This is a genomic window from Actinomycetospora sp. ABD4_176 (assembly GCF_056311855.1).
Genome location: NZ_CM149974.1, coordinates 3,050,979 through 3,164,516, shown reverse-complemented (window position 1 = coordinate 3,164,516; position 113,538 = coordinate 3,050,979). Strand labels below are relative to the sequence as shown.

The 113,538-nt window shown below is 74.0% G+C and carries 109 protein-coding genes, 1 tRNA gene, 2 pseudogenes and 1 riboswitch (2 of these 113 running past the window's edge); of the genes and pseudogenes, 67 read left to right on the top strand and 45 right to left on the bottom strand.

Features of this window, described 5'->3' with window-relative positions:
• A protein-coding gene (locus ACYX4T_RS15280) for an acetyl-CoA C-acetyltransferase (protein ID WP_476010147.1) crosses the window boundary here: on the top strand, nt 1-479 show its end. Its footprint begins 733 nt before the window's first position; only the last 479 of its 1,212 coding nucleotides appear in the window; the start codon falls outside the window, past its left edge; the stop codon is at nt 477-479.
• A gap of 133 nt (nt 480-612) precedes the next feature.
• Here ACYX4T_RS15280 and ACYX4T_RS15275 read toward each other — a convergent pair whose 3' ends face one another.
• Complete coding sequence (locus ACYX4T_RS15275; protein WP_476010146.1) at nt 613-1,392, bottom strand: enoyl-CoA hydratase/isomerase family protein; 780 nt, start codon at nt 1,390-1,392, stop codon at nt 613-615.
• Between the two features lie 181 nt (nt 1,393-1,573).
• On the opposite strand from ACYX4T_RS15275, the gene ACYX4T_RS15270 reads away from it, so the two are divergent.
• Nucleotides 1,574-2,080 carry a MarR family winged helix-turn-helix transcriptional regulator gene (locus ACYX4T_RS15270; RefSeq protein WP_476010145.1) on the top strand — a complete coding sequence of 169 codons (507 nt, stop codon included), beginning with the start codon at nt 1,574-1,576 and terminating at the stop codon, nt 2,078-2,080.
• Nucleotides 2,077-4,830, top strand: a complete 2,754-nt coding sequence (locus ACYX4T_RS15265; protein WP_476010144.1) for a DHA2 family efflux MFS transporter permease subunit — start codon at nt 2,077-2,079, stop codon at nt 4,828-4,830. The genes ACYX4T_RS15270 and ACYX4T_RS15265 overlap by 4 nt, the downstream gene beginning before the upstream one ends.
• A 24-nt stretch (nt 4,831-4,854) precedes the next feature.
• On the opposite strand, the gene ACYX4T_RS15260 is transcribed toward ACYX4T_RS15265, so the two are convergent.
• Entirely contained in the window at nt 4,855-5,355 is a 501-nt protein-coding gene (locus ACYX4T_RS15260) for an inorganic diphosphatase (RefSeq protein ID WP_476010143.1), read from the bottom strand.
• A 187-nt stretch (nt 5,356-5,542) separates the two neighbouring features.
• Here ACYX4T_RS15260 and dacB point away from each other — a divergent pair, with 187 nt between their 5' ends.
• From dacB to ACYX4T_RS15155, 21 genes and pseudogenes are all read left to right on the top strand, one after another.
• On the top strand, nt 5,543-7,009 hold the full coding sequence (dacB, locus tag ACYX4T_RS15255) for a D-alanyl-D-alanine carboxypeptidase/D-alanyl-D-alanine endopeptidase (protein WP_476010142.1): 1,467 nt from the start codon (nt 5,543-5,545) through the stop codon (nt 7,007-7,009).
• A gap of 38 nt (nt 7,010-7,047) precedes the next feature.
• The gene (locus ACYX4T_RS15250; RefSeq protein ID WP_476010141.1) at nt 7,048-8,127 is read left to right on the top strand and encodes a zinc-dependent metalloprotease; all 1,080 of its coding nucleotides are present in this window, start codon (nt 7,048-7,050) and stop codon (nt 8,125-8,127) included.
• A gap of 22 nt (nt 8,128-8,149) precedes the next feature.
• Nucleotides 8,150-9,199 (top strand): tRNA lysidine(34) synthetase TilS, encoded by a 1,050-nt coding sequence (tilS, locus tag ACYX4T_RS15245; protein WP_476010140.1) that lies wholly within the window; start codon nt 8,150-8,152, stop codon nt 9,197-9,199.
• Nucleotides 9,200-9,213: 14 nt separating this feature from the next.
• Nucleotides 9,214-9,759: a hypoxanthine phosphoribosyltransferase gene (hpt, locus tag ACYX4T_RS15240; protein ID WP_476010139.1), complete on the top strand. Its 546-nt coding sequence runs from the start codon at nt 9,214-9,216 to the stop codon at nt 9,757-9,759.
• A gap of 73 nt (nt 9,760-9,832) precedes the next feature.
• A complete protein-coding gene (locus tag ACYX4T_RS15235) occupies nt 9,833-11,527 on the top strand; it encodes an efflux RND transporter periplasmic adaptor subunit (RefSeq protein WP_476010138.1) in 1,695 nt (564 codons plus the stop codon).
• A complete protein-coding gene (locus tag ACYX4T_RS15230) occupies nt 11,524-12,246 on the top strand; it encodes an ABC transporter ATP-binding protein (protein WP_476010137.1) in 723 nt (240 codons plus the stop codon). The genes ACYX4T_RS15235 and ACYX4T_RS15230 overlap by 4 nt, the downstream gene beginning before the upstream one ends.
• 7 nt (nt 12,247-12,253) lie before the next feature.
• Nucleotides 12,254-13,465 (top strand): ABC transporter permease, encoded by a 1,212-nt coding sequence (locus tag ACYX4T_RS15225; protein WP_476010136.1) that lies wholly within the window; start codon nt 12,254-12,256, stop codon nt 13,463-13,465.
• Nucleotides 13,466-13,484: 19 nt separating this feature from the next.
• Nucleotides 13,485-14,180 (top strand): hypothetical protein, encoded by a 696-nt coding sequence (locus ACYX4T_RS15220; RefSeq protein ID WP_476010135.1) that lies wholly within the window; start codon nt 13,485-13,487, stop codon nt 14,178-14,180.
• Between the two features lie 20 nt (nt 14,181-14,200).
• A complete protein-coding gene (locus ACYX4T_RS15215; RefSeq protein WP_476010134.1) occupies nt 14,201-15,766 on the top strand; it encodes a helicase HerA-like domain-containing protein in 1,566 nt (521 codons plus the stop codon).
• A 171-nt stretch (nt 15,767-15,937) separates the two neighbouring features.
• A complete protein-coding gene (gene ftsH, locus ACYX4T_RS15210) occupies nt 15,938-18,565 on the top strand; it encodes an ATP-dependent zinc metalloprotease FtsH (protein ID WP_476010133.1) in 2,628 nt (875 codons plus the stop codon).
• A gap of 147 nt (nt 18,566-18,712) precedes the next feature.
• Nucleotides 18,713-19,297: a GTP cyclohydrolase I FolE gene (gene folE, locus ACYX4T_RS15205; RefSeq protein WP_476015286.1), complete on the top strand. Its 585-nt coding sequence runs from the start codon at nt 18,713-18,715 to the stop codon at nt 19,295-19,297.
• 60 nt (nt 19,298-19,357) lie between these two features.
• A complete protein-coding gene (folP, locus tag ACYX4T_RS15200) occupies nt 19,358-20,176 on the top strand; it encodes a dihydropteroate synthase (protein ID WP_476015285.1) in 819 nt (272 codons plus the stop codon).
• Nucleotides 20,173-20,541: a dihydroneopterin aldolase gene (gene folB / locus ACYX4T_RS15195; RefSeq protein ID WP_476010132.1), complete on the top strand. Its 369-nt coding sequence runs from the start codon at nt 20,173-20,175 to the stop codon at nt 20,539-20,541. Before folP ends, folB begins: the two co-directional genes overlap by 4 nt.
• Nucleotides 20,538-21,035: a 2-amino-4-hydroxy-6-hydroxymethyldihydropteridine diphosphokinase gene (gene folK, locus ACYX4T_RS15190; RefSeq protein ID WP_476010131.1), complete on the top strand. Its 498-nt coding sequence runs from the start codon at nt 20,538-20,540 to the stop codon at nt 21,033-21,035. Before folB ends, folK begins: the two co-directional genes overlap by 4 nt.
• Nucleotides 21,032-21,514, top strand: coding sequence for a DUF3180 domain-containing protein (locus ACYX4T_RS15185; RefSeq protein WP_476010130.1), 483 nt, complete (start codon nt 21,032-21,034; stop codon nt 21,512-21,514). Before folK ends, ACYX4T_RS15185 begins: the two co-directional genes overlap by 4 nt.
• A gap of 71 nt (nt 21,515-21,585) precedes the next feature.
• The gene (locus tag ACYX4T_RS15180; protein ID WP_476010129.1) at nt 21,586-22,524 is read left to right on the top strand and encodes a hypothetical protein; all 939 of its coding nucleotides are present in this window, start codon (nt 21,586-21,588) and stop codon (nt 22,522-22,524) included.
• A gap of 127 nt (nt 22,525-22,651) precedes the next feature.
• Entirely contained in the window at nt 22,652-23,899 is a 1,248-nt protein-coding gene (locus ACYX4T_RS15175; RefSeq protein ID WP_476010128.1) for a PrsW family intramembrane metalloprotease, read from the top strand.
• 128 nt (nt 23,900-24,027) lie between these two features.
• A complete protein-coding gene (locus ACYX4T_RS15170; protein WP_476010127.1) occupies nt 24,028-25,002 on the top strand; it encodes a Rossmann-like and DUF2520 domain-containing protein in 975 nt (324 codons plus the stop codon).
• Between the two features lie 14 nt (nt 25,003-25,016).
• Nucleotides 25,017-25,916: a pantoate--beta-alanine ligase gene (gene panC / locus ACYX4T_RS15165; RefSeq protein ID WP_476015284.1), complete on the top strand. Its 900-nt coding sequence runs from the start codon at nt 25,017-25,019 to the stop codon at nt 25,914-25,916.
• A gap of 1 nt (nt 25,917) precedes the next feature.
• Nucleotides 25,918-26,373: pseudogene (gene panD, locus ACYX4T_RS15160) on the top strand (aspartate 1-decarboxylase); the annotation flags it as partial.
• A gap of 151 nt (nt 26,374-26,524) precedes the next feature.
• Nucleotides 26,525-27,349: a type III pantothenate kinase gene (locus ACYX4T_RS15155; protein WP_476010126.1), complete on the top strand. Its 825-nt coding sequence runs from the start codon at nt 26,525-26,527 to the stop codon at nt 27,347-27,349.
• Nucleotides 27,350-27,365: 16 nt separating this feature from the next.
• On the opposite strand, the gene ACYX4T_RS15150 is transcribed toward ACYX4T_RS15155, so the two are convergent.
• Nucleotides 27,366-28,877 carry a GAF domain-containing protein gene (locus ACYX4T_RS15150; RefSeq protein ID WP_476010125.1) on the bottom strand — a complete coding sequence of 504 codons (1,512 nt, stop codon included), beginning with the start codon at nt 28,875-28,877 and terminating at the stop codon, nt 27,366-27,368.
• A gap of 281 nt (nt 28,878-29,158) precedes the next feature.
• Between ACYX4T_RS15150 and exaC the strand changes: the two genes are divergently transcribed.
• From exaC to ACYX4T_RS15130, 4 genes are all read left to right on the top strand, one after another.
• Nucleotides 29,159-30,682: an acetaldehyde dehydrogenase ExaC gene (gene exaC / locus ACYX4T_RS15145; protein WP_476010124.1), complete on the top strand. Its 1,524-nt coding sequence runs from the start codon at nt 29,159-29,161 to the stop codon at nt 30,680-30,682.
• Entirely contained in the window at nt 30,682-31,119 is a 438-nt protein-coding gene (locus tag ACYX4T_RS15140; RefSeq protein ID WP_476010123.1) for a DUF779 domain-containing protein, read from the top strand. The genes exaC and ACYX4T_RS15140 overlap by 1 nt, the downstream gene beginning before the upstream one ends.
• 123 nt (nt 31,120-31,242) lie before the next feature.
• Entirely contained in the window at nt 31,243-31,845 is a 603-nt protein-coding gene (locus ACYX4T_RS15135) for a cysteine hydrolase family protein (RefSeq protein WP_476010122.1), read from the top strand.
• A gap of 122 nt (nt 31,846-31,967) precedes the next feature.
• The gene (locus ACYX4T_RS15130; RefSeq protein WP_476010121.1) at nt 31,968-32,345 is read left to right on the top strand and encodes a histone-like nucleoid-structuring protein Lsr2; all 378 of its coding nucleotides are present in this window, start codon (nt 31,968-31,970) and stop codon (nt 32,343-32,345) included.
• A gap of 5 nt (nt 32,346-32,350) precedes the next feature.
• Here the strand turns inward: ACYX4T_RS15130 and ACYX4T_RS15125 are convergent, their stop codons facing one another.
• Nucleotides 32,351-33,040 (bottom strand): Crp/Fnr family transcriptional regulator, encoded by a 690-nt coding sequence (locus ACYX4T_RS15125; RefSeq protein WP_476010120.1) that lies wholly within the window; start codon nt 33,038-33,040, stop codon nt 32,351-32,353.
• 170 nt (nt 33,041-33,210) lie between these two features.
• Here ACYX4T_RS15125 and ACYX4T_RS15120 point away from each other — a divergent pair, with 170 nt between their 5' ends.
• Nucleotides 33,211-34,515, top strand: coding sequence for a M23 family metallopeptidase (locus ACYX4T_RS15120; RefSeq protein ID WP_476010119.1), 1,305 nt, complete (start codon nt 33,211-33,213; stop codon nt 34,513-34,515).
• 334 nt (nt 34,516-34,849) lie between these two features.
• Entirely contained in the window at nt 34,850-37,387 is a 2,538-nt protein-coding gene (locus ACYX4T_RS15115) for an ATP-dependent Clp protease ATP-binding subunit (protein WP_476010118.1), read from the top strand.
• 125 nt (nt 37,388-37,512) lie between these two features.
• On the opposite strand, the gene ACYX4T_RS15110 is transcribed toward ACYX4T_RS15115, so the two are convergent.
• From ACYX4T_RS15110 to ACYX4T_RS15100, 3 genes are all read right to left on the bottom strand, one after another.
• Nucleotides 37,513-38,493 (bottom strand): hypothetical protein, encoded by a 981-nt coding sequence (locus ACYX4T_RS15110; RefSeq protein ID WP_476010117.1) that lies wholly within the window; start codon nt 38,491-38,493, stop codon nt 37,513-37,515.
• Between the two features lie 190 nt (nt 38,494-38,683).
• Complete coding sequence (locus ACYX4T_RS15105) at nt 38,684-39,673, bottom strand: helix-turn-helix transcriptional regulator (protein ID WP_476010116.1); 990 nt, start codon at nt 39,671-39,673, stop codon at nt 38,684-38,686.
• Nucleotides 39,674-39,706: 33 nt separating this feature from the next.
• Nucleotides 39,707-40,777 carry a YihY/virulence factor BrkB family protein gene (locus ACYX4T_RS15100; protein ID WP_476010115.1) on the bottom strand — a complete coding sequence of 357 codons (1,071 nt, stop codon included), beginning with the start codon at nt 40,775-40,777 and terminating at the stop codon, nt 39,707-39,709.
• Between the two features lie 60 nt (nt 40,778-40,837).
• Here ACYX4T_RS15100 and ACYX4T_RS15095 point away from each other — a divergent pair, with 60 nt between their 5' ends.
• Nucleotides 40,838-41,944, top strand: a complete 1,107-nt coding sequence (locus tag ACYX4T_RS15095) for a DNA glycosylase AlkZ-like family protein (RefSeq protein WP_476010114.1) — start codon at nt 40,838-40,840, stop codon at nt 41,942-41,944.
• Between the two features lie 52 nt (nt 41,945-41,996).
• Here ACYX4T_RS15095 and ACYX4T_RS15090 read toward each other — a convergent pair whose 3' ends face one another.
• The 3 genes from ACYX4T_RS15090 to ACYX4T_RS15080 all read right to left on the bottom strand — a co-directional run bounded on the left by ACYX4T_RS15090 (nt 41,997) and on the right by ACYX4T_RS15080 (nt 44,175).
• Nucleotides 41,997-42,746, bottom strand: a complete 750-nt coding sequence (locus tag ACYX4T_RS15090) for an SIR2 family NAD-dependent protein deacylase (RefSeq protein WP_476015283.1) — start codon at nt 42,744-42,746, stop codon at nt 41,997-41,999.
• 95 nt (nt 42,747-42,841) lie between these two features.
• Entirely contained in the window at nt 42,842-43,162 is a 321-nt protein-coding gene (locus tag ACYX4T_RS15085) for an antibiotic biosynthesis monooxygenase family protein (protein WP_274201910.1), read from the bottom strand.
• Nucleotides 43,163-43,167: 5 nt separating this feature from the next.
• The gene (locus ACYX4T_RS15080; RefSeq protein ID WP_476010113.1) at nt 43,168-44,175 is read right to left on the bottom strand and encodes an HhH-GPD family protein; all 1,008 of its coding nucleotides are present in this window, start codon (nt 44,173-44,175) and stop codon (nt 43,168-43,170) included.
• Nucleotides 44,176-44,286: 111 nt separating this feature from the next.
• Here ACYX4T_RS15080 and ACYX4T_RS15075 point away from each other — a divergent pair, with 111 nt between their 5' ends.
• A complete protein-coding gene (locus ACYX4T_RS15075; RefSeq protein WP_476010112.1) occupies nt 44,287-45,297 on the top strand; it encodes a DUF4232 domain-containing protein in 1,011 nt (336 codons plus the stop codon).
• Here the strand turns inward: ACYX4T_RS15075 and radA are convergent.
• Together radA and ACYX4T_RS15065 are read right to left on the bottom strand one after the other, a co-directional pair.
• Nucleotides 45,281-46,696, bottom strand: a complete 1,416-nt coding sequence (gene radA, locus ACYX4T_RS15070; protein WP_476010111.1) for a DNA repair protein RadA — start codon at nt 46,694-46,696, stop codon at nt 45,281-45,283. The two genes, ACYX4T_RS15075 and radA, sit on opposite strands and share 17 nt — an antisense overlap.
• Nucleotides 46,697-46,757: 61 nt before the next feature.
• Nucleotides 46,758-47,300, bottom strand: coding sequence for a copper chaperone PCu(A)C (locus tag ACYX4T_RS15065; protein WP_476010110.1), 543 nt, complete (start codon nt 47,298-47,300; stop codon nt 46,758-46,760).
• A gap of 218 nt (nt 47,301-47,518) precedes the next feature.
• Here ACYX4T_RS15065 and ACYX4T_RS15060 point away from each other — a divergent pair, with 218 nt between their 5' ends.
• From ACYX4T_RS15060 to ACYX4T_RS15040, 5 genes are all read left to right on the top strand, one after another.
• Entirely contained in the window at nt 47,519-48,001 is a 483-nt protein-coding gene (locus ACYX4T_RS15060; protein WP_116707106.1) for a CarD family transcriptional regulator, read from the top strand.
• A gap of 28 nt (nt 48,002-48,029) precedes the next feature.
• Nucleotides 48,030-48,734, top strand: coding sequence for a 2-C-methyl-D-erythritol 4-phosphate cytidylyltransferase (gene ispD, locus ACYX4T_RS15055; protein ID WP_476010109.1), 705 nt, complete (start codon nt 48,030-48,032; stop codon nt 48,732-48,734).
• On the top strand, nt 48,731-49,195 hold the full coding sequence (gene ispF / locus ACYX4T_RS15050) for a 2-C-methyl-D-erythritol 2,4-cyclodiphosphate synthase (protein ID WP_476010108.1): 465 nt from the start codon (nt 48,731-48,733) through the stop codon (nt 49,193-49,195). Before ispD ends, ispF begins: the two co-directional genes overlap by 4 nt.
• Before the next feature lie 79 nt (nt 49,196-49,274).
• Complete coding sequence (locus ACYX4T_RS15045; RefSeq protein ID WP_476010107.1) at nt 49,275-51,002, top strand: PPE domain-containing protein; 1,728 nt, start codon at nt 49,275-49,277, stop codon at nt 51,000-51,002.
• Nucleotides 50,999-51,820, top strand: a complete 822-nt coding sequence (locus tag ACYX4T_RS15040; RefSeq protein WP_476010106.1) for an ESX secretion-associated protein EspG — start codon at nt 50,999-51,001, stop codon at nt 51,818-51,820. The genes ACYX4T_RS15045 and ACYX4T_RS15040 overlap by 4 nt, the downstream gene beginning before the upstream one ends.
• A 190-nt stretch (nt 51,821-52,010) precedes the next feature.
• Here ACYX4T_RS15040 and ACYX4T_RS15035 read toward each other — a convergent pair whose 3' ends face one another.
• From ACYX4T_RS15035 to ACYX4T_RS15025, 3 genes are read right to left on the bottom strand one after another with little or no spacing between them, the layout of a single operon-like run.
• Nucleotides 52,011-52,940 carry a VWA domain-containing protein gene (locus tag ACYX4T_RS15035; RefSeq protein ID WP_476010105.1) on the bottom strand — a complete coding sequence of 310 codons (930 nt, stop codon included), beginning with the start codon at nt 52,938-52,940 and terminating at the stop codon, nt 52,011-52,013.
• Nucleotides 52,941-52,996: 56 nt separating this feature from the next.
• Nucleotides 52,997-53,986: an AAA family ATPase gene (locus ACYX4T_RS15030; RefSeq protein WP_476010104.1), complete on the bottom strand. Its 990-nt coding sequence runs from the start codon at nt 53,984-53,986 to the stop codon at nt 52,997-52,999.
• Between the two features lie 26 nt (nt 53,987-54,012).
• Complete coding sequence (locus ACYX4T_RS15025) at nt 54,013-55,137, bottom strand: NDMA-dependent alcohol dehydrogenase (RefSeq protein WP_476010103.1); 1,125 nt, start codon at nt 55,135-55,137, stop codon at nt 54,013-54,015.
• A 163-nt stretch (nt 55,138-55,300) separates the two neighbouring features.
• Here ACYX4T_RS15025 and cysS point away from each other — a divergent pair, with 163 nt between their 5' ends.
• The 3 genes from cysS to ACYX4T_RS15010 all read left to right on the top strand — a co-directional run bounded on the left by cysS (nt 55,301) and on the right by ACYX4T_RS15010 (nt 59,174).
• Entirely contained in the window at nt 55,301-56,695 is a 1,395-nt protein-coding gene (gene cysS, locus ACYX4T_RS15020; protein ID WP_476010102.1) for a cysteine--tRNA ligase, read from the top strand.
• 4 nt (nt 56,696-56,699) lie between these two features.
• Nucleotides 56,700-57,734: a 23S rRNA (guanosine(2251)-2'-O)-methyltransferase RlmB gene (rlmB, locus tag ACYX4T_RS15015; RefSeq protein WP_476010101.1), complete on the top strand. Its 1,035-nt coding sequence runs from the start codon at nt 56,700-56,702 to the stop codon at nt 57,732-57,734.
• Nucleotides 57,735-57,830: 96 nt separating this feature from the next.
• Nucleotides 57,831-59,174 (top strand): short-chain fatty acid transporter, encoded by a 1,344-nt coding sequence (locus ACYX4T_RS15010; protein WP_476010100.1) that lies wholly within the window; start codon nt 57,831-57,833, stop codon nt 59,172-59,174.
• Between the two features lie 3 nt (nt 59,175-59,177).
• Here the strand turns inward: ACYX4T_RS15010 and ACYX4T_RS15005 are convergent, their stop codons facing one another.
• Nucleotides 59,178-60,806, bottom strand: coding sequence for an adenylate/guanylate cyclase domain-containing protein (locus tag ACYX4T_RS15005; protein WP_476010099.1), 1,629 nt, complete (start codon nt 60,804-60,806; stop codon nt 59,178-59,180).
• Between the two features lie 158 nt (nt 60,807-60,964).
• Between ACYX4T_RS15005 and ACYX4T_RS15000 the strand changes: the two genes are divergently transcribed.
• Nucleotides 60,965-62,059, top strand: coding sequence for a LacI family DNA-binding transcriptional regulator (locus tag ACYX4T_RS15000; RefSeq protein WP_476010098.1), 1,095 nt, complete (start codon nt 60,965-60,967; stop codon nt 62,057-62,059).
• A gap of 3 nt (nt 62,060-62,062) precedes the next feature.
• Here the strand turns inward: ACYX4T_RS15000 and ACYX4T_RS14995 are convergent, their stop codons facing one another.
• Both ACYX4T_RS14995 and ACYX4T_RS14990 read right to left on the bottom strand, forming a co-directional pair.
• Nucleotides 62,063-63,493, bottom strand: a complete 1,431-nt coding sequence (locus ACYX4T_RS14995) for an alpha,alpha-trehalose-phosphate synthase (UDP-forming) (protein WP_476010097.1) — start codon at nt 63,491-63,493, stop codon at nt 62,063-62,065.
• Nucleotides 63,459-64,847: a threonine/serine exporter family protein gene (locus tag ACYX4T_RS14990; protein ID WP_476010096.1), complete on the bottom strand. Its 1,389-nt coding sequence runs from the start codon at nt 64,845-64,847 to the stop codon at nt 63,459-63,461. The genes ACYX4T_RS14995 and ACYX4T_RS14990 overlap by 35 nt, the downstream gene beginning before the upstream one ends.
• Before the next feature lie 324 nt (nt 64,848-65,171).
• On the opposite strand from ACYX4T_RS14990, the gene ACYX4T_RS14985 reads away from it, so the two are divergent.
• Nucleotides 65,172-65,247: transfer RNA gene (locus tag ACYX4T_RS14985), tRNA-Thr, on the top strand.
• A gap of 63 nt (nt 65,248-65,310) precedes the next feature.
• Here the strand turns inward: ACYX4T_RS14985 and ACYX4T_RS14980 are convergent.
• The 8 genes from ACYX4T_RS14980 to ACYX4T_RS14945 form a co-directional block, all read right to left on the bottom strand.
• Nucleotides 65,311-66,534, bottom strand: coding sequence for a tyrosine-type recombinase/integrase (locus tag ACYX4T_RS14980; RefSeq protein ID WP_476010095.1), 1,224 nt, complete (start codon nt 66,532-66,534; stop codon nt 65,311-65,313).
• Nucleotides 66,534-66,716 carry a helix-turn-helix domain-containing protein gene (locus tag ACYX4T_RS14975; protein ID WP_476010094.1) on the bottom strand — a complete coding sequence of 61 codons (183 nt, stop codon included), beginning with the start codon at nt 66,714-66,716 and terminating at the stop codon, nt 66,534-66,536. Before ACYX4T_RS14975 ends, ACYX4T_RS14980 begins: the two co-directional genes overlap by 1 nt.
• Before the next feature lies 1 nt (nt 66,717).
• Nucleotides 66,718-67,068, bottom strand: coding sequence for a hypothetical protein (locus ACYX4T_RS14970; RefSeq protein ID WP_476010093.1), 351 nt, complete (start codon nt 67,066-67,068; stop codon nt 66,718-66,720).
• Nucleotides 67,065-67,295 (bottom strand): hypothetical protein, encoded by a 231-nt coding sequence (locus tag ACYX4T_RS14965; protein WP_476010092.1) that lies wholly within the window; start codon nt 67,293-67,295, stop codon nt 67,065-67,067. Before ACYX4T_RS14965 ends, ACYX4T_RS14970 begins: the two co-directional genes overlap by 4 nt.
• On the bottom strand, nt 67,292-68,557 hold the full coding sequence (locus tag ACYX4T_RS14960; RefSeq protein ID WP_476010091.1) for an FtsK/SpoIIIE domain-containing protein: 1,266 nt from the start codon (nt 68,555-68,557) through the stop codon (nt 67,292-67,294). Before ACYX4T_RS14960 ends, ACYX4T_RS14965 begins: the two co-directional genes overlap by 4 nt.
• Nucleotides 68,554-68,913, bottom strand: coding sequence for a WhiB family transcriptional regulator (locus tag ACYX4T_RS14955; protein ID WP_476010090.1), 360 nt, complete (start codon nt 68,911-68,913; stop codon nt 68,554-68,556). Before ACYX4T_RS14955 ends, ACYX4T_RS14960 begins: the two co-directional genes overlap by 4 nt.
• On the bottom strand, nt 68,910-69,323 hold the full coding sequence (locus tag ACYX4T_RS14950; RefSeq protein ID WP_476010089.1) for a hypothetical protein: 414 nt from the start codon (nt 69,321-69,323) through the stop codon (nt 68,910-68,912). Before ACYX4T_RS14950 ends, ACYX4T_RS14955 begins: the two co-directional genes overlap by 4 nt.
• A 105-nt stretch (nt 69,324-69,428) precedes the next feature.
• The gene (locus ACYX4T_RS14945) at nt 69,429-70,205 is read right to left on the bottom strand and encodes a GntR family transcriptional regulator (RefSeq protein ID WP_476010088.1); all 777 of its coding nucleotides are present in this window, start codon (nt 70,203-70,205) and stop codon (nt 69,429-69,431) included.
• A gap of 75 nt (nt 70,206-70,280) precedes the next feature.
• On the opposite strand from ACYX4T_RS14945, the gene ACYX4T_RS14940 reads away from it, so the two are divergent.
• Nucleotides 70,281-70,721 carry an NUDIX hydrolase gene (locus ACYX4T_RS14940; protein WP_476010087.1) on the top strand — a complete coding sequence of 147 codons (441 nt, stop codon included), beginning with the start codon at nt 70,281-70,283 and terminating at the stop codon, nt 70,719-70,721.
• A 1,259-nt stretch (nt 70,722-71,980) separates the two neighbouring features.
• On the opposite strand, the gene ACYX4T_RS14935 is transcribed toward ACYX4T_RS14940, so the two are convergent.
• The 6 genes and pseudogenes from ACYX4T_RS14935 to ACYX4T_RS14910 form a co-directional block, all read right to left on the bottom strand.
• Nucleotides 71,981-72,913, bottom strand: coding sequence for an NAD-dependent epimerase/dehydratase family protein (locus ACYX4T_RS14935; RefSeq protein ID WP_476010086.1), 933 nt, complete (start codon nt 72,911-72,913; stop codon nt 71,981-71,983).
• Complete coding sequence (locus ACYX4T_RS14930; protein ID WP_476015391.1) at nt 72,910-73,758, bottom strand: hypothetical protein; 849 nt, start codon at nt 73,756-73,758, stop codon at nt 72,910-72,912. Before ACYX4T_RS14930 ends, ACYX4T_RS14935 begins: the two co-directional genes overlap by 4 nt.
• A gap of 390 nt (nt 73,759-74,148) precedes the next feature.
• A pseudogene (locus ACYX4T_RS14925) lies at nt 74,149-74,295 on the bottom strand (helix-turn-helix domain-containing protein); the annotation flags it as partial.
• Nucleotides 74,296-74,644: 349 nt separating this feature from the next.
• A complete protein-coding gene (locus ACYX4T_RS14920) occupies nt 74,645-76,636 on the bottom strand; it encodes an AAA family ATPase (RefSeq protein WP_476010085.1) in 1,992 nt (663 codons plus the stop codon).
• 501 nt (nt 76,637-77,137) lie between these two features.
• On the bottom strand, nt 77,138-78,082 hold the full coding sequence (locus tag ACYX4T_RS14915) for a hypothetical protein (RefSeq protein WP_476010084.1): 945 nt from the start codon (nt 78,080-78,082) through the stop codon (nt 77,138-77,140).
• Between the two features lie 56 nt (nt 78,083-78,138).
• Nucleotides 78,139-79,341 carry a rolling circle replication-associated protein gene (locus ACYX4T_RS14910; protein WP_476010083.1) on the bottom strand — a complete coding sequence of 401 codons (1,203 nt, stop codon included), beginning with the start codon at nt 79,339-79,341 and terminating at the stop codon, nt 78,139-78,141.
• 184 nt (nt 79,342-79,525) lie between these two features.
• Between ACYX4T_RS14910 and ACYX4T_RS14905 the strand changes: the two genes are divergently transcribed.
• Nucleotides 79,526-79,735, top strand: coding sequence for a hypothetical protein (locus tag ACYX4T_RS14905; protein WP_476010082.1), 210 nt, complete (start codon nt 79,526-79,528; stop codon nt 79,733-79,735).
• A gap of 924 nt (nt 79,736-80,659) precedes the next feature.
• Here the strand turns inward: ACYX4T_RS14905 and ACYX4T_RS14900 are convergent.
• From ACYX4T_RS14900 to ACYX4T_RS14890, 3 genes are read right to left on the bottom strand one after another with little or no spacing between them, the layout of a single operon-like run.
• Nucleotides 80,660-81,175, bottom strand: a complete 516-nt coding sequence (locus ACYX4T_RS14900; protein WP_476010081.1) for a hypothetical protein — start codon at nt 81,173-81,175, stop codon at nt 80,660-80,662.
• Nucleotides 81,176-81,212: 37 nt separating this feature from the next.
• On the bottom strand, nt 81,213-81,608 hold the full coding sequence (locus ACYX4T_RS14895; protein WP_476010080.1) for a DUF6114 domain-containing protein: 396 nt from the start codon (nt 81,606-81,608) through the stop codon (nt 81,213-81,215).
• Nucleotides 81,608-82,252, bottom strand: coding sequence for a DUF6230 family protein (locus tag ACYX4T_RS14890; RefSeq protein ID WP_476010079.1), 645 nt, complete (start codon nt 82,250-82,252; stop codon nt 81,608-81,610). Before ACYX4T_RS14890 ends, ACYX4T_RS14895 begins: the two co-directional genes overlap by 1 nt.
• A gap of 57 nt (nt 82,253-82,309) precedes the next feature.
• Here ACYX4T_RS14890 and ACYX4T_RS14885 point away from each other — a divergent pair, with 57 nt between their 5' ends.
• The 5 genes from ACYX4T_RS14885 to ACYX4T_RS14865 all read left to right on the top strand — a co-directional run bounded on the left by ACYX4T_RS14885 (nt 82,310) and on the right by ACYX4T_RS14865 (nt 86,905).
• A complete protein-coding gene (locus ACYX4T_RS14885) occupies nt 82,310-82,852 on the top strand; it encodes a winged helix-turn-helix transcriptional regulator (RefSeq protein ID WP_476010078.1) in 543 nt (180 codons plus the stop codon).
• Between the two features lie 386 nt (nt 82,853-83,238).
• Nucleotides 83,239-83,439, top strand: coding sequence for a hypothetical protein (locus ACYX4T_RS14880; RefSeq protein WP_476010077.1), 201 nt, complete (start codon nt 83,239-83,241; stop codon nt 83,437-83,439).
• Nucleotides 83,440-83,661: 222 nt separating this feature from the next.
• A complete protein-coding gene (locus ACYX4T_RS14875) occupies nt 83,662-85,557 on the top strand; it encodes an alkyl/aryl-sulfatase (protein ID WP_476010076.1) in 1,896 nt (631 codons plus the stop codon).
• A complete protein-coding gene (locus ACYX4T_RS14870; RefSeq protein WP_476010075.1) occupies nt 85,557-86,240 on the top strand; it encodes a GAP family protein in 684 nt (227 codons plus the stop codon). Before ACYX4T_RS14875 ends, ACYX4T_RS14870 begins: the two co-directional genes overlap by 1 nt.
• Nucleotides 86,241-86,380: 140 nt before the next feature.
• A complete protein-coding gene (locus ACYX4T_RS14865) occupies nt 86,381-86,905 on the top strand; it encodes an ester cyclase (protein ID WP_476010074.1) in 525 nt (174 codons plus the stop codon).
• Between the two features lie 33 nt (nt 86,906-86,938).
• On the opposite strand, the gene ACYX4T_RS14860 is transcribed toward ACYX4T_RS14865, so the two are convergent.
• Nucleotides 86,939-87,652 carry a FadR/GntR family transcriptional regulator gene (locus ACYX4T_RS14860; RefSeq protein ID WP_476010073.1) on the bottom strand — a complete coding sequence of 238 codons (714 nt, stop codon included), beginning with the start codon at nt 87,650-87,652 and terminating at the stop codon, nt 86,939-86,941.
• 174 nt (nt 87,653-87,826) lie between these two features.
• On the opposite strand from ACYX4T_RS14860, the gene ACYX4T_RS14855 reads away from it, so the two are divergent.
• The 4 genes from ACYX4T_RS14855 (at nt 87,827) to ACYX4T_RS14840 (ending at nt 91,279) form a co-directional block, all read left to right on the top strand.
• Nucleotides 87,827-88,699 (top strand): fumarylacetoacetate hydrolase family protein, encoded by an 873-nt coding sequence (locus ACYX4T_RS14855; RefSeq protein WP_476010072.1) that lies wholly within the window; start codon nt 87,827-87,829, stop codon nt 88,697-88,699.
• Nucleotides 88,696-89,475: an alpha/beta fold hydrolase gene (locus tag ACYX4T_RS14850; protein WP_476010071.1), complete on the top strand. Its 780-nt coding sequence runs from the start codon at nt 88,696-88,698 to the stop codon at nt 89,473-89,475. Before ACYX4T_RS14855 ends, ACYX4T_RS14850 begins: the two co-directional genes overlap by 4 nt.
• A gap of 32 nt (nt 89,476-89,507) precedes the next feature.
• Complete coding sequence (locus ACYX4T_RS14845) at nt 89,508-90,806, top strand: metal-dependent hydrolase family protein (protein ID WP_476010070.1); 1,299 nt, start codon at nt 89,508-89,510, stop codon at nt 90,804-90,806.
• 104 nt (nt 90,807-90,910) lie between these two features.
• Nucleotides 90,911-91,279, top strand: a complete 369-nt coding sequence (locus tag ACYX4T_RS14840) for a DUF1636 family protein (protein WP_476010069.1) — start codon at nt 90,911-90,913, stop codon at nt 91,277-91,279.
• A gap of 51 nt (nt 91,280-91,330) precedes the next feature.
• Here ACYX4T_RS14840 and ACYX4T_RS14835 read toward each other — a convergent pair whose 3' ends face one another.
• Nucleotides 91,331-92,743 carry a serine/threonine-protein kinase gene (locus ACYX4T_RS14835; protein ID WP_476010068.1) on the bottom strand — a complete coding sequence of 471 codons (1,413 nt, stop codon included), beginning with the start codon at nt 92,741-92,743 and terminating at the stop codon, nt 91,331-91,333.
• Nucleotides 92,744-93,032: 289 nt separating this feature from the next.
• On the opposite strand from ACYX4T_RS14835, the gene ACYX4T_RS14830 reads away from it, so the two are divergent.
• Nucleotides 93,033-93,221 (top strand): hypothetical protein, encoded by a 189-nt coding sequence (locus ACYX4T_RS14830; protein WP_476010067.1) that lies wholly within the window; start codon nt 93,033-93,035, stop codon nt 93,219-93,221.
• A gap of 131 nt (nt 93,222-93,352) precedes the next feature.
• The gene (locus ACYX4T_RS14825; protein WP_476010066.1) at nt 93,353-93,598 is read left to right on the top strand and encodes a hypothetical protein; all 246 of its coding nucleotides are present in this window, start codon (nt 93,353-93,355) and stop codon (nt 93,596-93,598) included.
• A 129-nt stretch (nt 93,599-93,727) separates the two neighbouring features.
• Here ACYX4T_RS14825 and ACYX4T_RS14820 read toward each other — a convergent pair whose 3' ends face one another.
• The 5 genes from ACYX4T_RS14820 to ACYX4T_RS14800 all read right to left on the bottom strand — a co-directional run bounded on the left by ACYX4T_RS14820 (nt 93,728) and on the right by ACYX4T_RS14800 (nt 101,124).
• Complete coding sequence (locus ACYX4T_RS14820) at nt 93,728-94,771, bottom strand: alcohol dehydrogenase catalytic domain-containing protein (protein WP_476010065.1); 1,044 nt, start codon at nt 94,769-94,771, stop codon at nt 93,728-93,730.
• A gap of 176 nt (nt 94,772-94,947) precedes the next feature.
• Nucleotides 94,948-96,795, bottom strand: coding sequence for a helix-turn-helix domain-containing protein (locus ACYX4T_RS14815; RefSeq protein WP_476010064.1), 1,848 nt, complete (start codon nt 96,793-96,795; stop codon nt 94,948-94,950).
• A gap of 41 nt (nt 96,796-96,836) precedes the next feature.
• Nucleotides 96,837-98,102 (bottom strand): helix-turn-helix transcriptional regulator, encoded by a 1,266-nt coding sequence (locus ACYX4T_RS14810; protein ID WP_476010063.1) that lies wholly within the window; start codon nt 98,100-98,102, stop codon nt 96,837-96,839.
• Complete coding sequence (locus ACYX4T_RS14805) at nt 98,099-100,123, bottom strand: CheR family methyltransferase (RefSeq protein ID WP_476010062.1); 2,025 nt, start codon at nt 100,121-100,123, stop codon at nt 98,099-98,101. Before ACYX4T_RS14805 ends, ACYX4T_RS14810 begins: the two co-directional genes overlap by 4 nt.
• Nucleotides 100,120-101,124 carry a chemotaxis protein CheB gene (locus ACYX4T_RS14800; RefSeq protein WP_476010061.1) on the bottom strand — a complete coding sequence of 335 codons (1,005 nt, stop codon included), beginning with the start codon at nt 101,122-101,124 and terminating at the stop codon, nt 100,120-100,122. Before ACYX4T_RS14800 ends, ACYX4T_RS14805 begins: the two co-directional genes overlap by 4 nt.
• 159 nt (nt 101,125-101,283) lie before the next feature.
• On the opposite strand from ACYX4T_RS14800, the gene ACYX4T_RS14795 reads away from it, so the two are divergent.
• The 7 genes from ACYX4T_RS14795 (at nt 101,284) to ACYX4T_RS14765 (ending at nt 106,630) form a co-directional block, all read left to right on the top strand.
• Nucleotides 101,284-101,586, top strand: coding sequence for a hypothetical protein (locus ACYX4T_RS14795; protein ID WP_476010060.1), 303 nt, complete (start codon nt 101,284-101,286; stop codon nt 101,584-101,586).
• An 81-nt stretch (nt 101,587-101,667) separates the two neighbouring features.
• Nucleotides 101,668-102,072 (top strand): hypothetical protein, encoded by a 405-nt coding sequence (locus ACYX4T_RS14790; protein ID WP_476010059.1) that lies wholly within the window; start codon nt 101,668-101,670, stop codon nt 102,070-102,072.
• Nucleotides 102,073-102,200: 128 nt separating this feature from the next.
• Nucleotides 102,201-102,860, top strand: coding sequence for a TetR/AcrR family transcriptional regulator (locus ACYX4T_RS14785; protein WP_476010058.1), 660 nt, complete (start codon nt 102,201-102,203; stop codon nt 102,858-102,860).
• Between the two features lie 80 nt (nt 102,861-102,940).
• Entirely contained in the window at nt 102,941-103,402 is a 462-nt protein-coding gene (locus tag ACYX4T_RS14780; protein ID WP_476010057.1) for a VOC family protein, read from the top strand.
• Nucleotides 103,403-103,404: 2 nt separating this feature from the next.
• On the top strand, nt 103,405-104,115 hold the full coding sequence (locus ACYX4T_RS14775) for a DUF3159 domain-containing protein (RefSeq protein ID WP_476015282.1): 711 nt from the start codon (nt 103,405-103,407) through the stop codon (nt 104,113-104,115).
• A gap of 205 nt (nt 104,116-104,320) precedes the next feature.
• Nucleotides 104,321-105,592, top strand: a complete 1,272-nt coding sequence (locus ACYX4T_RS14770) for a hypothetical protein (RefSeq protein WP_476010056.1) — start codon at nt 104,321-104,323, stop codon at nt 105,590-105,592.
• A 114-nt stretch (nt 105,593-105,706) separates the two neighbouring features.
• On the top strand, nt 105,707-106,630 hold the full coding sequence (locus ACYX4T_RS14765) for a S1 family peptidase (protein ID WP_476010055.1): 924 nt from the start codon (nt 105,707-105,709) through the stop codon (nt 106,628-106,630).
• Here the strand turns inward: ACYX4T_RS14765 and thiE are convergent.
• Entirely contained in the window at nt 106,608-107,291 is a 684-nt protein-coding gene (thiE, locus tag ACYX4T_RS14760; protein WP_476010054.1) for a thiamine phosphate synthase, read from the bottom strand. The genes ACYX4T_RS14765 and thiE overlap by 23 nt on opposite strands.
• Before the next feature lie 32 nt (nt 107,292-107,323).
• Here thiE and thiO point away from each other — a divergent pair, with 32 nt between their 5' ends.
• The 3 genes from thiO to thiG all read left to right on the top strand — a co-directional run bounded on the left by thiO (nt 107,324) and on the right by thiG (nt 109,563).
• Nucleotides 107,324-108,487 carry a glycine oxidase ThiO gene (gene thiO / locus ACYX4T_RS14755; protein WP_476010053.1) on the top strand — a complete coding sequence of 388 codons (1,164 nt, stop codon included), beginning with the start codon at nt 107,324-107,326 and terminating at the stop codon, nt 108,485-108,487.
• A gap of 18 nt (nt 108,488-108,505) precedes the next feature.
• Nucleotides 108,506-108,610: riboswitch (TPP riboswitch) on the top strand.
• Nucleotides 108,603-108,806, top strand: a complete 204-nt coding sequence (gene thiS / locus ACYX4T_RS14750; protein WP_476010052.1) for a sulfur carrier protein ThiS — start codon at nt 108,603-108,605, stop codon at nt 108,804-108,806. It overlaps the preceding riboswitch by 8 nt.
• Nucleotide 108,807: 1 nt before the next feature.
• The gene (thiG, locus tag ACYX4T_RS14745; RefSeq protein ID WP_476010051.1) at nt 108,808-109,563 is read left to right on the top strand and encodes a thiazole synthase; all 756 of its coding nucleotides are present in this window, start codon (nt 108,808-108,810) and stop codon (nt 109,561-109,563) included.
• 494 nt (nt 109,564-110,057) lie between these two features.
• On the opposite strand, the gene ACYX4T_RS14740 is transcribed toward thiG, so the two are convergent.
• Both ACYX4T_RS14740 and ACYX4T_RS14735 read right to left on the bottom strand, forming a co-directional pair.
• The gene (locus ACYX4T_RS14740) at nt 110,058-111,344 is read right to left on the bottom strand and encodes a cytochrome P450 (RefSeq protein ID WP_476015281.1); all 1,287 of its coding nucleotides are present in this window, start codon (nt 111,342-111,344) and stop codon (nt 110,058-110,060) included.
• A 69-nt stretch (nt 111,345-111,413) separates the two neighbouring features.
• A complete protein-coding gene (locus tag ACYX4T_RS14735; protein WP_476010050.1) occupies nt 111,414-112,238 on the bottom strand; it encodes a hypothetical protein in 825 nt (274 codons plus the stop codon).
• A gap of 42 nt (nt 112,239-112,280) precedes the next feature.
• On the opposite strand from ACYX4T_RS14735, the gene ACYX4T_RS14730 reads away from it, so the two are divergent.
• Nucleotides 112,281-113,255: a D-2-hydroxyacid dehydrogenase family protein gene (locus ACYX4T_RS14730; RefSeq protein ID WP_476010049.1), complete on the top strand. Its 975-nt coding sequence runs from the start codon at nt 112,281-112,283 to the stop codon at nt 113,253-113,255.
• Between the two features lie 78 nt (nt 113,256-113,333).
• Nucleotides 113,334-113,538, top strand: the beginning of a protein-coding gene (locus ACYX4T_RS14725; RefSeq protein ID WP_476010048.1) for a hypothetical protein. Its footprint extends 299 nt past the window's final position; only the first 205 of its 504 coding nucleotides appear in the window; the start codon lies at nt 113,334-113,336; its stop codon lies beyond the right edge, outside the window.

Below are 113,538 nucleotides of genomic sequence, written 5' to 3'. Positions count from 1 at the left end.
CGGCGACGGTGACCGCGGGCAACGCCTCGGGCCAGAACGACGGCGCCGCGGTGTGCCTGGTGACGACGCCGGAGAAGGCCGCCGAGCTGGGGCTGCGGCCGCTGGCGCGGCTGGTGTCGTGGGGGCTCGCGGGCGTGGGCCCGGAGGTCATGGGCATCGGGCCGGTGCCGGCGACGGAGCAGGCGCTCTCCCGCGCGGGGCTGTCGCTGGCCGACCTCGACGTCATCGAGCTCAACGAGGCCTTCGCCGCCCAGGCCCTGGGCGTCGGGCGGGAGTGGGGCATCGACCTCGTCACCGACGAGCGGGTCAACCCCAACGGCTCGGGCATCTCGCTGGGGCACCCCGTCGGCGCCACCGGCGTGCGCATCCTCGCGACGATGCTGCGCGAGATGGAGCGCCGCGAGGCCCGCTACGGCCTCGAGACGATGTGCATCGGCGGCGGCCAGGGCCTCGCGGCGGTGTTCGAGCGGGTCGCCTGACGCACGGGGTGTGTCAGCGGAGTGGCTCCGCAGACACTCAACGTCCGTATCTCCACTCCGATCATGAGTTCATGATCGGAGTGGAGATGCGGACACTCATCGTCCGCGGAGCCACTCCGCTGACACCGCTCGCCTACTTGCCCTGCCAGCGAGGCTTCCGCTTCTCCCGCGCGGCCGCCGCGCCCTCCGCCGCGTCCTCGGTGGCCCCGGCGACCCGGCGCATCGTCTCGCCGAACCGGATCGCCTCTGTCTGCGGCAGGTCCGGCGCCCGGCGCGCCATCTCCTTGATGGCGCGCTGGGCCAGCGGCGCACCGGCCAGCAGACGGTCGGCGAGCGCGCGGGCCTCGGCCATCAGGTCGTCGTGTGGCACGACCCGCGAGACCAGCCCCATCTCGCGCGCCCGATCGGCGCCCACCCGCTCACCGGTGAGCAGGAGCTCCATCGCCGGCTGCCACCCGATGCGTTGGGGCAGCCTCAGCGCGCCGACGATCGTCGGGATGCCCAGGCGCACCTCGGGGAAGCCGAAGGTTGCGCGCTCGCTCGCGATGACGAGGTCGCACCAGGTCACCAGCGTCAGCCCGTAGCCCAGGCAGTGGCCGTTGACCGCCGCGATCACCGGCTTGAAGATCTCCCAGCCGCTCTCGAGCGAGTTGACGGTCGGGCGCTCCCAGAACGAGCCGGGGAAGTCGCCGGCCGGGTTCCCCTCGGACTGCGGGTCGGCGCCGACGCAGAAGGCCCGCCCGGCGCCGGTGACGATGCCGACCCACGCCTCGTCGTCGGCGCGGAAGCGGTCGAACGCCTCGTTGAGCCCGGCGCGCATCGCCCCGTCGATCGCGTTGAGCTTCTCGGGCCGGTCGTACGTGATCGTCGCGACGTGGCCGTCGCGCTCGTAGGTGACGCGCTCGCTCTCCACGGTCCGACACCGTAGGACGGCCGGCGTTCCGGCGAAGGGCGCCCGTCGCCCGTCTATCCGACCGAAGGTGCCCTTCGCTCAGCACCCCCGGCCTGTGACGCGCCCGATCGGGGCCCCGGTGGCGGGCACACCCGCGGCAGGAGCATGCTTGTACGCAGCAACCGATTGTACGGAGCATGCAATGGAATCCTCGCGGCTCCCGGTCCCGCCGGGGGTGGACGACCGCTGGCGGGTCTCGGATCGTCTCGGCCACCAGCTCATCCGCGTCATGCGCGCGGTCGAGCGGGCGAAGGCCGGGTCGGTCGGCCCCGACGGCGTCGAGCGTGCCGCCTACGTGCTGCTCGCCCGGCTCGTGCTGGAGGGCCCGCGCCGGTCCAACGCCCTGGCCGAATCCGTGCACTCGGACCCGTCGACGGTCAGCCGGCAGGTCGCCGGGCTGGTCCGCGCCGGGCTCGTCGAACGCCGCCCCGACCCCGAGGACGGCCGCGCCACGCTGCTCGCGGCCACCGACGAGGGCCTGCGCGTCTTCGAGGCCAACCGCGACCGCCGCAACCGCGAGATCGGCGCCATGACCGCCCACTGGGACGAGCCCGACCGCGTGCGCCTCGCCGAGCTGCTCGAGCAGCTGGCCGCCGACCTCGAGCACCACCACCACCCCGCCACGCTGGCTCCCCCGGAGGCCTCATGAGCACGCCCGCTGCCGCACCCGCGGCGGCCGCCACCACCCGGGGCGAGACACCCGACAGCACCGGCTTCACGCACCGCCAGATCCTCGTGATCCTCTCGGGCCTGATGCTGGGCATGTTCCTGGCCGCGCTCGACCAGAACATCGTCTCGACGTCGATCCGCACCATCGCCGACGACCTGCAGGGGCTCAACCTCCAGGCCTGGGCGACGACCGCGTACCTGATCACGGCGACGATCACGACCCCGCTCTACGGCAAGCTCTCCGACCTCTACGGGCGCCGGCCGTTCTTCCTGCTCGCGATCGGGCTGTTCGTCGTCGGCTCGGTGCTGTGCACGATCTCGACGTCGATGTACGAGCTGGCGGCCTTCCGCGCCGTCCAGGGCCTCGGCGCCGGCGGCCTCATGTCGCTGGCCCTGACGATCATCGGCGACATCGTCCCGCCGCGGGAGCGCGCCCGCTACCAGGGCTTCTTCCTCGCGGTGTTCGGGACGTCGAGCGTCATCGGCCCGGTCGTGGGCGGCTTCCTCGCCGGCCAGGACACGATCCTCGGCATCACCGGCTGGCGCTGGGTCTTCCTCGTCAACGTCCCGATCGGCGCGATCGCGTTCCTCGTCGTCTGGAATGTCCTGCGGCTGCCCCACACCCGCCGCGAGCACCGCCTCGACTTCCCCGGCGCGGCCGCGCTGGCCGTCGGCCTCGTGCCGCTGCTGATCATCGCCGAGCAGGGCCGCGAGTGGGGCTGGGCCTCGACCTCGGCGATCGTCTGCTACGCCGTCGGGGCGGTCGGCCTCGTCGCCTTCTGCCTCGCCGAGCGGGCCTACGGCGACGACGCGCTGCTGCCGCTGCGCCTGTTCCGCAACGGCGTGTTCAGCCTGACCTCGGTCATCGCGATCATCACCGGCGTCGGCATGTTCGGGGGCATCGCGATCGTCCCGCAGTACCTGCAGATCGTCACCGGCTCCAGCCCGACGCAGGCCGGCCTCCAGATGATCCCGCTGGTCGGGGGCATCATGGTCGCCTCGATCGTCTCCGGGCAGCTGACCAGCCGCACCGGGCGCTACAAGGTCTTCCCGGTGATCGGCCTCGGGCTGATGACCACCGGCATGTTGCTGTTCCACTTCCTGCTGCACGCCGACACCCCGTACTGGCAGGTCGCGCTGCTCATGGTCGTGTTCGGCCTCGGGCTCGGGAACTGCATGCAGACGCTCGTGCTCGCCGTGCAGAACGCCGTGCCGGCCCGGGACATGGGCGTGGCCACCGCCTCGGCGACCTTCTTCCGGCAGATGGGCGGCACGCTCGGCGTCGCGGTCTTCCTCTCGGTGCTCTTCTCGACGGTCGGCGACTACATCCGCGAGGCCTTCGCCGCGATCGCGCCGACGCCGGGCTTCCGTGCCGCGCTCGCCGACCCGGCCGCGCTCGCGAACCCGGCCAACCAGGTCGCGGTCGACCCCGTCGCCGGCGCGGCGCAGGTCGCGCAGGACTCGTCGGTGCTGCAGCGGATGGACCCGCGGCTCGCCGAGCCGTTCCTCGTCGGCTTCTCCGACGCGATGGACCTGGTCTTCCTCATCGCCGGGTGCGTGATCGCCGTCGGCTTCGTGCTCATCTGGTTCCTGCGCGAGGTCCCGCTGCGCACGCAGTCGGGCATCCAGGCCCGCAGCGCCGAGGGCACGGACGGTGCCGACGGCGCGTCGGGCGCCGGGACCACCCCGGCCACCGAGACCGCCGGCGGCGCCGCGGCCATCGGCACCGCGTCGAACCCGCCGGTGCCCGCCACGGCACACGCGACCTCGTCGGCGCCCGCGACCGACGGCTGGGGCCCACCCGCCACCGCCACCGCCACCGCCGCCGACGGCCGGACCAGCCCCGCCCGCGGGTCCGGGCCCACCGTGCACGGCCGCGTCACGGGGTCGGGCGGCAGCCCGGTCGGCGCGCGGGACGAGGTCTCGGTCTCGCTGCACGGCCTCGACGGCGCCCCGGTGGAGCGGGCGGGCGTCGACGAGCGGGGCGGCTACACGCTGGTCGCGCCGGCGGCCGGCACCTACGTGCTCATCGCCAGCTCGCCGCGGCGCCGCCCGTTCGCCGAGCTCGTCACGGTCGACGGGGTGCCCGTGCGCCGCGACGTCGCACTGTCCCGCGTGGTGACCCTCGGCGGGCGGGTGGCCGACCCCGACGGGACCGCGGTCGCCGGCGCCACGGTGACCGTCACCGACGCCGACGGCGGGGTCGTGGGCGTGCGGCGCAGCGACGCCGAGGGCGGCTGGGAGACCGGCGAGGTCGAGCCCGGCGGCTACACCGTCACCGTGCTCGCCCCCGGGCGCGCGCCGCAGGCGGTCCGCGTCGCCGTCGGCGAGGACGGGGCGCGCGCCGACGTCACGGTCCCGCCGGCGCGGTACACGCTGGCCGGGGCGGTGCGCGCCGCGGGCGGGGCACCGGTGCCGGAGTCGCTGGTGGTGCTCGTCGGCCGCGACGGCGGCGTCGTCGCCTCGGCGGTCACGGGCGCCGACGGCCGGTTCCGCTTCGACGACCTCGCGCCCGGACGGCACATGCTCACCGCGAGCGGGTTCGCGCCGGTCAGCGAGCAGGTGGTGGTCGAGGGGGCGGCCGGCTCCACCGACGTCACCCTGACCGTGACCCCGCCGCGCCCGGCCGGGGCAGCAGCGCAGGCCGTAGCCCGCCCCTCGCCGGAGGCCGACCGGGCCGGGCGCCACGAGGCGGCCACGCCGGTCGACCTCACGGGCACCACCCGCTGAGGTGGACGGCCGCGGCGGGGCGACTCAGTGCCCCCCGCCGTGGCCCCCCTCCTCGGCGCGCTGGCGTGACGCCTTGATCTCCAGCTCGGCGTCCGAGCGCCCGACCCACTGCGCGCCCTCGACGCTCTTGCCGGGCTCGAGGTCCTTGTAGACCTCGAAGAAGTGCTGGATCTCGAGGCGGTCGTACTCGGAGAGGTGGTGGATGTCGCGCAGGTGCTCCTGGCGCGGGTCGCCCGCGGGCACGCAGAGCACCTTGTCGTCGCCGCCGGCCTCGTCGGTCATGCGGAACATGCCGATGGCGCGCGCGGCCACCACGCAGCCGGGGAACGTCGGCTCCTGGATGAGGACGAGCGCGTCGAGCGGGTCGCCGTCCTGGCCGAGGGTGTCCTCGACGTAGCCGTAGTCGGCCGGGTACTGCGTGGCCGTGAAGAGGGTCCGGTCCAGGCGCAGCCGGCCGGACGTGTGGTCCATCTCGTACTTGTTGCGGTTCCCCTTCGGGATCTCGATCAGTACGTCGAACTCCACGGCGACACCGCTCCCTCGTCCTCGCTCGTCCGTCCGGTCCAGCCGTCCCGACCCCGCCCCGTGGGTCGCGACGGGGTCCCCTCGCGCCTCTAGTGTGGGGCAACGGCCCGGGTGACCCGGCACACCGTGACGTGACCCGGGCCTCGTCCCGGTGAGGTGAACAGCAGGTGAGGAGGGGTGCGGGGTCGTGAGCGGCGAGGGTCACCGCGCGGTCCCCGCGCCGTCACCGGGTGTTCGCCGGTGGGGCCTGCGGGCGCTGACGGTCGCGGTCGTCGTGGCGCTGCTCGCCGGCCTCGGCGTCGGCGTCACCCTCTCGGCGCCCTCCTTCGCCCGCGCGGTCGGCCTGCCCGTGGGCCTGCTCGGCGGGGCGACCGCCGACCCGCCGGACCCCGCGACCCCGCAGCTGCGCCTGGCCGCCGTCGGTGCCGACGCCCCGGCCCCGACCGAGGCCGGCCTCGCGACCGCGCTCGACGCCCGCGTCGCGGCCCTCGGCGACGTCACCGGGGCCGTCGTCGACCCCGCCACCGGCGCGACCCTGTGGAGCCGGCGGCCGTCCGAGCCCCAGGTGCCGGCGTCCGTGACGAAGCTCCTCACCGGCGCCGCGGCCCTGCTGCGCCTCGACCCGACGATGCGCTGGACGACGACCGTCGTCGCCGGCCCCACGCCCGACTCGATCGTGCTGGTCGGCGGGGGCGACCCGACGCTGTCCTCACTGCCCGCCGGCCGCCGGACCGTCTACCCCGACGCCGCCCGCCTCGACGACCTCGTCGCCGCCGTGGACGCCGCCCGCGCCGGGCAACCGGCGGTGAAGCAGGTCCTCGTCGACGTCTCGCGCTACGAGAACGGGGGCGGCAACGGTGTCGCGCCCGGCTGGGACCCCACCGACGTCGCGAACGGGTTCGTCGCGCCGATCGTCCCGGTGATGCTCGACGGCGGGCGCAGCGACCCGACGGTGCTCGACGTCCCGCGCACCGCCACCCCCGCCTCGGACGCCGCCCGCGAGCTCGGTGCCCGCCTCGCCGGCGACGGCGCCGCCCCGACCGTGGCCGTGGGCACGGCACCACCGGGCGCCGCGGTGCTCGGGCAGGTCGAGTCACCACCGACCACCGAGCTGGTGCGCACGGCCCTGCAGAACTCCGACAACGTGCTGGCCGAGGCGCTCGGGCGCGAGGTGGCACGGGCGGTCGGCGAGCCGACGACGTTCGACGGGGCCGCGCGGGCGGTGACGCGGGTGCTCGACGAGGCGGGCATCGACACCGGCGGCGTCACGCTCGCCGACACCAGCGGCCTGTCGGTCGACGACCGCGTGCCCGCCACCGCGCTGTCCGGCGTGCTCGCGCCCGCCGCCGCGCCCGCCGGTTCCGACCCGCGCACCGCGGCCCTGCGCCCCCTGCTCGACGGCCTGCCGGTCGCGGGCGGGGGCGGCACGCTCGCCGACCGGTACGCGCCGGGCACCCCGAGCGCCGACGGCCGCGGCTGGGTGCGAGCGAAGACCGGCACGCTGACCGCCGCGAACGCCCTGGCCGGCGTCGTCGGCACCGCCGACGGGCGGGTGCTCGTCTTCTCGTTCATGAGCAACGGCGTCGACCCGGGCACCGCACGCCCCCGCCTCGACGCCCTCGCCGCGGCCCTGCACGACTGCGGGTGCCGCTGAGCGCCGGTGCCCCGAGGTCCGCGACGTACGGTGGAGCCGTGTCCGTCGAGCTGACCTCCGCGCCCCGTGACGGCACGGGCCTGCCCGTCGACTGGGGCCTCGCGGCCGCCACCGGCGCGCGCCTGGTGCCCGCGGGTCCCGCCGTCTCGCCCGCCGAGGCCGCCGCCGAGGTGAGCCGCCTGCGCGAGGGCGCCCGCATCGGCGAGGGCCACGTCCGCGAGCTGACCGGGCTCGGCGCGGGCCTGGCGGTGCCCGAGGCCGACGTCGTCGACCGGCCGGGCTGGATCCGCTCCGCGGTCGACGGGATCGCCGCGCTCGTCGAGGACGCCCCGTTGGCCGGCCCGCCCGCCGGGATCGTCGGCGGCGCGTTCGGCCGCGTGACCCGCACGGCCGCCGGCGTGCAGATGGGCACGCTGCTGGCGTTCCTGGGCAGCCGGGTGCTGGGGCAGTACGACCCGTTCGGCGGCCCGGAACGGGCCGGGCGCCTGCTGCTCGTCGCGCCGAACGTCGTCGCCGCCCGGCAGGCGCTCGACGTCGACGCCGACGACTTCGCGCTGTGGGTGTGCCTGCACGAGGCGACCCACCGGCTGCAGTTCACCGCCGTCGACTGGTTGCGCGACCACTTCCAGGGCGAGGTCGCGGCGTTCGCCGGCGGCTTCGACCGCACGGCCTCGGGCACGGTCGACCGGCTCCCCGACATCGTCCGGGCTTTCCGGAACGACCCGCCGCGCGACGGGCTCGCGCTGGTCGAGATGTTCCAGGGGCCCGAGCAGCGCGCGGTCCTCGACCGCCTGCTCGCCCTGACCACCCTGCTCGAGGGGCACGCCGAGCACGTCATGGACGCCGTCGGCCCCGCCGTCGTGCCGTCCGTGGCGTCGATCCGGGCGCGGTTCACCACGCGCCGCCGCGGCGGCAGCCTCGTCGACCGGCTCCTGCGCACGCTGCTCGGCGTGGACGCCAAGATCCGGCAGTACGAGCAGGGCCGCGTGTTCGTCGACCACGTCGTCGACCGCGTGGGGCTCGACGGCCTCAACGCCGTCTGGACCGCGCCGGACACCCTGCCCCGCCGCGCCGAGATCACCGACCCGGACGCCTGGGTCGCCCGCGTCCACGGCTGACACGACCGGAGAGGTCACCGCCGTGCGCGTGCCCGACCCCGTCGCCGAGGTCCGCCGGGCGGTGCGCGAGGCCCTGGGCGCCGTGCCGGACGCAGCGAACGGGCGGCTCGCTGCCTCTACGCGCGCGAACGCCGCGTTCGCTCCCGTGGTCGTCGCGTGCTCGGGCGGCGCGGACTCGCTCGCGCTCGCCGCGGCCGCGGTGCACCTGGTACCCGCGGTGCACGGCGTCGTCGTCGACCACGGCCTGCAGGAGGGCTCGGCCGAGCGGGCCGCGGCGACGGCCGGGCTGCTGCGGGAGCTGGGCGCGGCGGCCGAGGTCGTCGCCGTCGAGGTGGGCACCGCGGGCGGTCCGGAGGCCGCGGCCCGCGACGCCCGGTACGCGGCGCTGCGGGCGGCGTCGCGGGCGGGCGGGGACGCGCCGGTGCTGCTCGGGCACACGCTCGACGACCAGGCCGAGAGCGTGCTGCTCGGGCTGGGCCGCGGGTCCGGCGCGCGCTCGCTCGCGGGGATGGCGGCGTGGGACCCGCCGTGGTGCCGCCCGCTGCTCGGCGTCCGGCGGGCCACGACGCGCGCGGCCTGCCACGCCGCCGGGCTCCCCGTGTGGGACGACCCCCACAACGCCGACCCGCGCTACACCCGCGCCCGCCTGCGCCACGAGGTCCTGCCGCTGCTCGAGGACGTCCTCGCCGGCGGGGTGGCGCCGGCACTGGCCCGGACGGCCGCGCAGCTCGCCGACGACGACGCCGCGCTCACCGCGCTGGCGCACGAGCGCCTGGCCCTGCTCGTCGACCCCGACGGATCCCTCGACGCGGTCGGTCTCGCGGCCGAGGCACCCGCCGTGCGACGCCGGGTGCTGCGGTCGTGGCTGGTCGCGGCGGGGGCGCGGGAGCTCACCGACGCGCACGTCCGGGCCGTCGACGCCGTCGTCGCCCGCTGGCGCGGTCAGGGTGTGCCGCCGCTCGCGGGCGGGTTGGAGGTGGTGCGGGCGCATGGCAGGCTGCGGGTGCTCGACGCGCCCCACCGTGGCTCGCGAGCTCCGGCCCGCCCCGACGGGCCGCCCCCGATCCGGTGAGGAGCCCGACAACGGTGTACGACGGCGACATCGCGTCCGTACTGATCACCGAGGAGCAGATCCAGGACAAGATCGGCGAGCTGGCCGCGCAGATCGGCGCCGACTACGGCGAGCACGACCAGGACCTCGTGCTCGTCACCGTCCTCAAGGGCGCGGTGATGTTCATGACGGACCTCGCCCGCCGCCTGCCGATGCCGACCCAGCTCGAGTTCATGGCCGTCAGCTCCTACGGCTCGTCGACCTCGTCGTCGGGCGTGGTCCGCATCCTCAAGGACCTCGACCGCGACATCTCCGGCCGCCGGGTCCTCATCGTCGAGGACATCATCGACTCCGGACTGACGCTGTCCTGGCTGCGCAAGAACCTCGAGTCCCGCGGGCCGTCCTCGCTGGAGGTCGTGACGCTGCTGCGCAAGCCCGAGGCGGCGAAGCTCGACGTGGACGTCGCGTACGTCGGGTTCGACATCCCCAACGAGTTCGTCGTCGGCTTCGGGCTCGACTACGCGGAGCGCTACCGCGATCTGCCCTACATCGGCACGCTCGACCCGCACGTCTACGCCTGACTCGCTGAACGGTCACTCACCCGGCACGACCCCGCGTGCCGACGGCCGCTGACCGACCGCTACCGTCCGCCACATGGCGGGTGCGCGTCGCTCTCTGTGGCTCGTCAACGGGCTGATCGTGCTGGTGGTGCTGCTCGCTGTCGGCGGCACGGTCATCGGCCTGACGGCCACCGGCGGCTCCGACGACACCGGCCTGCGCACCACCCCGGTGGGCCGCGGCACCGTCGCCGAGACGGTCACCGCGTCCGGCGCGGTCACCAGCGCCCGGAGCTCCACCCTGAACTTCGCCGTCGGCGGACGCGTCGAGGACGTCTCCGTGGCGGTCGGCGACCGCGTCGAGGCCGGCGACGTCGTCGCCACCCTCGACCCCGAGTACGCCGAGGCCAACCTCGAGGCCGCCCGGGCCCAGCGCGACGCCGCCCGCCAGTCGCTCCGCGACGCCCGCGAGGCGCGCGACAACCCGCAGACGACCGCCGCCGCGCCGGCGCAGCAGCCGGCTCCGGCCCAGCAGCCGGCCCCGGGCGCCGCGGGAGCGGGCGCGGCGGGCCAGCAGCCGCCCGTCCAACAGGCTCCCGTCCAGCAGGCTCCCGTCCAGCCGCAGGCGCCGGTGCAGCCGGCACCCGGGCACCAGCCGCCGCCCGCCGGCCAGCAGCCTCCGGCCGGCCAGCAGCCCCCGGCCGGCCAGCACCCCTCGACCGACCAGCAGCAGCCCCAGGGCCGGCCGCTCGTCTCGGTCAACGGGCTGCGCAGCATGCCCGCCGCCGACCCGAAGGCCGCGCCGGGACCGACGCCGTCGCCGACCCCCGGAGCCGGCGCCGGCGGGGCCGGCACGACCGGTGGTCAGGCGGGTGCCGGCGCCGCCGGCGGCGGCGCCGCGGCGACCACGCCCGAGGGCCAGGTGGCCTCGGCCGAGGCGTCCCTGGCCCAGGCCGAGGCGTCGGTGATCCAGGCCGAGAACGCCACCGAGGACCTCGAGCTCTCCTCGCCGCAGGACGGCACGGTCGTGAGCCTCGACATCGGCCCGGGCCAGCTGGTCCCGGCGGGCGGCACGACGACGAGCTCGACCGGCTCGGGCAACCCGACCGGCGGCACGCTGCCCGACGGCACGGCCGGCGGCACCGGCGGGGCGGCCGCGGCGGCCGGCGCGGGTGCCGGAGCCGGGGCCGCGAGCGGTTCCACCGGCGGCTCCCAGGTCACCGGCTCGCCGACGACCCCGGCGGCGCTGACCGTCCTCGACCTCACCACGCTGCAGATCCGCGCCGACGTCCCCGAACTGGACGTGGGCCGGCTCGCGGTCGGTCAGCCGGTCGAGGTGTCGGTCAACGCGCTGCCCGGGCAGGCGCTGCCCGGGATCGTCAGCGGCGTCGACCTGCTGCCCGGCTCCGGCTCGTCGGTGCAGTACGGCACCAACGTCACCCTCACCGGCCCGCCGCCGAACCTGCGGCCCGGGATGTCGGCGAGCGTCGCGGTGACCGTGGCGCAGACGCCGAACGTCTCGTTCCTGCCGTCGGTGGCGGTCACCCCGATCGGCGGCGAGGGTGCGACGGACGGGACCGTGCAGGTCCTCGGCCCCGACGGCGTCCCGCAATCCCGCACCGTCGGGCTGGGGCTGAGCTCCGACACGGTCACCGAGATCCGCTCCGGCCTCGCGCCCGGCGAGCTCGTCGTCCTGCCCGACCCGAACACCGCGAACCCGTTCGGCCCCGGCCAGGGCCCGCCGCCGAGCACGGACGGCGGCGGCAACCGTGGAGGCGGCGGCGGCGGATGACCGCCGGCACCGGCACCGCGCCCCTCGAGCAGGTCCCGCACGTCCTCGACGTGCGGAAGCTCTCCAAGGTCTACGGGGCGGGCGAGACGGCCGTGCACGCGCTGCGCGACGTCGACCTGACGGTGCGCCGCGGCGAGTACGTCGCGGTCATCGGCCAGTCCGGGTCGGGCAAGTCGACGCTGCTCAACATGCTCGGGTGCCTGGACGCCCCGACCTCGGGGCGCTACCTGCTCGAGGGCCTGGACGTCGCGGACCTGGACGAGCGCCAGCAGGCCGTGCTGCGCAACCGGCAGATCGGCTTCATCTTCCAGGCGTTCAACCTCATCCCGCGCACGTCGGCGCTCGCGAACGTCGAGCTCCCGCTGGTCTACGCGGGGGTGGGTCGGCGGGTGCGTCGCGAGCGGGCGCTGGCGGCGCTCTCCCTCGTCGGCCTCCGGGGCCGCGAGGACCACCGCCCCAACCAGCTCTCCGGCGGCCAGCAGCAGCGCGTGGCGGTGGCGCGCGCGCTCGTCACGACCCCGGCCCTCCTGCTCGCCGACGAGCCGACCGGCAACCTCGACTCCACGAGCACCGCCGACGTGCTCGGCCTGTTCGACCGCCTGCACGCGGCGGGCCGCACGATCGTGCTCATCACCCACGACGACGAGGTCGCCGAGCGGGCGGAGCGGGTCGTGGTGGTCAGCGACGGCCGCCTGACCGAGGCGGGGGCGCGGCGGTGAACGAGCGGTGAGTGTCGTCGAGATCATCCGGTTCGCGGTCCGCGGCCTCATCGCGAACCGGCTGCGCTCGTTGCTGACGATGCTCGGGATCATCATCGGCATCGCCGCGGTCATCCTGCTCACGGCGCTGGGCAACGGGGCGTCGCAGTACATCCAGGGCCAGATCGCGGGCCTGGGCGCCAACAGCATCACCGTCCTGCCGCGCCAGCCGCCCGACACCGCCGGCACCGACGGCCGCCCGCTGACCCAGGGCGACGTGCGCGCGCTCGCCGACCCCCAGGGCGCCCCGGACGTCGCGTCGGTGTCGCCGGTGGTCTCGCTGCAGGGCACGACGGTCGAGGCGGGGCGGGCGCGGACCGACGCCACGATCATCGGCAGCACGCCGTCGTACTTCCCGGGCGCGAACGTGCAGCTCGGGACGGGCCGCGTCTACACCGAGGCCGACGTGACGGCGGGGCGCAAGGTCGTCCTGCTCGGTCGCACGGTCGCCGACGACCTCTTCGGCGTCGGCTCCGACCCCGTGGGCCGGACGGTGCTGGTGCGCGGGGTGCCCTTCGACGTGATCGGGACGCTCGCGCCCGCCGGGCAGGGGCAGGGCCTGTCCAACCCCGACGAGAACGTGCTCGCGCCGCTGACGGCGGTCCAGGGCTCGCTGACCGGGTTCGGCGACCTCACCCAGATCGTCGTCCAGGCGCGGTCGACCGAGGCGCAGGCCGCGGCCGAGAGCGAGATCAACTCGATCCTCGACCGCCGGCACGGCATCGACGACCCCGACGAACGGGACTACCAGGTGCTCTCGGCGCGCCAGCTCGCCGACGTCCTCGACGACACCCTCGGCGCGTTCACGCTGCTCCTCGCGGCGATCGCGGCGATCTCCCTGGTGGTCGGCGGGATCGGGATCACCAACATCATGCTCGTGTCGGTCACCGAGCGGACCCGCGAGATCGGCATCCGCAAGGCCCTCGGCGCCCCGCCGTCGGCCATCCTCGGCCAGTTCCTCGTCGAGTCGATCATCCTGAGCGTGGTCGGCGGCGTGCTCGGCGTGGCGGTGGGCTACGCCGGCACGCTCGTGCCGCTCGGCGACTTCCGTCCGGTGGTGCTGCCCTCGGCCGTCGTCGCGGCGGTCGCGGTCTCGGCGGCCATCGGCATCTTCTTCGGCGCCTACCCCGCCCGGCGCGCCGCCCGCCTGCGACCCATCGAGGCCCTGCGCCGCGAATGAGGACCCCCGGGAGGACCTCGTGACCCAGCCATCCGACCCGTCCGGACCGTCCGACGGACCGTCGACCGACGACCCGTCGGACACCGACACCCGCGCGGTGGGGACGTCCCCGGGCCGCGGCGACGCCGCCGAGACCGAGCAGTTCCCCGTGCCCCCGCCGCCGGCCCGCCGCTCCGACCCGCCGCCGCGCGGCCAGGGCGGCCAGGCCGGTCAGGCCGGTCAGGCCGGTCAGGGGGGTCCCGACCAGCGCCCCGACCCGGAGCGCGCGGACGAGGACCGCACGCAGCAGGAACACGCCGCGACCGTGCTCGACCGCCCCGTCGACGACATCGACCTCGCGACGCGGCTGCGCCGGCCCGGCCTGGCGCGCTCGACGCGGATCCTGCTGCTCGTGCTCGGCGCCGTGGTGTGCGTGGCGCTCGGCGCCCTCGTCGGCCGGGTGACCGCGCCGGACACCGGTCCGGGCTCGGTGCCCGACCTGCTCGGCGTCGTCGAGTCCGTGCAGCCCACCGGCGGCGGGTTCCCGATCGTCACCGTCCGGGCCGGCGACGGCACGCTCACCCCGCTGCGCACGACGGCCGGGACGAGCGTCGCGGTGCCCCGCCCCGACGGGCCCGCCGGGCTGCGGGTGGGCCAGCAGGTCACGGTGCACGCGGAGCGCGGCGCCGACGGCGCGATCACCGCGGTCCGCGTCGACGTGCCCGCCGGTTCCTGACCCCCGCTAGCCTGCCCGGTGTGGCCGACCAGGGTGCTGCTGCAGAGATCGCCGCCGGGTACGCGACCGAGGGTGCGGCCCTCGAGATCGGGACCGTCGTCGTCGACGGGACCGTCGACCCCGCGGCCCGGGTCCGGATCCCGTTCGCGACGCTGAACCGGCACGGCCTGGTCGCCGGGGCGACCGGCACGGGCAAGACGAAGACCCTGCAGAACCTCGCCGAGCAGTGCTCCGCCCACGGGGTGCCGGTGCTGCTCGCGGACATCAAGGGCGACCTGTCGGGCCTCGCGCGCCCGGGGGAACCGAACGACCGCGTCACCCGCCGCGCCGCCGACACCGGCGACGACTGGGCGCCCACCGCCTTCCCCGTGCAGTTCCTCTCGCTCGGGCAGGGCATCGGGGTGCCGGTGCGCGCGACCATGACGGGCTTCGGGCCGATCCTGCTGGCCAAGGTGCTGGGCCTCAACGAGACCCAGGAGTCCACGCTCGGTCTGATCTTCCACTGGGCCGACCAGCAGAGCCTCGCCCTGCTGGACACCAAGGACCTGCGCTCGGTGATCGCGCACCTGATCTCCGACGAGGGCAAGGCCGAGCTCAAAGGCATCGGCGGGGTGTCGTCGTCGACGGCCGGGGTCATCCTGCGCGCGCTGGTCAACCTCGAGGCCCGCGGCGGCGACGAGTTCTTCGGCGAGCCCGAGTTCGAGCCGGCCGACCTGCTCGTCGTCGAGCCCGACGGGAAGGGCCGGGTGACGCTGCTCGAGCTCGCCGACCAGCAGGCCGACCCGACGCTGTACTCGACGTTCCTCATGTGGCTGCTCGCGGAGCTCTTCGAGGACCTGCCCGAGGCCGGCGACGTCGAGAAGCCGAAGCTCGTCTTCTTCTTCGACGAGGCCCACCTGCTGTTCAGCGACGCGTCGAAGGCCTTCCTCGACCGGATCGAGCAGACGGTCAAGCTCATCCGCTCCAAGGGTGTCGGCGTCTTCTTCTGCACCCAGCAGCCCACCGACGTGCCCAACGACGTGCTCAGCCAGCTCGGCGCGCGGGTGCAGCACGCGCTGCGGGCGTTCACCCCGGACGACCAGAAGGCGCTGTCGCGCACGGCGCGCACCTACCCGAGGAGCGAGGTCTACGACATCGAGTCGTCGCTGACCTCGCTCGGCACCGGTGAGGCGATCGTCACCGTGCTGTCCGAGCGCGGGGCGCCGACGCCGGTGGCGTGGACGCGGGTGCGGGCGCCGCGCTCGCTGATGGCGGCGATCGGGGAGCCCGCGGTCACGGAGGCGGCGACGGCGTCGCCGCTGTGGCCGAAGTACGGGCAGGCGGTGGACCGGGAGTCGGCGTACGAGAAGCTCGCGGCCGCCACCGGGGCGACGACCGCGCCGACCCCCGCCGAGCCCGTGCCCGCCGGGGAGCCCCCGCAGGAGGCGCCGCCGCAGGCCCCGGCGCCGGCGGGCGACGACGGTCCGGGCTTCTTCGAGAAGGTCGCGTCGAGCTCCGTCTTCCGGTCGATCGTGCGCACGGTCGCCCGGGAGGCGGGCAAGGAGATCAGCCGGGGTGTGTTCGGGACGGCGCGCCGCCGGCGCTGACGCCGGTACCGGTTGCGCGTGCCCGGTCCCGCGTCGTGACCGGGGGGTACGCTTGAGCAGATCAGGGCCCCACGGACGTCCGTGCGTGCGCGGACCCCGAGCCGAGACGACAGACACCGACCGCAGGGTCCACCCGGGGAGGGTCGAGGGCCGCCTGGAGGCCGCAACCGCATGGACCGCAAGCGCCTTCTCCGCAATCCACTCATCTGGATCGTGGTGTTCTTCCTGGTCTACCTGGGGGTCTCGTCGCTGCTCAGCGACACCCGCGGGTACACCGAGGCCCCGACGTCGCTCGCCCTGGCGCAGGTCGAGGCGCGCAACACGTCCGAGATCACGATCGAGGACAAGGAGCAGCGCCTCCGGCTCACGCTGAACAACCCGGTGCAGGTGCCCGGGGTCGACGGCGCCGAGCCGACGACGACCAACCAGATCTACGCGCAGTACCCCGCGGCCGCGACCGACCAGGTGTTCGCCCTGGTCCGCGAGAACCCGGCGCCCTCGGGCTTCGACACGCGGGTCACCCAGGACTCGTTCCTGACCCAGATGCTGATCTACCTGATCCCGCTGGGCCTGGTCCTGCTGCTGCTGTTCTGGATGATGAACTCGCAGGGCGGGGGCAACCGCGTCCTGTCCTTCGGCAAGTCCAAGGCCAAGCAGCTCAACAAGGACATGCCGAAGACCACCTTCGCCGACGTCGCGGGCGCGAACGAGGCGGTGGAGGAGCTCTACGAGATCAAGGACTTCCTCCAGAACCCGTCGCGCTACCAGCAGCTCGGCGCGAAGATCCCCAAGGGCGTCCTGCTCTACGGCCCGCCCGGCACGGGCAAGACGCTGCTCGCGCGCGCCGTCGCCGGCGAGGCGGGCGTGCCCTTCTACACGATCTCGGGCTCGGACTTCGTCGAGATGTTCGTCGGCGTCGGTGCCTCCCGCGTGCGCGACCTGTTCGAGCAGGCCAAGCAGAACTCGCCGTGCATCGTGTTCGTCGACGAGATCGACGCCGTCGGCCGCCACCGCGGCGCCGGCATGGGCGGCGGCCACGACGAGCGCGAGCAGACGCTCAACCAGCTGCTGGTCGAGATGGACGGGTTCGACTCCCGCGGCGGCATCATCCTCATCGCCGCCACCAACCGGCCCGACATCCTCGATCCGGCGCTGCTGCGCCCCGGCCGGTTCGACCGCCAGATCCCGGTGGCCGCGCCGGACCTCGCCGGGCGCAAGCAGATCCTGCAGGTCCACTCCGCGGGCAAGCCGCTGGCGCCCGACGCCGACCTCGACGGGCTGGCCAAGCGCACCGTCGGGTTCTCCGGCGCCGACCTGGCCAACGTCATCAACGAGGCCGCGCTGCTCACCGCCCGGCTCGGGCAGGAGCAGATCACCGGCACCGCGCTCGAGGAATCGGTCGACCGCGTGATCGGCGGCCCGGCGCGCAAGAGCCGCATCATCTCCGAGCAGGAGAAGAAGGTCGCGGCCTACCACGAGGCGGGCCACGCGCTGGCCGCGTGGGCGATGCCGGACATCGAGCCCGTCTACAAGGTCACGATCCTGCCGCGCGGGCGCACCGGCGGGCACGCCCTCGTCGTCCCCGAGGACGACAAGGAGCTCATGACCCGCTCGGAGATGATCGCGCGCCTGGTGTTCGCGATGGGCGGGCGCTCGGCCGAGGAGCTCGTGTTCCACGAGCCGACCACCGGCGCGTCGTCGGACATCGAGCAGGCCACGAAGATCGCCCGCGCGATGGTCACCGAGTACGGCATGAGCGCCAAGCTCGGGGCGGTGAAGTACGGCCAGGAGCAGGGCGAGCCCTTCCTCGGCCGCACCGCGGGGCGCCAGGCGGACTACTCGCTCGAGGTGGCCCACGAGATCGACGAGGAGGTGCGCAAGCTCATCGAGGCGGCGCACACCGAGGCGTGGGACATCCTCAACACCCACCGCGACGCCCTCGACGCGCTGACCGGCGAGCTCATCGAGCACGAGACGCTGCAGCGCCGCGACCTCGAGCGCGTCTTCGCGTCGGTCACCAAGCGGCCGCGGATCACGGCGTTCAACGACTTCGGCGAGCGCGTCCCGTCGGACCGACCGCCGATCAAGACGCGGCGCGAGCTCGCCACCGAGCGCGGCGAGCCGTGGCCCCCGCCCGGCGAGGAGGCGGCCACCGAGCGCACGGCGGTCGGGGCCGGGGCGTCCAACGGTCACGTCGTGCACAGCAACGGGGCCTACGGGTCCGGCCACGCGGGCGGGTCCCACGCGGCCGGCAACGGTCACGACACCGGCTACGGCGACCCGGGCCACGGCGGGACGGGTCACGGCGGGACGGGTCACGGCGGGACGGGCCACGGCGAGACCGGCTACCGCGATCCGCGGGGGACCGACGGCGGCTCCACGCCGACGCCGCCGGCCGGCCTGCCGGCCACCGGCATCCCGGACGTCTACCGCACCGGTGCCAACGGGCGTCGCGGCGCGGACGCCGGCGACAAGCCCTCGTCCGTGGCGCCGAACTACGGCGCCCCGCCCGGGTGGACCCCGGCGACCGTCCCGCACGGCACCACGTGGAATCCGGGTGGCGCCGGCCGGTCCGGGAGCACGAGCCCCTACGGCGGTGCGCCGTCCGGTTCGTCACGCTCGGCCGGCGAGACGAGCGCGAACCCGTACGGTGACCCGGATGGTCGTACGCGTGACGGTTGGTCGGAGGGTCGGCACACCGGTTCGCCGAGCTGGGGCCACGACGGCACCACCGGCACGGACGGCGGCACCGGGAGCACCGGCCCGGAGGGTCGCGACACCTCTCGCGGCCAGGGCTGAGGAGGCCGGCGCACCCCGCGCGACGGGGGCCGGCCGGTCGAGGAAGACCGCGAGGGAGACGTGACGGCTCAGGAACTGGACGGCGATCTCGACAACGCCCGGGTCCGTCCCACCGACGACGGCTTCGGCGGCCCGGTCGGCACGGCGGTGGCCCCGGAGTGGCCGGGCTTCGACGCCCCGCGCGCCGAGGCCGCCGTGCGCGAGCTGCTGCTGGCCATCGGCGAGGACCCCGACCGCGAGGGTCTGCGTGAGACGCCGGCGCGCGTCGCGCGGGCCTACCAGGAGCTGTTCGCGGGCCTGCGCGCCGACCCGGCCGAGGTGCTCGAGCGCACGTTCGACGAGGGCCACGAGGAGCTCGTGCTGGTGCGGGACATCCCGCTGTTCTCGATGTGCGAGCACCACCTGCTGCCCTTCCACGGGGTCGCGCACGTCGCCTACATCCCGGGGTCGAAGGGCCTGGTCACGGGCCTGAGCAAGCTCGCGCGGCTCGTCGACCTCTACGCGCGTCGCCCGCAGGTGCAGGAACGTCTGACCAGCCAGGTCGCGGACGCCCTCGAGTCGCGCCTCGACACCCGCGGCGCGCTGGTGGTGATCGACGCCGAGCACCAGTGCATGTCGGCCCGCGGGGTCCGCAAGCCCGGTGCGCGCACGACGACCTCGGCGGTGCGCGGCATCCTCAAGTCGTCGGCGAGCTCGCGGGCGGAGGCCCTCGGCCTCATCCGGAGCGGCTGAGGAGTGGGTGCGCCTCCCGGGCCGTCCCACGCCCTGCCCGACCCCGGCCGCTGTGTCGTCATGGGCGTCCTCAACGTCACGCCCGACTCGTTCTCCGACGGCGGGCGCTGGCTCGACCGCGACCACGCGGTGGCCCACGGTGTCGTCCTGCACGGGCGCGGCGCCGACCTCGTCGACGTGGGCGGCGAGTCCACCCGCCCCGGGGCGGAGCGCATCGACGCGGAGACCGAGACCCGGCGCGTCGTGCCCGTGGTCCGCGACCTCGTGGCCGCCGGGGTGCGGGTCAGCGTCGACACCACCCGCGCCGCCGTCGCCGCCGCGGCCGTCGAAGCGGGCGCGACGATGATCAACGACGTGTCCGGGGGCCTCGCCGACCCGCACATGGCGCGCACGGTCGCCGAGGCCGGCGTGCCGTGGGTGATCATGCACTGGCGCGGGCCGAGCAACCGGATGACCGCGCTCGCCTCCTACGAGGACGTGGTGGGCGAGGTGCGCGCCGAGATGGTCGAGCAGGTCGACCGGGCGGTGCTGGCCGGCGTCGACCCGTCGCTGCTGGTCCTCGACCCGGGGCTCGGGTTCGCGAAGACCGCGGCGCACAACTGGACGCTGCTGCGCAAGCTGCCGGTGTTCACCGGTCTCGGCTTCCCCGTGCTGATCGGGGCGTCGCGCAAGCGGTTCCTCGGCGCGCTGCTCGCCGACGACGAGGGCGCCCCCCGCCCGCCCGACGGCCGCGAGGTCGCGACCGCGGCGGTGTCGGCGCTCGCGGCGGCCAACGGCGCGTGGGGCGTGCGGGTGCACGAGGTGGGGCCGTCGCTCGACGCGGTCGCGGTGGCCGCGGCGTGGAGCTGGGGCACCTCGCCGGCGGAGATCGAGCCGTGAGAGACCGCATCGCCCTGCGCGGGCTGCGGGTCCGGGGCCACCACGGCGTGTTCGACCACGAGCGCCGCGACGGCCAGGACTTCGTCCTCGACCTGGTCCTCGAGGTCGACCTCGCCCCCGCGGCGGCGTCCGACGACCTCGCCGACACCGTCGACTACGGCACGCTGGCGAAGCGCGCGGCCGCCGTCGTCGCCGGGCCGCCCCGGCAGCTCATCGAGGCGGTGGCCGGCGAGGTGGCCGACGGGGTGCTGGCCGACGGGCGCGTCGCGGCCGTCGAGGTCACGCTGCACAAGCCCGGGGCTCCGATCACGGTGCCGTTCGACGACGTCGCGGTGACGGTGCGGCGGGAGCGGAGCCGGGCGTGAGCCGCGCGGTGCTCTCGCTGGGCTCGAACATCGGCGACCGCGCGGCCAACCTCCGCGGGGCCGTGGCGACGCTGCGCGCGGCCGGCGCGCGGATCGTCGCGGTCTCGCCGGTCTACGCGACGGCGCCGTGGGGCGGGGTCGAGCAGGACGACTTCCTCAACGCGGTCGTGCTCGCCGAGGACCCGGACGCGAAGCCCTGGTCCTGGCTCGCCCGCGCGCGCGCCGCGGAGAGCCGCGCCGGCCGGACCCGCGACGTCCGCTGGGGCCCGCGGACGCTGGACGTCGACGTCCTCGACGTGGACGGGACGACGAGCGCCGACCCCGCGCTCACCCTCCCGCACCCGCGCGCCCACGAGCGCGCCTTCGTGCTCGTGCCCTGGCTCGACGTCGACCCGGACGCCGAGGTCGCCGGGCGGGGGCGGGTCGCGGACCTCCTCGCCGCGCTGCCGGCGGAGGAGCGCGCGGGTGTGCGGCGGGAGGAGGCGGTCCTGTGAGGACGAGCACCAGTCCCTCGCTCCTGCTCGTGGCCGCCGTGGCCGCGGGCCTCGCCGCGAACGTGCTCGTCCAGGCGGCGTACGGGGAGCTGCCGCCGCTGCCGCTGCTCGCCGGGCTGACCCCGCTCGTGCTCGGGATCGCCGAGCTCGTGCTGGCGTTCGTGCTGCGCGCCCGCATCAAGCGCCGGCCCGGGGCGCGACCGGTCGACGCGCTGGCCGCCGCGCGGGCGGTCGCGCTGGCGAAGGCGTCCTCGCTGGCCGGGGCGCTGGTCGGCGGCGCGTGGCTCGGGCTGCTCGCCTACGTGCTGCCACTGAGCGGGCGCGTCGACGCCGCGGGCGCGGACACCGCGAGCGCGGTCGTCGGCACGGTCGGGTCGGCGGTCCTCGTCGGTGCCGGCCTGTGGCTCGAGCACAGCCTGCGTACCCCGGACGACCCCGGCGACGACCTCGGCCGGGACGCGCGCGACCGGCGGTCGTGACGGACCTCGCGGCGCCGTCCCGCTGACGCGGGGGGCGGTGGGCGGCACCGGCGGCTCGCTATCCTGCAACGATGAGCACCCCGGACGGGGTCGGACGCGCCGGCCCCGACGGCCTACGCGCCGCGCTGGGCAGCGCCGCGGGCGTGCTCGCCGTGGCCGCCGGCGCGGCGGTGGTGCTCGCCGACGACGCCCGCTGGCTGCGGCTGGCCGTGGTGGCGGCGCTCTGGGCCGTGGCGCTGCTCGTGCTGGTGCTCGCGCGCCGGGGGCGCAGCGACGCGGAGATGGCCGAGATCGCCGAGGAGGCCCGCGAGGCCGAGGAGGGGCGTGCCGCGGCCGAGGAGGAGGCCGACGAGCGGGTCGCCGCCCTGCACCGGGACCTCGACCGCCGGGTGGCGCGCGAGGCCGCCGCCCGCGAGGAGGCCGAGCAGACCGCCGACAGGGCCCGCGAGGAGGTCGCGTCCCTGCGCGACGAGCTCGACCGGGCGCGCCGCCAGGCCGACGCCGTGACCCTGCAGTCGGCCGGCCTCCCCGCCGCGCCCGCCGCCCCACCGCGCCCCCGGGGTCCGCGCCTGCGGGTCGTCGGCGACTCGGGCCCGCAGCCGCGCGTGCCGTCCGGGCCGCCGGTCCCGCCGCCCGGTCCGGCGCGCCCGTCCCCGCCCTCGGCGCCCGCGCCGCGCACGGCCGGCTCAGCCGGCTCGTCCCCGCGCGGCCGCGTCGAGCCGCCCACCGAGCACACGGCCCGGCCCCTGCGCCCGGCGCCGCCGCCCGCGAGCGACGGCCCGCCGTCCGACCCCTCGGTGCTCGGCGCCGGCTCGTTCGTCGACCAGTACGTGCGCTCCGCCGGCTACGAGACCCTCCCGGAGCCCCCCGGGCCGGCCGACGAGCCCGACGACCGCCGCTCCCGCCGCGCACCGACCGACGCCCCCTCCGGCGGCCGCACGGTGGCCGAGCTCCTCGCCGCCCACGCCGCCTCGGGTGGCACGGTGGGGCGCCGGCGCCGCGATCCCTGAGCGGCGCGGATCCCGTTCGCAGCGAACGCGCTGTTCGCAGCTTCTAGGCGTCCGAAGTGCCCGTTGATCACCGGTGAACGACCCGTGGACGGGCCCCGCGCCGCAGGTGTCGTTACCCTCCGGCAGGGTGATCGCCCCTCCGGTCCGCCTGGCGCCGCAGCAGCGCCGGACGCTCGTGTGGCCGGTGCTCGGCCTGATCCTCCTCGGCATCTGCGCGCTGATCACGGTCGGGCTCGCGAGCACCGAGATCGGCGCGGTCGGGGTGGTCGTCGGCGTCGTCCTCGCGCTCGTGCCGGTCGCGCCCGTCGTCGCGGCCTTCCTGTGGATCGACCGCTTCGAGCCCGAGCCGCCGCGCCTGCTGCTCGGCGCGTTCCTGTGGGGCGCGGGGTTGTCGGCGCTGGTCGCGGTCGTCATCAACTCCAGCGCGATCATCGCCGCGGAGCTCCTGCTCGGTCGGGGGCAGGGCGACGTCGTCGGCGCGGTGATCTCGGCGCCGCTGGTCGAGGAGTTCGTCAAGGGCGCGTTCGTCGTCGGCCTGCTGCTCGTGCGGCGACGCGAGTTCGACGGGATCGTCGACGGCGTCGTCTACGCGGGGATCACGGCCGCCGGGTTCGCGTTCACCGAGAACATCATCTACTTCGGCCGCGCCTTCGCCGAGGCGTCCGACGGCGCGCCCGCCGGCGCGGTGCTCGCGACGTTCGTGCTGCGCGGCGTGCTCTCCCCGTTCGCCCACCCGCTGTTCACGGCGATGATCGGGATCGGCGTCGGCATCGCCTCGCAGGCGCGCTCGCGGGTCGTCGGCACCGCGGCGGTGCTGGGCGGCTACGTGCTCGCGGTGATGCTGCACGCGCTGTGGAACTCGTCGACCCAGCTCGGCGCCGGGTTCTTCGGTGTCTACGTGCTGATCATGCTGCCGCTGTTCGCCGGGATGATCGGCCTCGTCGTCTGGCAGCGCCGCCGCGAGGCCGACGTCCTCGCGCGCCAGATGCCGGGGTTCGCCGCCGCCGGCTGGATCGCGCCGAGCGAGGTGCCGCTGCTCTCGAGCCTCGCCGGCCGGCGCCGCTGGCGGAGCGCGGTGAACCGGCGCGCCGGCGCCACCGCCGCCCGCGCCGTCGAGGACTACCAGCACGCCGTCACCGAGCTCGCGTTCCTGCGCGCGCGGGCCGAGCGGGGCGCGCTCCCACCCCGGCCCGACTGGCACGCCGAGCTCCTCGACGCCGTCGTCCGCACGCGCCTCGCGGCCGTCAACGCCCCGGGCGTCCAGGGCCCGACCGGCCCTCCGCCCGGACCCGGCGGCCCCCCGCCGTCCTGGCCCGGCGGCCCCCCGGTCCCGCCCCACCAGCCCCGGCCCCACCAGCCCTCGCCCCCGTCCTGAGCGCCGAGCGGGCGTGAACCCGCTCACCGCGACGGTCGCGGCGCGCGCGGAGGGTTACCGTGGGCACCAGTGATCGTCCGGTACCCGCGCGAGCGGGACGGGAACGAGCCGAACGAGTGAGGTGGCGCGTGGGCACCGACGCCGGCGAGGACGCCGGGCGGTGGGAGCAGACGTCCGGGGAGCCCGGGCCGTCCCCCACCCCTCGGGAAGGCTCACGGCTCGCGGTCGGCGTGGTCTCCGCCGGCCGGGTCGGCGCGGTGCTGGGCGCCGCGCTCGCGCAGGCCGGGCACCAGGTCGTCGCCGCCTCCGCCGTCTCCCGCGCCTCGCGGGCCCGCGCCGAGGAGCTCCTGCCCGGCGCCGCGATCCTCCCGCCCGACGAGGTCGTCCGCCGCGCCGACCTCGCCCTCCTCGCGGTCCCCGACGACGTGCTCCCCGGCCTCGTCCGCGGGCTCGCCGCCTCCGACTGCCTGCGCCCCGGCCAGATCGTCGTCCACACGTGCGGCGCCGCCGGGGTCGGCGTGCTCGCCCCCGCTGCCGAGCACGACGTCCTGCCGATCGCCCTGCACCCCGCCATGACGATCACCGGCCGACGAGAGGACGTCGCGCGCCTCACCGGCGCCTGCGTCGGCGTCACGGGCCCGGAGCAGACGACGGAGGACGCCGACGCCGCCTGGCTGGTCGGCGAGGCCCTGGTCGTCGAGATGGGCGCGGAGCCGGTGCGCGTCCCCGAGGCCGTGCGCCCGCTCTACCACGCCGCCCTCGCCCACGGCGCGAACCACCTGGTCACGCTGGTGCGGGAGGCCTCCGACCTGCTCTCCGGCGCCGGCGTCGAGCCCGCCGAGCGGGTGCTCGCCCCGCTGCTGTCCGCCGCGCTGGACAACGCCCTGCGCCACGGCGACCGCGCGCTGACCGGCCCGGTCGTCCGCGGCGACGCCGGCACGGTGGCGATGCACCTGCGCCACCTCGACGACCGGGCGCCCGCTGCGGCCCCGCTCTACCGGGCCCTGGCCCGGCGCACCGCCGAGCGCGCCCGCGACGGCGGACTGGTCGACCCGGCTGCCGCCGACGACGTGGTGGCCGCCCTCGAGAGGCACCTCCCGTGACCCGTCCCTCCAGCCTGCGCACCCACGACCTCGTCGGCCGCGCGCGCCCGCAGTACGACGCCGGGCGCCTCACGGTGCACCGCGACCCGAACACCCTGCGCCGCGTCACGAAGGCCCTGCGCGGCGGCGGGCGGCGCGTGACGCTCGTGCCCACCATGGGCGCCCTGCACGAGGGCCACCGCGAGCTGATGCGCCGCGCCCGCGGCGTGCCCGGCGCCTCGACCGTCGTGTCGATCTTCGTGAACCCGAGGCAGTTCGGCCCGGGCGAGGACTACGGCCGCTACCCGCGGGCCTTCGAGGGCGACCTCGAGATGTGCCGCGAGGAGGGCGTCGAGCTGGTCTTCGCCCCGGAGGTCGAGGACATGTACCCCGCCGGGTTCGCGACCTCGGTCCACCCCGGCCCGCTCGGCGACGAGCTCGAGGGCGCGGTCCGCCCGGGCCACTTCGCGGGGGTGCTGACCGTGGTCAACAAGCTCTTCGCGATCACGACGCCCGACGTCGCGTTCTTCGGCGAGAAGGACTACCAGCAGCTCACGCTCATCCGGCGCATGATCCGCGACCTCGACATGGACCTCCACGTCGTGGGCGTCCCCACCGTCCGCGAGGCCGACGGCATGGCCCTGTCGAGCCGGAACGCCTACCTGACGGCCGACGAGCGCCACGCCGCCGTCGCGCTGTCGGCCGCGCTCTCGGCCGGGCAGCACGCGGGTGAGCAGGGTGCGGCCGCCGTCCTCGACGCCGCCCGCGCCGTGCTCGCCACCGAGCCGACGCTGGCCGTCGACTACCTCGAGCTGCGCGACGAGGACCTCGGTCCCACCCCCGACATCGGTCCGGCGCGGCTGCTGGTCGCCGCCCGGGCCGGCACGACCCGTCTGATCGACAACGCCGCGGTGTCCCTCGTGAGGAGAGTCTGACGTGCAGCGCACCATGCTGAAGTCCAAGATCCACCGGGCGACGGTGACGGACGCGAACCTGCACTACGTCGGGTCGGTGACCGTCGACGAGGACCTGATGCGGGCCGCGGACCTCCTGCCCGGCGAGCAGGTCGCCATCGTCGACGTCACCAACGGCGCGCGCCTCGAGACCTATGTGATCACCGGGCCCGCGGGCTCCGGCGTCATCGGGATCAACGGCGCGGCGGCCCACCTCGTCGCGCCCGGCGACCTCGTCATCCTCATCTCCTACGGCGTGATGGACGACGCGGAGGCCCGCACGTACCAGCCGCGCGTCGTGTTCGTCGACGAGCACAACCGCGTCCTCGACCGCGGCGCCGACCCGGCCCACGTGCCCGACGCCGCGCCGACGACGTCGCTGCTGCGCCCGGGCACGGACGCGACCGGCGCCCGCCCGGCCCGCCGCCACGACGCCGCCGCCGGCCCGGCGATGACGACGGTCGGCGGGAGCTGGGGCGCCGAGCCGACCCGCGACGAACGTCCCGCCCGGCGCCGCGACGCCGCCGAGACCACCGACGCGCGACGGCTCGACGCGCTGCTGTCCGCGGACCACTGAGGGGGCCGACGTCGTGCTGCTCTGCGTCGACGTCGGCAACACGCAGACCGCGCTCGCCCTCTACCCGCCCGAGGGGCCCGCGGTGTGGGACGCGCGCCTGCGCACCGAGCCCCGGGCCACCGGCGACGAGATCGCGCTGCTGGTCCGTGGCCTGCTCGGCGCCCGGGTCGGTGACGTGTCGGCGGTCGCCGCGCTGTCGACGGTGCCAGCGCTGGTGCGCGAGCTGCGGGGCATGGTCACCCGTCACTTCGCGGGCCTGGACCACCTGCTCGTCGAGCCCGGCGTGCGCACCGGGGTGCCGCTGCTGGTCGACAACCCCAAGGAGGTCGGCGCCGACCGCGTCGTCCAGGCCCTCGCCGCCTTCGAGCGCCACGGCGGGCCGTGCGTCGTCGTCACCTTCGGGACGTCGACGACCGTGGACGGGGTGTCGGCGCGCGGGGAGTTCCTCGGCGGGGCGATCGCCGCCGGCGTCGCGGTGTCCGCCGAGGCGCTCGCGGTCCGCGCCGCGGCGCTGCGCCCGGTCGAGCTCGTCGTGCCGCGCTCGGTGCTCGGGCGCAACACCGTCGAGAGCATGCAGGCCGGGCTCGTGCTCGGGGCCGCGGCGCAGGTCGACGGGCTCGTCGCCCGGGTCGGCCGCGAGATCACCGCGCGCGACCCCGAGGGCCGCGCGCCGGTCGCCGTCGTCGCGTCGGGCGGGCTCGCGCCGGTCGTCGTCGACGAGTGCGCGTCGGTCACCGACCACGTGCCCGACCTGACCCTGCTGGGCCTGCGCACCGTGCACCGGCGCTGGCAGGAGCGCCGCGAGGATCGCGCCGCGAAGCGGGCTGCGCGGTCCTGAGGCCGGCGGGTCCTTGTCAGACCCCGGCGGGTGGGTGTCGGACCGCCAGCTCGTCGCGCCGCGGGTCGCCGGCGGGCAGGACCCGGCGCAGGCGCTCGGCGATCGCCTCGTCGGCCCCGTCGTCGGCGCCGCCGTCGGCCCCGTCGTCGGTCCCGCCGGCCCGGGCCAGCGCCCAGAGCGCCCACAGCGCCTCGGCGTCGCCCCGGCGCAGCACCGCCGCGTGCACGGCGACCTCGAGGTGGTCGCGCTCCTCGCGCACTCCGGGGGCGTCGGAGGCGGGCAGCAGGGCGCCGCGGCGCAGGACCTCCGGCGGCGGCAGGCGGCCCGCGCGCAGGGCCTCGCGGACACCCAGGAAGTCGGCGTCGACGCGGGCGCGCAGCCGGTAGGGCTGGGTGCTGATGATCGAGGACCCGAGCGCCGCGCGCAGCCGGTGCACCTCGGCGCGCACGGTCACCGGGTTGCCGGCGTCGCCGTAGAGCGCGCGGGCGAGCCCGTCGGCGGTGAGGCCGTCGGGGTGCAGGGCGAGCACGACCAGCATCTCGGCGTGACGCAGGCTCAGCCGCACCGGACGGCCGTCGAGGCGCGCGACCGGACGCTCGGCCCCGAGGAACGGCAGCGCCAGGCTCGGCCCCGACGACGCACGCGGCGCGAGGCGCAGCAGCCACCCCTCGGCGAGGGGCTCGAGGACGCCCTCGCCGCGCTCGCCGAGATCGACGCGCCCCCCGCCGTCGGGGATTGCGACGCGCTCACCGAGCCAGTCGGCGGGCTGCGCGTCGATCACCCGCCCACCGGGCGCGAGCAGGGCACCGGGCGCGCCGCGCAGGCCGTCGAGGTGGGGTCGGTTGCGGATGAGCAGGCGCTCGTCGCGCTCGACGAGGCGGGCCTGCAGGTGCACCTCGGCGAGCTCGGCCGCCGCCCTGACCAGGGCGAGCGTGCTCGGGTGGAAGGTGCGCAGCGGGCCGGTGAGGTCGATGGCGGCGACGACCTCGCCGCTGTCGGGGTCGTGGATCGGCGCCGCCGCGCAGGTCCAGGCGTGGTAGAGCCGCACGAGGTGCTCGGCGGAGTGGATCTGCACCGCCCGCCCCGAGGCGAGCGCGGTGCCCATCGCGTTGGTGCCGATCGAGTCCTCGCTCCAGCGCGTGCCCTCGACCAGCGCGACGCCGTCGGCCCGTCGCAGGACGTCGGCGTGGCCCTCGCGCCACAGGATGTGGCCGCCCGCGTCGGTCACGATCATCATGTGCACGGCCTCGTCCGCGACGTCGAGCAGCGTGCGCCGCAGCAGCGGCAGCACCGGGGCGAGCAGGTGCCCGCCGCGGACGTCGTCGAGCTCGTGGGTGCCGAACACCTGTCGCGGCCGCCCGTGGTCGGGGTCGACGCGGGCGTCGAGCGAGCGCCGCCAGGACGCCGACACGACGTCGCGCGGCGTGCCGGGGCTCGCGGTGCCCGAGAGGACGGCGTCGCGGATGCGTGCGAGGAGGTGGGCGCGCTCGACCGGGTCGGACGGCCCGAGCGTCGGCGTCCCGGGCACGGCCGGACGGGGCGTGCCGCGCGCAGGACGCTGGCTCCCCGGCATCGGCGTCCCCTCCGACCCGTCGACGGGAGGTGCCGCCGTGGCACGTGGCGTCCCGCCGGGGACACGAGTCCCCGTCGACCGATCGTGCTGCATCGTGCGGGGTGAGGCAACCCTACATCGGATCCTCGCGCGCGGCCTCCGTGCCGTGCGAACACCGCAGATGCGTGGCAACGTCCGTGCAACCCCCGCGTCCCTAGTGTCCGCGCTCACGTAGCCCACGACGTGGAGGGACACAGATGGCCACCTACGCGGCCCCGGGACAGGCGGACAGCGTCGTCTCGTTCAAGCCCCGGTACGACCACTTCATCGGCGGCGAGTACGTCGCGCCGGCGAAGGGTCAGTACTTCGAGAACCCGACCCCGCAGACGGGGCAGACGTTCACCGAGGTCGCCCGCGGCACGGCCGACGACGTCGAGAAGGCCCTGGACGCCGCCGAGGACGCCGCGCCGGCGTGGGGCAAGACTTCCGTCGGCGAGCGCGCGAACATCCTCACCACGATGGCGGACCGGATCGAGGCGAACCTCGAGAAGATCGCGGTCGCCGAGAGCTGGGAGAACGGCAAGGCGGTCCGCGAGACGCTCGTGGCCGACATCCCGCTGGCGATCGACCACCTGCGCTACTTCGCGGGCGCGATCCGGGCGCAGGAGGGCCACCTCTCCCAGATCGACGAGGACACGATCGCCTACCACTTCCACGAGCCGCTGGGCGTGGTCGGCCAGATCATCCCCTGGAACTTCCCGATCCTCATGGCGATATGGAAGCTGGCGCCGGCCCTCGCCGCCGGCAACGCCGTCGTCCTCAAGCCCGCCGAGCAGACCCCGGCGTCGATCCACGTCCTGCTGGACGTCGTCGGCGACCTCCTGCCCCCCGGCGTGCTCAACGTCGTCAACGGCTTCGGCGTCGAGGCGGGCAAGCCGCTCGCGTCGTCCGGCCGCATCCGCAAGATCGCCTTCACCGGGGAGACGACGACCGGGCGCCTGATCTCCCAGTACGCCTCCGAGAACCTCATCCCCGTCACCCTCGAGCTCGGCGGCAAGAGCCCGAACATCTTCTTCGACGACGTCGCCGCGGCGCAGGACGCGTTCTACGACAAGGCGCTCGAGGGCTTCGCGATGTTCGCCCTCAACCAGGGCGAGGTCTGCACCTGCCCGTCGCGCGCGCTCGTCCAGGGCGGCATCTACGACGAGTTCGTCGCGCAGGGCGTCAAGCGCGCCGAGCAGGTCAGGATGGGCAACCCGCTCGACACCGAGACGATGATGGGCGCGCAGGCCTCGAACGACCAGCTCGAGAAGATCCTGTCCTACATCGACATCGGGCGGCAGGAGGGCGCCAAGGTCCTCACCGGCGGCGAGCGCGCCGACCTGGGCGGCGAGCTCTCGGGCGGCTACTACGTCCAGCCGACCGTCTTCGAGGGCGAGAACTCGATGCGGATCTTCCAGGAGGAGATTTTCGGCCCGGTGCTGTCGGTGGCGCGGTTCAGCGACTACGCCGACGCGATGACGCAGGCCAACGACACCCTCTACGGACTCGGCGCCGGCGTGTGGTCGCGCGACACGAACACCGCCTACCGCGCCGGCCGCGACATCCAGGCCGGCCGGGTCTGGGTGAACAACTACCACGCCTACCCGGCCCACGCGGCCTTCGGTGGCTACAAGCAGTCGGGCATCGGCCGCGAGAACCACAAGATGATGCTCGACCACTACCAGCAGACCAAGAACATCCTCCAGAGCTACTCGGACAACGCGCTGGGATTCTTCTGATGGACCGGGTGAGCACCAGCACCGACGTCACCGAGCAGGTGCCGGAGGTGCCGGGCTCGGGCACCGGCCGGGTCGCCCTGTCGCCGCGGGCGGCCGAGCTCCTGGTGTCGCTCACCGCGATCCACGGTCCCCTGATGTTCCACCAGTCCGGCGGGTGCTGCGACGGCAGTGCGCCGATGTGCTTCCCGGACGGGGACTTCAGGCTCGGGGGCTCCGACGTGCACCTCGGCGACCTGGTCGTGGAGGGCCTGGAGAGGCCGATCGGCTTCCACATGTCCGCCTCGCAGTACGAGTACTGGAAGCACACGCACCTCACCGTCGACGTGGTGAAGGGTCGCGGCAGCGGGTTCTCGGTGGAGGCGCCCGAGGGCGTCCGCTTCATCATCCGCTCCCGGCTGTTCACCGACGACGAGCTGCGCGAGCTGGGCGACCGGTAGCCGGTCGCTGTACGGGCACGACCCGACCGAGTAGGACCGAGGGGCGCCCCGGCTGCGTGTGACGCAGCGGGGGCGCCCCTCGCACGTCAGCCCCGAACGGCCCCCTGACGAAGGAGTTCGACGATGAGCACCCCGCCCTCGACCACGCTGCGCGAGCTGACGGGCATGCCCGCCGCACCCGCGTCCCTGCGCGAGTCCGCGCTGGTCATGATCGACCTGCAGAACACCTACACCCGCGGCGTCATGGCCCTCGAGGACGTGGAGCCGGCGATCGACGAGGCCGCCGCCCTGCTCGACCGTGCGCGCAGCGCGGGCATTCCGATCGTCCACGTCCAGCACGACGCGGGGGAGGGCTCGCCCTACGACGTGCGTGCCGAGATCGGGGCCATCGTGGACCGCGTCGCCCCGCGCGAGGGCGAGCACGTCGTCGTCAAGAACTTCCCGAACGCGTTCGTCGGCACCGACCTCGAGGCGCACCTGCGCGGGGTGGGCGCGTCGAACCTGGTGCTGGCCGGCTTCATGACGCACATGTGCGTCAACTCCACCGCGCGCGGCGCCTTCAACGCCGGTTTCGCGCCCTCGGTGGTGGCGGGCGCGACCGCGACCCGCGCCCTGCCCGGACCCGACGGCACGGTTTCCGCGTCCGCCTTGCAGAGCGCGAGCCTCGCCGCGCTGGCGGACATGTTCGCCGTCGTCGTTCCCGGCAGCGCCGCGATCCCGGACTGACGCGCAATTGTCGGTATGCGCCCGGAGCGAGGTGATGAATCGCGGCGTGGATCACTCGACAAACGCGTCTCCGCGGAAATAAGGTCCGGCCACATTCCCGGTCGGTGTGCGGAGGTCGCGTGATGGCGCAGAAAGTCGTGGTGTCGCTCGTCGACGATCTGGACCAGTCGGAAGCCGACGAGACGGTCGAGTTCGGGATCGACGGCGCCACGTACGAGATCGACCTGTCCGAGTCCAACGCCTCGGCGCTGCGCGACACGCTCGCCGACTACGTCGCCCACGCCCGGCGCAGCGGGGGCCGGCGCCGGTCGTCGGGCGGCTCGTCGGCGCCCGCCGGCGGGCGGCGGGGCAGTGGCGGCGGCGGTGGTGGTGGCCGGGCGGCGGTCGACCGCGAGCAGAACCAGGCGATCCGCGAGTGGGCGCGCAAGCAGGGGATGACGGTCTCGGAGCGCGGGCGCATCCCCAGCGAGGTCAGCGAGGCCTACCACAAGGCGCACTGAGCAGCTCAGGCGTCGGCGTACGCGCCGAGCGCGGCGCGGTCGAGCGTCACGCCGCGCCCGCCGGGGTGCACGGTGACGAGGCCCCGGTCGGCCAGCGCGCGCAGGGCGGTGTTGAGCGTCTGGCGGGCGATGCCGAGACGCTGCGCGAGCAGGGTCTGCGGGCCGCCGAAGTCGACGACGTCGCGGCCGGCGGCGAGCTCGAGCAGCAGGACCGCCAGGCGCCGGTCGACGGGGCGGCGCAGCCCGCTGCGGGCGCGGTTCTGCAGGCTGACGATGCGCACGAGGTCGCGCGCGAGCGCGAGGAGCGCCTCGGGGCTGCTGCGCAGGGCCCGCAGGGCCGCGGGCGCGGGGACGACGACGACCGTCGAGTCCCGCAGGGCCACCGCGTCCTCGGTGCGCGGGCCGGGCCGCAGGACCTCGAAGTAGCCGAACGCATGCCCCTCCGCGGCGACGCCGAGGTCGATGACGTCCCCCGCCGCCGAGCTGAGGCGCGCGACGACCGCGCCGTGGCGCAGGACGAACATGGCGTCGCCCGGGCCGCCCTCGAGGAAGACCGGTTCGCCGGCGACGTAGTGCCGGACCACCGACGCGGCGCAGAGCAGGCGGATCGCCGCGTCGTCGAGGTCGCGCAGCTGCGGGCACGCCCGCAGGACCCGCTCGGTCCGCGCGTCCGGAGCCGAGACCGTCACCGTCATCCCGCGACCCCCTGTGGCTCCGTCTCGATTGCTGTTCACCTGTCCGGCCCAGCCGCGCTGTCATTGCGATGACAGCGCGTCGATCATGCGGGGGCCTAGCGTCCGCCGTCGACGGTCCGGTCGGAACTCCGACATCCCGGGCCGCGTCGATCGAGTCCCGGGAGACGGCAGTGGGCGTGCGCAGAGGTGGGCGGGCGGCGGTCGTGGGCGCCCTGCTCGCGGCGGTGACGGTGCTGGCGGCGTGCGGCTCCTCCGGGGCGGGAGCGACACCGCCCCCGTCGGCGTCGCCCGCGGCCGGCACCGCGCCCGCGGAGGGCCCCTTCGGCGGCCCGTCGGCCGCCGACTCCCCGGCCGGCGGGGTGTCGGTGTTCACCCCCGTCGCGGCGACCGTCCTCGCCGCGCCGATCCCGGTACCGGCCACCGACGGGCGTGTCCACCTGGCCTACGAGCTGCAGGTGAACAACATCCTGACCTCCCCGGCGACGATCGAGGCCGTCGAGGTCGTCGGCGACGGCCGGTCGCTGCTGCGGCTGCAGGGCGACGCGCTCGCCGCCTGGATCAAGCCCTTCGGGGGCGATCCGGGCACCCGGGACCTCGGAACGGGGCAGGGCGGTCTGATCTGGTTGGACGTGTCCCTGCCGGTAACCGACCCCGTCCCGGCCCGCCTCGAGCACCGCCTCGACGTCCGGTTCGCCCAGCCGTCACCGCCGCTCGTGCCGCCGACCCTGACCGCCACGGTGGCCCCGACGACGGTGGACCGGACCCCGCCGGTGCGGATCTCACCGCCGCTGGCCGGACCCGGCTGGGTCGACGGCGACAGCTGCTGCACCCTCGGCGCGCACCGGGGGGCGGTGAGCCCCATCGACGGGCGGCTGTGGGCGCCGGAGCGCTTCGCCATCGACTACGTGCAGGCCGACGCCTCCGGCCGGATGCTGGTGGGCCCGGCGACGGACATGGCCAGTTACCCGTACCACGGCGCGGACATCCTGGCCGTCGCCGACGGACCGGTCGTCGGGCTCGTCAGCGACCTGCCCGAGCAGCCGCCGGGGGCGAACCCCAGCGGCCTGACGCTCCAGCAGTACGGCGGCAACCACGTCGTGCAGGACCTCGGCGGCGGGCGCTACGCCTTCTACGCCCACCTGCAGCCCGGGAACCCGCTCAACCTGGCCGTCGGGCAGCCGCTGCGCCGCGGCCAGGTGATCGGCAAGCTCGGCAACTCGGGCAACACGAGCGCCCCGCACCTGCACTTCCACGTCATGGACCGGACCGACCCGCTCGCCGCGAACGGGCTGCCCTTCGAGTTCGACTCCTTCACCCTCGAGGGCCGGGTGACGTCGGACGAGGCGGTGGTGGCGGCCTCGGAGAACCCCGTGCCCTTCCCCCTGGACCGGGCCGGGGCGGGCCCGCGGGCCGGGGTGTCGCCGCTGGGCCTCGACGTCATGGGCTACCCGGCCGCCGCCCCGACCGGGGGGTGACCGGGGGGGCGCCCCGGTCGACCACCCGGTCCCGGCCGGGGGGTTCACCGGTGGCGAACACCTCGGCGGGATGACCCGGACGTCGGGGATGGTTGGAAGGACGGAACGGGGAGGGCCCACGACGGTCCGTCGTCGCGTGTCCGCCGTCACGGTGGTGCAACCGTCACCGTCCCGTGACGTCACGCGCGACGACTACGATGGCCTTACGGTGCAAGGGCAGTTCGGGCACCGTGGGGGTCCCGATCCGTCATCGGGCACCAGCCAAGGGGCCACCGTGGCGTTCCTTCGGGGACAATCGGTGGAGGACCGCCGGCGCAGCAGTCAGGAGTGACAGATGTTCGAGAGGTTCACCGACCGCGCGAGGCGGGTGGTCGTCCTGGCCCAAGAAGAGGCCCGGATGCTCAACCACAACTACATCGGCACCGAGCACATCCTGCTCGGGCTGATCCACGAGGGCGAGGGCGTCGCCGCCAAGGCGCTGGAGTCCCTGGGCATCGCCCTCGAGGGCGTGCGCCAGCAGGTCGAGGAGATCATCGGCCAGGGCCAGCAGGCGCCGAGCGGCCACATCCCGTTCACCCCGCGCGCCAAGAAGGTGCTGGAGCTGTCGCTGCGCGAGGCGCTGCAGCTCGGGCACAACTACATCGGCACCGAGCACATCCTGCTCGGGCTCATCCGCGAGGGCGAGGGCGTCGCCGCCCAGGTGCTCGTCAAGCTCGGCGCGGACCTCAACCGTGTGCGCCAGCAGGTGCTGCAGCTGCTCTCGGGCTACCAGGGCAAGGAGCCCGCGGAGTCCGGCAGCCAGCGCGGCGAGGGCACCCCGTCGTCGTCCCTGGTGCTCGACCAGTTCGGTCGCAACCTCACCCAGTCGGCCCGCGAGGGCAAGCTGGACCCGGTCATCGGCCGGGAGAAGGAGATCGAGCGGGTCATGCAGGTCCTCTCCCGGAGGACCAAGAACAACCCGGTCCTCATCGGCGAGCCCGGCGTCGGCAAGACCGCCGTCGTCGAGGGCCTCGGCCAAGCCATCGTCAAGGGCGAGGTCCCCGAGACGCTGAAGGACAAGCAGCTCTACACGCTCGACCTCGGGTCGCTCGTGGCGGGCTCGCGCTACCGCGGTGACTTCGAGGAGCGCCTCAAGAAGGTCCTCAAGGAGATCCGCACCCGCGGCGACATCATCCTGTTCATCGACGAGCTCCACACGCTCGTCGGCGCGGGTGCCGCCGAGGGCGCGATCGACGCCGCGTCGATCCTCAAGCCGATGCTGGCCCGCGGCGAGCTGCAGACCATCGGCGCCACCACGCTCGACGAGTACCGCAAGCACGTCGAGAAGGACGCCGCGCTCGAGCGCCGCTTCCAGCCGATCCAGGTGGGGGAGCCCTCGGTGGCGCACTCCATCGAGATCCTCAAGGGGCTGCGCGACCGCTACGAGGCGCACCACCGCGTCTCGATCACCGACCCGGCGCTGGTCGCGGCGGCCACCCTGGCCGACCGCTACATCAACGACCGCTTCCTGCCGGACAAGGCCATCGACCTCATCGACGAGGCCGGCGCCCGCATGCGCATCCGCCGCATGACCGCGCCGCCGGACCTGCGCGAGTTCGACGAGAAGATCGCCGACGTCCGTCGCGAGAAGGAGTCCGCGATCGACGCGCAGGACTTCGAGAAGGCGGCGCGCCTGCGCGACGAGGAGAAGAACCTCATCGGGCAGAAGACCGAGCGCGAGAAGCAGTGGAAGTCCGGTGACCTCGACGTCGTCGCGGAGGTCGACGACGAGCAGATCGCCGAGGTGCTGGCCAACTGGACCGGCATCCCGGTGTTCAAGCTCACCGAGGAGGAGACCACCCGCCTGCTGCGCATGGAGGACGAGCTCCACAAGCGCATCATCGGGCAGGAGGACGCGGTCAAGGCCGTGTCGCAGTCCATGCGACGCACCCGCGCCGGCCTCAAGGACCCGAAGCGTCCGTCGGGCTCGTTCATCTTCGCCGGCCCCTCGGGTGTCGGGAAGACCGAGCTCACCAAGGCGCTCGCGGAGTTCCTCTTCGGCGACGACGACGCGCTCGTCCAGATCGACATGGGCGAGTTCCACGATCGCTACACCGCCTCGCGGCTCTTCGGCGCGCCCCCCGGGTACGTCGGGTACGAGGAGGGCGGCCAGCTCACCGAGAAGGTGCGCCGCAAGCCGTTCTCGGTGGTCCTCTTCGACGAGATCGAGAAGGCCCACTCCGAGGTCTACAACACGCTGCTGCAGGTGCTCGAGGACGGCCGCCTGACCGACGGTCAGGGCCGCATCGTCGACTTCAAGAACACGGTCATCGTGTTCACGTCGAACCTCGGTACGCAGGACATCTCGAAGGCGGTCGGCCTCGGGTTCCAGTCCGGGCAGGACTCGGGCTCGAACTACGAGCGCATGAAGAACAAGGTGACGGACGAGCTGAAGAAGCACTTCCGTCCCGAGTTCCTCAACCGCATCGACGACATCATCGTGTTCCACCAGCTGCGCGAGGACGAGATCGTGCAGATGGTCGACCTGATGATCGGGCGCACCGAGAAGCAGCTGCAGAACAAGGACATGTCGATCGAGCTCACCGACGCCGCGAAGAAGCTGCTCGCGCAGCGCGGCTTCGACCCGGTGCTCGGCGCCCGTCCGCTGCGCCGCACGATCCAGCGCGAGATCGAGGACCAGCTCTCCGAGAAGATCCTCTTCGGCGAGGTCGAGTCCGGCCAGATCGTGCTCGTCGACGTCGAGGGCTGGACGCCCGAGACCGACGACAACGGGGTCACCCGGCCCGCGCCCGAGTCGGCCACCTTCACCTTCCGCGGTGAGGCCAAGCCGACCCCGGTGCCGGACACCCCGGAGGTCGCCGCGGCGGAGTGATCCGCCCGCAGCACGTCACCGGAGCCCCGGTCCCCTCCCTCGCGAGGGGCCCGGGGCTCCGGCGTGTGCGGGGTGTGTCAGCGAAGTGCCGTTGCAGACGTTGAGTGTCCGTATCGGTACTTCGATCACTGGAAGCTGCGGCCGATGCCGACGCCGTAGATCGCCCGCGCCGAGGGTAGGGCGGCGGCTACTCGTAGGCCGGCGCGGATGTCGTCGTGCACCCCATCCGGATCGTCCCGTGCCTGCGTGGGACGCGTGCTGAGGACGTGCAGCCCCACACCACGGAGCCGACGCTGCCGCTCGAGTGTCGCTCGCACCTGCTCCGGGGTGGCGAAGTGCTGCTCGACCGAGTCGATCTCCCAGACGAAGCCGTGCTCCCGCACGAGGCCGTCGACGGTGGCGACGAAGTGGCCGTTCTCGTCGAGCACGTCGATGTTCCACTCGATCGCCGGCAGGTCGTCGAACGACTCCCACAGCGCCCTGGCGCTGAACTCCGCCGGGGAGAGGACGCCCTCTCGCGCTGCCTCGAGAACGCGCCGCGGCGCGGCCGTGCCCTTGCGGGTACCGATCTCGAGCTCTCGCCACAGCGCCTCGACCGTCAGCGTGCGGCGCTGGACGGGCTCGGTGACGACGGCGGCGATGGCCTCCAGGTCCTTCAGCCGCCTGACGTGGTCGACGATGCATCGTGGGAGCGGAGCCACCGGCAGTCCGTCGCGTTCGACCGGTCGCGGTAGCCGAATCGTCCGCTCGATCGTCGCTCGTCCCGAGCTCAGCACCCGCCGGTCGAGCGTGATCAGGACGTGGTCGAAGGTCGGGGCTCCGCCGCGCTGCAGTCCGTGGTGGCGCATCCCGCTGAGCCCGGTGAGCATCGCGCCGTCGCCGGCATAGACCAGCGCGGCGATCTCCCACTGACGTGGCGTCGGCGTCCCCTTGGTGAGCATGATCGTGCCCGGCAGGAGCAGCGTCCACGGGCCGTCCTGCTGCGTCCGCCGGTAGACAGTGCGCTCGGGCACCCCGAGCTCGACGAGCTCCCGCGCGGAGATGACGTCGTCCCAGCTGGCGATCCGGAGCGCCTCGATGTCCCGGGCCCACATCCCACGTCGCATGACCGCGAGGGTCCGGTGGGCGTCGTCCCGCAGTCACGCCGCCGACCTCCACCTGTGGATCGGCGAGACCGTTGTGGATGCAGGCGTGCCGGGTTCGCCCGCCCGCGCCGGCGACCGGACCCACGGGGGCCGGTGATCAAAGTACCGATACGGACACTCAACGTCTGCAACGGCACTTCGCTGACAAACCTCAGCCGTCGTACATCCCGGCGAGGGCGTGGGCGACGCCGGCCATCTGCTCGCGCAGGGCCAGGGGGGCGAGCACCTCGACGTCGGCGCCCAGGGCGAGCAGCTCGTGGCGGGCGTGGGCGATCGACTCGATCGGGATCACCGCCTCGACCCAGCCGTCGGCGTCGGCCGGCCAGGTGCCCTCGGCCAGCGCGCGGGCGGTGTGGGGCGTGAGGACCACCGGAGCCAGCTCGAGGGCCCGCGGCGAGAACCGCACGGTCGCCTCGGCCTGGTACAGCGCGTCGGTGAGCTCCCGGGTGCGCTGGTGCCAGTACTTCCAGAGGTCGAAGCCCTCGGGCCGGTCGAAGCGGACGTCGAGGGTCTCGAGGTCGAGGATGCGCGCGACGCGGTAGGTGCGCGGCTCGGCGCCCCCGCTCGGCACGGCGACCAGGTACCAGGTGCCGGCCTTGAGCACGAGTCCGAGCGGTTCGAGCTCGCGGTCGACCTCCGGCTCCCGCCCGCCGGTCGCCCAGCGCCGATACCGCACGCGCAGCACGCGCTGGTTCCACACCGCGTCGGCGACGCCGGTGAGCGTCGGGACGTGGTCGGCCTCGCGGAACCAGCCGGGGGCGTCGAGGTGGAAGCGCTCGGCGATGCGGCCGGCGCGGTCGGAGAGCTCGCCGGGCAGCGCGGCCTGGACCTTGAGCTGCGCCGCCGCGAGGACCCGCCCGAGCCCGAGCTCCGCGGCCGCCTCGGGCATCCCCGACAGCGCGAGGGCGTCGGCCTCCTCGGCGGTCATGCCGGTCAGGCGGGTGCGGTAGCCCTCCAGCAGCGAGTAGCCGCCGTCCGGGCCGCGGTCGGCGTAGACGGGCACGCCGGACGCCGAGAGCGCGTCCATGTCGCGGTAGATCGTGCGGATCGAGACCTCGAGCTCGTCGGCGAGCTCCCGCGCCGTCAGACGGCCACGGTTCTGCAACAGCAGGAGCACGGAGAGGAGGCGGCTGGCGCGCACAGGTCAGTGGTACCCCATGCCTGACAGGTCCTGTCAGGCACGTCCCCCGTCCGGACTGGCGGGTTCAGCCGGTTGCTGGGGCTCGTCGGGCTCGAGCCGGTCGGGGACCCCGTCGTCGTTCTCGTCGATCAGCAACGGGTTGCCCATCCCGACCCGCGCCGCCTCGAGCTGCGCCGCCACGGCCACGCCGAGCAGGAGCGCGATGCCGGTCGCCATCGCCCACAGCAGGAGCGCCATGATCCCCGCCAGCGGACCGTAGATGTCGCTGAAGTCGCCCGAGAGGGAGACGTAGAGCGCCACCGCGCCGGAGGCCACGAGCCAGAGCAGCACGGTCAGCCCGGCGCCCAGGGCGAGCCAGCTCAGCGCGGGCTGGTGGCGTCGGGGCGAGAACCGGAAGAGCACGGTGACCGCGACGACGAGCGCCGCGAGGCCGATCGGCCAGCGCACGACGTCGAACACCGTCTCCGCCGCGTCACCCCAGCGGTAGACCTCCTCGACGGCGTCGCCGAAGGGGCCGCCGGCGATGATCAGCACCATGCCGACGCTCAGCGCGGTGCCCGCCGTGACGGTCAGTGCGCCGGCGCGCAGGTACTTGCGGATCATCGGCCGGTCGCGCTCCACACCGTAGATCCTGTTGACCCCGCGTTCGAGCTGCGCGACGGCGCTCGTCATCGCGAGGAACGCCGTCGCGAGACCCAGCCCGACCGCGATCTCGCCGATGTCCTCGCCCCGCGGGTCGCCGGCGTCGTCGCCGGCGCTCTGCGGGTCCTCGGCCGGTCCGCGGGCGACGATCCCGGCGAGCAGCTGGTCGCCGGTCCCCGGCGACACCGCGACGACCGTGCGCGCGACGACCTGCGCCGCGGACTCGACGCCCACCACCGACGCGAGCCCGCTGCCCGCGATGACCAGCGGGACCGTCGCCAGCGCGAGCTGCAGGGCGAACGCGCGCGCGTGGCTGAAGCCGTCGCCGTAGCGGAAGCGCAGGAACGCGTCGCGCAGCAGCTCGCGCAACCCGACCCGGCGCGCGGCGTGCCAGGCGTCGTCGGCCGAGAGGGCGTCCCCTTCCATGTCCGTGGTGACGGGCACCGCGCGCACAGAGCTCACGACGTCATCTTCCCCGGATCCTGACCGGAGATGTCAGCAGCGGTACGGCAGGCTCACCGCATGGTCGAGACGCTCACCCGCGAGCAGGTCCTGGCCCACCGGGTCGCCGCGCAGGGGCTGCACCGCGACCGGGCGCCGGCGGCCCTGTTCTCGCTGGGCATCCAGGACGCGGGGCCCACCGCACGGCTCGCGATCGCCGCCCGGTCCGACGGCAACCCCGACCCCGCGGCGCTCGGGCTCGTCGACGGTTGGACCCACCGTGGCGCGCCGCACCACCACCCCCCGGCCGAGCGCCAGGCCATCGCCGCGGCGGCGCGCCCCTTCGACGACACCGACGCGGCCGTGCGGCTGAACTGGAGCGGGCCCGAGCAGCGCCGGGTCGGCATCCCCGCCCGCGAGGCGATCGACCGGGCGGCGGACGCCCTGGTCGAGGTCGTCACCGAGCCGATGACCAAGGGCGCGGCCAGCGGTGCGGTGACGAGGCTCCTGCCCGACGCCCTGCTGCGCGACTGCCGCGGCTGCGCCACCGTCCACGTCAACGAGCAGCTCTTCCGGCTCTCGGCGTTCCCGGTCGGCGTCGGGCTCGACCCGACGGCGCGGACGCTGCTGCTGACCCCGCCGCCGGCCGGCTGGCGGCGCCCGGTCGAGGGTGACCCGGCGCGGGCGGCGCGCCTGGTGCTCGACTACCTGCGGGTGCTGGGACCCGCCGGGCCGCGCGAGGTCGCCGACTTCGTCGGGACGTCGGCCGCGGCGTTCGCGCCCGCGTGGGAGGCGGCGCTGCCCGGGCTCGCCGAGGTGTCGGTCGAGGGCCGGCCGGCGTGGCTGCCCGCCGACGACCTCGGCGTCGCCCTGGCCGCGCCGGACCCGGACGTCGTGCGGTTCCTGCCGCCGCTGGACCCGATGCTGCAGGCCCGCGACCGCCCGCTCCTCGTGCCCGACGAGGCGCTGCGCAAGAACCTGTACAAGATCATCGGCAACCCGGGGGCGCTGCTGGCGGACGGGGAGATCGTCGGCACCTGGCGGCCACGGGCGTCGGGGAAGAAGCTGACGCTCGAGGTCGCGCCGGTGGTGCCACTCGCCCCGGACGTGCGGGCGCGCCTCGATGACGAGGCGGAGCGCGTCGCCGCCGCCCGCGGGCTGCGGCTGGCGGGGCTCACCGGGGTCTAGTTCGCAGCGAACGTGGCGTTCGCTGCTTCTAGGCGCGCGAACTCCCTGTCGATCACCCGGCGAGCGCGGCGTCGATCGCCTCGAGGGCCGCGCGGGCGCCGGCGGCGAGGGCGATCCCGCGGCCGTGGCGGATCTCCGGCTCGCGGACGTTGATCCGCACCAGCGCGCCCGACGCCGCGGAGGCGAGCTCCGCGTGCCGGCGGACGGTCGGCACGGCGGTGCCCGCGCCGAGCTCCAGGACGACGAGCCGCGACGCGTCCTGCGTGCGCAGCCAGGCGCGGTGCTCGGCCTCCTTCTCGCCGTGGTGGCCGGGCACCCAGGCGCCGTCGCCGAACATGAGGATGTTGGGCCGGGCCACGCGCCCGCACCGGGGGCACGCGGGCAGCGGCGGACGGGCGCGCATCGTGTCCTCGTCGACGACGACGTCGACGTCGTCGGCGGGCCAGGTGCCGTCGTGGCAGGGCCGGGTGCACTGCAGCATCCCGATGGCGCCGTGGCACTCGGTGACGAGGTCGTCGGCGAACCCCGCCGCCTGGAACGCCCCGTCGACGTTCGACGTGAACACCCGCGCCGGCCGGTGAGAAGCCCAGCGCCGCAGAACCCCGTACCCGGCATGGGGGACCGTGCGCCGGTAGAGGGCCAGGCGGTGGCCGTAGAAGCCCCACGCCAGCTCGGGGTCGGCGTCGAAGTGCTCGGGATCGGCGATCTCGGAGAACCGCAGCCCCAGACGCCGGTAGGGCGGGTAGGCGCGCCAGAAGCCCTCGGGCCCGCGGAAGTCGGGCAGCCCCGAGTCGACGCCCATCCCCGCCCCGGCGCAGACGAGCAGGGCCGCGGCCCCGGCCACCGCCTCCGCCGCGGCGCCGACGAGGGCCGGCTCCGGGGCCGGAGCCTCGGGGCTCAGGACTCGCCGCCGCCCTTGCCGACGGACAGCGCGACCTCGAACTGCAGCAGGTCGGCACCAGTCGCGACGGGCTGCTGGCGCTGCCCGGCGTGCGCGGCCTCGGCGGCACCGCCACCGCGCCAGGCCTCGAACGCCTCGTCGGACTCCCAGCGCGTGTAGACGAAGTAGCGGTGCTCACCCTCGATCGGGCGCAGCAGCTCGTAGCCCAGGAAGCCCGGGGTGTCGAGCATGCTGTCGCCGTGCGCGGCGAAGCGCTTCTCGAGCTCGGGGCCGCTGCCCTCGGGGACGTGGATGGCGTTGATCTTCACGACGGCCATGGCCGTCAGCCTACGTCGCCCGCCTCACCCGGCAGCGCGAAACGACCGTCGGCCAGCTGCTCGACGAGGCCGTCGACGAGCAGCGAGTCGAGGCACCGGGCGCGCTGTGCCGGGTCGGTGAGCCACGCCTCCTCGAGCGCCTCGGCGGCGACCGGGCCGGGTGCGGAGCGCAGGACGTCGAGCAGCCGCCCACGCACCTGCCGGTCGGTGCCCGCCCAGGTCTGGGCCTTGCGCACCGGCCCGTCCCACACCGGGCGCCCCAGCCGCTGCCAGGCGCACAGGTGCACCACGGGGCAGCCCCCGCAGCGTGGCCCGCGGGCGACGCACACCGTCGCGCCGAGCTCCATCAGCGCCGCCGACATCGTCGCCGCGTCCTCGTCCCGGGGGGCGGCGAGGGGGGCAGCGAAGGTCACCTCCGCTGCGTCCGACGCAGCGAGGGCGTCCCTCGCTCCCGGGTCGGTGCCCGGCAGCAGGGCCTCGACGTCGGCCAGGTCCCGTGAGGCCGCCGGCCCCGCCTCGGCGCGCCCGTGCACGGCGCGGGCGACGACGCGGCGGACGTTGGTGTCGACGACCGGCACCCGCTGCCCGTGGGCGAACGCCGCGACCGCGCGGGCGGTGTAGGTGCCGATCCCGGGCAGCGACTCGAGGGTCTCGACGTCGGTGGGGACGACGTCGCCGTGGTCGGCGGCGATGGCCTGCGCCGCGGCGTGCAGGCGCAGCGCCCGGCGCGGGTAGCCGAGCCTGCCCCAGGCCCGGAGCACGTCGGCGGCGGGCGCGGCGGCCATCGACGAGGGCCGCGGCCAGCGCTCGAGCCACGCGCGCCACGGCTCCTCGACCCGCGCCACCGGCGTCTGCTGGAGCATGATCTCGCTCACGAGCACGCCCCACGGCGACGTCCCGGGCCGACGCCAGGGCAGGTCGCGGGCGTGCCCGCGGAACCAGGGGACGAGGACGTCGGCGAGCGGGGTGTCGCCGGCGGTGGCTGCGCCGGCGGCGGACGTGGTGGTGCCCATCGACCGCCGATCCTGCCCGGGGCGCCCGCCGTCGCCACCGTCGGGTGAAACGGACCGGCGACCGCGTGGTGGAGGGTCGCCCTGCGCGATGGCGAACCTACTTTCCGTGACGTGTGGGAGCCGGTCGGACCGCTCGCGCCGTCGGTCTACTGGCGGCGCCGGTTCCTCGCGCTCGGCGTCGTGACCCTCGTGCTCGGCGGGTTCGTCTGGGCCGCGGTCGGCCTCGCGAGCGGTGAGCCGGAGCCCGCGACCGTCGAGGCCCGCGCCCGAGCCGCCGCGATGGCCGGGGCGGATCCCGCGGGCAGCGCCGCGGCGGCCGCCTCCGGCACGGACGCGCCGGGCCCGATCGAGGCGGCGCTCCCCGGCGCCTCGGTCGCCACACCGCCCGGCGCCTCGGCCGCCACCCCGCCCGGCGCCCTGCCCGCGCTCCCGACCGCCGGGGCGCTGCCCGGCGAGCCCGGCGCGCCCACCGTCGTGCCCCCGGGCGACGGGCCGGGCCTCGCGCCGGCGCCGGTGCCCGACGGCGCACTGCTCGTGCCTCCGGGCGGCACGGGGTTCCGCGGCTTCCTGCCGCCCGGCGTGCCGACGGGCTCCGCGGGCCCGCTGCTCGCGACGCCGACGACCACACCGGCGCCGAGTACCACGGTGCCGCCCACCACGACGACCCCGAGCACGACGGCCCCGTCCAGCGCGCCGCCCGAGCCCTCGACCGCCGCCGCGCCCGAGCCCGACCCGTGCGCCGACGGCGACCTGCGCATCACCGCCCGCACCGACGCGACGAGCTACCCGGCGGGCCGCAAGCCGGTCCTGAGCCTCGTCGTCACCAACACCGGCGGCGCGCCGTGCGTCCGGGACCTGGACGCGGCGAAGCAGGCGGTGGCCGTGGTCCGCACGCCCGGCGACGGCCTGTGGGGCAGCAACGACTGCTCGCCCGGCGACACCGACGACGTCCGCACCCTCGCGCCCGGCGAGGAGGCCGTGTTCTCGGTGCGCTGGTCGGGCAAGACGTCGATGCCGGGCTGCGCGGGACAGCGGACGGTGGTGCCGCCGGGCACCTACCAGCTGCTCGCGCGCCTCGACGGCATCGTCAGCGACCCGGTGTCGTTCACCCTCGAGGGCTGAGGTCCGGGTCCTTCTCGAGGGTGGTGCGCCGCAGCGCGCCGCGGAGGTCGTCGACCGGGGCCGCCGTCAGGCCCTTCGGGGTGCGGACCTCGCCCGGCGGGACGATCGCGCGGCTGATGCCCAGCCGGCCGGCCTCGGCGAGGCGTCGCTCGAGGGCGACCACCCGGCGGACCTCGCCGCCCAGCCCGACCTCGCCGATCGCGACGAGTCCCGAGCGCACCGCCTCGCCGTGGTAGGCCGAGGCGATCGCGATGGCGACCGCGAGGTCGGCCGACGGCTCGCGCAGCTTCATGCCGCCGACCGTCGCGACGAAGACGTCCTTGTCGTGCAGCCGCAGCCCGCACCGCTCCTGGAGCACCGCGAGGATCTTCGCGACGCGGCCGCTGTCGAGGTCGGACACCACGCGCCGCGGCGGGGTGTCCGACGGTCGGGTCGCGACGAGGGCCTGCACCTCGGCCATCAGCGGGCGACGCCCCTCCATCGCCACCGTCACGGCCTGGCCCGCGACCGTGCGCTCCAGACCGCCGGTGAACAGGCCCGACGGGTCGGTGACCTCGGCGATGCCGCGGTCGTTCATCTCGAAGCAGCCGACCTCGTCGGTGGCGCCGAAGCGGTTCTTCAGGCCGCGCACCAGCCGCAGCGGCGAGTGCCGGTCGCCCTCGAAGGAGAGCACCACGTCGACGAGGTGCTCGAGCGTGCGGGGGCCGGCCACCGCGCCGTCCTTGGTGACGTGCCCGATGAGGACCACGGGCAGGTCGCGCTGCTTGGCGAGCGCGACGAGCGCCGTCGTGACCGTGCGCACCTGCGAGACGCCGCCCGGCGAGCCCTCCGCGGTCGCGGTGCCGACCGTCTGCACCGAGTCGACCACCAGCAGCTCGGGGTCGACGGCCTCGACGTGGGCGGCGATCTCCTCGAGATCGCCGGTGGCGGAGAGGAACAGGTGCGGCGCGAGGCCGCCGGTGCGCTCGGCGCGCAGGCGCACCTGGCCCGCCGACTCCTCGCCCGTGACGTACAGCACCGTCGCCCCGTCACGCGCCCGGCGGGCCGCGACCTCGAGCAGCAGCGTCGACTTGCCCACCCCCGGCTCGCCCGCGAGCAGCACGACCACCCCGGGCACGAGGCCGCCGCCGAGCACGCGGTCGAGCTCGCCGACGCCCGTCCGGCGGGCCGTCGCGGTCTCGAGGTCGACCTGGCCGATCTGGCGGACCGGGCTGGCCGGGCGCGCCGCGGGCGTCGGCGCCACGCCGGGCCGTCCGCTGCGCCCGGGCGCCGGGGACGTGTCGGGGGCCTCCTCGACCGTGCCCCAGCCGCCGCAGTCCGGGCAGCGGCCGACCCACTTGGCGGCCGTGTGGCCGCAGGCGGTGCACTCGAAGCGGGGGGCGCGGGCGCGTGACGTCACGAGGGCACCGTAGGACGGACCCCCGACAGCGCCGCGGAGCGCGCGGGCGTCGAGCCGGGGATCAGCCCACGGACGGGCCGGGGCCGACGACGATCGTCGGCACGGTGACGGCCCCGGCGCGCTCGAAGGTGAAGGTGACCGCGTACGTCGGACCGGGGCGGAGCTGCTGCGTCACGCCCGTCAGCGCGAGGCGCATCGACGCGGAGACACGACTGGTGACGTCCGGCCCGGTGGGGATCGCGGGCTCGGCGCCGACCATCCGGAGCGCGTTCTCGGCCGGGATCGTGGTCGGCCCCTCGGGGCGCGCGGAGACGGCGTAGGGCGTCGACACCGAGACCAGGCGGTCGGCCGTCGAGCCCTGGTTGATGATCGTCCCGCGGATGAAGATCTCGCCACCTGCCGGCACGGACTCGGCCGGTCCCGCGTCGAGGGAGACGTCCTGCAGCAGGATGTCCCCCACCTGGCCGTCCGCCCCGGAGGCCTGGGAGACGATCGTGTCGGTCTGGGTGACGGCCCCGGCGCTGCACCCGGCGAGCGCGAGGGCCGCGGTGAGCAGGGTCGCGACGACGATCCCGGGTCGGGGCCCGCGCGGGCGGCGGCTCATGGGTCCGGGTGTCCTCTCGGGTGGGGGCGGTCTCCAGACGGCGAGCGACACCCTAGTACCCGCGACGGGTCCCGGCCCTCCGGGCGCGGGCCCTGACCGGGGCAAGCACGCGCCCCGGCGAGTTGTCAAGTCCCTGACCTGCGAAGACGGTGCAATCCCCTGCCATGCCCGTGCGTCGGACGTGTTAATCTGGGAGAAGCGAAAGGGGCTCGGGACACATGGTTTTCAAGGTCGGCGAGACCGTCGTCTACCCGCACCACGGTGCCGCACTCATCGAGGCCATCGAGACCAGGACGATCAAGGGCGAGGAGAAGAAGTACCTCGTCCTCAAGGTTGCCCAGGGCGACCTGACCGTCCGGGTCCCCGCGGACAACGCCGAGATCGTCGGTGTCCGCGACGTCGTGGGCCAGGAGGGTCTGGACCGGGTGTTCGAGGTGCTGCGTGCACCGCACACCGAGGAGCCGACCAACTGGTCGCGCCGGTACAAGGCGAACCTCGAGAAGCTCGCGTCGGGCGACGTGAACAAGGTGGCCGAGGTCGTCCGCGACCTGTGGCGCCGCGAGAAGGACCGCGGTCTGTCCGCGGGCGAGAAGCGGATGCTGGCGAAGGCGCGCCAGATCCTGGTCAGCGAGCTGGCGCTGGCGGAGGGCACCGACGAGGTGGCCGCCGAGTCGCTGCTCGACCAGGTCCTGGCGTCCTGAGCAGCCTCCGGAGAGGCGTCCCGGGGCGGTGACCGTCGCGGCGATCGTGCCGGCGGCGGGACGCGGTGAACGGCTGGGCCTCGGCCGGCCGAAGGCGCTCGCGGTCGTGGGTGGTCTGACGTTGGTGGCGCGTGCCGTCGACGGGCTCGTCGAGGGCGGGGTGGAGACGGTCGTCGTCGTCGCCCCGCCCGGTGACGAGGACGCGGTGCGCGCGGCGCTCGGGTCGCGGCGTGCCGTCGTGGTGCCCGGCGCCGACGACCGCGTCGGCTCGGTCGCGGCGGGTCTCGACGCCCTGCCCGCCGACGCCGACGTGGTGCTCGTGCACGACGCCGCGCGGTGCCTGTGCCCGCCCGAGGTGGTGCGCGCCGTCGTCGACGCCGTCCGCGCGGGACATCGTGCCGTGGTACCGGTCACGTCCGTCGCGGACACCCTCCGGCGCACCGACGTCGCGGGGGTCGTCATCGGCCTCGTCGACCGCACCGGCCTCGCCGCCGTCCAGACGCCCCAGGGCTTCGACCCGGCGACGCTGCGGGCCGCGCACCGCCGGGCCGGTGAGCGGCGCGCGGCGGGCGGACCCGTCGCCGCCACCGACGACGCCGGCCTCGCCGAGGACCTCGGCGTGGGCGTCGTCACGGTCCCCGGCGACCCGCGCGCCTTCAAGGTGACGACGCCGCTCGACCTCGCGATGGCGGAGGCGCTGGTGGCGGCGGGCTCGACGGTGGAGCACGCGTGAGGGTCGGCATCGGCACCGACGTGCACCCGGTCCGCGCCGGCGTGCCGTGCTGGGTGGCCGGGCTCTACTGGGAGGGCGTCGACGGCTGCGCCGGGCACTCCGACGGCGACGTCGCCGCGCATGCCCTCGGCGATGCGGTGCTGTCGGCGGCCGGGCTCGGGGACCTCGGCGCGGTGTTCGGCACCGGGCGCGCGGAGTGGGCCGGGGCGTCCGGGGTGCGACTGCTGGAGGAGGTCCGCGGGCTGGTCGGCGCGCAGGGCTGGGTGCTGGGCAACGCGGCGGTCCAGGTGATCGGCAACGCGCCGAGGATCGGTACCCGCCGCGACGAGGCGCAGGCGGCGCTGTCCGCGGCCCTGGGTGGTCTCGTGGCCGTGTCGGGGACGACGTCCGACGGGCTGGGGCTCACCGGCCGCGGCGAGGGACTCGCGGCCGTCGCGACGGCGATGCTGCGGCCCGCCTGACGTTCCCGGCCCCGCACTTTCCCGGAACCGCACCCGCGCCGCGCGGCGTCTTCCTACGATCGCCGCGAGGAGGTGACCGGTGGCCCAAGGCGCCCCACCGTTCGGGACCAACTGGTACGGCGTGCCGCACCAGGTGATCTGGGACGCCTTGAGCACGGGTCCCGGTTCGCCCGGTTTCCACGACGCCGGCGCGCGGTGGAACGAGCTGGCCGACCGCATGGTGGCGGTCACCGATGCGGTCGGCCGCGCCAACACCACGCTCGGCGTCGCCTGGACCGGCGACGCATCGCTGTCCGCGCAGGAGCGCGTGGAGCCGCTGCGGCCGTGGATCGATCAGGCCCGGGGACTCGCGACGGCGGTGCGGGGCATCGGCGACCAGCAGGGCGCCCACCTGCAGGCCGCGCGCGCCGAGATCGTGGACGGCAAGGAGCGTCCCGCGGACGGGTCGGCGTGGGACGCCGCGGTCAGCGGCTACCTGGAGGGACCGCTGCTCGCGCCGGTCCCGGCGGTCGGGGGTGGCGCGCTGCCGGGCGGGGGCGTCGACGTCCTCGCGCGAGTGGTCGAGCAGCAGGCCGCCCAGCTGATGGCGCAGCGGGCGATGGAGGACTACCAGGGCGCCAGCGGCGACTCGATGAGGACGCTGCCCCAGTTCGCGGGCCCGCAGGCCACCGGGGTGACGCCGGCCGCGCTGCCGCCCGCGCCACCCGTGACGGCCGAGGCCGACGGTGTGTTCGGCGTGCCCGGCGGGGCGGGTGGCGGCGCGGGCGTGCCGGGTGGGGGCGGAGCCGGCGGCGGTGTGGGTGCTGTTCCCGGCGCTCCCCCGGGCGGTGGCTCGGGGGGCGGTGGCGCGGGCCTGCCGCCCGGGTCGACGACGGCGACGGGTGTGCCCGGTGTCCCGGGCCCGCCGGGGAGCCCCGCGACGGGTGGCGCCGGTGCCGGCGGGGTTCCGGGCGGAGCCCCCGGTGGGGCCGGCCCCGGGGGTGTCGTCCCGGGTGCCGCGGGGACCGGTGGTGCGGGGACGGGTGGTGCGGGGACGGGTGGTGCGGGGACGGGTGGTGCGGGCGCCGGGGGTGGCGTGGTGCCGCCCGTGGGCGCCGTGCCGGGCGCCGGCGCGGGCGGCGCCGGCGGTGCGGGCCGCGTGCCGCCGGGGACGAGGCCGGGGTCGACCCCCGGCGCCGTCCCGGGCTCGACGGGCGCCGGACGTGTCCCGGGCGTGCCGGGTCTCCCCGGCGACGCGGGCGCGGGGCGGGCCGGGGGCGCCGGCGGTGTCCCGGGTGCGAGCGGCCTGCCGGGCTCGGGCGGGGTCCCCGGCTCGAGCGGTGTGCCCGGCTCGACGGGCGCGGGCGGCGTTCCGGGCGCGGGTGGCGCGGGTGGTGGCCGGCCGGGCTCCGCGGTCGGCGCCGGCGAGGTGGGCGGCCGACCGGGTGGGGGTCTCGGCGGTGGACCCGGCGGTGGTGTCGGGGGAGGTCTCAGCGGTGGGCCCGGGGGCGGCTCGGGCGGTGGCGCCGGGGGCGTGGGCGGAGGCGCCGGAGGTGCCGGAGGTGCCGGAGGCGCCGGTGAGCCGGGGCCCGGCGCGCGGGTCGGCGCCGGTGGCGGGGCCGCCGCGGAGGCCGGGGTGACGCGCACCGCCGGGGCGGCCGCGGCGGAGGGCCGCGCCGGCGCGGTGCCGATGGTCCCGCCCGCGGGCATGGTCGGCGGGCCGGGCGGCGACGGTCAGCGGCGCCGTCCCGACTACCTCTCCGAGGACGACCCCGACGCCATCGCCGGCGCGCTCCCCGCCACCACGCCTCCGGTGATCGGCGAGTGAGGGGCGTCCTGCCGATGACGCTGGGCGCGCGGTTCGCGGGCGCCCGGCTCGACGTCGGTCAGTACGTCGCGCTCTGGCGCCACCTCGGGTTCGACGCGCGCCCCGCCGCCCTGCACGTCCTCGACCACGGGCGCACCCACGCCGAGCGCGACGCCCTCGACGCCGCGGCGTGGCGGCGCCTCGCGGCGCAGGGGCTGCTCGACGACCGCGGTGCCCCCGACCCGGGCCTCGCCGACGCCCTCGGGGTGCTGGCCCGACCGGCCTGCGAGCTCGACGTCGTGGTGCTCGCGGACGGGCACGCGGCGCAGCCGACGCTCGCGGCCGCCCGCGGGACGCTCGGCGTGGTCGCCCGCCTCGACACCGAGGGCCTGCTCCTCGAGACCGTCCACCCGCACGACCTCGCCGGCGCCCTCCTCGCCCGCCTCCCCGACGCGCGCGCCGCGCCCGGCGTACCGATGTCGCTGCCCGCCGACGCCCTGTTCGGCCCGGGCCTGACCCTCGACGACCGCTGCCGCCGGGTGCGGCGCGCCGGGGCGTCCGCGCACCACGTCGAGCGCCTGCGGGCGCTGTGGGCGCGCACCCCGGACCGTGCCATGACCTTCGGGGTGACAGCCCGCGACGCCGACGGCGTGCCGCGTCGCGGACCGCGCACCGTCACGGTGCTCGACACCCGGGTCGGTCGCGTCGCCTGGGGTCTCGACGCGACCGGTCGCCGGGTCCTCGTCCACCCGATCGACCGGTCGCGGCTGCGCCACGAGCTCGCGGCCCTGCTCGACGGCCACGCCACCGACGTCGTGCGGCGTCGCGGGTCGGCGTAGGAGAACCGACGCCCGCGCGTGGACGTGTCGCCGACGCGGTCGTCGGAGAGCGCCCGTCCTCGCGAGCGGCACCTCCGGCAGGCCGACGATCACGTCGATCACGCCGAACGTGGCCCTCGCGATGCCGGCGAAGGGGACCCCTCGCCGATCTATCCGCCCGAAGGTGCCCTTCGCTCGCAAGGCCGCACGCTCACCGCAGCACCGCCCGCACGGCCGCGGGGGCGTCGGAGGGCTTGAACAGCGGCACCGACCGCCCGCCCCCGGCGGCGGCGAGGCGCGCGCAGGAGACCCGGGCCTCGTCGTCGTCGACCGTCACCAGCGTGTGCACGCGCGCGGGCCCCGACGCGCCGGCGACGGGCGCCGGGTCCTCGCCCTCGTTCCACGCCCCGTCGGTGAGGACGACGACGTCGGCGTGCGGCACCCGCGCGGCCGTGGCCTGGGCGAGCGCGGTGCGCAGGCCGAGCGCGAGGTCGGTGGTGGAGCCGCCGCGCAGGTCGAGCAGGGCGTCGAGCACCGCCGACGCCGGGGCGGGGGAGTGCAGGTGGCGCAGCAGCACCGCCCGCGACCAGAACGCCACGACCGCGAGCTCGTCGTCGGTGCGCAGGCCCGCGGCGAGGGCACCGGCCGTGGTCACCGCCGTCGTCAGCGGCTTGCCGGCCACCGACCCCGACGCGTCGACGAGCAGCACGATCGCCCGCCCCGGGGAGCGCCAGCCGCGCCAGCGCAGGTCCTCGGCGCGGATGGGCCGGTGCTCCAGGGACCGTTCGAGGGTGGCGTCGAGGTCCAGGTCGAGACCGTCGCCGGCGACGGTCGCGAGCCGGCTCGAGCCCCGCCGCTCCGTCTCGCCCGCGCGCGCCGGCGGCACGAGCAGGCGCACCGCGAGCCGCCGGGCCGCCGCGCGCAGGGCGGGGTCGGTGGCGCGCGCGAGGTCGGCGAGGAGGTCGACCGTGGCGTCGGGGTCCTCCTCGTAGGCCCCCGACACGGCGGCCTCGTCGAGCACCCCGACCGTCGGCGTGACCTGCTCGAGGTCGTCGTGGCGCCGCTGCAGGTCGGCGCGGGTCTCGGTGCGCCGGGCCTGGTCGCGCAGGAGCTCCTCGACCTCCTTGGGGTCGGTGACCACGCGCGGCGGGGCCCCGGGTGAGCGCCCCGGCTCCGGGGGCGGCGGCGCGCCGGGACTCAGGCTTTTCCCGGGTCACCGTCCTCGGTGCCGCGCTCGTCGACCGGCGCGCTCGCCGCCCACAGTTCGGCGACGACCTCCTCGACCGTGCGCGTCGAGCCCTCGAGCAGCTGCACGCGCCCGGACAGCGCGGCCAGCGCGGCGTCGGTGCCCGTCGTCTCCGCGGCCGGGGCGAGGCGGCCCGCGAGCGGCACGTCGCGCAGCTCGGCGAGCGAGGCCGCGACGGCGACGAGGTCGAGCGCGCCGCGCACCGACGAGCCCAGCCGCAGGTCCCGGTGCTCGCGCGTCGCCCGCGTCGCCCGGACCGCGCGCTCCACGAACGCGACGTCGACGACGCCGTGGTCGCGGCGCACGATCGCGGTCTCGTCGTCGGCGCTCTGGTGGGCGAACCCGACGCGGCAGGAGCGGTCGTAGAGCGCCGGGGTGATGCGCCCGGTGCCGACGGCGTCCGAGGGGTTCATCGCGGCGACCAGCCGGAAGCTCGGTGCGGCGTCGACGACCCCGAGCCGCGGCACGTGCAGGCGCCGCTCCGAGAGCACGCCCAGCAGCACGTTGAGCGTCTCCTCGGGGACGCGGTTGAGCTCCTCGACGTAGAGCAGGGCGCCCGTGGTCAGGGCGCGCACCAGCGGGCCGGGCACGAAGTTCTCGGGCCGGTAGTCCTCGGTGAGCACGCGGGAGGGGTCGTGGTGGCCGACGAGGCGCGCGGGGGAGAGCTCGGCGTTGCCCTCGACGAGCTCGAGGCCGACGCCGGCGCCCTCCGCGAGCGCGCGCAGCAGGGTCGTCTTCCCGGTGCCCGGCGGGCCCTCGAGCAGGATGCTGCGCCCGGCGGCGAGCGCGGCGGCGATGACCTCCGACTCGCGCACGCGCCCGACGACGCGCGCGCGGGACGCGTCGATCATCGCGCGCACCGGGAGGGGGCCGGCGGTGGGCAGACCGGGGACGGCCCCGGTGTCCACCAGGGACACCGGGGCCGCGGAACCGTTCGTCACGGGTGTCGGATACCTCGGATCGGGGGTCAGTCGAAGATCAGGACGCCACGGATGTTCTTGCCGGCGTGCATGTCCTCGTAGCCCTGGGCGACCTCGTCGAGCTTGTACTGCTTGGTGACGAGCTCGTCGAGCTTGAGCTTCCCGTGGTTGTAGAGGTCGAGCATCTTCGGGATGTCGGCGTGCGGGTTCGACGACCCGAACAGCGAGCCCTTGAGCTTCTTCTCGAACAGGGTCAGCTCGCCGATCGGGATCGGCACGCCGATCTCGGTGATGTCGCCGAGGCCGGTGACGACGACGGTGCCCTGCTTGCGGATCGCGGCGAACGCCTCGCCGACGTGCTCGGGCTTGGTGATGCCGATGGTCACGAGCGCGACGTCGGCGCCCTGGCCGTTGGTGAAGCCCTTGGCGATCTCGGTGGCCTCCTCCATCGACTCGACCGCGTGGGTCGCGCCGAGCTCGAGGGCCTTCTCGCGCTTGAACGCGACCGGGTCGACGGCGATGACGTTGGCGGCGCCCGCGTGGGCGGCGCCCTGGACGGCGTTGGCGCCGATGCCGCCGATGCCCTGGATGATCACGGTGTCGCCGGGGGCGACGTCGCCGGTGTTGACGGCGGTGCCCCAGCCGGTGCCGACCGAGCAGCCGAGCAGGCAGGCGACCTCGAGCTTGGTGTCCTGCGGGACCTTGATCGCCGAGTCGACGGCGACCGTCGTGTACTCGGAGAAGGTCGAGATGCCGCACATCTGGCCGACGTTGCTGCCGTCCTCGAGGTGCAGACGGGTCGACGGGTCGGTCCAGCGGGTGCCCGCGAGGAGGCCGGCGCCGAGGTCGCACAGGTTCGAGTGGCCGGTGGCGCACCAGCGGCACTTGCCGCAGGCGGGGAGGAACGAGAAGACGACCTTGTCGCCGGCCTCCCAGCCGGGGGTGTTCGGGCCGACCGACTCGACGATGCCGCCACCCTCGTGGCCGCCGGCGAAGGGGTACGTGCCGACGGGGATGTCACCGGTGGCGATGTGGTCGTCGGAGTGGCACAGGCCCGACGCGACCATCTTCACCCGGATCTCGCCCTGACGCGGGTCCTCGACCTCGACCGTCGCCGTCTCGTACTTGCCGGGGGCCTGACGGACGAGGGACGTCCGGCACGTGATGGACAACGCTGACCACTCCTTGCGTCGCGAGAACGTCGAATGATGCGCGTGACTCTATGTCCGTCCTCACACCTTGGGAAGGGGCTTCCCGAACGATCGATCGGTCGGCGAGAAGTCGGGTCGCGACGGGTCGGCGAGGGTGGATCCGGCGTTCCGTAGGATCCGGGCGGTGAGCCTGCACCTGTACGACACCGCACGACGCGAGCTGCGGGAGTTCCGCCCGCAGCGCGCCGGCACGGCGTCGATGTACGTGTGCGGGGCCACCGTCCAGGGCGTGCCCCACGTCGGGCACGTGCGGTCGGGTCTCGACTTCGACGTGCTGCGCCGCTGGCTCACGCACACCGGCCACGACGTGCTGCTCGTCCGCAACGTCACCGACATCGACGACAAGATCCTCACCAAGGCCGAGGCCGCCGGCCGGCCCTGGTGGGAGTGGGCGGCGACGCACGAGCGGGCGTTCGCCGCGGCGTACGACGCGCTGGGCTGCCTGCCGCCCTCGATCGAGCCGCGCGCGACCGGCCACGTCACCGAGATGATCGAGCTCATCGAACGGCTCGTCGAGCGCGGCCACGCCTACGCCGCCGGCGGCGACGTCTACTTCGCGGTGTCGACGTGGCCGTCGTACGGCGAGCTGTCCGGCCAGCGCCTCGAGGAGATGGAGCAGGGCGAGGGCGCGGACCCGCGGGGCAAGCGCGACCCCCGCGACTTCACGCTGTGGAAGGCGGCCAAGCCGGGCGAGCCGGACTGGCCGACGCCCTGGGGCCGCGGGCGCCCCGGCTGGCACCTCGAGTGCTCGGCGATGGCCACGCGCTACCTGGGCCCGCGCTTCGACATCCACGGCGGCGGGCTCGACCTCGTCTTCCCGCACCACGAGAACGAGCTCGCGCAGTCGCGCGCCGCGGGGGACGGATTCGCCGAGTACTGGCTGCACAACGCCTGGGTGACGATGGCCGGGGCGAAGATGTCGAAGTCGCTCGGCAACACGCTGGCCATCCCCGCGGTGCTCGAGCGGGTCCGCCCGGTGGAGCTGCGCTACTACCTCGTCGCGCCCCACTACCGCTCGACGCTGGAGTACTCCGAGGAGGCGCTGGCCGAGGCCGCCGCGGCGTACCACCGCATCGAGTCGTTCGTGCACCGCGTGCACGACCGGGTCGGGGCGGTGCCGGTCGGGCGGGTGGGCGACGCGTTCGCCGCCGCCCTCGACGACGACGTCGCCACGCCCGCGGCGCTCGCGGAGGTGCACGAGACCGTGCGCCGGGGCAACGCCGCCCTCGACGCCGGCGCGCGCGACGAGGCGCTGGCGCTCGCGGGCGCGGTCCGGGCGATGACCGGCGTCCTCGGCCTCGACCCCGTCGCCTGGGCGGAGACGTCCGGTGCCGGCGGCGACGCCGCCCGCCAGGCCCTCGGTGCGCTGGTGGACGCGCTGCTCGAGCAGCGCACCCGCGCGCGGGCCGAGCGCGACTTCGCGCGCGCCGACGCCCTGCGCGACGAGCTGACCGCCGCCGGCGTCGTCGTCGAGGACACCGCCGACGGCCCCACCTGGACCCTCAAGGACGGTGCGTAGCGCCATGGCCGGCAACTCCCGCCGCCCCGGGGCCCGCCGCAACCCGGGCTCGAAGAAGGGCCCGACCAAGGGCTCGGGCGGCAAGAACCGTCGCAGCCTCGAGGGCAAGGGCCCGACCCCGCCCGCGGACAAGCGCCCGAACCACAAGGCCTACCGCTCGGACGGCGCGTCGGCCTCGACGGCGCGGGGCTCGGCGACCCGCCGCCCCGCGGGCGACGAGCGCGGCCCCGCCCGCCGCGGCCCGTCGCGCCGCGAGGACCCGGACGGCCCGCAGGTCGTGCTCGGGCGCAACCCGGTGGTCGAGAGCCTGCGCGCGCACAGCCCGGCGACCGCGCTCTACGTCGCGCAGAACATCGACGTCGACGACCGCGTGCGCGAGGCGATCAAGATGGCGTCCGAGCGGGGCGTCTCGGTGCTCGAGGTGCCGCGCGGTGACGTCGACAGGATGGCCGACGGAGCCCTGCACCAGGGCCTCGCGCTCGCGGTGCCGGCGTTCGAGTACCGCCACCCCGACGACCTGCTCGAGGAGGCGCGCCAGCGGGCGCACCTGGCGCGGGTCGAGCCGCTGCTCGTGGCGCTCGACGGCGTGCAGGACCCCCGCAACCTCGGCGCGGTGCTGCGCTCGGCGGCGGCCTTCGGTGCGCACGGGGTGCTGCTGCCGCTGCGCCGGTCGGTCGGCGTGACGCCGGTGGCCTGGCGGACCTCGGCGGGGGCCGCGGCGCGCGTGCCGGTCGGGCGCGCGACGAACCTGTCGCGGACCCTGACCGGCTGGCTCGACGAGGGCCTCGTCGCGGTCGGGCTGGACGGCGAGGCGGGCACCGACATCGACCACCTGGACGACGTCGCCGGCCCCGACGCCGCCCGCGGCCCGCTGGTGCTGGTCGTGGGCTCGGAGGGCAAGGGCCTGTCGCGCCTCGTGCGCGAGACCTGCACGGGCGTGGTGTCGATCCCGATGGCGGGCGACGTGGAGTCCCTCAACGCCTCGGTGGCCGCGGGCGTGGCCCTGGCCGAGGTGGCCCGGCGCCGGCGCGGCGGCTGACGATTTCCTGACGGCGGCTCGGACCGGCCCGCGTGCCGGGCACCATGTCGGCGCACTCCTGCCTCACGGGGCGGATCTCGGCGAAGGAGCCCGACGTTGCTGCGCACCCTGTCCCGCCCCATGGTCACCGCGGTGGAGCGGTTCCTCCCGGGGGCCTTCGTCTTCGCCGTCGTCCTGACCGTGATCGTGGCCGTGCTGGCCCTGGTCTTCGGCGACGTCGGCCCCGTCGAGCTCACCCGCGCGTGGGGTGACGGGCTGTCCGGCCTGCTCGACTTCATGACGCAGGTGGCTCTCGTGCTGCTGCTGGGCTACACGCTCGCCACCACCCGCCCGGTCAAGGCCGGCCTGGTCCGCATCGCCGAGGTGCCCCGCGGACCGCGGACGGCGTACGCCTTCGTCGCCCTCATCGCCTCGCTCGCGTCGCTCATCAGCTTCGGGCTCGGTCTGGTGGTGGGCGGCGTCATCGCCCTGGAGGTCGGGCGCGCGGCCCGCCGCCGGGGCACGCCGCTGCACTACCCGTTGCTGGTCGCGAGCGCCTACTCCGGCTTCGCGGTCTGGCACATGGGTTACAGCGCCACCGGCCCGCTCGCCGCCTCCACCCCGGGAAGCTTCGTCGAGGAGGCGATCGGGCGGACCATCCCGATCACCGAGACGGTCTTCTCGCCGTGGAACCTCATCGCGATCGCGGTGTCCGTCGCGGCGATCCTCGGCACGGTCGTCCTGCTCGCGCCGAAGGGCGACGACCCGGTCGTGGCCCTGCCCGACGCGATGGTCGAGGAGGAGGCCGACGCCGAGCCCGACGCGCCGGCGTCACCGGCCGAGCGCATGGAGGCCTCGCGCCTGATCACCACGGTGCCCGGCGTCGCCCTGGTCGGTTACCTCGTCGTGTACTTCGTGCAGGAGGGGTTCGACCTCACCCTCGACATCGTGAACTGGAGCTTCCTCGCCGCGATCCTGCTGCTGGTGCGCAGTCCGCGTGAGCTCACCGGCCTCGTCGGCGGCGCCGTGCGCACCGTGGGCGACGTCCTGCTCCAGTACCCGCTCTACGCCGGGATCATCGGCATGATGACCGCCTCGGGGCTGGCCGCCCAGCTGAGCGGCTTCTTCACGACCGTGGCGGGCCCGGGCACGCTCGGCGTGCTGGCGTTCCTGTCGGCGGGGCTGCTGAACATGTTCGTCCCCAGCGGCGGCGGCCAGTTCGCCGTGCAGGCACCGATCTTCCTCGACGCGGGCAACGCGATCGGCGTGGACCCCGCCGTGATCACCATGGCGATCGCCTACGGCGACCAGTGGACCAATCTGATCCAGCCGTTCTGGGCGCTTCCGCTGCTGGCCGTGGCCGGGCTGGGGGTGCGGGCCATCTTCGGGTTCACCGCCATCACCTTCCTGACCACCGGGATCGTCTTCGGGGGCACCCTGCTCGTGCTGGGTGCCGGGTAGCCCTCACCCGCGCGACGGTGCGGGCTGCGGGGCGTCGGCGCACTGTCCGGGGTCCGGCGACCCGGCGCACGCCCCCGCGTGCTCGCGCGGCACGGCGAGGTCGGTCTCGCCCTCGCGGCCGCGCAGCACCCGGGCGTCGATCACCTGCCAGCGGTCGGCCTCGTCGCCGGCCCGGGACAGCGCCGCCCCGGACGCCACCACGCAGCCGTCGATCTCCTTCGCCGCCTCGGTGAGCCGGGCCGCCTCGTTCACCGGGTCGCCGATCACCGTGTACTCGTAGCGCCGCGTGTCGCCGATGTTGCCCGCGACCGCCTCGCCCGCCGACACCCCGATGCCCGCGGAGATGCCGTCGAGCTCGGTGGCGATCCGCCGCGAGAGCTCCCGACCGGCGCGCAGGGCGCAGCCCGCGGCGTCGTCGAGCGCGGTGGGCGCTCCGAACACGGCGAGCGCGGCGTCGCCCTCGAACTTGTTGATCCAGCCGTCGTGCTGCTCGACGACGTCGATGACCACCGCGAAGAACGCGTTGAGCATCTCGACGACCTCCTGCGGCGGGCGGGAGGCCGCGAGCCGCGTCGACCCGACGAGGTCGACGAACAGCACCGCGACCTCGCGGACCTCGCCGCCGAGCTCGACGTCGTTCTCCAGCGCGGTGCGGGCGACGTCCTCGCCGACGTGGCGCCCGAACAGGTCGCGCACCCGCTCCCGTTCCCGCAGCCCCGAGACCATCGTGTTGAAGCCGGCCTGGAGCAGCCCGAGCTCGGTGGTGTCGAAGACGGGGACCTCGGCGTCGTAGTCGCCGTCCTCGACGCGGCGCTGGGCGCGGCGCACGGCGAGCACGGGCGCGGCGGTCGAGGCCGCCGTGAGCACGGTGACGAGGAAGCCGACCACGAGCGCGACCCCGCCCAGCACGAGCACCACCAGCGCCAGCCGGTCGGTGGTGTAGCCGCCGAACGCCAGCGAGGCCACGGCCGCCAGCAGCACACCGACCAGCGGCACCGCCGTCCCCACCGCCCAGGAGCCCACCGACCGCAGCGCGACGCCGGGCAGCACGCGGCCCTCGGGCGGCTTGTCGTTGAGCACCCGGGCGACCTCGCGGCGCAGCACCCGCTCGACGAGGCGGTAGGTCACCGCGACGGTCGCGACCCCGCCCAGCCCGACCGTGATGCCCACCGACACCCCCAGCCGCGGGCTGGAGAAGACGTTGATGAGCACGAACAGCACGAGCGCCGCCATCCACAGCACCGTCTGCACCGTCGCGAGCCGCAGCGGCCCGCGCAGCACCACGCGGCGCACGCGCTTGCGGTGGCGGCGCACGGCGGCCTCGTCGGCGCCGGGGCCGGGCGCGCGCGGCACGCGCATCCGGACGTGCCCCCAGACCGAGCCGACGACCACCGCGGCGACCAGGTAGGCGCCGAACGCGATCAGGTTGCGCACGAGCGCGCCGGGGTCGTCCTGGACGAGCTCGCCGAGCGGGAGCACCCAGGCCGCGAGGACGAGCACGACGCCCGCGCCGACGATGTTGGGGGTGACGACGACGAGCGCGAGCGCCACCCGCGTCACCAGCCGCAGGCCATGATCCGGGGAGCGGTCCGGCGCATCGGCGTCCTCGGCCGCCCTGCCGCGCTGGGACATGCGCGGACTCTAGCGCCGCCCGCTGCGCCGAACAGTGGAGGTCCACCCGGGGCTCCGGCTGCGCTCCGTGTCCTCCGACCAGGTCACACACGGCGCACGGGGACGCCCATCGGTCGCGTGGAGTGGCCCTAGATCGAAACAGTCGATACGTTCGGGCGGTGGGTGAGGCACTCGAGGGTCGCCGGTCGCGGCGGACCGCCACGCTGGCCTCGCTGGCGGCCGAGCTGGGCGTGTCCCGCACGACGGTGTCGAACGCCTACAACCGCCCCGACCAGCTCTCGCCCGCGCTGCGCCGCCGCGTGCTCGACACCGCGCGCCGCCTCGGCTACCCCGGCCCGGACCCGGTCGCGCGCTCGCTGCGCACCCGCAAGGCCGGCGCGGTCGGCCTGCTGCTCACCGAGGCCCTGTCGTACGCGTTCCGCGACCCGGTGGCCGTCCAGTTCCTCGAGGGGCTCGCGCTGGCCTGCGAGGACAACGGCTCGGGCCTGCTGCTCGTCCCCGTGAGCCCCGAGGCCGACGACCCGGGCGCGGTCGCGCGGGCCGGCGTCGACGGGTTCGTCGTCTACTCGATGCCCGACGACGACGACAACTTCCACGCGGTGCTCGAGCGCCCGGTCCCGGTCGTCGTCTGCGACCAGCCGACAGCGGTCCCCGACGTCGACCGCGTCGGCATCGACGACCACGCCGCGATGGTCGACATGGCCCGCCACCTCGCGGGCCTCGGGCACCGCAGGGTCGGCGTGCTCTGCATGCGCCTGTCGACCGAGCGCAACGACGGCTTCGCGAGCGTCGAGCGCCAGCAGCGCGCCCGCTACGAGGTCCAGCGCCGGCGCCTCGCGGGCCTGCGCGAGGGCTTCGGCGAGGCGGGCGTCGACTGGTCGACGGTTCCGGTCGTCGAGCGCTACGACCACAGCGAGTCGGCCGGCGCCTCGGCCGCCGAGCAGCTGCTGGCCCAGCACGACGTCACCGCCGTCGTCTGCACCTCGGACATCCTGGCGCTCGGCGCGCTGCGCCACGCCCGGCGGTCCGGCCGCTCGGTGCCCGAGGACCTGACCGTCACCGGCTTCGACGGCGTCCCGGCCGCCGAGCGCGCCGAGCTGACGACCATCCGCCAGCCGACCCTCGACAAGGGTCGTGCCGCGGGCGAGCTGCTGCTCGACCGCGGCGACCGCCAGCGCTCCCGCACCCTCCTGCTGCCCACCGAGCTGCTCGCCCGCGTGACGTCGGGCCCTGCCCGCGACACCAGCCGGTAACCGTCAGGTCCCGACGCCCAGCGCCGCGAGGAACCCCGCGGCCCAGCGCTCGACGTCGTTCGCCAGCACCTGCTCGCGCATGAGGCCCATCCGCCGGCGGGACTCCTCGTGGTCCAGCGACGCCGCGGCCACGATGGCGTCGCCGACCGCGTCGATGTCGTGCGGGTTGACGAGGAACGCGCCCGCGCCCAGGTCGTCGGCGGCGCCGGTGAACTCCGAGAGCACCAGCGCACCGTCCCCGTCGGGCCGCGAGGCGACGTACTCCTTGGCGACGAGGTTCATGCCGTCGCGGTAGGGCGTCACGAGCATGACGTCGGCGGCCCGGTAGAAGGCGACGAGCTCGTCGCGCGGGGTCGACTGGTGCACGTAGTGCACGACGGGGTTGCCGACCCGGCCGTACTCGCCGTTGATCCGCCCGACGGCGAGCTCGATCTCGTCGCGCATCTCGGCGTAGTGCTCGACGCGCTCGCGGCTCGGGGTCGCCACCTGGATGAGCACGGTCTCGGCGGGGTCGAGCCGCCCGTCCTCGAGCGTCTCGGCGAACGCCTGCAGGCGGACGTCGATGCCCTTGGTGTAGTCGAGGCGGTCGACGCCGAGCAGGACGGTGCGCGGGTCACCGAGCTCGTGGCGCAGCGACACCGCCCGTTCGGCCACCGCGTCGGCGCGGGCGGTCTCGTCGAGGTGCCCGGCGTCGACGGAGATGGGGTGCGCGCCGACGGTGATCGTGCGCCCGTCCGGCGCGGTGACGTGCCCCGGGTCGCCGTCGACGGTGATCGGGGTGTCGTCCGCCGTCGCGTCGGTGAGCCGGGCGGCGACGCGCCGGAAGTTCTCGGCGCCCCCGACCGTCTGGAACCCGACGACGTCGGCCCCCAGCAGGCCCTCCACCACCGGGCGCCGCCACGGCAGCTGGGCGAACAGCTCGGCGGGCGGGAAGGGGATGTGCAGGAAGAAGCCGATGCGCAGGTCCGGGCGCCGCTCGCGCAGCATCTGCGGGACGAGCTGGAGCTGGTAGTCCTGCACCCACACCGTCGCGCCCTGTGCGGCGGCGTCCGCGGCGGCCGCGGCGAAGCGCTCGTTGACCGTGCGGTAGGCCTCCCACCAGGAGCGTTCGAACCGCGGCCGCGCCACGACGTCGTGGTAGAGCGGCCAGAGGGTCGCGTTGGCGAAGCCCTCGTAGTAGGCGGCGACCTCGTCGGCGCCGATCGGCACCGGCCGGATGGCCATGCCCTCGTCGTCGAAGGCGGCCGGCGCGGCGTCGGGCTTGCCCGGCCACCCCACCCACGCGCCGCCGCGCGAGCGCAGCGTCGGTTCGAGGGCGGTGACCAGGCCCCCCGGTGCGCGGCGCCACTCGCCGTCCTCGTCGAGGTCGAAGGGCAACCGGTTGGCCACCACCAGCAGGTCAGAAGACCCGGGGGCGTCCTCGGCGTGCGTCACGTGCTCTGTCCTCCGCGGTCACTCCGGGCAGCAGACGGCGGACCAGCCGCTGCAGGGGCCAGCCGATCTGCTCCCCGACCGAGACCCCGGCTGCGAGGGCGAGACCGAAGGTCAGGGCCAGCAGGATCGTCACCGCTCCCTGGGCGACGCTGCCGTACGCGAGCTGGGAGAACCCGCGGTACATCGTCAGACCCGGTAGGAGCGGTGTGATCCCGGCGATCACCAGCACCAGCGGAGGTGTACCCAGTGCGCGGGGCAGGAGCATCGCCACGAGGCCGAGGGCCGCGGCCGCGAGCGCGGCGGCGACGACCTCACCGGCCCCCAGCAGACCGAAGGCCGCGTAGGAGGCCCACGCCGTCGCCCCGGCCAGCGCCGCCAGCGGCAGCGAACGCCACGGCGCGTAGGCCGAGAGGGCGAAGAGCATCCCGGCCGCCGCGGCCGCGAACAGCGACAGCGGGTGCAGCGAGGGCAGCGGCCCCGGCGGGACCACGGCCGCGTAGGCGCCGGCGTCCGTGCCCAGGACCGTGCCCACGAGCTTGATGCTCACGACGACCCCGACCAGCAGCCCCGCCGACGCGATGACGACCTCGACGACGCGCCCCGCGGCCGTCAGCGGGAAGCCCGAGATGGCGTCCTGCACCAGGCCGACCAGCGAGAGCCCGGAGAGCAGCACGACGATCCCGGCCGCGATGACGAACACCGGCGAGTCGGCGAGCGTGCCGGTCGAGGCCAGCGACGTGGCGCTGAGCGTGACGATGGCGGCGCCGACCATCTGCTGGAAGAACATCGGCACCCCGCGCCGGCCCAGCCAGCGCGCGACGGCCCAGATGACGCCGGTGGCGGCCGTGGCCAGCGCGGCGACGACCCATCCGCCGCCGAGCAGGAAGGCGACCGCGCCGGCGAACAGCGACCGCGCGATCCCGGCGACGAAGCGCGGATAGGGGTGGTTCGCCCGGACGGCGTTGCCGAGCCGGGTGACCGCCTCCTCGACGGGCATCGGCTCCTCGCGGTCGACGATGCCGGTGATGATGTCGTCGACCTCGGTCAGGCGCGTGTAGTCCTGGGTCCGGTAGCGGACGTTGCGCATCGTCGTCACCGGGCCGGCCTCGTTGCCGCGGTGGCAGCACATGGTGATCGTCGAGAACGCGATGTCGACGTCGCAGGTCGGCAGGCCGTAGACGCGGGCGATCGCGATCATCGTGTCGTGCGCGACGGCGGCGCCGGCGCCGGTGGCGAGCTGGACCTCGCCGATGCGCAGCGCGAGGTCGAGCACGCGCAGGACCAGCGCGTCCTCGGCGACCTGCGGGCCGGTGACGGCCGGCAGGAGGTTGTCGCGGACCGTCGGCGCGTCCACGGAGCGCCGCAGGTCGGGTGTGACGGGGAACTGTCGACGGAGCGAGCCTCGTGCTCGCTGGGCCACCCCCACGGGCGGACCTTCCTCTCCTTGCTCTCCGGTGTGCTCGGGCCGCGGACGGTGCACACCGGGAATCTTCATCCAGCCACCTGCGCAGACGTGTGGGAGCCGATCGTGGTTGCCGGGCGCGGACGTGCCCCACGTCCCACCCGTCCGGGCCCGCCAGGGGCCCCGCCCGCCCACCGCGCCGACGCACGAGATTACGGCCCCGCACCCCTGGGCGGGGTCTCTCCGCAGGACCGGCTCTCGTACCATGGCCCGCGTGCCGGCGTAGCTCAATCGGCAGAGCGCTCGCCTTGTAAGCGAAAGGTCCGGGGTTCGATTCCCCGCGCCGGCTCCAGGTCAGACCGGGTGCACCGCCCGGACCATGATCGCGATGTAGCAACGCGTGTAGCAACAGCCATCACAGCTCCTTCCACTCGATGGCGTCGAGGGCCTGGCGCATCGCGTCGAGGTTCGTGTGGGCGTAGATCGCCATGGTCACGTCGATGTGGGCGTGGCGAGCGATGGCCTGGACGACGTGCGGCGGCGTGCCGAGGTCGAGCAGCAGGCTCACGACGGTGTGCCGCAGGTCGTGGAGCCGGACGTCGGGCATGCCGGCCAGCTCCCGAACGCGCTCGAAGTCGCGGCCGAGGTTGCGGGGCTCGGTGGGCGTGCCGACGGTCGAGGCGAACACGAGGCCGCGGTCCTGCCAGGCGTCGCCGGCCGTCGCCCGCTCCTCGTCCTGCCGGGTGCGGTGCTCCTCCAGGGCGCGGCGGGTGACCTTCGGCAGCGGGATGGTCGCTTCGGAGGCCTCAGTCTTGGCCTCGGCGACGTAGAGACGGCCGGCCGCGCGCTGGACGGTCTGGGCGATCGTGACCGTGGCGCGGTCGAAGTCGACGTCCTGCCAGCGCAGCCCGAGCAGCTCGCCGTGGCGCAGCCCGAGCGTCGCCGCGACGACGTAGAGCGCGTAGTGCCGCCGGCCCTTGGCCGCCTGCAGGAGCTCGTGCGCCTGCGCGACCGTGAGGCCCTTCCCGACCTTGTAGCGCGGCACGGAGACTCGGACGAGCTTGGCGACGTTGCGCGTGACCAGCTCCTCGCGCTCAGCCGCCGCAAGGCCGTTGCGGAGCACGGCGTGGACGTACTGGACCTGTCGCTGGGAGGGCCTGCGCCCGCAGCAGCGCCCGACCGAGCAGCACCGGTCCTCTTCGGGCCGGCGGACGTCGAGGCCGTGCATGCAGCACAGGCACCGCTCGCGAACGCCGGCCATGAACGCGCGGACGTGAGCCGCCGTCAGTCGGGGGAGTGCCTTCCGGCCCAGACCGGGGACGATGTAGAGCCGGACGGCGTTCTCGTAGCCGGCGTAGGTCGTGGGCCGGCGCTCCTCGCGGACGGTGACCAACCAGCGCTCGAACCATTGCGCGACGCTGTAGGAACGGTCTGGGACCGGGATGCCGTTGGCCGAGTTGACCTTGCGCTCGTCGAGCTTGGCCCGGACCTCGTCGAAGCTGGAGCCGTACACGGGCCGGCGCTTGATCTGCCCGGACGACGTGTAGACGTAGGCGCTCCCGACCCACTTGCCGTCGCTGGAGCGCTGGTAGATCGAGCCCTCCCCATTGGCGCGTCGGGGCCGCTTCTCGCCGGCCATCAGGCGGGCTCCACGTCGAGCAGGCGGGCGACGTACTCCTCCAGGGCGCCGCGGGGGATTCGGCGGGAGCCGCCGATCTTGACCGAGCGGAGGTCGTGGTTCCGGAGCAGGTCGTAGACCTTGCACCGGCTGATCTTGAGTAGTTCGGCGGCTTCCTCGGCGGTGTAGAGCAGCGCGTCCATGTCAGTCCTCCGAGAGCCGGCGGCCGAGGTGGCCGAGGTGGTTGTGGGCGTGAGTGAGGTGGCCGGCGGCGTCGCCGAGCGCGGCGCGGGCGTCGTCGACCTCGGCTCCGGCGAGCTGGAGCAGCCAGGCGACGTCGGCGCTGCGGTCGTCGTCGTGCTCAGCGGGGTCGGCGCGGCACAACGAGCGAGCCAGGAAGTCGAGGACCTGGGGGAGGCGCTGGGCCAGCTCGACGAGGTTGCCGACGACGACGGCCGACTGGGGCCCGTCGAGGACTCCGCGCATGGACGCGTGGTTGGCGCTGCGGACGGCGTTGCCGGCGCGCTCGATGTCGCGGGCGACGAGGTTGGTCATCGCTGCACCTCCTGCGGCGGGACGTCGGCAGCGCGGTCGGTGGCGGCGCCGAGCTGGTGGGCGAACTCGCCGGCGCTGCTCGACACCGCCGGGCCGAGGGTGGGGAAAGCGGCGAACAGCAGGACGAGGGTCACGACGCCGGACACGAGCGCCGGCGCGGCGCGGTGACTCTTGATGAGCAGGGCCGTGACGAGCCCGGCGATGATCACGATCGCGATGAGGTTCATCGGTGGGCCCGCCGTCCGTGTGCGGCGATCCGGTCGCAGTACTCGCCGTAGTCGCCGAGGTACGGGACGCGGATGCGCTCGCAGTCCCGCCCGAGCCCGGACAGGTAGGCGACGCCGGGGTCGGCGTTGGCGTGCTCCTGACCCAGGTGCCGGGCGTCGCTGCCGTGGAGCATCTCCAGCGAGTCCGCCGGCACCCGGAACGACAGCCGGAGGGCGAACTGGTCGCGGGCGTAGCCACCTCCGACCGCAGTGGCCTCGAACCGCTGGGCGAGCATGAGCACCCGGACCGCGGCCTTGCGGCCTTCGGAGAGCAGCCGCAGCACGGCGGTGCGGATGCGCTCGCCGACCGGGATGCCTTCGCCGCGCTTGGGCTTGGGCAGCCCGTCGGCGGCGCGCAGCAGGCCGGGGAACTCCTCCAGCACCACGAGGACCGTCGGACAGTCTGGCGACGGCTCGACCTTGTCGCGGCGCGGCGGGATGGTCGCGAGCCGGCGGTCCATCTCGGCGACCAGGTCTTCCAGCAGCACCGCGTGAGCGGCGACGTCGTGCGTCCCGGTGACCTGGTGGGGCCGGTGGGCGGTGTCGTCCCAGGCGCGGCCGAGCAGCAGACCGGTGATGTCGGAGCCGGTCACGAGGACGTCAGGAGCGGCGGCGAGCTGGGCGAGCAGCCCGTAGGTGAACACCGACTTCCCGGAGCCGTTCATGCCCTGCACCGCCAGGTGGGCGGGATCGGTGAGGGCGTGGCCGAGGGTCGTGGCGTCCTCAGTGCGCCCAAGGATCACCGACTCGGTACCGGACGCCACGGTCACCGGTGGGAGGCCGAAGCCGTCGCGCAGCGGGTCGACGTCGAGCATGTGCAGCCGCACCCAGCGGCCCGCGATCGGCTCGACCCGGAGTCCGTGGGCGCCGAGGGTGTGGGCGAGGCGGGCGCCGTTCTCGCCCTTGGTGAAGTCGGCCGGCTCCTGGCCGGCCATCAGCTCGACGGTGAACGAGGTGGGCGGGCCGACGCGGACCTGCCCGACGCGCGGGGTGCGGATCGTGACGCCGGCCGCGACGTGGACGTACTGGCACAGGGCGATGCCGGTGCAGGCCTCCCGGAAGGTCGCCTTGAGCGAGGCGGCGAACGCCAGGACCGAGGCCTCGTACTCGCGGCGGGCGCGCTCGGCGCGGAGCCGGGCGAACAGGCTCGGGCGGTGCGCGCCAGGGCCGCGGGTGCGCCCGGAGCGGTGCTCGAGGCGCCGGGTGTGCTCGAGGGCGGTCATCGGAGGGTCCTCTCCGTGCAAGCGGCGCAGAGCTGGCCGTCCACGGCCGGCATGGGGAACAGCAGCGCGCACCCGGAGCACATGGGTTCGGCGTCGGCGATCGGGTCGGGGATGCCTGCCAGGCGGGCACGCCGGATGGCGCGGCGGTCGGTAGGGGTGGTGGCGGCCCACAGGCCAAAGTCCTGGCCGGTGTCCAGCGCCCAGCGCAGGCACTCGGTGGCGACCGGGCAGCCGCCGCAGATCGGGGCGACGGCGATCCGGTGGCGGGCGACCAGGACCGAGGTGTCGTCCTCGGTGGGTGGGAAGAACAGTTCCGGGTCGGCGTCGCGGCAGGCCGCGTCGGTCTGCCAGGTCATGACGCCGCCGCCTCGGACTGGGGCGCCTGCTTGGTGCTGCGGGCGCCGTTGCCGGTCGCGGACAGCGGCCGGACCTCCTGGGCGCGATACCAGACCTGGGCGCCGATGGCCTGGCCCTCGCGGTTCTTCTTGTCCATGACGCCGATCTCGAAGCCCACGAGCTGCACCGGGGTGGCCGGGGCGAGGTCCTCGCCCGGGTCCCGCTCGGCGGCGATGCCGACGGTCACGATCTCGTTGGTCGGGCGCCCGAACTGCCTGAAGCACGCCGCGAACTGGAGCTGCCACTTGGGCAGCCCGTCCTTGGTCGTCTCCTGGCGGTAGTTGTCGCCGAAGGCCGTCTTGGGGCCGGACGACAGGAACATCAGCCACTCGAAGGTGGCGGCCTGGTCGATGACGTAGTTCTGGATCACTGCTGCTCCTCGCTCGAACTCCTCTAGATGTCTTGAGATTAGCAGTAGTCAGATAGACGTCTAGAGGAGCCAGATGAGCTGTTACGGAGCTGTTGTAGGCCCTGGTCAGCGCGCCGGGACCTCGTACTCCAGTACGTAGGCGGGCGCGGCCTTGACGGTGTCGCAGACCTCCAGTGGCCGCCCAGTCGTGTCGTAGGCGGTGCGCACGAGGACGACGACGGGCACGCCGTCGGTGAGCTGGAGCCGGCGCCGTTCCTCGGCGCTGGGCATCCGGGCCGACACCTCTTCGGTGAAGTGGTCCAGCTCGAAGCCCATGTCCTCCAGGCGCGCGTAGATGCCACCAGGGCCGGTGTCTGCCTCGACGATCCGTGAGCCGGCGGCCACGGACGCGGGAAGGTAGGAGACGGCCGTCTCGACCGGCTGCCCGTCGGCGAGGTAGCGCCGCGACCGCACGACGACCTCCTCGTCGTCGGCCAGGCGCAGCCGGTCGCGAATCTCTGGCGTCGCCGGTCCGGTCGAGACTTCCAGCTGGTCCACGTTCGGCGTGAACCCGACCTTCTGCGCCTCCACGCTGAACGCCGCGAGGCCAGCTTCCCGGTGTCGTCGGGCGAAGCGCTCCGAGGCGAGCCGGCGCACCTGCACCGGCGGGCGGACGAACGTCCCGCGCCCGTGCTCGGCGACCACGCGACCCTCGTTGCGCAGCTCTTGGACGGCCTGGCGCACGGTCATACGGGCGACGCCGTAGTTCTCGATGAGCTCGGCCTCGCTGGGCAGCTTGTCCCCGGCCACCAGGTCGCCACGGTCGATGGCGGCGCGCAGGTGGTCGGCGATCTGGCGGTACGGCGGCCGGTCGTCCGCGCGGTCGATGACCCCGAGCTGCACGACTCCTCCAGACGACTGGACCTCTACGATCGGTGCCGAACGCTACCGAACGGTGACGAACGTCAGGAGGCGACAGTGGGCGACACACCCAAGCACTCGGTCAGCGTCGCCGGCATCGTCGTCGACGAGCAGAACCGAGTCCTCGTCATTCAACGCCGGGACAACGGCCATTGGGAGCCTCCCGGCGGCGTCCTTGAGCTGAGTGAGACGCCAGAGCAAGGAGTCATCAGGGAGGTGCTTGAAGAGACGGGTCTCTTAGTAAGGGTTTTAGGGCTTTCTGGTGTCTACAAGAACATGTCCCGTGGAATCGTCTCGCTAGTCTTCCGGTGTCACCCTGCGGAGGGGGAGGCCATATTATCAGAGGAGGCGACCGCCGTCGTATGGATGACCATGGCTGAGGCAAATGAAAAAATGTCGAGAGCCTACTCTATACGCGTCCAAGACGCCTTCGCCGCGGAAGTTAACGTGCGCGTGCACGACGGCGTGACCGTTCTAAATGGAGTTGGCTCTTACTAGGTCGAGAATACACTAGTGGCGGACTACGGGACCCCTACTTCCCGGACAGGTTCCTAAAGGTGGCGAACAAGCATTGGCCGGCTACGACTGGGAAGCCACTCTTCAAATGAGGGGTCATGACGACTCGGGTTGCCGGAGACCCGTTGGGGCGAGGACATCACTCCGGTCACCTCCACGAGGTCTGGCGACTCGGAGAGCAGTCCCACCCCGTCGAGGCGTCGGCGCCCGTCAGGACCGGTGCCCAGCGCTTCTCGCGCCACCCAGGGCCAACGGACCACGACTTCGATGGTCGCAGTCTCTCGTGCGATCGCAAGTGGTATGAAGTGCCAACGCGTCGGCACGTGCTTTGTCAAGAAGCAACTCCTCGAGCCTCGGGTCATAATGGAGGCCAAACACTCGAGGCTCACGAAGCCGGTCGGACCCGACGTCCAGCACATCACCGCAAGAGTGGTCCGTGCCGGACGTGCGGAAAGCTGTCGTAATCGTCCGGGGCGAGGGGTCGCAGGTTCGGGTCTGTCGGGGGCCGCCGGTCCGAGGCGGCTGAGAGCTGCAACGTCGCCACAAAGCGCTGGCGGGACAATGTCCCGACAGCACTTTGTGGCGATCGTCTAAGCTCCGTTTACACCCAAGTGCCCCGACGCTTCTCCTCTGCGTGGTACGCACGGGTCTCCGGGAGCGGAGGGACGCCGAAGAGCCGGACCCCCATGCCGAACAAGACGACGGCCGTGGCTCCCATCGATGGATGCCACCATGCAACGAGAGTTGCTGGCCCGGCGGACGATGAGACCCAGACCAAGAAAGCGATCATGGAGACGAAGCAGTGTCGGCGCTGTTTGACTCTCAGCACCCGGCGGGCGTACATCCAGGCCGCCAGACTGCAGATGCCGACTACAACGACGTATGCCGCGCCGCGTTCTGTCTCGGACACGTTCGATGCGCTCTGGACGAAGCTAGATATGATCATGTATCCGCCGATCACCTCGCCCGGCACGTACCTTCCTAAACGTGCCCAGTAGTCCGCTGTCGTGGGGGAGGTCGCTGCATGCCGCGGCGCTCGTCTTGTACGCTCTACCTGCATCCTCAGGCTCTCCTCTGGGTGCACGGCCCAGGCGGAGCTGCTACCTCCGCCTGGGCCACCTCCTGAGTGCGCTCTTGCGCACTCCCCTCGAGAGTCGGCCAATAGCCCCATTGCAGTCAATGGAACGACTCCGTTATTCGTTATCTTCCCAGTATTCTTCCCGGGAATATTCGACGAGATATCATTCGGTGGGCGAATACAGGCCGGCCCAAGCATCCGACACTATCTCTGCAAGCGTCGAGTGGCTTGGTCGCCAGTTCAGTTCGTGCTCTATCTTTGATATGTTCGCTACTAGTAGTTCTGGCTCATCCACGGGCGGCTTGAAGTCGACAGGTACTGGCTTATGAGTGATTGCTTCTACGGTTTCGAGCACTTCCCGCATCGTAGTAGGTCGACCACTCCCGAGGTTGTAAAGCGAGAACGACCCGACGGTGCAGCTGGTCAATGCCGACAGAATTGCTTCGGCCGCGTCCTTTACATGAACAAAGTCTCTCACGACTGTCCCGTCGCCGTTCATGCCAAATCTTCCTGAGCCGCGATACTGAATGGACAGTAGTCTGGGTATAACGCGCGAATCGTCGCCATCGACTACGCCGTTAAGTGATGCTCCGGCGATGTTGAACGCTCGCAGTGCCGTGACACCACAGCCTCCTACTGCAGCGAAGTCCCGAAGAGCGAGCTCGCTTGCATACTTGCTAGCGGCGTAAGGAGAATCCGGAGCTGGAGGTGCTTCTTCACCGAGAGTGCCAGAGGCACCTCGCCCGTAAATCGCTCCGGTCGAAGCCAGTACGATGGGTTTTGGAGCCTCTGAATATTGCAAAGCGCGGATTACGTTCAGAGTGCCGCCCAGATTCGTGTGCCACGCGCGCACGGGTTCGACGAGCGATTGACGTAGTCGAGTCATTGCCGCAAGATGGACGATCGCTTCAACTTCTTTGACTGCGCGAGATAGAGTAGGCAGGTCGGTGACATCACCCTGCATGTACTTCACATCGTTGTGACTCCTTACGGTGCTTCGGGAATAGGCGACGACTTCGTAGCCGCTTCGGTCTAGCAACTCAATTAGAGTCCCACCGACAAAGCCGCTTGCTCCTGTGACCAAGATCTTCTTCATGAGCCCAACAACGCTTTACGGTTGCGCCACGCTAGTCGTAAGCATGCGTCGGTGATTGGAGAAACAGCGTTCTGCCTGTGAAGCTGTGTAAGCGCCTCAGAGGAAAACGGAATCCCAGTGGACGGCCTATTGGGCACGCTGGATACAGCGTAACCCTCGTCGTTCACCGCTACCATCTCCGAGAAGAGGTAGTCGAAAGCCTCCGCTTCGATGACCGCCACAGTCAGAAACTCTACCCACAGCGTGAGTGGTTCTATGACTATGGCACACACGAACACCCGAAATTGCCCCCTGCTTCTCGCGGCGTCAAGCGAGACAAACGGCTCTTCATTTTCATATTCCACCGTGAATGCTGAGTTGCCGTCATGTTCTGGGTTTCCCAAGAATTCCTCGGAGTACTCTCTCTGAATGTTTCTCCAGAGCGAGAAGTCGCGAGCTTGAGCTTGGGGGGCGAGACTAGCGGGCTGGAACACCCCGGCGGGAGCCACGTGGTACATGCCTCCAGCTATTGCGACCGATGAAGCATCCCGTCTATGGAGATACATCTTATGCCCGTCGTACGGGTCCCTTCGAATTGTAAGCGTGTTGATACTGGGTAGCATCGGGCGGGCTCGCAGGTCAAAGGGATCATCGATCGATCTACGAAACGGCAAGTCGTCTATGGAAGGGTCCGAACGGTCAGATTTCAGCCAGACGCCCGTGAGTTCGTGGGCCAGCGCCTCTCCGACATCAAGAACTTCGAAGTAGGTCGTGTAGCCAAACTGACAGTGGAGTTTCTCAGGTCGGACGCTGAGATCGATGGCTCTGTAGGACCAACGATTGTCCAGTAGCTTGGGTCGAGCCAAATCGCGGAGTGCGCGAGAATACCGAAGGTACGTAGAGTCTCCATTGAAGGTGAGGGGTCGAATAGGATCAAGCAGGGAGGAGTCGCCGGTGGTTGTCGGTCTTGGGCCCTCAGGTGTCCACCCCAGTTGTATGTCACCTAGTTCGATAGGGGTACTTGGTAGCCACTGTTCTTGAGTCATAATCGGCGTATTCTCGACGGTTGGCGCATGAGGGTATAGTTGGCCTGCCAACTCACCGAGTTCCAGTCGGTGCGCGTTCAGCTCTCTGCGAATTCTCCGCCACTGTTCATGGCTAGCGTCGACCATCGGCGCCTTGCTTATTCTGTCGTCATGGGGTCGCCCGTCTTCCGCGTTATTTGGGAGAAGGCCGAGGCGCTCGTAAGGCAGGTCAAGCCGATCTGCAAAGTCCTGAAGCTCTTCGATTGCCCGAACTCGCAGCGAGCCACTCTCAATCTTGGAGAGTCGAGGCTGCGACGTTCCTAACTGTTTGGCGAGTTGGGTCTGCGTAAGACCGTGAGCCTTACGGTAGGCCTTCATCATTGGCCCGAGCTCAGAGCCGTCCGGAGGAGACGTATCGGATGTAAGAGGCCAGCTATGCGTGCTCTCCCCATAATCTGTACTGCTCAAGATCCCCCCAAAGGTCCGTGCGGCACCTTGGACAAGCTTACTGCTGTCGATGCCGCGCGCAGCACTGGGTCAACCATCAAGGTTGATTTTGCGCTTGTGGTGCAAGTGAGCTGGTTTGTTGTCAAGAAGTCATAGGCATCTCGAGTTGTCATAGATGGCCGAGAGAGTCTCTAATGCGCTTTCATCGAGGCGTGAGACAAAGATCGTCGTATCGCGGCGATCGTGACCCCCGTCAAGTAGCTCGAACTGCGGCTTTGCTTCATCCGACCGACTGAATGATTTTTGCGCCAGGTGGAAAAGAAATCATGTGATGGGCGATGTCTTTGAGCATCATGTCCAGGGTGGGCAATTCGGCGCTAGTTGCGAGTAAAATCTGGGAGCCCCTCTGAGCGTTCCGGCCAGCACGGGTAAGCAAAGCCTGGAAGCTCTCAAGACTTGCCTCTTGTTGCCTCGGCTCGTCGAAGATGAGTAACCCGAGATGATGCGCCCGGACGTTCTGGGCGGTCTCGAGTATCCCGATCAGGTAAGCCCAGATCACTCGGACCATGTCGCTGGCCGAAAGGTCGAAGCCGAGATCGAAGCCCTCATGGCTTGGGCGATACGTCTCCGTCGAAATTTCCAAACTGCCCGGATCAAGTGAACGGAATCCGTACGCTTGAATCTGGTCGATGAAAGAGCTTTGGAGCTGGTCGAGCACCTGTCTGTCCGAACTCGTGAGTGCGGTAGACGAGTACCCTTCAAGTAGCTCTCTGTTTCGGGCCCATTGCCGAGATAGGTCTCGGAGCGTCTCGAGGGACTCGGTTACCTTCAGCTGGCACTCGCCCAGTCGCTCAACCCGCTCTTCCAGCCGAATCCTTTCAGCGATCTGCTCGACGGAAGGAGTGCTCGATGCCGACGTGAGGACGTCTTGTAGGCCTCTTATTCGGCGCCGTAGGTCCGATGCATCGACCTGAAGCGCGTCAATCTGCGCTTGGCGCGCCACTTGCGCCCGAGAAAGGTCATTGCGCATGGCGCGGTAGGTCTGAACCTCGCGTCGCAAGTAGGCGACGTTCTCCTCAGGACTCATCGGATTTGTCGTGATCTCGAAGCCGTCGAGTAGACGCTGATCGCATGTCGGACAGACCTGATAGCCGTCCGCCATCGGTAGATTGGTACCGCCAAGTCCAGCCAATACTTGCACATCTTGCTGCCGCGTGATCTCTGCCTCGAGCGCTTCGATGCGAGATTCTAGCGTCTCGACTCTGCGGGCCGCTTCCTCGGAGTCCGCTACCAGCTCGCGCAAGAGAGTGGAAGTTGAAAGAAGTTCTCGCTGCGCCTCCGGTAGTGCCGCCTCGGCACTCTCTGTTGCCTCGTCCACGCGGCGTACTGGTTCCGCTTCTCGCTCCGCAAGCAACGTCCGAAGGCGGGTCAGCTCGTCGTCGAGGGGTGTCCACGTCTCTCCTTGGGAGACGAATAATCGCGCGGCCAGCTCTTCGGGATCACTAACCGGGCGCTGTGGGATACCTTGCACTACTACAGCAGCACTTCGTGACGTCGAGAGAAGAATATCGGTGGCCTCGCGCCACTCGGAGACAATAATCTGGCCGGCCGACTCGAGACGCTGCCTCGCTAGGATGCGCTCGTACACCTCCAGCCCAAGCACAAACTCAGCGGACCGCTTAGCGACGTCGCGTATCTGATAGTAGGTGGGAATTCGACTCTGCAGCCCACTCCATCCATGCTTCTGCTCAACATAGAAATGAGGAAAGATGCACTCGAGATAGAGTGGCGACTCGCCTCCATCGTTTCGCGTCACCCTAGGTAGGTCCCAGCCGAGGAACCTTGTTAGGGCTGTATGGAAGCCTGCGTCTCGTTGCGCCGCTCCCGGGCGCCTGACGAAATAGTCTTGGGCGGCCGTCACGGGACCATCGAGTTGGTCTCGATACTCAACTTTCATGAGGTGGGTGTCCGCAGTGCTACTCGTGACGGCCCTCCTCACGGACATCACGGCACCCGAGCCATTCTCAACTTCTAGCTGAATCCACGAGTCGTCTACACGATGGGTGCTCCCGTCGACGTCGAGCTCGTCGGTCATCGCGTGGGCGAGTGGTATTTCTCGGCGTGCGCTGAGCATTCCCTCCAGGCCGAGGGCGTATACGATTGCCTGCAAACATGTTGACTTGCCGCTGGTGTTATCTGCACGGAGGATGTTGAGACCGTCTTGGAAGACCAGGTCTGTGCCAAAGGATCCTGCCCGTGTCTGAACGCGCATTCTTAGTCGTCGGAGTCTAAGCATCATTGTCCCCTGAAAAGATTGCTGAGACTCTTCTGTGTGATAGATCTAGGCAGTCTGTCTAGAAACGCCTTCTCGAGCGCCATAACTGCGGGATCATTGTAGATTCTGGCAGCAAGTCGCACCCCCTGTTCGCCAAGCGTTACGTTCCCGTTTGAGGCTCTCTGTAGGACCCCGGTCGCGATGGCGATGCGGATAGTTCGTTTGAGGCTCGGGTCGCTACGAAATGGTACGTCGCTGGGTAAAGGTCCGCCAGCAAGAGAGCGAAGTATGATCGCCTGCAGGCTCGGTGACCGCAGTGCGGACACTAAGAGGCTAAGCTGCTGCTCCGGGGCGCTCTGCCCTCGACAGCGGCGGAGTACAAGTACGACTGCCGAAAACCGCCATGAGATGCGTAGGTCGGCGGGCACGGGGTCTGGCCGTTGACGGAAGGTCGGAGACGTGTCAAGACCCGCAAACATCTGCTCTAAGTCTTCTACGTCAGCCATCAATCACACGTCCGTCCTCGGCCACGTCTAATGCGCCAAAGTCTAGCGGACAGCGCATGAGCCAATCTGACACGGCACGCCACGAGAGCGTCTTGGAGTTCGCCGGGCCGAGTTCTGGGATAGATTCGCGCAACTCTGCAGTAAGATGCTGCGCGATCTGAGTAATGTTCTGAGTAGAACGCTCTGGGTGGTCTTGAGGATACTCGAGACTGAGGACGCGCTCCTTCTCATTCGCACATCGCGTTGCGGCTTCCCACTGATCCGTGTATCTGAGGCGGAGCTTCGCAAGGATGTGGTCGCCCTTGAGATGTTGAGTTGCGAGTTGGTCGACGTACCGGACGCGCGAGCGTGGGTCTGGGACGACTGGCGCAAGTTTCGCGAGTGCGGTTTCGATCAGGCTAGGGTTCTCGCCCATCCATGTCGCGACCTCCTCTGTCGCCGGTGCAGCCTGTTCGATTATCGCTCGAGGACGTGCTTCCAGGATCGCTTTCTCCTGAGGGAACGCGTTGTCAGCCTCGCAGACGACGATACGAAACTCGGGGTGAATGATATCGAGGCCCCATCCAAGTACCTCTGCGGTCTTGGTCGTGGCATGAGTTACTAGCTGATGTGAGTCGTGAAGAGGAACCAAGAAGAGGTAACGGCGGATGACCGTTGGTCCGAGGAGGGCGCGAAGTTGGGCGTGTTTGTCTCTCAACTTATTCGTGTCAGTTGTGAGCTTGTCGCGCTGTCTCTCATACCTGCTCGCCACTGGTAACGGGCCTTGGGGGGCGTAGCACTGTAGGGCGATCCCCGAGAAGGTAAAGGCTTCGATTCCTAGGTCACCGCGATTGGCGGCCGGCACACGCTGAAGCTCATCGGCGCCGTAGCGCTGCTGTGCGAGCGCGAGACAGTACTCCTCCCAATCGTCGCCGCTCCACAGGACGTCCTCGGTCAACCTGCCCCCCTGCCTGGGCGCCCAGCCTCTGGGCGAGCTGGAGGCTCGACATGAGATCATCGATCAGGCTCGAACGCGAAGGGAGCAGGTTGCATCCACCCATGTGGAGCAGCGTCGACTTCGCGACGCGGCGGGTGCGAACTGAGCCGGCAGACGTGAATCTGGGACAGAGCCGAGGCCAAGGCAGCCGCGAAGGCAGGTGCGTTGTTGACGGCGATCCACCCGCGGTTCCCGTTGGCGAGGAGACGGACTCGCGAGCGTGATCGGCGGTAGCGGATGCGCCCGGCGGCCTGATCGACGCGGGGCTTCCAGGTCTGCTGGGCGCGGCCGTGGGCCTTGGCCCAGCGGCGGGCGATGCGGCCGGCGTGGATGCCGTCCTCGGGGGAGACGTGGACGGTACGTACGGTGCGTCGGAGGGTCCAGACGCCCCAGAAGCGGCCGGGGCCGGTGCCGGGCTCGGACCACTCCGAGGGGACGTGGTGCTGGTACTCCTTCGCCGCCATGAGCCCGTGCTTGGTGAAGTACGCCGCGACACGGCGCGGGTCGGTGGCGCGCAGGCCCTCGGCGTAGTCCAGGGCGGTGCCGGCGAGCTCGTGGCGGCGGCGTTGCTCGGGGTCGGGGTGGTCGACGACGTCGGCCCACGCGGCGGAGAGCCACACCGCGAAGGTCTCGCCGGTGGTTCGGGCGCGGCCGTGGGGCGGGGTACAGAGCATGTGCACGTGCGGGGCGCCCCGACGCTGGAATTCGAGCTTCCACACGCACGCCCAGTCCTCGCCCCAGGCGCGGGCGTAGCGCTTCCGCAGCGCCTTGAGGTGCCGCTTGAGCACCACGCCGGTGGGGACGACGGTGAGCCAGTCGCCGGGGTAGGTCAGCGTCACCATCGCTGGCAGCCGGCCGGACGCGTAGAGCGGGGTGTAGTCCAGCTCGCACAGCCGGCGCACCATGTTCGCCCTGCTCTTACGCGACCAGGACGTGATCGCCGTCCGCGGCGTTGGAGGCTCGGGCCACTCCCCGGTCGCGATGTGCGCGGCCACCGCCGCGTCGACGTCCTTCACGTGCGCCGCACGAGCCCGTTCCTCGGTGCGCTCCCGGCGCGCCCAGTCCCGGCAGGCCACCGCGAACACGCCCGGTCCGACGGTCAGCTCCCACCGCGGCCCTTCCGCGAGGCTCCCGGGCTCCTCGCGGATCGCAGGCAGCATCGCGCCGGCCGCGTCGACGAGCTCCGGGGAGGGGAACACCGGCGCCCACAGCCCCGCCACCGAGTCCGGGACCGACGTCTCACCGAGGTCGTCAGGCTCGATGCCTGCGGTATCGCTGGGCCCGCGGCCCGATATGGCACATAGAACAAGCCCAGGCGGCCGGCCCTCGGCTGGCGCCGGGGCGGCGGCCGGGCCCGTCGCGACCGGCTTACGCCGGTCGCTCCTGTCTTCGACCCGCTGCGGCGTGCCGGCCACTCCTGCCCCGGCCGCCCACGACGACAGCGAGGAAGCGGGCGCCGGCGTGTACGTGCGCCAGGGATCAGGCAGGGCGGGCAGCGACCGCCGCGACGAGCGAGCCGACGACGACGCCGAGGACGTACGGGACCGGGTGCTCGAGGTGAGGGAGTGGGACACGGCGAGGCCTCTCGGAGAGGCCGTCTCGCGGGGCGTGTGACCGGATGCGGACGCGCGGCATCGCCGCAGGACCCGTCGGAGGTCTTGCGGTGGGCGCGTCAGGAGGGCCGTCTCGCGGCCCGGTGGTCAGAGCGGCGAGACGGCGACAGACGGGATCAGCGGGCGGAAGGCCCTGAGCCTTCGGCGACCAGGCGTTCCGCCCTGGACCAGGACACCGGCCTCAGGAGAGGGGGTCCGAGCGCCGAGCGGGTCGGGAGTGCGGTGGTGGTCGGGACGGGGTCTCTCCCTCGTCGGCGCTCTCGGGGTCTGACAGCTCGCTCGCACCGCCGCAAGGGCCAGGATTAGAGCGATGGCCGGCGGTGAGGACGCGATGGCCCTTGCCCCGGCACGATCGACCTGTCCGAGGCGACTCCGCGCCGCCGAGGGAGAGACCCCGAGGTCGTTCCGTGCGGCGGGCGCCGTGTAGCAGCCGTGTAGCAGCGGCAGCCGATCCGAGGCGGTCCAGCGGGACGGGACCAGATCGGGAACCTGGCCCAGCTCGGCGGCCCGTACTTCTCTAGACGAGTTGCGTGGCCCTTGTAAGCGAAAGGTCCGGGGTTCGATTCCCCGCGCCGGCTCCAGGTCAACGGCGGTGCGCCCGTCGTGATTCCTTCGGTGACAGCAGCGGTTGACAGCAACTGTCAGTCCTCCGAGGGGCCGTCGAGGTCGAGCTGGGCGTCCAGCCGGCCGAGGGCCTCGCGCCGGGTGTCGAGCGCGATGTGGCCGTAGACGTTCATGGCCATCTCGACCGCACGGTGGGCACACGGACGAGGAACCCGGGCAGCGGCACGGTCCGCGTCGAGCGCCGCGTGTTGGTCGGCAGCTCTCGCAGCTCGCCCTGGCCGCGCTGGAGGCTCCGGCGGACGCTGGTCGTCGCCTCTGAGCGCCACTCCCGGCTTGTCGACCAGCTCTCGGCTAGCTGGACTCAGCCGCGGGTGAGCAGGTCGACGCGTGTTGCGGGCGTGGAGACGAGGTCGCTCGTGACCAGGACCAGCCGGGCGCGCAGGTCGCGGAAGGTGAGTCGCGGGAGCTGCAGGATGCCCAAAGCTGCCGGTGGTGGAAGCGGGAAGGTCGGCGAGAGGGTGATGGGCACGGTGGGGATGCCGGCGACGACCGGGGTGGCGGTCAGCTCGAGGACGTAGAGCCGGGCGGGGCGCCCGGCGACGAGGCAGTCCGCGGGGCAGGTGATCGCGAGCCGTCCTGCCGGGGCCGGGGCCTGGACGGCGAGCTGCGTGGCGAGGGCCTGTCGGGCGCTGAGGCGCAAGGTGGTCCGTTGCCGGTCGTCGCCGGGTGCGGGGCCGGTGCCCTCGATCCGTAGGCCGTCGATGGTGATCTCGGCGGCGGTCAGGGTGAACTCGCCCGGTGCGGCAGGGCGGGGCGCCGCCTCGGCGATCGCGGCGTCGGTCGGGAGGCCGACGGCCACGAGCAGGGCACACACCACGATCCGTATCCAGGTCGCGGACCCTCGTCCGCTGCGGTCAGGGCTGGGTGTCGGCACGGGGTGCGCGGGGGGTCGGGGTCCAGGCCAGCGTCGCCGCGGCGCCGAGGACGGCGAGAAGGCTGCCGACGATCAGTCCGCCGAGGTTGGTGGTGACGACCCCGACCAGCGCGGCGATCATGGCGATGACCCCGGCGGCGGTCTTGAGCTCCGGGCGCCACCAGGCGCCGGCGCCGCAACAGGCCAGGACCGCGGCGACCAGGGTGGCGGCGGAGCCTCCCGGGGTGGACAGCGACACGGTGATCTCACCGATGCGCAGGGTGACGAAGGGGATGGCGAGCACGACCGCCGCGCCGAGCAGGATGCCCAGCCCGCCCCAGAACGGGCGGGTGCGCCGCCACCGGCGGAACCCGCCCGCGCGCGTCGGTCCGCCCATCAGTAGCACTCCCGCTCCTGGGGCCTGATGGCGATCCGGACCTGGTTGAGCCGCAACGTGCCGGCAGTGACCGAGCGGGTGATGATGCGGATGTTGTCGACCTCGAGGGTGTCGGACTGCAGACCGAACCCGCCGGGCTGGCCCGTGGCGTCGGCCGGTCCCTTGTCCAGTTCGCTCGCGTCGCGGCCGAGCTCGACGTTGCGCTGCACGAGGTCCCCGTCGATCTGCTCGGCGGTGGTGAGCAGGTTGTCGGCCTGGAAGCCCTCGGCGCCCGGCGTGGTGATCCGCAGAACGACCGGTCCGACACCAGCCAGGTCGATCACCGGGACCGAGAAACAGAAGTTGGCGGCCTGCGCCTGCCGGAATCCGGAGGTGAACACCGGGACCGCGGCCTCCTCGGTGTTCTGCACCGATGGGTACTGCGCGACGCCCTGGGCGACGAAACGATCGGCGGAGAGCTTGCCCGCCACCCCGGCGATCGTGAACGACGCCGCGATGGCCCCCTGGGCCATGGCGAGGAGCAGCCCAGCGATCAGCACGACCCCCAGGCCGGAGAGCCCCAGCAGACGGGCGCGACGCGTGTGGCCCACCGGAGCCTCTTCCGAGCGGCCGATCTCGATCTGCTCGGTGGCGGGTTCGGTCATGCGACGCACTGTAGCGAGTGCGTTTCGTCATGCGACTCGGGGTCTAAGATCGACCTCGTGTTGGGCAGCGACTACGACGATCAGGTCTGCGCGGCCGCACGCGCGCTCGAAGTCGTCGGGCAGCGCTGGACCCTGCTGATCCTGCGGGACCTGTTCCTGGGCTTCGTGCGGTTCGACGACCTCGTGGGCAGCCTCGGGGTCACACGCAGCGTGCTGACCCGCCGGCTCAGCCACCTCGAAGAGCACCAGCTCATCGAGCGCGAGCTCTACCAGCAGCATCCCGAGCGCTACGAGTACCGGATCACCGCCAAGGGCGCGGAACTGCTCGACGTGCTCGCGCGCCTGCTGGAGTGGGGCGAGACCTACTATCCCCATCCCGAGGGCCCCACCCGCCTGCTCCAGCACACCGGCTGCGGCGGGTCCGTGCGCAGCTTCCTGACGTGCACGAGCTGCGGAGACCACCTCGGGCCCGGTGACGTCACGGCGCTGCCCGGACCCGCCCGCGCGGGCCTGAGCCACCCACCTGTCAGTGAGCAGGGACCAGGACTGCGACACCTCCGCGGCGCGGGCGGCAGGGCCGACACCACCGACACGCCGTAGACGACGATCGCCATCCCAGACGTCCTCCGACGACGAGGTGCGTCAGCCGCTCCTCTGCGGAGGGGCGTCGGTCCAGCTCGAGCCGCGTGCGGACAACCACGTTCGGGCCGCATCGAGCCCGCCGTGTTCCGCCGCGGCCAGCAGCTGCGGCCCCAGCTGAGCCCCTTCGATGCACTCCCACGCGTCGATGGTGAAAGGACGCCGCGAGCCGACCGACCAGCGGCTGACCCCTGGACCGGTGGCCGGCCCTCGGCGCTCGACTCCCTGGGCGGCCGAGGATCGGGCGCCCGTACGGGTTCCCGCGGAGTCGGTTCACCACAGGAGCCGACCGCCGGTGCACCGCCCGAGCCGGCTCGAAGCCCGTCACGGCCTCGAGGGCAGGCCCCGTGCCGCGCATCCGCCGTCCCACGCGTGACAGCCTCGACCACCCCGGCGACGTCGACGACATCGACACCCCGCCCGTCGGCCTCCCGACCCTGTCCGCGTGGCTGCGCGACCAGGACGTCGTCGACCTGGCCGGCGTGGCCCGCGACGCCCGCCTGACCGGAGCCACCACGTTCGGCCGCCGCCTCCGCGACCACACGTAGCGCCCGACCGCTCGCGTGGCGGGCCGCCCGGGAGACCGGCCGGCGGTGCACGTCGACGTGCCCGCGGTCGATGACGGGACCGAACGGGCGCGCTGGACCCCTCCGGGCGTCCGATCCACCCACCGCGGGTGAGGCCGCGGGCGCGATCCCTCGGCAGCGTGAGGGGGCGACACCGCCTCGGCCCACGCTGCGAGGCGCCACCCGTGAGAGGACGAGGTCACCGTGGCCGACGACACCGCCCCGACCGCCCGGCCCGAGATCGTCGCGGCGGCGTCCGCGCTGGAGTCCCGCTTCCCGTTCGCCGACGACGCCGCGTTCGACGACGCCCGCCGCGGCTACCTCGGCACGATCCCCGACGGGCTCGTCCACGCCGACGACGGCCGCGTCGTCTGGAACGCCGAGACCTGGACCCCCACCCTGTCCGGGGCACGCCCCGACACCGTCAACCCGAGTCTGTGGCGCCAGGCCCAGCTCGTCGCGATGCACGGCCTCTACGAGGTCACCGACGGGATCTACCAGGTCCGCGGGCTGGACCTGTCGAACATGACGATCGTCGAGGGCGACCGCGGCGTGATCGTCATCGATCCGTTGATCTCCACCGAGACCGCCGCCGCCGGCCTCGCGCTCTACCGCGAGCACCGCGGCGACCGCCCGGTCACGGCCGTGATCTACACCCACAGCCACGTCGACCACTTCGGCGGCGTCCGCGGCGTGGTCTCGGGCGGCGACGTCGCCACCGGCCGCGTCCCGGTCCTCGCCCCGCGGGGCTTCCTCGAGCACGCCGTCGCCGAGAACGTCTACGCCGGCACCGCGATGGGACGCCGCGCGGCATACATGTACGGCGCCGCGCTGCCCGTCGGACCTGCCGGCCAGATGGGCGCCGGGCTGGGCATGACCACCTCCACCGGCACCGTCACCCTCATCCCGCCCACCACCGACATCACCCACACCGGACAGGAGGAGACCCTCGACGGTGTCCGCATCGTCTTCCAGGTCACCCCGGGCACCGAGGCGCCCGCGGAGATGAACTTCCACTTCCCCGACCGGCGCGCCCTGTGCATGGCCGAGAACGCCACCCACACCCTGCACAACCTGCTGACCCTGCGCGGCGCGCTGGTGCGCGACCCGCACGCCTGGGCCCACTACCTCACCGAGGCCATCGACTTGTTCGCCGACGCCACCGACGTCGAGTTCGCCTCCCACCACTGGCCCACCTGGGGTGGCGAACGGATCGTGCGACTGCTCTCCGAGCAGCGCGACCTCTACGCCTACCAGCACGACCAGACCCTGCGCCTGCTCAACAAGGGCCACGTGGGCGCGGAGATCGCCGAGATGCTGGAGATGCCGCCCGCCCTCGAGGGCGCCTGGAACACCCACGGCTACTACGGCTCCATCAGCCACAACGTCAAGGCGGTCTACCAGCGCTACATGGGCTGGTTCGACGGCAACCCCGCCAACCTCTGGCGCCACCCGCCCGAAGCCGCCGGGCAGCGCTACGTCGAGGCCATCGGCGGCCCGGACGCGGTCCTCGCCGCCGGACGCCGCGCCTTCGACGCCGGGGACTTCCGCTGGGTCGCCGAGCTGGTCGCGCACCTCGTGTTCGCCGAGCCGGGCAACACCGAGGCCCGCGAGCTCGAGGCCGCCGCCCTCGAGCAGCTGGGCTTCGGCGCCGAGAACGGCACCTGGCGCAACTTCTACCTCACCGGCGCCGCCGAACTGCGCGGCGTCAGCGCGGGCACCCCGACCACCACGGCGTCCCCGGACATGATCGCCCAGCTCACCCTCGACCAGCTCTTCGACAGCGTCGCCATTCAGGTCGACGGCCCGAAAGCCTGGCACCTCACCCTGGCCGCGGACTGGACCATCGACGGCACCGCCTACTGGTCCCGCCTCGCCAACGGCGTCCTCACCCATGGCGAGGGCACCGCGCGCGACGGCGCGGACGCGCGGGTCACGATCGGTCGGTCCGACCTGGTGGGCCTGTTCGCCGGCGCCACGACACCCGAGGTCCTCACGTCCTCGGGCCGCCTGACCGTCGACGGCACCGGCGACGTCCTGAGCACCCTGCTCGGGGTCCTCGATCCCCCCGACCCCGGCTTCGCCGTCGTCACCCCCTGATGGGCGCGGCGATCGGGGCGGTGCTGCCGCTCGGCGTCGGCGTCGCCCTGAGCCCCATCCCGATCATCGCGGTCGTGCTGATGCTCGCGACGCCGCGCGGGCGGACCAACGGACCGGCGTTCATCGCCGGCTGGGTGCTCGGGCTCGCCCTGGCCGGCGCCGTCGTCCTGGCCATCTCCGCCGGTGCCGGGGTGTCCGACGGTCCAGCCCGTCCCGCCCGCTGGTTGTCGATCGTCGAGATGCTGCTCGGCGTCGGGCTGATCGTCCTCGCGGTCCGCCAGTGGCGGGGTCGACCCCATGGCGACGAGCAGCCGGCGCTGCCGGGCTGGATGAGCTCGATCGACGCCTTCGGGCCGGGCAGGGCGTTCGGGCTCGCCGCCGCGCTGTCGGCGGTGAACCCGAAGAACCTCCTGCTCGTCGTCGCCGCCGCGACCGCCATCGCCCAGACCGGGATCGGCGTCGGCGGTCAGGCCGTCGCCCTCGCCGTGTTCGTCGTCCTCGGCACCCTGGGGCCGGGGCTGCCCCTCGGCGTCTACTACGCGCTCGGCACCCGCAGCGCCGACCTCCTCGACGGGCTCCGGCGGTGGCTGACGACCCACAACGCGGCGATCATGGCCGTGCTCCTCGTGGTCATCGGGCTCAAGCTCGTCGGCGACGGCATCACGACCCTCAGCGCGCCGTGACGCCCGGGACGTCCGTCGCGCGCCACCCCGGCACGGTCCGTGGCGCGCCGGACACCCGCGGAAGTGACGCCTGACGGCCGCTTCTCGGCCGGTGGGCGCTCGGGCACCCTGGCCTTCCTCGTCGAGACGCGGGAGCACGGATGGACGCCACGAGCGCGAACCCCACCGGCGACAAGGCCACGTGCCTCCGGGCCATGGAGATCATGACGGCGGGCACGGTCGACGACTTCGCCGAGGTCTACGCCCCCGACGCGCTCGACCGGGAAGCCGACGACCACCCCCCACTGCGCGGGCCGCAGGGCCTGTACCGCAGCGCGGTCCGGTTGCGGGAGGCCTTCGTCGACATGCACTGGGAGGTCCACCGGGCCGTGCAGGACGGCGACCTGGTCGTCCTGCACACGACGATGAGCGGGCGGCAGCAGGGGACGTTGACGGCCTACGGGCCGGACGGCGCGGTCCGTGCGGTCTTCCCGTCGTGCGGCCGGACCTTCGCGGTGACGCAGACCCACTGGTTCCGGATGGAGGGCGGCCTGATCGCCGAGCACTGGGCCAACCGGGACGACATGACGATGGGCCGGCAGCTCGGCTGGCTCCCACCGACGCCCGGCTACATCGTCAAGATGGTCCGGGCCCGCCGACAGGCGCAGCGGGCGGCGAAGGTCTGAGGTCGCCAGGGCACCGCCGGGAGGGCCGGGGGGTCAGTGCGCCCCGAGGAGGTTCGTCCGGACGTCGACGAGGTGGGCGCGCATGTGGTCGCGCGCCGCGTCGGGGTCGCGGTCGACGAGCGCGGTGACGATCTCGCCGTGGCACTGCTCGTACCCGCGACGTCGTTCGGGGGTGGCGGAGCGGCGCTTGATGTTGCCCCAGACCGGGAGGTCGCGGGCGGCGTTCATGGTGTCGAACAGCCGGAGCAGCAGCCCGTTGTGCGCGGCGGCGGCGATGGCCCGGTGCAGGGCGGAGTCCCAGGCCTCGAACTCCTCGTAGGTGGTGGTGGCGTTGCCGCGTCGCAGGCAGTGCTCGACGTGGTCGATGTCGGCCTGGGTGGCGTGCCGGGCCGCGAGCGCGGCGACCTCGGGTTCGAGCACCAGCCTCGTGGCCATGATCTCGGCCGGGCTGGTCTGCAATGGTCCACCGAGACCGACCGGCAGGCCGAGGTCCTGGCTGAGCTCGGCGAGGAACGTCCCGCGCCCGACGTGGCGGGTGATCCGCCCCTCGCGCTCGAGCTCGGCCAGGGCGGCGCGGACGGCACCGCGGGAGGCGCCGAGTCTCTCGCTGAGGGCGCGCTCGGTGGGGATCTTCGATCCGGTCGCCAGTGTCCCGTCGGAGAGTCCCTGCTCGAGCAGGGTGCGCAGCCGCCGGGCCACCGGGCCGGGCGTCGGCTCCGGGGGCTCGTCGGCGAAGGGCGCCGCCATCGTCCACCTCCTGACCAATAACGGACCAATGCTATCGCATCCGTCCTATTGGCATCTACTTCGCCACGTCGTACGGTCGATCCTGTGACCGTGGTGCACCACACGCGGCGATTGGTCGAGATCGGTCGGGTATGCGCCACTCGGAAGCTTCCCGAGGGCGCGGTGGAGGAGTCCATGAAACTGGCGACGTTCGTCGAGGACGGGCGCGAGGCGCTCGGTCGGGTCGACGACGACGGGGCGACGCTCCGGGACCTCGGCGCGGTGGTCGGCGACCGCTCGCTGCTCGAGGTCATCGAGGAGTGGGACCGTCTCGGTCCCGCGATCGCCGCGGCCGGCGACCTCCCGGTGGTGGAGGGCGCGCGGCTGCGCGCGCCGATCCCCGAGCCGCGCCGCGACCTCTTCGCGGTCGGGAAGAACTACCGCGAGCACGTCGCCGAGTTCGGTCGCTCGGGCTACGACACCCCGCAGCGCTCCGAGGACCTGCCCGCCAAGCCGATCGTCTTCTCCAAGGCCACGACGGCGGTGACCGGCCCGTACGACGACGTCGAGTCCCACCCGTCGGTGACCTCGGAGCTCGACTACGAGTCCGAGCTCGGCGTGATCATCGGCAAGGGCGGCCGGGGCATCTCCTCGGAGCAGGCCCTCGACCACGTCTGGGGCTACACGATCATCAACGACGTCACCGCCCGCGACGTGCAGCGCGACCACAAGCAGTGGCTGCTCGGCAAGTCGCTCGACACCCACGCCCCGATGGGTCCGTGGGCCGTCACCGCCGACGAGGTCGGCGACCTCGGGGCGCTCGAGGTCTCCTGCACGGTCAACGGCGAGCCCCGCCAGAAGGCCCCGGTCGCCGACCTGATCTTCGACGTCCCGGAGCTGATCCGCGTCATCTCGGCGGGGATCACGCTGCTGCCCGGCGACGTCATCGCCACCGGCACCCCGGCCGGCGTCGGCATCGGGTTCGACCCGCCCCGCTTCCTGCGCCCCGGCGACGTCGTCGAGTGCGCGATCACCGGCTTGGGCGCACTCCGCAACACCATCCGATGAAAGGTGATCCATTGCAGGTCAACGGCAAGGACCTGGCCGTCGAGGTCGAGGGTGACGGCCCGCTGGTCGTGCTGGTGCACGGCCTGGGCGGCACGTCGAACTTCTACCAGCCCCAGGTCGCCGCGCTGGCCGAGCGCTTCCGCGTCGTGCGCCCGGACATGGAGGGATCGGGACGCTCGCCGGTGGCGGGCACCCTGTCGATCGAGGGCTTCGCCAACGACCTCGCGGCGCTGATCGAGGGCCTCGACGCCGGTCCGGCGCGGGTCGTCGGGCACTCGATGGCCACGATCTCCGTGCGCAGCCTGGCCGCCCGACGCCCCGAGCTCGTCTCGCACCTCGCGTTGCTCGGCGCCGTGCCCGCGCCGCTGCCCGAGGCCGGGCAGCAGGGCCAGCACGACCGCGCGGCCAAGGTCCGCGCCGAGGGCATGGTGGACGTCGCCGACGCGGTGATGACCAACGCCACCGCCGAGGTCACCCGCCGCGACCACCCCGCGACGGCCGCCGCCGTCCGCGAGCTCGTGCTGCGCCAGGACCCCGAGGGCTACGCCCGGTCCTGCGAGGCGCTCGCGGGCGCCGGCGACCCCGGCCCGATCGACCCGTCCCTCCCGCTGCTGCTGCTCACGGGGGCCGACGACGGCGTCGGCGCCCCGGCCGTCACCCAGCAGCTCGCCGAGCGCCACGGCGGTGCGGTCGTCGAGGTCTTCGACGACTGCGGCCACTGGACCGCGCTCGAGAAGCCCCACGAGGTCACCGAGCACCTCCTGAAGTTCTTCTGACCCTCACCACCCTCGCTGACGAGGAGACCGTCATGTCCAAGGTCCTGTTCCGCGACGTCTCGATCCTCGACTCCACCGGCGCCGACCCGTACCCGGGTGACGTGCTCGTTGAGGACGACCGGATCGCGGCCGTCGGCACGGTCGACGAGTCCCGCGCCCTGCACGCCCAGGTCGTCGAGGGCCGGGGCCGCACGCTGATGTCCGGTCTGTGCGACGCGCACACGCACTTCAGCTGGAACAACTCCGCCGACCTCGACGGCCTCGGCATGATGCCCGTCGAGGAGCACCTGCTGTTCTCGATGGAGTCGGCCAAGAAGTACATCGACTCCGGCTACACGATGTGCCTCGGCGCGGCGTCGGCCAAGGAGCGCCTCGACGTCGTGTGCCGCGACGCCATCGATGCCGGCCGCATCCCCGGGCCGCGCTACCTCGCCAACGGCCCGGAGATCGCGGTGACCGGCGGCGCGCTCATCAAGTCGATCACGAAGTTCGCGGACGGCCCCGAGGGCATGCGGGTCGCGGTGCGCCAGCTGATCGAGCTCGGCGTCGACCAGATCAAGCTGTCGATGACCGGCGAGGAGATCACGGGCACGCAGCGCGCCGAGGACACCTACTTCTCCGACGAGGAGGTGGCCGCGGCCGTCACCGAGGCCCACCGCCGCGGCAAGCGCGTCTGCGCCCACGCCCGGTCCGCCGAGAGCGTGAAGATGTGCCTGCGCAACAAGGTCGACATCATCTACCACGCCTCGTTCACCGACGCCGAGGGCATGGACATGCTCGAGGCCAACAAGGACTGGGTGTTCGTCGCGCCGGGCATCAACTGGCTCATCGCCACCCTCTACGAGGCCGAGGCCTTCGGGTTCCCGCAGGAGGCCGCCGAGGCCGTCGGCTACAAGAAGGAACTGGAGATGGCCACCGACGGCCTGCGCGAGATGCACCGCCGCGGGATCAAGCTCCTGCCCGGCGGCGACTACGGCTTCGCCTGGACCCCCCACGGCACCTACGCCCGCGACCTCGAGCACTTCGTCGAGCGCCTCGGCTTCACGCCGATGGAGGCCATCATCTCGGCCACCGCGTGGGGCGGCGAGATCATGCTGCGCCCCGACGAGCTCGGCAAGGTCCAGCCCGGCTACCTCGCCGACCTGATCCTCGTCGACGGCGACCCGCTCGAGGACATCACGGTCCTGCAGGACCACGACAAGCTGCACGCGATCATGAAGGGCGGCAGGTTCCACAAGGAGGACAGCCCGCTGGTCACCCGCAGCGGGCTCGACGCCCCGGCCGGTCAGGTCGACGAGACCACCCGCCAGTACGTCGAGGCCCGGCCCTGACCGGCCTCCGCCCGGTCCGTCCCTGACCCGCACCGACCCCCGGCGGGCGTCACCACCCGGTGGCGCCCGCCGTGGCGCGTCCCTGCTCGAGAGGCCCCTCCGTCGTGCCGCTCCTGGTCTGCCGCACGTGCCCGCGCTACGGGTCCGACAGCGGCTCGTTCGGCGACGAGCTCGATCCCGCCCTGGCCCGCGCCGCCGCCCGCGGGGTGCGCGTCCGCCACGTGCCGTGCGTCGGCGGGTGCCCCCACGCCGGCAACGTCGCCCTCGACGGACCCGGCAAGCCCCGCGTCAGGTTCTCGTCCCTGACCACCGACGACGCCGAGAGCCTCGTCGAGGCCACCGCGGCCTACGACGCCAGCGCCACCGGGACACCCGGCGACTGGGACGTGCCCGCCCCGCTCGTGGGCCGGCTCACCGCCGTCACGCCCAAGCGCGTCGTCACCGACGGCGGGCGCTTCGGCCGCACCGCCTGAGCGTCCCCGAGCACCGGGGCCGCCGGGGCGGTCCCACCCGGTCGGGACGGGTCAGTCGCCGCGGCCCCTGCCCTCGCCGCGCTTCTCCTCGTCCTTGCCCTTCTTCTTCCCGGGGCCGTCCTGCTCGTCGTCCCCGCGGTCGTCCCCGCGGTCCTCGGCGGGCGCCGACGAGCGAGCGTCGTCCGCGGTGTCCTGCGGCGACGCCGGCGCCCGTCGTCCCGACCGGGTCGGCGCGGCCGCGGCGACCTCGGTGAGCGGGGTCGACGTGGCGGTGCTCGGGGCAGCGGGCACGATCGGGGGCGCGGCGAGCGGGAGGGACGGAGGCGCCTGCGCGAGGGCGGCCGCGGGTGGCGCCGGCGACGGCTCGGGACCCGGTACGGTCACCAGGGCCACCAGCCCGGCCACGCCGAGGAGCCCGGCCAGTCCCGCGCCCGCCACGACACGACGCGAGGGTCGGGGCCAGCCCGCCATCCCGACGCGGTGACGCCCGGCGCGCGGTGTCGTGGCCTGCGCACTCTCCGGACCCGCGTGGTCCCCGCCGTCGGGGACCCGGGTCGCGACAGCCGTGGCCGGGCCCGGTCGCCCGCCGTCCTCGATCGTGGCGGCCGTGGCGACGCGCTCGGCCTCGTCCCCGAGACGGCGCGCGGCGGTGGGCGCCGTCGGGCGTCGTACCGGATCGAGGTCGAGCAGGGCGCGCAGCACGGGGCCGAGCCGCCCGGGCGGGTGCGCGGTTCCCTCGAGGTCATCGATCCCCGCCGGCCCCTCGAGGGGGTCGGCCGCGCCGGGCCGGGGAGGGGCGCCGGTGAGCGCGGCGTGGAGGGTGGCGCCCAGGGAGAACACGTCGGCCTTGGCCGTGGGCGGCGCCCCGAGGGCGAGCTCGGGGGCCATGTAGCGGGGAGTGCCGGCCACGGGGTGGCTGTCCGCGCCGAGGTCGGCGCCCATGACGGCGATCCCGAAGTCGGTCACCGTCACCGTGTCGTCGGGACCGATCATGATGTTCGCGGGCTTGATGTCGCGGTGCACCACGCCGGTGCGGTGCATGGCGGCGAGGCCCTCGGCGATCTGCGCGCCGATCGCTGCGACGCGGGCCGCGGGCAGCGGTCCGTCCCGGTCCAGCAGGTCCGCCAGCGAGGGGGCGTCCACGTACTCCATGACCAGGCAGACCTCGCCGTCGAGCTCGGTCATGTCGTAGATCGCGGCGAGCCGTGGATGGTGCAGGCGCGCGGCCACGCGTCCCTCGCGGTGCGCCCGGTCCCGGACCATCCGGGCGCGGGTCGCGTCGAGTGCCTGGCCGCCGTGCCGCCGCCTCACCGCGACCTCGCGGTCGAGCAGCTGGTCGTGGGCCCGCCGGACCGACCCGGACCCGCCTCGCCCCACCGGTGCCAGCAGCAGGTAGCGGCCGGCCACCAGGCGCCCGGGCTCGATGGTCGCCGAGGTGCTCGGCACCGTCGTGGGCGTGGACATGGCCCTCCCGGACGAGCTCGACGGTGCGGCTCCCCGGACATCGCGCGTCGTGACCGTCCCGTTACCTCGCTGCGGGAGCTGCGGGAGGCGACGACGTCGATCCGGCCCGCCCGCGGCGCCCTCGCTGCTCGCATCGGGTGAAGCTCGCCGCCGGGCCGGGGCGGCGGCGCCACACTCGGTCGCACCCGAGCGGCGACCCGAGGAGCGCCCCGATGCCGATGACCGTGCTGGCCCGGCCGATCCCGCCCGAGAAGGACGGGGCCCTCCGACCGAGGGGTCGGTGGGGACCATGGTGACGGAGCCCGACGTCCCCGGGCGGGCGCTCGGGCTCATCGCGACGTCGCAGGAGCCGTTCGACGTCGAGTTCCGCGAGTTCCTCGTGGACGTCTTCGGTCTCGAGCTGTCGAGGCCGCCGTCGGCGCCGCTGCCCGAGCAGCTCCTCGACCGGACCGCGCCGTCCCGCGCGCCGTGGCGCTGAGGGGACAGACGCGGCACGAGGGTCCCGAAACCCCCGCCACCCCATGGGATGAACAGCGCGGAGATCCGCTAACGAGCCCCTGAGCTGCGCCGACGTCCTTCGCGAGCACCGAGACTTCGCGGGGAGAGCACATGATCATCCAGGCACGCACGGTCGTCGACGGGCAGGTCGCCGTCCCGGCGCCGCGCGCCCCGCTGGCGCGTCCCGGCGCGGCGGCGTCGCCCGTGGCGGGCCCGTCCGCGGTCGAGCACCGGCCGGAGGACCACCCGGAGGTCGTCGTCGCGCGGCTGGAGTCCCAGGCGGCCGTCGTGGCGTGGGTCGGCCGGCTCGTGCTGCTGCTCGCCCTCGGCCTGGCGGCGCTGGTCGTCCTCCTGTGAGGCCTGTGATCAACGGGGACTTCGCGCGCATAGAAGCCGCGAACAGCGCGTTCGCTGCACCACCGCAGACCACGTCGGGCGCCGGTCCCGGGCAGGGGACCGGCGCCCGACGAGCGTTCCGCCCGCGGCTCAGGGCGTGATGACGACCTTGAGCGCGAGGTTCGCGGCCGCGTCGGCGAAGACCGAGTAGGCCTCGTCGATCTGGTCGAACGTGAAGCGGTGCGTGCCCATCTTCTCGGCCGGGATGCGGCCGGACGCGACCATCTTGAGCAGGGTCGGGATGGACACGGTGTCGACGAGACCCATGGTCAGCGTGACGTTCGAGATCCACATGTCCTGCATCGGCAGCTCGACGGGCGTGCCGTGCACGCCGACGTTGGCGATCGTGCCGCCCGGGCGGACCAGCGAGGCCGCGGTCAGCAGCGTCTCCGGGTAGCCGACGGCCTCGATGGCGACGTCGACGCCGAGCCCGTCGGTGAGCGCGACGACGTCGCCGACCGTTCCCGGCCCGACCTCGACGACGTCGGTGGCCCCGAACTCGAGCGCCTTCTCCAGCCGGAACTTGTTGGAGTCGATCGCGATGACCTTCGACGCGCCCCACAGGCCCGTCGTGAGCACCGCCGAGAGGCCGACCGCGCCCGCGCCGACCACGGCCACCGTGTGCCCGGGCCGGACGTTGCCGGCGAGCACGCCGACCTCGTAGCCGGTGGGCAGCGAGTCGGCCAGGAAGATCGCCTGCTCGTCGGTGACCTCCGGCGGGACGGCGTAGAGCGAGGTGTCGGCGTAGGGGACGCGGACGTACTCGGCCTGGGTGCCGTCGATGAGGTGGCCGAAGATCCAGCCGATGCCGCCGACCGTCTGGCAGTGCGACGGCATGCCGCGCTGGCAGTACTCGCAGCGCCCGCACTTGGTGATCGCGGGGACCAGCACCCGGTCGCCCACCGAGAAGCCGCGGACGGCGTCGCCCACCGCGGTGATCGTCCCGACGGCCTCGTGGCCGAGGATGCGCCCGTCGGTCACCGCGGCGACGTCGCCCTGCAGGATGTGCAGGTCGGTGCCGCAGATCGTCGTCGTCTCGACCTTCACCACCACGTCGGTCGGCTCCTGGACCGTGGCGTCGGGGACGTCCTCCCAGGCCTTGGTGCCGGGACCGTGGTAGACCAGTGCCTTCATCGCCGCTCCTCCTCGCTGCCGGGCGGCCCGGCCGCTCCCCCCGCGGGCCGCCGTGCCCCGACGCTAGTGGCGCGGACCACAGTCGCCTGTCCCATCCTGGGACCACCCGCGACGCCCCCACGCCGGCGGTGTCGATCACTGACCCGGGTCCGGGACACCCGGTGCGCGAAGCGCACCTACGCGATGTAGCTGATCCCGAAGGCGTCGATCTTGCGGTAGAGCGAGGAGCGGGCGATCCCGAGCATCGCCGCGGCCTGGTAGCGGTTGCCCCGCGCCTCGTAGAGCGCCTGGATGATCGCGTCCGCCTGCGCGGTCTCGAGCATCGACAGCCGCGGCGCGCGGCGGGTGAAGCACAGGGCGGGCAGGTCGGGGGCCTGGATGACGCCGACGGGCTTGCGCGCCACGACGTAGCGCAGCACGTCCTCGAGCTCGCTGACGTTGCCCGGCCACGCGTAGCCCTCGAGCACGCGCACGACCTGGTGCGACAGCCGCAGCGAGCGCCCGCCGCCGATCGAGCGCAGCACCGAGAGCGCGATGTCGGCGAGCTCGTCGGCGCGGTGGCGCAGGGCGGGGATGCGCACGGTCTCGTGGAAGTGGCGCAGCAGCAGGCCGTAGGGGCGGCTCGTGTCCACCGACGCGGTGTCGAGACACGCCACGACGACCACGTCGCCCGTGCGCGCGAGCAGCAGGCGCAGCTGCTCGTCGAGGCGGCGCGCGACGAGCGGGGTCACGCCCTGCAGCCCGCGCAGCACCACCAGGTGCGGGCGGGTCGGCGGCCGGTGCACCAGGCGCGCGAGCGACTCGGCGGCGCGCACCCCGTCGCCGGAGGCGTCCGCGGCGTCGGTCGCGATGACGGTGACCGTCCCGTCGCGGTGCAGCCGCCCGAACTGCTCGACGGCCATCGTGCGCTTGCCGACGCCGGCCTCGCCGACCAGCACCTGGTGGCGGCGCCGGGCGAGGTTCGCCACGAGCTCCTGGCGGGCGCGCAGCGAGGGGGTGAGCAGGTCGCGGTTGGCGCGCACCCGGGCCTCGGCGTGCGCCCGCTCCTCGGATCCGGCGCCGCGCAGGTCGGCGGCGAAGTCGCGGCGGCGGGTGGGCGCGACGTGCGAGCCCTGCCGGCGGCGCGCCTCCGCCTCGCGGCGGCCCTGCTCGTCGACCGCGGGCCCGGCGCCGACGACGCAGCCCACCAGGCGCTCCTCGTGGCGGACCTCCCGGACGGCCACCTCCGCGCACCCGCCGGAGGGCAGGTCGACGTGGTACGGCGCCTCGGGGCGCTCGAGGGCGAGGCCGGCGAGGGCCAGGTCGGCGAGGACCTGCTGGTCGGCGGGCGGCAGGCGGCGCGCGCCCGCGCCGAGCACGACGTCGTCACCGTCGGTCGCCACGACCCACACCGCGCCGCCCGCGGTCTCGGCGGCCAGCGCGTCGTGCACGGCGAGGATGCGGCCGCGGCGCGCGTGGGCGTCCTCGTCGGCGATCTCGCGGGCGAGCGCCCGGACCAGCGGCAGATCGCGCGCGGCACCCTCGGCGGCGTGGCGCACGACGACGACGGCGTGCTCGCCCGGGTCGACCGGCGCCGCGGCCGCGGCGAGCACCCCGAGCTCGGGGTGCAGGTGCTCGGGGCCCTCGACCGTCACCGCGACGCCCTCGTGCAGCGCGACCGCGGCCGCGGTGGTGCCGACGTCCCGCTCGCCGTGCCGGCGGCCGGGCACGAGGTCGAGCGCGTCGAGGATCTCGGCGAGCGTCTCCTCGCCGTCGCGGCGCCGCAGCACCACGCCCGCCCGGTCGACGACGAGGACGGTGGCGTCGAGGTCGGGGTGGCGGGCGTGCACCTCGTCCAGCACCCGGGCCGCGCCGGCCGGCGCCGGGGAGGCGGCGTCCGGGACGGCGACGGCCAGCTGTGAGGTGTCGACGCCGGCGCAGCGCTGCCACGACGCGAGCACCGCGGGCGCGACCACGCCCGGCCCGACCGCGTCCCGCCCGGAGCGCAGGAAGCGCCGCCGCGCGGCCTCCACCTCCCGGCTCACGGTCCTTGACGGTAGTGGCGCCGCGCGGGCCGGGACAGGGGTCAGGCGCGCAGCGTCTCGCTGGGCGAGCAGCCGTAGCGGCGGCGGTAGGTCACCGAGAAGCGCCCGGGGTGGGTGAAGTGCCAGCGGTGGGCGATGTCCGCGACCGTGGCCCCGCGCGGGTCGGACGTCCGGAGCTCCTCGTGGGCGCGGGCGAGGCGGATCTCGCGCAGGTGGCCCAGGGGCGTGGTGCTGCGCCACCGGCGGAAGGTCATCTGCAGGCCGCGCACGCCGAGGCCCGCGGCGGCGGCGACGTCCGCGACGTCGACGTCCCCGGCCGCGTGCTCCTCGAGGTAGGCCACGGCCCGGCGCAGCGTCGCGGGCTCCGGGGCCCGGGGCGGAACGTCGTCGGCGGGCGTCGACAGCTCGTCGACGACGTGGCCGGCGCAGTCGAGGACCGTGCTGCCGGCGGACACCGCCCGCTCCAGCAGCGCGTCGAGGCCGTCCGCCGGATCGAGCTCGTGCCGGCGGGCGAGCAGCGTGCTCGCCGTGACCACCAGCGAGCGCGCCCGCGACGCCGCGCGGGAGGCGACGGCCGCCCCGTTCGACGTCAGCAGCGCGGCGCCGTGCGCGGCGATCTCGCGGGCCACGGCGCGGGCGGCGTCGTCGACGGCACCCGCGGCCGCCAGGGTCAGGGTCCCGGAGAGCCCGAGGGGGAGCACCAGGAACGCGACGGCGTGCGTGGAGCGCAGCTCCGGCCACCGGGGGTCGGTGCCCGCGTCGTCCACGGTGACGGGGAAGGCGGACCGCAGGACCTCGGCGCGCGGGCCGAGCGACACGGCGCGCACGACGCCGGACGGCAGGTGCCCCGCCGACGTCTCGACCACGGTGCCCTCGAGCACGGGCACGGCGATCTCCGCCCACACCACGTCCCCGGCGATCGCGAGGGCCTGCCGCGCGAGGCGCTCGAGGTCGGTGAGGGGGACGTCCGCGGCGGCCGGCCGAGCCGTCCGGCTCCGGCGGGTCTGCTCCTTGACGCGCCGCGCGTCGCCCTTCGTCCCGCGTGCGGCGCGCACGACCTCGCCGACGTCACCGCGCAGCGCCGTCGCCGCCGCACGTGCCAGGGAGGCCTGGGTCTCGCGGACCATGCGGTTCTCGGCGGCCTCCGCGCCGTCGCCGACCAGGGCGTTGCGGTCGGGGGGGCTCGTCGTCTCGAGCTCCGCCGAGATGTCGTCGAGCATGTCGGCGAGGAGGCGGGGGTCGCCGGAGGCGGCCCGCACCTCGGGGGCTCCGCCGTGCCCGGGGCCGTGGGCGTCGGGGGCGTTCACGTCGCCGCCGGTTCCGGGCCCGCCGCGGTCTCGCTCGACGCCGTGCCGTCGACGTGGTCCATGAGGATGATGGCTCCGTCGGGCCGGCTCCCGCGGCCGGACAGCGGCGACACCGCGATCGCGAGCTGGACCGGGCGCCCGCGGCGGTTGATCGCGTCGAGACGCAGCGGGTCCTCCCTCGGGGTGCTGCCGTGCAGCACGTCGCGGACCAGGGGCCGCACGCGGTCGGTGGCCAGCCCGAAGTCGAGGTTGAGCAGGTGCTGGCCGACGGCCTCCTCGCTGCGCACACCCCACAGGTCGTCGGCACGCCCGTTCCACGCCTGCACGATCAACTCCGTGTCCACCACGATCACTGCCGTCCGGAGGCTGCCCAGAACGGACTCCAGGAAATCGTTGGCGTGGTCGAGCTGCGCGGTGCGCTGGCGCATCTCGTCGTTCATCGACTGGAGCTCGTCGTTGGTGGACTGGAGCTCCTCGTTGGTGGTCTCGAGCTCCTCGACGGTGGACTGGAGCTCCTCGTTGGTGGTCTCCAGTTCCTCGACGGTGGACTGGAGCTCCTCGTTGGTGGTCTCCAGTTCCTCGACGGTCGACTGGAGCTCCTCGTAGGCGGTCTCCACCTGCCGGTGGGCCGACTGGAGCTCGGCGGTCATGCGCCGGTAGCGGGTGACGTCGCTGAAGAACAGCGCGATCGAGACGCCGTCGTCGCTGTGCGCCTCGAGCGGCACGATCTGGATGTCGAAGACGAGGGTCTCCGACGTCGAGCGCGTGTACTCCGCCTCGTGCTGCCACATCGACGTCCGGTGGCGCCGCACGTCCTCGTACGACGAGCGCAGGCCGGTGATGCGGTGGCAGATCTCGAGATCCGGGAACCGGCGCCCGATCTCGTGGGGGGACACCCCGAGCTGGGCCTCGGCCCGCTGGTTGGCCTTGGCGACGAGGTCGTCCGCGGTCACGACGATGGTCGCGAGCGGGCTGAACAGCAGCGTCTCGTCCTCGAGATGCACGTCCCGGCGGCTCTCGGCCTGCGCGGCCCGCCCGGCCATGGCCGCCAGGCGATCGGCCTGGTTGACCTGCTCGGCCTTGCGGAAGAACCTGCGCTTGAGGTCGATGGGCAGGAAGAGCCGCCCGTGCGACAGCAGCATCTCGGCCTTGCCCAGGAACATCACCCCGGAGGGGTTGAGCGCGAAGTGGAAGCGCCGCAGGACCTGCGCCTGGGTCTCGGCGTTGAGGTACATCAGCGTGTTGCGGCACACGAGCAGGTCGAGCCGGCCGATCGGCGCGTCCTGCACGAGGTCGTTGCGGCCGAAGATGACGCTGCGCCGCAGGTCGCTGCGGAAGGTGTACTTGCCGGCCGTGCGCTCGAAGTAGCGCTCGCGCCACTCGTCGGGCAGGGCCTGCAGCTCGCGGTCGCCGTAGGTGGCCTGCCGGGCGGTGGTGAGCGCCTCCTCGTCGACGTCGGTGGCGTAGACCTTCACCCGCTGGCGGAACTCGTTGACGCCCAGGGCCTCGGCGAACACCATCGCCAGGCCGTAGGCCTCCTCGCCGCTGGCGCAGCCCGCCGACCAGACGCGCACCGCCTCTCCCCGCGTCTTCGGGGCGAGCAGCTGCGGAACGATCTCCTCCCGCAGCTCGCGCCAGGCCTCCGGGTCACGGAGGAAGCCGGTCACGTTGATCAGCACGGTGTTGAACAGGTGCGTGAACTCGTCCTGGTCGACCTGGAGCACGTCCAGGTAGTCGCCGAACGTCGAGGTCCCGAGCTGCTGCATCCGCCGTGTCACCCGGCGCCAGATGCTCGAGCGCTTGTAGCCGGTGAAGTCGAAGCCGCGGCTCTCCTTGAGGAAGTCGAGCAGCGCCTCGAAGGCGGCCTCCTGGCCCCGGGCGTCGGCGTCGCGCACCTCACCGCCGGCCTCACCGCCGGCCCCGCCGATGACCTCGCCGATGACCTCGCCGTCGACCTCGCCGATGACCTCGTCGTCCGTGCTCTCGTCCAGGCTCTCGTCCACGCCCTCCTCCTCGGTCATGCGCTGTCCCCGGCCCTGCGCTCGGCGAGGAGGTCACGGACGAGGGCGGCGGACTCCAGCGCCTGGTGGGCCGCCTCGCGGGCGCGGCCCGCGGTGCGGGCGGACCCGCGATCCGTCGCGGCCCGGGCGATGCGGTGCTGCAGGTCGGCCTTGTCCTCGAGCGCCTGGAGCGCGGTGAACAGGGCCCGCTCGATCCCGTCGTCCTGGACGCTCGAGAGGCTCTGCTCCGACCACGCATGGCCCACCCGGCAGCGGAAGCGCAGCAGGTCGCCCTCGCTGAGGTCGAACAACGGTCCCGAGCAGTCGGGGCACACGAGGCCCGCCGGAGGCCCCGGGGGTCGCTCCTGGTCGTCCACGATCGCTCCCGCTCTGCTGGCCGCGACCTCGCGCACGAGCCCGGGGCTGGGTCGTCGCGCCCCGATCACCGGGCGTGCCGCGAGCTCCGAGAACGCCGTCCCGAGCTCGGCGTCCGGTCGCACGATGGCGCCCGGCACCTGGGCGAGCGCGGCCCGCGGCATCGAGCTGTAGAGGGCCTCGTCCGGATCCTGCACCACCGCGGCCCCGCCGTGGCGCACGAGCGCCAGGAGGCCCGCGGCCCCGTCGTCGAGGAGCCCCGACATCACGCACCCGACCGCGGCCGGTCCGGCCTCGACGGCGATCGACCGGAACAGGGGGTCGATCGCCGGGCGGTGGCCGTTCTCCCGCGGTCCCCGCGTGACCTCGACGCGGCCCCGGACGACCAGCAGGTGGTGGTCCGGCGGGGCGAGCAGGACCGTGCCGGGCACGAGGTCGTCGCCGTCCTCCGCGTGCCGGACCGGGAGCGCGCAGCGCTTGTCCATGAGGCTCGGCAGCACGGTCGGGGCCTCGGCGGGCTGGTGGAGCACGACGAGGACGGCGGCGTGCAGGTCGGGGGCGAGACCCTCGGCCAGCTCGAGCAGCGCCTCCACGCCGCCGGCCGAGGCGCCCACGCCGACGACGACCGGGGGCCCGTCTGCATCCATCCTCGCGCCTGCCTCTCCGACGTCACCGCCCGGGCGCCGGACGGCGGGGGCGGCGGTACCGCTGGACGGCCGGAGACGTCGACCGGGTGGCTGAGCCATGCTAGTCGGAGGGCGGTGGCGCCGGGCACACGGCGCTTCCCGACGTCGGCTGGAGGGCGCATGGACGAGTCGGAGCGACGGGTGGAGCGCCACATCGTGGCGGACCTGCGATCGGCCCACGAGCACGCCGAGCACCTCCGGGCGCGCATCGACGACCTCGCCGTGCGCATCGCGGAGTCGGAGGAGTCCGTCGCCGAGGTGTACGAGGAGTCGGCGCGCCTGCGGCCCCACGCGGCGGAGCGCCTGCTCGAGGGCGCCCGCCACGCCCGGGCGTACGCCGCCCGGGAGCGCGCGTTCGCGCAGGGCGCCAAGCGCGAGGACGCGGTCGTGGTGCCGGAGGCCGGGCCGGGCCCGCGGGTCTGACCCGCCCGGCCGGGCCAGGTCCACCGGCGCTTTCCGGTGCGGTCCGGCGCACCGGACACGCCCGCCACTACGCTGCCGCGCATGCCGATCGGGACGGCCGCCGACGACGGTGTCGTGCGCGTGCGCCGGGCCGGGTGGCTGGTCACCGGGGCGGCGCTCGTCGTGGCGGCGGCGACGCTGCTGGTCGTCGGCCTCGTGCCGCCCGGCACGGGACGCACCGTCGCGGTGGTCGTCGCCGTGGTCCTCGCCTTCGTGCTCGCGGCGTGGCGGGCCCTCCGCGCCCGCCGGGACACCTCGAGCGTGGCCGGCCTGCGTCCCATCTCGAGCTGGCTCGCGGCCTTCGCGTGGGCGGTGACGGTGTTCTCGTCGCTGGTGGCCCTCGCCGACCCGGGCGACGGCGGGCGCGCGGTCGTGGCCGGCCTGCTCGCGGGCTGCCTGCTGGTACTGGTCGGGCGCGCGGGGGAGCACGTGGGCACGCGGAGCTGATCCCCCGGTCGATCTCACGGTCGATCTCGCGGGCGCTCTCACCGACGGGGTGCCGCCTCAGAATCTCCGTGAGGCCGGGCGGACCAGCGCTGGCCGGTGCGCCCAGGCGGTGCCACGCTGGTCGGACCATGTCCGAGACCGAGCACGAGCCCGTCGACGGACGGGCCGCGCGCTGGGCCGGACACCGCGAGGCCCGGCGTCTCGAGCTGGTCGACGCCGCCGTGGCGGCCATCGGGGAGCACGGTCCCGAGGTCACCACCGAGCAGATCGCCGCCCGCGCGGGCGTGTCGCGCCCCGGGCTCTACCGCCACTTCGACGGCCGCGACGACCTGCAGAGCGCCATCGCCGCGCGCTCGGTGGAGCGGCTGGTCCACGAGCTCGAGCCGGTGTGGCGCCCGTCGGGCCGGCCGTTCGAGATGCTCGCGAAGGCGCTGCGGGCGCACCTCGGGTGGCTCGAGGCGAACGCCAACGTCTACCGCTACCTCAAGCGGACCTCGTTCGGCACCGGCGGCGAGTCGGCCACGACGAACGTGCGCGCGACCGTCGCCGGCCACGTCGCGGGGATGCTCGTCGACGGCTCGCTGGGCGCCGAGATCCCGCCCCCGGTGGCCCACCCGCTCGCCTTCGGCCTCGTCGGGATGGTCGACTCCGCGAGCGCGCACTGGCTCGACGAGCCGCACGGCGCCTCCCGCGACCAGCTCGCGACCCAGCTGACCGAGTCGTGCTGGGCGGTCATCCGGGCGACGGTGGGCGCGGACCGCCTCGCGGTCGCCGACGACGCGGGATGAGTGGGGTGATCGGCCCCCCGACCGGGGGAGGCCCGGCCGTACGGGACGATGGAGACCCCGCCGGAGAGAGGATCCGACGCATGGCGATGCGCCGCTCGTTCCCCACCGTCCTGTCCGACCGGCTGCCCGAGACGCGGGACTTCTACGTCGCCCTGCTCGGTTTCGAGGTCGCCTTCGACAGCGACTGGTACGTGGCGCTGCGCCGCGTCGACGGCCCCGACGCCGACGACGTCCACGAGCTCGCGATCTGGGCCGTCGGCCACGAGCTGGTGCCGCCGCCGTACCGCGCCGACCCCGCCGGGGTGATCCTCACGTTCGTCGTCGACGACGTGGACGCCGTGCACGCCGAGGCCCGGCGGCTGCGGCTGCCGCTGGTCGCGCCTCCACGGGACCTCTTCCACGGCCGGCGCCAGATGCTCGTCACCGACCCGAACGGGATGCTCGTCGAGATCTCGAGCCCGAGCACGCCGTCGCCGGCGTTCACCGCCGAGATGGCGCGCCAGGGTCGTGCTCCGAGCCCTGCCCCGGAGACCACCGGTTGACCGTGCCCGAGGACGGGCGGCCCGACGACCGCGCCGGGGACGCCCCGGCGGGGGACGGGTCGAACCCCTTCACCGAGATCCTCGGCGGGAAGGGCCAGGCCCTCGACGCCACCGTGCCGTCGGCGGCGTTCGTCGTCGGGTGGCTCGTGGCCGGGGCGCTGGGGGCCGCGCAGCCGGTGCTGCCGGGCGGGCTCCTCGCGGTCGTCGTCGCGGGCGGGATCGCGCTGTGGCGGGCGCGGCGCGGCGAGCGCCCGCGCGCCGTGGCCGTCGGGCTGCTGCTCGCCGTGGGCGCCGCCCTGCTCGCCCTCTACACCGGGCGCGCCCAGGACTTCTTCCTGCCGCGCATCGTCGCCAACGCCGGCAGCCTCGCCGCCTGGCTCGTCTCGATCGCGATCCGCTGGCCCCTGCTCGGGCTGGTCGTCGGCGCGCTGACCGGCAAGCCGACCCTGTGGCGCCGCGACCCGGACCTCGTGCGCGGCTACTGCCGGGCGAGCTGGGTGTGGGTCGGCCAGTACGCCGTGCGGGTCGTGGTGTTCACCGGCCTGTGGGCCGCGGACCAGGTCGTGGCCCTCGGCGTCGCCCAGATCGTGCTGACGTGGCCGCTGGTCGTGGTGTGCGTCGCAGCCTCGTGGCCGTTGGTTCGCTCGGCCCTGCCGGCCGGGCACCCTGGGCCCTTGCGCCCCGTCGTCCCGCAGGCCGGCGAGGGGTCCTGAGCCGTTCGGCCGAGCAACTGGGCCGGTCGGGGGTGACCGACTTGCTCCGTGGGTGAACGCTCTCACGCACGGACAACGCGGGACGATGGGTGGGCGTCGTCAGGTGTGGTCGGCGGGGTGCGTCATGTCGACGTCGTCCGACACAGACCCACCCCGCCGGCACGCCAGGCCCGTACCAGCCGACCCCGATCCGTGTCCGGGAGCCATGTCACCAGCGAACCCCGAAGAGAAGTCCGACGCCTCCTCCTCGGCCGGGCTCGGCCTGACCTTCCCGCAGATCATCGCCAGTGCGCTGGCGGCCGCGACGGCGGCGATCCTCGGATCGTTCATCGGCGTGGTGGGCACCATCGGCGGCGCCGCGATCGCGTCGATCGTCAGTACGGTCGGCGCGGCGCTGTACCAGAAGTCGCTCGAGGTGACCCGGGACCGGGTCAAGCAGCGCCTCGTCGTGACCGGCGCCAACACCCGGGTGGCCACCGCCGTCGGACGGGCCGCCGGCTCGCCCCCGGCGGCGCAGGCCCCGGCGGCGCCGACCCAGGTGCAGCCCGGCCGGCGCCCGGTGGGCCCGGGGGGCCCCGGGGGTCCGCCGACGCCGGGCCCGGGCGCCCCGGTGCCGCCCACGCAGCGCCAGGTGCGGCCCGGCGCCCCGCCGTCCGACCCGACGCGGCGCGTCCCGGGCCCCGCGGGCCCGCCGACCGGTCGGCCCGGCCAGCCCCTGGCACCGGGACGCGTGGCGCTGCGCGCCGAGGGTGTCGGCGACCCGACCCGCGTGCACGCGCGCGTCGACCCGAACGGCCCGCCGACGTCGCCGGCGCCGGGGGCGCCCGGGGCGCCGCCGACCGAGGCCCGCTCCACGGCGTTCATCCCGCAGAGCCGCCAGACGGGCACGCCGCCCGGCGGTGGACCGACCGCGGCGATGGGTCAGCCGGGCCCGCCGAACAGTCCGGGCGGGCCCGGCGGGCCCGGCGGTCCCGGTGGCCCCGGTGGCCCCGGTGGGCCGGGCGACGTCACGCAGGTGGCACCGCTCGAGCCGGAGCCGCCGCGGCGCCGCTTCTCGCTCGCGGGCACGTTGGCCCTGCTCAAGGGGCTGGGCTGGAAGACGTGGGTGACGCTCGGCGGCCTCGCGGCCAGCGTCTTCGTCATCGCCCTGATCGCGACGTTCGGCGTCGAGACCGCCGCGGGCGGGCCGCTCTCGGGCGGGTCCGGCGGCACGTCGGTGGGGAGCCTGTTCGGTCAGCCGACCGACGGCGGCGAGGCCACGACGACGCCCGAGGACTCGGCGACCGAGGACACCGACGCGCCGACCTCCACGTCGAGCAGCCAGGACCAGCAGCAGGACGAGCAGCAGGGCGGGGACACGGCGACCCGGGAGCCGGACACCAGCACCTCGCGGCCGACGACCCGGACCTCGCCGGGCGGGCTCCTGCCGAACCTGCCGGGCTCGAACGGGTCCGGCGGCGGGGCCACCAACGGCTGACATCGCGGCGCCACTCCCACCGACGGCCGGGCGGACGATCTAGCGTTCCGCCCGGCCGTCGGTGTCTCGACCGACGATCGAGTGACAGGTCTCGGACGGGCAGCGGGGGTGGGCATGGGTCGGCGGGCGCGCGGGGGCCTGCTGGTGCTCGTGGCGGTGGCCGTGGTGTCACTGGGGTCGGCACCGGTCTCCTCGGCGGCTCCGGCGTCCTCGCCGGCCGAGCTGACCGCGGTCAAGGAGCGCCTCGACCGGCTCGCCGAGTCCCGCGGCGCGCCGGCCGCGGTGAGCGCGTGGTGGGTGGACCCGGCGACACGCACGGTGGTCCTCGCGCTCAGCGCGCAGCCCCGCGACGCCCGGGGTGCGGCGTTCGTCGAGGAGGCGCGCCGGGTGGACGCCTCGGTGCGGGTGGTCGAGGGCGTCGCGGCGCCGACGCCGCGCGCCGACCCACCCGTCTACGACCTCGTCGGCGGCGACATCATCCGCGTCGGTCGGTCGCGGTGCTCGCTGGGCTTCTCGGCGCGCACCGCCACCGGCGAGCCCCGGTTCGTCACCGCGGGGCACTGCACCAACCGCGGCGGCGACGTCACCGGCGCCAACGCCGCGCCGATCGGCCCGATCCGCAGCTCGGTGTTCGACCGCACGGGCGACTGGGGCGTCGTCGACGTCGGTCCGGGCTGGCGGCCGACCCCGTCGGTGGCCGCGGAGGGCTCCACGACCCGCTCGATGACGGGGACGGCGACCGCGGCCGTCGGCGCCTCGGTGTGCCGCTCGGGGTCGACGACGGGGTGGCGCTGCGGCACGGTCACCGCGGTCGACGTCACCGCCAACTACGCCGCCGGCCCCGTCGAGGGCCTCGTGCTGACGACGGCCTGCAGCGAGGGCGGCGACTCGGGCGGGCCGTTCGTCGCCGGCGGCTCGGCGCTCGGGGTGCTCTCGGGCGGCACGGGCGACTGCACCACCCCCGGCGGCACGAGCCTCTACCAGCCGATCGCGGAGATCCTGCGCGCCGAGCGCCTCACGCTGACCGTGGCGACGTGAGGCGCGTCAGCGCACTCCGCAGGGTGCGGGCCGCGGCCTCGGGGTCGTCGGCGTCGGTGATGGCGCGGACGACGACGATCCGGGTCGCGCCGGCGTCGAGCACCTCGCCGAGGCGCTCGTGGTCGATCCCGCCGATCGCGAACCAGGGCCGCGCGGGCGCCGCGGCGGCCGTGGTGCGCACGAGGTCGAGGCCGGGGGCGGGGCGGCCGGGCTTGGTCGGCGTCGGCCAGCAGGGGCCGGTGCAGAAGTAGTCGGCGCCGGGCTCCGTCGCGGCCGCGGCGGCCTGGTCGGCGTCGTGGGTGGAGCGGCCGATGAGCACGTCGTCGCCCACCACCCGGCGCGCCCACGGCACGGGCAGGTCGTCCTGGCCGAGGTGCAGGACGTCGGCGCGGGCGGCGAGGGCCAGGTCGGCGCGGTCGTTGACGGCGAGCAGCGCCCCGTGCCGGCGGGCCGCCGCCCCGAGGACCTCGAGCGCAGCGAGCTCCTCGCGCGCCTCGAGGCCCTTCTCGCGCAGCTGGACGATGTCCACCCCGCCGCGCAGGGCGGCGTCGGCGAACGCGGCGAGGTCCCCGCGGTCACGGCGCGCGTCGGTGCACAGGTAGAGCCGGGCCTCCTGGAGGCGCGCGCGGCGGGCGGTCCGGTCGGTGGTCGGCGCACTCACCGTCGCGACGGTATCGCGTACCGTCCGTCACCGTGCGGGACCGGCTCGTCGTCGTGGGTGCGGGCGCGGTGGGGTCCGCGATCGCCTGGGCCGCGGCGCGGGAGCGGGTGGCGGGCGAGGTCGTGCTCGTCGACCCCGAGCCCGGCTCCGGGGCCTCGCGGGTGGCCGGGGGCATGCTCGCCCCGATCAGCGAGGCGTGGCCCGGCGAGCGGGAGGTCCTCGAGCTCGGCGCCGCGTCGCTGGCGCGCTGGCCGGCGTTCGCCGAGGCGGTGGCGCGGGACGCGGGCTCGCCGGTGGGCCTGCGCCGCGAGGGCACGGTGCAGGTGGCGCTCGACGCCGCGGACGTCGCCGACCTCGACCGCGTCGCCGAGCACCTGCGCGCCTGGGGCCGGGACGTCGAGCGGCTGTCGGGGCGGGCGGTGCGCCGGCTCGAGCCCGCGCTGGGGCCGGCGGTGCGGGCCGGTCTCGCGGTGCCCGACGACCTGGCCGTCGACAACCGCGCCCTGCTCGCGGCGCTGGGCGCGGCCGGCCGGGAGCGCGGGGTCGTCGTGCAGCGCCGGCGGGTGGAGCGGGTGCTCGACGACGGGGCGCGGGTGACCGGGGTGGCGCTGGAGGGCTCCGGTGGCTCCGGTGGCTCCGGTGGCTCCGGTGGCTCCGGTGGCTCCGTGCTCGAGGCCGACCGGGTGGTCGTCGCGGCCGGGGCGTGGTCGGCGGCGCTGCACCCGGCGCTGGCGCAGCGGGTGCGCCCGGTCAAGGGGGAGATCCTGCGCGTGCGGGCCCGGCGGTCGTCGCTGCCGCCGCCGTCGCGGACCGTGCGCGCCGCGGTGAGCGGCCGGCCGGTCTACGCGGTCCCGCGGGACGAGGGCCGGCTGGTGGTCGGCGCGACCCAGTACGAGGCGGGCTTCGATCCGGACGTGCTGGTCGGGGGCGTGCGCGACCTCGTCGCCGACGTCGAGCGGGTGCTGCCCGGCATCGCCGACTACTCGCTCGAGGAGACCGCGGCCTCGTTCCGGCCGGGGACGGACGACAACCTCCCGCTGCTCGGGCCGGTCGGTCCTGCGGGGCTCGTGGCGGCGACGGGTCACGGGCGCAACGGGATGCTGCTCGTGGCCGTGACCGTCGACGCCGTCGCCGCCGTGCTGCGCGGGGAGCCGCTGCCCGAGGAGGCGCGCCCCGCGGCGGCTGCGCGCCCCTGACCGGCGCGCGTACGGTGAAACGGACACCACGGGAGCCCGGCCACGGGCTGAGAGGGAGCTGCGGCTCCGACCGTCGAACCTGATCCGGGTCATGCCGGCGCAGGGAGGGGGAGCGATGACCACCGTCTGGCTCAACGAGGACCGGCGCGACGTGCCCGCCGGCACCACCGTCGCCGCGCTCATGGACGCGCACGGCGTGCCGGAGCGGGGCGTCGCCGTGGCCGTCGACGGCACCGTCGTCCCGCGCGCGAGCTGGGCGACCGTGCAGCTGCTGGAGGGCACCCACGTCGAGGTGCTCACCGCGGTGCAGGGAGGCTGACGTGGATCCGCTGGAGATCGGTGGCCGCAAGTTCGGCTCGCGGCTGATCATGGGCACCGGGGGCGCCTCGGGGCTGACGGTGCTCGAGCGCGCGCTCGTCGCGTCGGGCACCGAGCTGACGACGGTGGCCATGCGCCGTCTCGACGCCGGCGGCGGGCCGGGGGTGCTCGCGCTGCTCGAGCGGCTGGGGATCGAGGCGCTGCCCAACACCGCGGGGTGCCGGACGGCCGCCGAGGCGGTGCACACGGCGCGGATGGCGCGCGAGGCGCTGGGCACGGAAATGGTCAAGCTCGAGGTCGTGTTCGACGACCGGACCCTGCTGCCCGACCCGATCGAACTGCTCGACGCCGCCGAGCAGCTCGTCGACGACGGCTTCACCGTGCTGCCCTACACGAACGACGACCCGGTGCTCGCGTCGAAGCTCGCCGACGCCGGGTGCGCGGCCGTCATGCCGCTGGGCGCGCCGATCGGCACCGGGCTGGGCATCCGCAACCCGCACAACATCGAGATGATCACGGCGTCGGTGGACGTGCCCGTGGTGCTCGACGCGGGGATCGGCACGGCGTCGGAGGCGGCCCTGGCCATGGAGCTGGGCTGCGACGCCGTGCTGCTCGCCACGGCCGTCACCCGCGCCTCGGACCCGGAGACCATGGCCCACGCCATGCGCCTCGCGGTCGAGGCCGGCCGCGCGGCCCACGGCGCCGGCCGCATCCCCCGCCGCTGGTGGGCCCAGGCCTCCAGCCCGGCGGTCGAGTAGCGCCGGCGTCGCGCCCGCGGGGGCGAGCGATGCGGCATCGCTGGCACTCATCGCCAGGATCGCCACATCCTCGCCCGCGCGACACGCCGAGACCCGGGGCTCGCGACGCACGGGGTGTCGGCCTGGCGTCCACGCCGGCGCTGGACGTCAGGAAATCCACCCGCTCGCCAGCGCAGCCCCGCGAGCGCGCCGATGATCGCGACGGCGTGCTCGCCGAGCCGCTCGGTCGGCGCGCTCCACGCCGTGAACCTCCCGGCCTTCGCGCTTCGCCGTGGACGCCGGCCGACCGTGACCTCTCGAGTCCGCGCGGCGATCGTGGAGGCCTTCCTGGCGTCGAGTGCCAGCGTGGACGCCAGGCTGGAAACACCCCGTGCGTCAGTCGCCCCCGCCGTGGGCGTCGGCGTCGAGGGCCTCGGCGTGTCGCGCCGGCGAGGATGTGGCGATCCTGGCGACTGACGCCAGCGATGCCGCATCGCTCGTACCCGACAGCCAGGTCAGTGAAGGGCGACCGGGAGGGCGTCGACGCCGTAGACGATCGAGGTGGTCCGGAACGGCTGGTCGTCCAGGGACCCGGCGTCGGGGGCCAGGTGCAGCCCCGGGAAGCGGCGCACGAGGGCCGGGTAGGCCGTGCGCAGCTCCATGCGGGCGAGCTCGGCGCCGATGCAGCGGTGGATCCCGTGCCCGAACGCGAGGTGCGGCGTCGGCGGGCGGCGGGGGTCGAACCGCTCGGGGTCCGGGGTCAGGCGCGGGTCGCGGTCGGCGGCCGACAGCGAGACGAGGATGCCGTCGCCCCGGCTGATGTCCACGCCGCCGAGGGTCATGTCCTCGGTCGCGAAGCGCGGGAACGCGATCTGGACGACGGTCAGGTAGCGCAGCAGCTCCTCGACGAAGCCGTGCACGGCGGCCGGCTCGTCGCGCACCAGCGCGAAGCTCTCGGGGTCGCGCAGCAGCACCATGGCGCCGAGCGCGAGCATGGACGCCGACGTCTCCAACCCGCCGGTGAGCAGCCCGTCGGCCAGCTCGGCGAGCTCGTCGGTGTCGAGCTCGTCGCCGTGGTCGCGGATGAGCTGGCCGAGCAGCCCCTCGCCGGGCTCGACGCGCTGACGCTCGACGACCCCGCGCAGGTACTGCAACGAGCCGGAGATGTTGTCGAACACCGCGCCCGCGCCGCCGAACAGGTCGAACCGTGCCGTCGAGAGCGCCTGGAACTCGTCGCGCTCCTCGTAGGGGATCCCGAGCAGCTCGCAGATCGTCAGCGACGGGATCGGGGTGGCGAAGTCGCGCACCAGGTCGACCGGCTCCCCGGCGGCGGCGAGCTCGGCCATCGCGTCGAGGCGCCCCTCGACGATCTCGCTGATGCGCGGGCCGAGGCGCGCGAGGCGCCGCGAGGTGAACTCGGGCGTGAGCAGGCGGCGCAGCCGGGTGTGCTCGGGCGGGTCGGTGAAGCCGAGGCCGCCGGGGTTCTGGCCCTCCTCGACCCCGGCCTGCCCGATGAGGTGGCTGAAGTCGTTGGACAGCCCCTGCGTGCGACCCAGGACCGTGCGGGCCTCCTCGTGCCCGGTGACCAGCCACGCCGTCACCCCGAAGGGCAGCGGGAAGTGGCGCACCGGGGCGTCCTCGCGGGCCTCGCGCATCGCCGGGACCGGGTCGAGACCCTCGCGGCGCAGCGGGGTCAGCGCGTGGTCGGGCAGCAACGTGACGGGGTCGAGCCCGCGTCGGCTGCGCCAGGCGAGGTAGCGGCGTGCCGCCCAGCCCACGACGCGCGACCGCAGCGCGGCCAGGCGTGAAGGGTCCACCACCGTGTCCACTCTGCCTCCCCCGCGAGCGACGCCGCCGACCGGGGGCCGAGGCTAGGACGTCGGGCGGCCCGGCGGACCCGGTGACGGGGGTGTGTCACCCCACCGTTCGTCGGGGTCGACCCCGGCCGGACGTCGGGGGCCGGGCGCGGCGCTGTCGTCCGTGTCGTCCGTGAACGTCCCGGACCGTACGCCCCCGGCCGGCGCGCGGACGAGGGACGGGCCCCGCAGCCCCAGGCGGCCGAGCTCCATCTCGGCGAGGCGGGCGAGGACGTGGGGATCCCCGCGGCGCCAGCCGACCGCCGCGTCGGGCACCCGCGCGAGGCGGCGCGGCGAGCCGTGGGCCAGCGCGCGCAGGGCGAGCAGGTCGGCGTCGCCGACGCTGCCGCGCAGCCCGTCGCGCAGGGCGAGCACCGCCCGCGCCGCGATCATCCAGCGCACCCGCAGCACCACCCACGCGACGACGACGGGCACGGCGGCGAGCAGCCCTACCGTCCACGCGACCCCGGAGGCCAGTGCCTCGACCGCCGCGATCTCCTGCTCCCCGGCGGCGACGATGTTCTCCCCGGCCCGGGTGCCGCCCGACAGGGCGCGGGCCAGGTCGTCCCCGACGAAGGGGAGCCGGCCGGCGGTCTCGGCGGCGCCGGCGAAGGTGTCGCGGACGTTCGCGCCCGCGTCGCCGAGCTGGCGCCCCGGCCCCCGGAGGGTGAGGACGGTGTCGTGGAGCAGCGACGCCACCGACACGACCACCGCCACCCACGCGAGGACCGCCACGTCGGCGAGGAACTGGCGCGCCCGGCGCCGCGGGCGCTCGGCGTACACCGGCCAACCCGCGCGCGTCGGTCGCAGGACGGGCGCCGGGTCCGGGTCGGCAGGCACGGCGGGTGTGTGCCCCCGCACCCGCAGGGGCACACCCCGCCCGTGGCTCCGCGGAAGATCGCCGTCCTCGACGACTACCAGCAGGTCGCGTCCACCTACGCCGACTGGGACGCCCTCGGCGCGCAGGAGGTCACGTTCTTCGGCGAGCACCTCGGGGACGCCGACGGCGTCGTCGCCGCGCTCGAGCCCTACGACGTCGTCGTCGCCATGCGGGAGCGCACCGCCTTCCCGGCGGACGTCCTCGAGCGCCTGCCGCACCTCGGCCTGCTCGTGACCACGGGGCCCGCCAACGTCGCGATCGACGTGGCCGCGGCCCGCGAGCGCGGGGTGACGGTGTCGGGGACCGGCGGCGTGTCGAGCAACGCCCCGACCGTCGAGATGACGTGGGCGCTGATCCACGCGCTCTGCCGGCACGTGCCCGCCGAGGACCGGGCGGTCCGGGAGGGCCGCTGGCAGCACACGGTGGGCCGCGACCTCGCCGGACGTCGCCTCGGCGTCGTGGGCCTCGGCGGCATCGGCGCACCCGTCGCCGCTGTCGGGCTCGCCCTCGGGATGGACGTCGTGGCCTGGAGCGAGCACCTCGACCCGGACGACGCCCGCAGCCGGGGCGTCACGCCGGTGGGCAAGGACGAGCTGCTCGCGACGTCGGACGTCGTGACCATCCACCTCAAGCTCTCCGCGCGCACGACCGGCCTCCTCGGCCGCGACGACCTCGCGCGGATGACGCCGACGGCGCTGCTGGTGAACACCTCGCGGGGGCCGATCGTCGACGAGGAGGCGCTGGTCGAGGCCCTGCACGCCGGGACGATCGGGGGCGCGGGGCTCGACGTGTTCGGCACCGAGCCGCTGCCCGTCGACGCGCCGCTGCGCACCGCCCCGAACACCGTCCTCACCCCGCACCTCGGCTACGTCACCGAGGGCACCTACGAGGTCTTCTACCGCGACGCCGTCGAGGACATCCGGGCCTGGGCCGACGGGTCGCCGATCCGCGAGCTGGGGCCCGAGGACGGGAGCTGAGGTCTGCAAGTCGGCTCCAAGTGGTGATCACGACCCTGGGCACGTCCCTCCCCCGTGATCCCGACGCAGGAGCCCCGCGTGACGCTCGCCCCGCCCGACCCCCGGACCGACCCCGCGTGCCCCGTGGCCCGCGCGCTGCTCGTCGACGTGCGGCGCCTGGCGCGGCTGGTGGACGACGTGGCCGTCGGCACCGACGCGCTCGGCGAGCGACGGGCGCTGGCCCTCGGCGACCGGGTCGAGCGCGTGGGCGGCGTGCTCCGCCACCTGGCCGCGGGTCGCGACG

Coding starts and splice junctions, on each gene's coding strand:
- ACYX4T_RS14970 (WP_476010093.1), bottom strand. CDS start 67,068: ATGACCAACCTCGTCGCCCGCGACATCGAGCGCGCCGGCAACGCCGTC.
- ACYX4T_RS15065 (WP_476010110.1), bottom strand. CDS start 47,300: ATGAGCCGCCGCCCGCGCGGGCCCCGACCCGGGATCGTCGTCGCGACC.
- ACYX4T_RS14835 (WP_476010068.1), bottom strand. CDS start 92,743: ATGTCCACGCCCACGACGGTGCCGAGCACCTCGGCGACCATCGAGCCC.
- ACYX4T_RS15230 (WP_476010137.1), top strand. CDS start 11,524: ATGACCGCCGGCACCGGCACCGCGCCCCTCGAGCAGGTCCCGCACGTC.
- ACYX4T_RS14980 (WP_476010095.1), bottom strand. CDS start 66,534: ATGGCCGGCGAGAAGCGGCCCCGACGCGCCAATGGGGAGGGCTCGATC.
- ACYX4T_RS15095 (WP_476010114.1), top strand. CDS start 40,838: ATGGTCGAGACGCTCACCCGCGAGCAGGTCCTGGCCCACCGGGTCGCC.
- ACYX4T_RS15090 (WP_476015283.1), bottom strand. CDS start 42,746: ATGGGCGTCGACTCGGGGCTGCCCGACTTCCGCGGGCCCGAGGGCTTC.
- exaC (WP_476010124.1), top strand. CDS start 29,159: ATGGCCACCTACGCGGCCCCGGGACAGGCGGACAGCGTCGTCTCGTTC.
- folP (WP_476015285.1), top strand. CDS start 19,358: ATGGGCGTCCTCAACGTCACGCCCGACTCGTTCTCCGACGGCGGGCGC.
- ACYX4T_RS15085 (WP_274201910.1), bottom strand. CDS start 43,162: ATGGCCGTCGTGAAGATCAACGCCATCCACGTCCCCGAGGGCAGCGGC.
- ACYX4T_RS14850 (WP_476010071.1), top strand. CDS start 88,696: ATGAAAGGTGATCCATTGCAGGTCAACGGCAAGGACCTGGCCGTCGAG.
- ACYX4T_RS14955 (WP_476010090.1), bottom strand. CDS start 68,913: ATGACCTGGCAGACCGACGCGGCCTGCCGCGACGCCGACCCGGAACTG.
- ACYX4T_RS15110 (WP_476010117.1), bottom strand. CDS start 38,493: ATGCGACGTGGGATGTGGGCCCGGGACATCGAGGCGCTCCGGATCGCC.
- thiS (WP_476010052.1), top strand. CDS start 108,603: ATGACCACCGTCTGGCTCAACGAGGACCGGCGCGACGTGCCCGCCGGC.
- ACYX4T_RS14975 (WP_476010094.1), bottom strand. CDS start 66,716: ATGGACGCGCTGCTCTACACCGCCGAGGAAGCCGCCGAACTACTCAAG.
- ACYX4T_RS15265 (WP_476010144.1), top strand. CDS start 2,077: ATGAGCACGCCCGCTGCCGCACCCGCGGCGGCCGCCACCACCCGGGGC.
- ACYX4T_RS14785 (WP_476010058.1), top strand. CDS start 102,201: ATGTCCGAGACCGAGCACGAGCCCGTCGACGGACGGGCCGCGCGCTGG.
- ACYX4T_RS14890 (WP_476010079.1), bottom strand. CDS start 82,252: ATGACCGAACCCGCCACCGAGCAGATCGAGATCGGCCGCTCGGAAGAG.
- ACYX4T_RS15080 (WP_476010113.1), bottom strand. CDS start 44,175: ATGGGCACCACCACGTCCGCCGCCGGCGCAGCCACCGCCGGCGACACC.
- ACYX4T_RS15060 (WP_116707106.1), top strand. CDS start 47,519: ATGGTTTTCAAGGTCGGCGAGACCGTCGTCTACCCGCACCACGGTGCC.
- ACYX4T_RS14770 (WP_476010056.1), top strand. CDS start 104,321: ATGTCACCAGCGAACCCCGAAGAGAAGTCCGACGCCTCCTCCTCGGCC.
- ACYX4T_RS15270 (WP_476010145.1), top strand. CDS start 1,574: ATGGAATCCTCGCGGCTCCCGGTCCCGCCGGGGGTGGACGACCGCTGG.
- ACYX4T_RS15125 (WP_476010120.1), bottom strand. CDS start 33,040: ATGACGGTGACGGTCTCGGCTCCGGACGCGCGGACCGAGCGGGTCCTG.
- ACYX4T_RS14795 (WP_476010060.1), top strand. CDS start 101,284: ATGGACGAGTCGGAGCGACGGGTGGAGCGCCACATCGTGGCGGACCTG.
- ACYX4T_RS14830 (WP_476010067.1), top strand. CDS start 93,033: ATGGTGACGGAGCCCGACGTCCCCGGGCGGGCGCTCGGGCTCATCGCG.
- ACYX4T_RS14865 (WP_476010074.1), top strand. CDS start 86,381: ATGGACGCCACGAGCGCGAACCCCACCGGCGACAAGGCCACGTGCCTC.
- rlmB (WP_476010101.1), top strand. CDS start 56,700: ATGGCCGGCAACTCCCGCCGCCCCGGGGCCCGCCGCAACCCGGGCTCG.
- ACYX4T_RS14800 (WP_476010061.1), bottom strand. CDS start 101,124: ATGGATGCAGACGGGCCCCCGGTCGTCGTCGGCGTGGGCGCCTCGGCC.
- ACYX4T_RS15130 (WP_476010121.1), top strand. CDS start 31,968: ATGGCGCAGAAAGTCGTGGTGTCGCTCGTCGACGATCTGGACCAGTCG.
- ACYX4T_RS14870 (WP_476010075.1), top strand. CDS start 85,557: ATGGGCGCGGCGATCGGGGCGGTGCTGCCGCTCGGCGTCGGCGTCGCC.
- ACYX4T_RS14860 (WP_476010073.1), bottom strand. CDS start 87,652: ATGGCGGCGCCCTTCGCCGACGAGCCCCCGGAGCCGACGCCCGGCCCG.
- ACYX4T_RS14825 (WP_476010066.1), top strand. CDS start 93,353: ATGATCATCCAGGCACGCACGGTCGTCGACGGGCAGGTCGCCGTCCCG.
- ACYX4T_RS14965 (WP_476010092.1), bottom strand. CDS start 67,295: ATGAACCTCATCGCGATCGTGATCATCGCCGGGCTCGTCACGGCCCTG.
- ACYX4T_RS14820 (WP_476010065.1), bottom strand. CDS start 94,771: ATGAAGGCACTGGTCTACCACGGTCCCGGCACCAAGGCCTGGGAGGAC.
- ACYX4T_RS15235 (WP_476010138.1), top strand. CDS start 9,833: ATGGCGGGTGCGCGTCGCTCTCTGTGGCTCGTCAACGGGCTGATCGTG.
- ACYX4T_RS15135 (WP_476010122.1), top strand. CDS start 31,243: ATGAGCACCCCGCCCTCGACCACGCTGCGCGAGCTGACGGGCATGCCC.
- ftsH (WP_476010133.1), top strand. CDS start 15,938: ATGGACCGCAAGCGCCTTCTCCGCAATCCACTCATCTGGATCGTGGTG.
- ACYX4T_RS14935 (WP_476010086.1), bottom strand. CDS start 72,913: ATGAAGAAGATCTTGGTCACAGGAGCAAGCGGCTTTGTCGGTGGGACT.
- ACYX4T_RS14855 (WP_476010072.1), top strand. CDS start 87,827: ATGAAACTGGCGACGTTCGTCGAGGACGGGCGCGAGGCGCTCGGTCGG.
- ACYX4T_RS14895 (WP_476010080.1), bottom strand. CDS start 81,608: ATGGGCGGACCGACGCGCGCGGGCGGGTTCCGCCGGTGGCGGCGCACC.
- ACYX4T_RS14960 (WP_476010091.1), bottom strand. CDS start 68,557: ATGACCGCCCTCGAGCACACCCGGCGCCTCGAGCACCGCTCCGGGCGC.
- ACYX4T_RS14845 (WP_476010070.1), top strand. CDS start 89,508: ATGTCCAAGGTCCTGTTCCGCGACGTCTCGATCCTCGACTCCACCGGC.
- ACYX4T_RS14780 (WP_476010057.1), top strand. CDS start 102,941: ATGGCGATGCGCCGCTCGTTCCCCACCGTCCTGTCCGACCGGCTGCCC.
- ACYX4T_RS15115 (WP_476010118.1), top strand. CDS start 34,850: ATGTTCGAGAGGTTCACCGACCGCGCGAGGCGGGTGGTCGTCCTGGCC.
- ACYX4T_RS15005 (WP_476010099.1), bottom strand. CDS start 60,806: ATGTCCCAGCGCGGCAGGGCGGCCGAGGACGCCGATGCGCCGGACCGC.
- ACYX4T_RS14790 (WP_476010059.1), top strand. CDS start 101,668: ATGCCGATCGGGACGGCCGCCGACGACGGTGTCGTGCGCGTGCGCCGG.
- ACYX4T_RS15180 (WP_476010129.1), top strand. CDS start 21,586: ATGAGCACCCCGGACGGGGTCGGACGCGCCGGCCCCGACGGCCTACGC.
- ACYX4T_RS14920 (WP_476010085.1), bottom strand. CDS start 76,636: ATGCGCGTTCAGACACGGGCAGGATCCTTTGGCACAGACCTGGTCTTC.
- ACYX4T_RS15140 (WP_476010123.1), top strand. CDS start 30,682: ATGGACCGGGTGAGCACCAGCACCGACGTCACCGAGCAGGTGCCGGAG.
- ACYX4T_RS14805 (WP_476010062.1), bottom strand. CDS start 100,123: ATGACCGAGGAGGAGGGCGTGGACGAGAGCCTGGACGAGAGCACGGAC.
- ACYX4T_RS14765 (WP_476010055.1), top strand. CDS start 105,707: ATGGGTCGGCGGGCGCGCGGGGGCCTGCTGGTGCTCGTGGCGGTGGCC.